The 115343-nt window shown below is 41.0% G+C and carries 107 protein-coding genes (2 of these 107 cut by a window edge); 53 read left to right on the top strand and 54 right to left on the bottom strand.

What is annotated here, in order from left to right:
• Positions 1–2809, top strand: partial view of a phosphoesterase gene (locus DDV96_RS05720; RefSeq protein WP_116693796.1) — the 3' portion only. It extends 872 nt beyond the left edge of the window; the window shows 2809 of its 3681 coding nt (coding positions 873–3681); the start codon falls outside the window, past its left edge; its stop codon occupies positions 2807–2809.
• Between the two features lie 17 nt (positions 2810–2826).
• Positions 2827–6543 carry a metallophosphoesterase gene (locus tag DDV96_RS05715; RefSeq protein ID WP_116693795.1) on the top strand — a complete coding sequence of 1239 codons (3717 nt, stop codon included), beginning with the start codon at positions 2827–2829 and terminating at the stop codon, positions 6541–6543.
• A 270-nt stretch (positions 6544–6813) separates the two neighbouring features.
• Here DDV96_RS05715 and DDV96_RS05710 read toward each other — a convergent pair whose 3' ends face one another.
• Positions 6814–7305, bottom strand: coding sequence for a Dps family protein (locus tag DDV96_RS05710; RefSeq protein WP_116693794.1), 492 nt, complete (start codon positions 7303–7305; stop codon positions 6814–6816).
• A gap of 212 nt (positions 7306–7517) precedes the next feature.
• On the opposite strand from DDV96_RS05710, the gene DDV96_RS05705 reads away from it, so the two are divergent.
• The 16 genes from DDV96_RS05705 to DDV96_RS05630 all read left to right on the top strand — a co-directional run bounded on the left by DDV96_RS05705 (position 7518) and on the right by DDV96_RS05630 (position 26598).
• Positions 7518–9971 (top strand): SLBB domain-containing protein, encoded by a 2454-nt coding sequence (locus tag DDV96_RS05705; protein ID WP_116693793.1) that lies wholly within the window; start codon positions 7518–7520, stop codon positions 9969–9971.
• Position 9972: 1 nt separating this feature from the next.
• Entirely contained in the window at positions 9973–11073 is a 1101-nt protein-coding gene (locus DDV96_RS05700; protein WP_116693792.1) for a hypothetical protein, read from the top strand.
• Between the two features lie 37 nt (positions 11074–11110).
• The gene (gene cysQ / locus DDV96_RS05695; RefSeq protein WP_116693791.1) at positions 11111–11902 is read left to right on the top strand and encodes a 3'(2'),5'-bisphosphate nucleotidase CysQ; all 792 of its coding nucleotides are present in this window, start codon (positions 11111–11113) and stop codon (positions 11900–11902) included.
• 7 nt (positions 11903–11909) lie between these two features.
• Positions 11910–12365: a DUF2061 domain-containing protein gene (locus DDV96_RS05690; protein WP_116693790.1), complete on the top strand. Its 456-nt coding sequence runs from the start codon at positions 11910–11912 to the stop codon at positions 12363–12365.
• Positions 12366–12367: 2 nt separating this feature from the next.
• Entirely contained in the window at positions 12368–12961 is a 594-nt protein-coding gene (gene cysC / locus DDV96_RS05685) for an adenylyl-sulfate kinase (protein ID WP_116693789.1), read from the top strand.
• Positions 12962–12965: 4 nt separating this feature from the next.
• A complete protein-coding gene (gene cysD / locus DDV96_RS05680; protein ID WP_116693788.1) occupies positions 12966–13871 on the top strand; it encodes a sulfate adenylyltransferase subunit CysD in 906 nt (301 codons plus the stop codon).
• 128 nt (positions 13872–13999) lie between these two features.
• Positions 14000–15256, top strand: coding sequence for a sulfate adenylyltransferase subunit CysN (cysN, locus tag DDV96_RS05675; RefSeq protein ID WP_116693787.1), 1257 nt, complete (start codon positions 14000–14002; stop codon positions 15254–15256).
• Between the two features lie 30 nt (positions 15257–15286).
• Entirely contained in the window at positions 15287–16045 is a 759-nt protein-coding gene (locus DDV96_RS05670) for a hypothetical protein (protein ID WP_116693786.1), read from the top strand.
• A complete protein-coding gene (locus DDV96_RS05665; protein ID WP_116693785.1) occupies positions 16032–16679 on the top strand; it encodes a hypothetical protein in 648 nt (215 codons plus the stop codon). The genes DDV96_RS05670 and DDV96_RS05665 overlap by 14 nt, the downstream gene beginning before the upstream one ends.
• A complete protein-coding gene (locus tag DDV96_RS05660) occupies positions 16679–17383 on the top strand; it encodes a sulfotransferase family 2 domain-containing protein (RefSeq protein ID WP_116693784.1) in 705 nt (234 codons plus the stop codon). The genes DDV96_RS05665 and DDV96_RS05660 overlap by 1 nt, the downstream gene beginning before the upstream one ends.
• A 130-nt stretch (positions 17384–17513) precedes the next feature.
• On the top strand, positions 17514–19028 hold the full coding sequence (locus tag DDV96_RS05655) for a lipopolysaccharide biosynthesis protein (RefSeq protein ID WP_116693783.1): 1515 nt from the start codon (positions 17514–17516) through the stop codon (positions 19026–19028).
• Positions 19018–20028 (top strand): glycosyltransferase, encoded by a 1011-nt coding sequence (locus DDV96_RS05650; RefSeq protein ID WP_165805971.1) that lies wholly within the window; start codon positions 19018–19020, stop codon positions 20026–20028. The genes DDV96_RS05655 and DDV96_RS05650 overlap by 11 nt, the downstream gene beginning before the upstream one ends.
• Positions 20029–20062: 34 nt before the next feature.
• Positions 20063–21148 carry a glycosyltransferase gene (locus tag DDV96_RS05645; RefSeq protein ID WP_116693781.1) on the top strand — a complete coding sequence of 362 codons (1086 nt, stop codon included), beginning with the start codon at positions 20063–20065 and terminating at the stop codon, positions 21146–21148.
• Positions 21149–21442: 294 nt separating this feature from the next.
• Positions 21443–22576: a DegT/DnrJ/EryC1/StrS family aminotransferase gene (locus DDV96_RS05640; protein WP_116693780.1), complete on the top strand. Its 1134-nt coding sequence runs from the start codon at positions 21443–21445 to the stop codon at positions 22574–22576.
• A 32-nt stretch (positions 22577–22608) separates the two neighbouring features.
• Entirely contained in the window at positions 22609–24603 is a 1995-nt protein-coding gene (locus tag DDV96_RS05635) for a polysaccharide biosynthesis protein (protein ID WP_116693779.1), read from the top strand.
• A gap of 618 nt (positions 24604–25221) precedes the next feature.
• Complete coding sequence (locus tag DDV96_RS05630; RefSeq protein ID WP_116693778.1) at positions 25222–26598, top strand: capsule assembly Wzi family protein; 1377 nt, start codon at positions 25222–25224, stop codon at positions 26596–26598.
• Positions 26599–26924: 326 nt separating this feature from the next.
• Here the strand turns inward: DDV96_RS05630 and DDV96_RS05625 are convergent, their stop codons facing one another.
• The 19 genes from DDV96_RS05625 to lysA form a co-directional block, all read right to left on the bottom strand.
• On the bottom strand, positions 26925–29318 hold the full coding sequence (locus DDV96_RS05625) for a GumC family protein (RefSeq protein ID WP_116693777.1): 2394 nt from the start codon (positions 29316–29318) through the stop codon (positions 26925–26927).
• 5 nt (positions 29319–29323) lie between these two features.
• Positions 29324–30088, bottom strand: coding sequence for a polysaccharide biosynthesis/export family protein (locus DDV96_RS05620; RefSeq protein WP_116693776.1), 765 nt, complete (start codon positions 30086–30088; stop codon positions 29324–29326).
• A gap of 151 nt (positions 30089–30239) precedes the next feature.
• Positions 30240–30980 carry a tyrosine-protein phosphatase gene (locus DDV96_RS05615; RefSeq protein WP_116693775.1) on the bottom strand — a complete coding sequence of 247 codons (741 nt, stop codon included), beginning with the start codon at positions 30978–30980 and terminating at the stop codon, positions 30240–30242.
• Between the two features lie 158 nt (positions 30981–31138).
• Entirely contained in the window at positions 31139–31777 is a 639-nt protein-coding gene (locus DDV96_RS05610) for a sugar transferase (RefSeq protein WP_116693774.1), read from the bottom strand.
• Positions 31778–31798: 21 nt separating this feature from the next.
• Positions 31799–32434: an acetyltransferase gene (locus DDV96_RS05605; RefSeq protein ID WP_116693773.1), complete on the bottom strand. Its 636-nt coding sequence runs from the start codon at positions 32432–32434 to the stop codon at positions 31799–31801.
• The gene (locus DDV96_RS05600; protein ID WP_116693772.1) at positions 32421–33026 is read right to left on the bottom strand and encodes a sugar transferase; all 606 of its coding nucleotides are present in this window, start codon (positions 33024–33026) and stop codon (positions 32421–32423) included. The genes DDV96_RS05605 and DDV96_RS05600 overlap by 14 nt, the downstream gene beginning before the upstream one ends.
• Positions 33019–34218, bottom strand: a complete 1200-nt coding sequence (locus DDV96_RS05595; protein ID WP_116693771.1) for a glycosyltransferase family 4 protein — start codon at positions 34216–34218, stop codon at positions 33019–33021. Before DDV96_RS05595 ends, DDV96_RS05600 begins: the two co-directional genes overlap by 8 nt.
• A 3-nt stretch (positions 34219–34221) precedes the next feature.
• A complete protein-coding gene (wecB, locus tag DDV96_RS05590) occupies positions 34222–35364 on the bottom strand; it encodes a non-hydrolyzing UDP-N-acetylglucosamine 2-epimerase (RefSeq protein WP_116693770.1) in 1143 nt (380 codons plus the stop codon).
• 18 nt (positions 35365–35382) lie between these two features.
• On the bottom strand, positions 35383–36501 hold the full coding sequence (locus DDV96_RS05585; RefSeq protein ID WP_116693769.1) for a polysaccharide biosynthesis C-terminal domain-containing protein: 1119 nt from the start codon (positions 36499–36501) through the stop codon (positions 35383–35385).
• 24 nt (positions 36502–36525) lie between these two features.
• Positions 36526–36954 carry a WxcM-like domain-containing protein gene (locus DDV96_RS05580; RefSeq protein WP_116693768.1) on the bottom strand — a complete coding sequence of 143 codons (429 nt, stop codon included), beginning with the start codon at positions 36952–36954 and terminating at the stop codon, positions 36526–36528.
• Positions 36955–36959: 5 nt separating this feature from the next.
• Entirely contained in the window at positions 36960–37994 is a 1035-nt protein-coding gene (locus DDV96_RS05575) for a polysaccharide biosynthesis protein (RefSeq protein ID WP_116693767.1), read from the bottom strand.
• A complete protein-coding gene (locus DDV96_RS05570) occupies positions 37978–39108 on the bottom strand; it encodes a glycosyltransferase family 4 protein (protein ID WP_116693766.1) in 1131 nt (376 codons plus the stop codon). Before DDV96_RS05570 ends, DDV96_RS05575 begins: the two co-directional genes overlap by 17 nt.
• A gap of 79 nt (positions 39109–39187) precedes the next feature.
• On the bottom strand, positions 39188–40129 hold the full coding sequence (locus DDV96_RS05565) for a hypothetical protein (RefSeq protein WP_116693765.1): 942 nt from the start codon (positions 40127–40129) through the stop codon (positions 39188–39190).
• Positions 40126–41358: a glycosyltransferase gene (locus DDV96_RS05560; protein WP_116693764.1), complete on the bottom strand. Its 1233-nt coding sequence runs from the start codon at positions 41356–41358 to the stop codon at positions 40126–40128. Before DDV96_RS05560 ends, DDV96_RS05565 begins: the two co-directional genes overlap by 4 nt.
• A gap of 41 nt (positions 41359–41399) precedes the next feature.
• A complete protein-coding gene (locus DDV96_RS05555) occupies positions 41400–42890 on the bottom strand; it encodes an MOP flippase family protein (RefSeq protein WP_116693763.1) in 1491 nt (496 codons plus the stop codon).
• 30 nt (positions 42891–42920) lie between these two features.
• Positions 42921–44030 (bottom strand): non-hydrolyzing UDP-N-acetylglucosamine 2-epimerase, encoded by a 1110-nt coding sequence (wecB, locus tag DDV96_RS05550; RefSeq protein WP_116693762.1) that lies wholly within the window; start codon positions 44028–44030, stop codon positions 42921–42923.
• Positions 44031–44032: 2 nt separating this feature from the next.
• The gene (locus tag DDV96_RS05545; protein WP_116693761.1) at positions 44033–45400 is read right to left on the bottom strand and encodes a nucleotide sugar dehydrogenase; all 1368 of its coding nucleotides are present in this window, start codon (positions 45398–45400) and stop codon (positions 44033–44035) included.
• A gap of 339 nt (positions 45401–45739) precedes the next feature.
• On the bottom strand, positions 45740–46723 hold the full coding sequence (locus tag DDV96_RS05540) for an SDR family oxidoreductase (RefSeq protein ID WP_116693932.1): 984 nt from the start codon (positions 46721–46723) through the stop codon (positions 45740–45742).
• Between the two features lie 749 nt (positions 46724–47472).
• Positions 47473–48678: a diaminopimelate decarboxylase gene (gene lysA / locus DDV96_RS05530; protein WP_116693759.1), complete on the bottom strand. Its 1206-nt coding sequence runs from the start codon at positions 48676–48678 to the stop codon at positions 47473–47475.
• Between the two features lie 1138 nt (positions 48679–49816).
• On the opposite strand from lysA, the gene DDV96_RS05525 reads away from it, so the two are divergent.
• Positions 49817–51010, top strand: coding sequence for a DegT/DnrJ/EryC1/StrS family aminotransferase (locus DDV96_RS05525; RefSeq protein ID WP_116693758.1), 1194 nt, complete (start codon positions 49817–49819; stop codon positions 51008–51010).
• Between the two features lie 238 nt (positions 51011–51248).
• Here the strand turns inward: DDV96_RS05525 and ribB are convergent, their stop codons facing one another.
• The 14 genes from ribB to DDV96_RS05455 all read right to left on the bottom strand — a co-directional run bounded on the left by ribB (position 51249) and on the right by DDV96_RS05455 (position 65792).
• A complete protein-coding gene (ribB, locus tag DDV96_RS05520; RefSeq protein WP_116693757.1) occupies positions 51249–52397 on the bottom strand; it encodes a 3,4-dihydroxy-2-butanone-4-phosphate synthase in 1149 nt (382 codons plus the stop codon).
• Positions 52398–52562: 165 nt separating this feature from the next.
• Positions 52563–54008, bottom strand: coding sequence for an LptF/LptG family permease (locus tag DDV96_RS05515; RefSeq protein WP_116693756.1), 1446 nt, complete (start codon positions 54006–54008; stop codon positions 52563–52565).
• Between the two features lie 65 nt (positions 54009–54073).
• Positions 54074–54736, bottom strand: a complete 663-nt coding sequence (locus tag DDV96_RS05510; protein ID WP_240607680.1) for a LolA family protein — start codon at positions 54734–54736, stop codon at positions 54074–54076.
• Complete coding sequence (locus DDV96_RS05505; RefSeq protein WP_116693754.1) at positions 54717–57110, bottom strand: FtsK/SpoIIIE family DNA translocase; 2394 nt, start codon at positions 57108–57110, stop codon at positions 54717–54719. Before DDV96_RS05505 ends, DDV96_RS05510 begins: the two co-directional genes overlap by 20 nt.
• Before the next feature lie 93 nt (positions 57111–57203).
• On the bottom strand, positions 57204–58190 hold the full coding sequence (locus DDV96_RS05500; RefSeq protein WP_133240816.1) for a hypothetical protein: 987 nt from the start codon (positions 58188–58190) through the stop codon (positions 57204–57206).
• Positions 58191–58249: 59 nt separating this feature from the next.
• Positions 58250–58903 carry a hypothetical protein gene (locus tag DDV96_RS05495; RefSeq protein ID WP_116693752.1) on the bottom strand — a complete coding sequence of 218 codons (654 nt, stop codon included), beginning with the start codon at positions 58901–58903 and terminating at the stop codon, positions 58250–58252.
• 3 nt (positions 58904–58906) lie between these two features.
• Positions 58907–60307, bottom strand: a complete 1401-nt coding sequence (locus DDV96_RS05490) for a vWA domain-containing protein (RefSeq protein WP_116693751.1) — start codon at positions 60305–60307, stop codon at positions 58907–58909.
• A gap of 300 nt (positions 60308–60607) precedes the next feature.
• Positions 60608–60967, bottom strand: a complete 360-nt coding sequence (locus tag DDV96_RS05485) for a diacylglycerol kinase (protein WP_116693750.1) — start codon at positions 60965–60967, stop codon at positions 60608–60610.
• A 1-nt stretch (position 60968) separates the two neighbouring features.
• Positions 60969–61469, bottom strand: coding sequence for a thiol peroxidase (gene tpx / locus DDV96_RS05480; protein ID WP_116693749.1), 501 nt, complete (start codon positions 61467–61469; stop codon positions 60969–60971).
• Between the two features lie 143 nt (positions 61470–61612).
• Positions 61613–61861, bottom strand: coding sequence for a DUF6952 family protein (locus DDV96_RS05475; protein ID WP_116693748.1), 249 nt, complete (start codon positions 61859–61861; stop codon positions 61613–61615).
• Complete coding sequence (locus tag DDV96_RS05470; protein WP_116693747.1) at positions 61842–62156, bottom strand: thioredoxin family protein; 315 nt, start codon at positions 62154–62156, stop codon at positions 61842–61844. The genes DDV96_RS05475 and DDV96_RS05470 overlap by 20 nt, the downstream gene beginning before the upstream one ends.
• A gap of 5 nt (positions 62157–62161) precedes the next feature.
• Positions 62162–62797, bottom strand: a complete 636-nt coding sequence (locus DDV96_RS05465; RefSeq protein ID WP_116693746.1) for a peroxiredoxin — start codon at positions 62795–62797, stop codon at positions 62162–62164.
• Positions 62798–62965: 168 nt separating this feature from the next.
• The gene (gene nhaC / locus DDV96_RS05460) at positions 62966–64459 is read right to left on the bottom strand and encodes a Na+/H+ antiporter NhaC (protein WP_116693745.1); all 1494 of its coding nucleotides are present in this window, start codon (positions 64457–64459) and stop codon (positions 62966–62968) included.
• 121 nt (positions 64460–64580) lie between these two features.
• The gene (locus DDV96_RS05455) at positions 64581–65792 is read right to left on the bottom strand and encodes an aminotransferase class I/II-fold pyridoxal phosphate-dependent enzyme (RefSeq protein ID WP_116693744.1); all 1212 of its coding nucleotides are present in this window, start codon (positions 65790–65792) and stop codon (positions 64581–64583) included.
• Positions 65793–65971: 179 nt separating this feature from the next.
• On the opposite strand from DDV96_RS05455, the gene DDV96_RS05450 reads away from it, so the two are divergent.
• The 11 genes from DDV96_RS05450 (at position 65972) to pgi (ending at position 78693) form a co-directional block, all read left to right on the top strand.
• Positions 65972–66427 carry an Lrp/AsnC family transcriptional regulator gene (locus DDV96_RS05450; protein ID WP_116693743.1) on the top strand — a complete coding sequence of 152 codons (456 nt, stop codon included), beginning with the start codon at positions 65972–65974 and terminating at the stop codon, positions 66425–66427.
• An 11-nt stretch (positions 66428–66438) separates the two neighbouring features.
• Complete coding sequence (locus DDV96_RS05445; protein WP_240607679.1) at positions 66439–68154, top strand: S41 family peptidase; 1716 nt, start codon at positions 66439–66441, stop codon at positions 68152–68154.
• Between the two features lie 123 nt (positions 68155–68277).
• Positions 68278–69681: a dihydrolipoyl dehydrogenase gene (gene lpdA / locus DDV96_RS05440; protein WP_116693742.1), complete on the top strand. Its 1404-nt coding sequence runs from the start codon at positions 68278–68280 to the stop codon at positions 69679–69681.
• A gap of 109 nt (positions 69682–69790) precedes the next feature.
• A complete protein-coding gene (pabB, locus tag DDV96_RS05435) occupies positions 69791–71083 on the top strand; it encodes an aminodeoxychorismate synthase component I (protein WP_116693741.1) in 1293 nt (430 codons plus the stop codon).
• A gap of 132 nt (positions 71084–71215) precedes the next feature.
• On the top strand, positions 71216–71902 hold the full coding sequence (locus tag DDV96_RS05430; protein WP_116693740.1) for a fumarate hydratase: 687 nt from the start codon (positions 71216–71218) through the stop codon (positions 71900–71902).
• A gap of 5 nt (positions 71903–71907) precedes the next feature.
• The gene (locus DDV96_RS05425) at positions 71908–72612 is read left to right on the top strand and encodes a DUF3307 domain-containing protein (RefSeq protein ID WP_116693930.1); all 705 of its coding nucleotides are present in this window, start codon (positions 71908–71910) and stop codon (positions 72610–72612) included.
• 1 nt (position 72613) lies between these two features.
• Positions 72614–73945: a tRNA lysidine(34) synthetase TilS gene (tilS, locus tag DDV96_RS05420; RefSeq protein WP_116693739.1), complete on the top strand. Its 1332-nt coding sequence runs from the start codon at positions 72614–72616 to the stop codon at positions 73943–73945.
• 297 nt (positions 73946–74242) lie between these two features.
• Positions 74243–75229 carry a 6-phosphofructokinase gene (gene pfkA / locus DDV96_RS05415; protein ID WP_116693929.1) on the top strand — a complete coding sequence of 329 codons (987 nt, stop codon included), beginning with the start codon at positions 74243–74245 and terminating at the stop codon, positions 75227–75229.
• Positions 75230–75275: 46 nt separating this feature from the next.
• Positions 75276–76271: a type I glyceraldehyde-3-phosphate dehydrogenase gene (gene gap, locus DDV96_RS05410; protein ID WP_116693738.1), complete on the top strand. Its 996-nt coding sequence runs from the start codon at positions 75276–75278 to the stop codon at positions 76269–76271.
• A 2-nt stretch (positions 76272–76273) separates the two neighbouring features.
• Positions 76274–77125 (top strand): BadF/BadG/BcrA/BcrD ATPase family protein, encoded by an 852-nt coding sequence (locus DDV96_RS05405; RefSeq protein ID WP_116693737.1) that lies wholly within the window; start codon positions 76274–76276, stop codon positions 77123–77125.
• Positions 77126–77127: 2 nt separating this feature from the next.
• Complete coding sequence (gene pgi / locus DDV96_RS05400) at positions 77128–78693, top strand: glucose-6-phosphate isomerase (RefSeq protein WP_116693736.1); 1566 nt, start codon at positions 77128–77130, stop codon at positions 78691–78693.
• 181 nt (positions 78694–78874) lie between these two features.
• Here pgi and rlmH read toward each other — a convergent pair whose 3' ends face one another.
• The 3 genes from rlmH to DDV96_RS05385 form a co-directional block, all read right to left on the bottom strand.
• Entirely contained in the window at positions 78875–79348 is a 474-nt protein-coding gene (rlmH, locus tag DDV96_RS05395) for a 23S rRNA (pseudouridine(1915)-N(3))-methyltransferase RlmH (protein WP_116693735.1), read from the bottom strand.
• 142 nt (positions 79349–79490) lie between these two features.
• The gene (locus DDV96_RS05390; RefSeq protein WP_116693734.1) at positions 79491–80600 is read right to left on the bottom strand and encodes an adenylate/guanylate cyclase domain-containing protein; all 1110 of its coding nucleotides are present in this window, start codon (positions 80598–80600) and stop codon (positions 79491–79493) included.
• A complete protein-coding gene (locus tag DDV96_RS05385; protein WP_116693733.1) occupies positions 80600–81199 on the bottom strand; it encodes a YdeI/OmpD-associated family protein in 600 nt (199 codons plus the stop codon). The genes DDV96_RS05390 and DDV96_RS05385 overlap by 1 nt, the downstream gene beginning before the upstream one ends.
• Positions 81200–81388: 189 nt before the next feature.
• Here DDV96_RS05385 and DDV96_RS05380 point away from each other — a divergent pair, with 189 nt between their 5' ends.
• The 9 genes from DDV96_RS05380 to DDV96_RS05340 all read left to right on the top strand — a co-directional run bounded on the left by DDV96_RS05380 (position 81389) and on the right by DDV96_RS05340 (position 88718).
• A complete protein-coding gene (locus tag DDV96_RS05380; RefSeq protein WP_394340101.1) occupies positions 81389–83557 on the top strand; it encodes a TonB-dependent receptor in 2169 nt (722 codons plus the stop codon).
• 330 nt (positions 83558–83887) lie between these two features.
• Positions 83888–84301, top strand: coding sequence for a DUF2141 domain-containing protein (locus DDV96_RS05375; protein WP_116693732.1), 414 nt, complete (start codon positions 83888–83890; stop codon positions 84299–84301).
• Between the two features lie 136 nt (positions 84302–84437).
• Complete coding sequence (locus DDV96_RS05370) at positions 84438–85064, top strand: hypothetical protein (RefSeq protein ID WP_116693731.1); 627 nt, start codon at positions 84438–84440, stop codon at positions 85062–85064.
• Positions 85064–86395: a 2TM domain-containing protein gene (locus tag DDV96_RS05365; RefSeq protein WP_116693730.1), complete on the top strand. Its 1332-nt coding sequence runs from the start codon at positions 85064–85066 to the stop codon at positions 86393–86395. Before DDV96_RS05370 ends, DDV96_RS05365 begins: the two co-directional genes overlap by 1 nt.
• A 103-nt stretch (positions 86396–86498) precedes the next feature.
• Positions 86499–86819, top strand: a complete 321-nt coding sequence (locus tag DDV96_RS05360) for a 2TM domain-containing protein (protein ID WP_116693729.1) — start codon at positions 86499–86501, stop codon at positions 86817–86819.
• Positions 86820–86827: 8 nt separating this feature from the next.
• A complete protein-coding gene (locus DDV96_RS05355) occupies positions 86828–87190 on the top strand; it encodes a 2TM domain-containing protein (protein ID WP_116693927.1) in 363 nt (120 codons plus the stop codon).
• A gap of 4 nt (positions 87191–87194) precedes the next feature.
• Entirely contained in the window at positions 87195–87527 is a 333-nt protein-coding gene (locus DDV96_RS05350) for a 2TM domain-containing protein (RefSeq protein WP_116693728.1), read from the top strand.
• Positions 87528–87593: 66 nt separating this feature from the next.
• Positions 87594–88394 (top strand): TIGR00266 family protein, encoded by an 801-nt coding sequence (locus DDV96_RS05345; protein ID WP_116693727.1) that lies wholly within the window; start codon positions 87594–87596, stop codon positions 88392–88394.
• Between the two features lie 126 nt (positions 88395–88520).
• Positions 88521–88718 (top strand): hypothetical protein, encoded by a 198-nt coding sequence (locus tag DDV96_RS05340; protein WP_116693726.1) that lies wholly within the window; start codon positions 88521–88523, stop codon positions 88716–88718.
• Positions 88719–88750: 32 nt separating this feature from the next.
• Here DDV96_RS05340 and DDV96_RS05335 read toward each other — a convergent pair whose 3' ends face one another.
• The 8 genes from DDV96_RS05335 to DDV96_RS05300 all read right to left on the bottom strand — a co-directional run bounded on the left by DDV96_RS05335 (position 88751) and on the right by DDV96_RS05300 (position 96477).
• Positions 88751–89689 (bottom strand): LysR family transcriptional regulator, encoded by a 939-nt coding sequence (locus tag DDV96_RS05335; protein WP_116693725.1) that lies wholly within the window; start codon positions 89687–89689, stop codon positions 88751–88753.
• A gap of 141 nt (positions 89690–89830) precedes the next feature.
• Complete coding sequence (locus tag DDV96_RS05330) at positions 89831–90259, bottom strand: DUF2141 domain-containing protein (RefSeq protein ID WP_116693724.1); 429 nt, start codon at positions 90257–90259, stop codon at positions 89831–89833.
• 108 nt (positions 90260–90367) lie between these two features.
• Complete coding sequence (locus DDV96_RS05325) at positions 90368–91648, bottom strand: DUF58 domain-containing protein (protein ID WP_165805975.1); 1281 nt, start codon at positions 91646–91648, stop codon at positions 90368–90370.
• A gap of 52 nt (positions 91649–91700) precedes the next feature.
• A complete protein-coding gene (locus tag DDV96_RS05320) occupies positions 91701–92699 on the bottom strand; it encodes an AAA family ATPase (protein ID WP_116693722.1) in 999 nt (332 codons plus the stop codon).
• Positions 92686–93903, bottom strand: a complete 1218-nt coding sequence (locus tag DDV96_RS05315) for a DUF4350 domain-containing protein (RefSeq protein WP_116693721.1) — start codon at positions 93901–93903, stop codon at positions 92686–92688. The genes DDV96_RS05320 and DDV96_RS05315 overlap by 14 nt, the downstream gene beginning before the upstream one ends.
• A complete protein-coding gene (locus tag DDV96_RS05310; RefSeq protein WP_206074007.1) occupies positions 93896–94582 on the bottom strand; it encodes a DUF4129 domain-containing protein in 687 nt (228 codons plus the stop codon). The genes DDV96_RS05315 and DDV96_RS05310 overlap by 8 nt, the downstream gene beginning before the upstream one ends.
• 64 nt (positions 94583–94646) lie before the next feature.
• Entirely contained in the window at positions 94647–95528 is an 882-nt protein-coding gene (locus DDV96_RS05305) for a hypothetical protein (RefSeq protein ID WP_116693719.1), read from the bottom strand.
• The gene (locus DDV96_RS05300) at positions 95503–96477 is read right to left on the bottom strand and encodes a stage II sporulation protein M (protein ID WP_116693718.1); all 975 of its coding nucleotides are present in this window, start codon (positions 96475–96477) and stop codon (positions 95503–95505) included. Before DDV96_RS05300 ends, DDV96_RS05305 begins: the two co-directional genes overlap by 26 nt.
• Positions 96478–96512: 35 nt before the next feature.
• On the opposite strand from DDV96_RS05300, the gene DDV96_RS05295 reads away from it, so the two are divergent.
• Positions 96513–97226, top strand: a complete 714-nt coding sequence (locus DDV96_RS05295) for an RDD family protein (RefSeq protein WP_116693717.1) — start codon at positions 96513–96515, stop codon at positions 97224–97226.
• Entirely contained in the window at positions 97223–97846 is a 624-nt protein-coding gene (locus DDV96_RS05290) for a trimeric intracellular cation channel family protein (RefSeq protein WP_116693716.1), read from the top strand. Before DDV96_RS05295 ends, DDV96_RS05290 begins: the two co-directional genes overlap by 4 nt.
• On the opposite strand, the gene DDV96_RS05285 is transcribed toward DDV96_RS05290, so the two are convergent.
• A complete protein-coding gene (locus DDV96_RS05285) occupies positions 97841–98596 on the bottom strand; it encodes a peptidylprolyl isomerase (RefSeq protein WP_240607678.1) in 756 nt (251 codons plus the stop codon). The genes DDV96_RS05290 and DDV96_RS05285 overlap by 6 nt on opposite strands.
• On the opposite strand from DDV96_RS05285, the gene DDV96_RS05280 reads away from it, so the two are divergent.
• Both DDV96_RS05280 and DDV96_RS05275 read left to right on the top strand, forming a co-directional pair.
• The gene (locus tag DDV96_RS05280; protein ID WP_116693714.1) at positions 98595–99236 is read left to right on the top strand and encodes an NUDIX hydrolase; all 642 of its coding nucleotides are present in this window, start codon (positions 98595–98597) and stop codon (positions 99234–99236) included. The two genes, DDV96_RS05285 and DDV96_RS05280, sit on opposite strands and share 2 nt — an antisense overlap.
• Before the next feature lie 68 nt (positions 99237–99304).
• The gene (locus DDV96_RS05275; RefSeq protein WP_116693713.1) at positions 99305–100108 is read left to right on the top strand and encodes a lysophospholipid acyltransferase family protein; all 804 of its coding nucleotides are present in this window, start codon (positions 99305–99307) and stop codon (positions 100106–100108) included.
• A gap of 52 nt (positions 100109–100160) precedes the next feature.
• Here the strand turns inward: DDV96_RS05275 and DDV96_RS05270 are convergent, their stop codons facing one another.
• From DDV96_RS05270 to xerD, 4 genes are all read right to left on the bottom strand, one after another.
• The gene (locus DDV96_RS05270; RefSeq protein ID WP_116693712.1) at positions 100161–100874 is read right to left on the bottom strand and encodes a DUF6048 family protein; all 714 of its coding nucleotides are present in this window, start codon (positions 100872–100874) and stop codon (positions 100161–100163) included.
• Positions 100840–101340, bottom strand: coding sequence for a DUF6452 family protein (locus tag DDV96_RS05265; protein WP_116693711.1), 501 nt, complete (start codon positions 101338–101340; stop codon positions 100840–100842). The genes DDV96_RS05270 and DDV96_RS05265 overlap by 35 nt, the downstream gene beginning before the upstream one ends.
• Before the next feature lie 29 nt (positions 101341–101369).
• Positions 101370–102779, bottom strand: coding sequence for a 23S rRNA (uracil(1939)-C(5))-methyltransferase RlmD (rlmD, locus tag DDV96_RS05260; protein ID WP_116693926.1), 1410 nt, complete (start codon positions 102777–102779; stop codon positions 101370–101372).
• A 104-nt stretch (positions 102780–102883) separates the two neighbouring features.
• Positions 102884–103780: a site-specific tyrosine recombinase XerD gene (xerD, locus tag DDV96_RS05255; protein ID WP_116693710.1), complete on the bottom strand. Its 897-nt coding sequence runs from the start codon at positions 103778–103780 to the stop codon at positions 102884–102886.
• A 103-nt stretch (positions 103781–103883) separates the two neighbouring features.
• Here xerD and DDV96_RS05250 point away from each other — a divergent pair, with 103 nt between their 5' ends.
• The 6 genes from DDV96_RS05250 to DDV96_RS05225 all read left to right on the top strand — a co-directional run bounded on the left by DDV96_RS05250 (position 103884) and on the right by DDV96_RS05225 (position 107898).
• Positions 103884–104438 (top strand): porin family protein, encoded by a 555-nt coding sequence (locus DDV96_RS05250; protein ID WP_116693709.1) that lies wholly within the window; start codon positions 103884–103886, stop codon positions 104436–104438.
• Between the two features lie 223 nt (positions 104439–104661).
• Entirely contained in the window at positions 104662–105222 is a 561-nt protein-coding gene (locus DDV96_RS05245; RefSeq protein ID WP_116693708.1) for a porin family protein, read from the top strand.
• A gap of 86 nt (positions 105223–105308) precedes the next feature.
• A complete protein-coding gene (locus DDV96_RS05240; protein ID WP_116693707.1) occupies positions 105309–105923 on the top strand; it encodes a porin family protein in 615 nt (204 codons plus the stop codon).
• 127 nt (positions 105924–106050) lie between these two features.
• Positions 106051–106677, top strand: a complete 627-nt coding sequence (locus DDV96_RS05235) for a porin family protein (protein ID WP_116693706.1) — start codon at positions 106051–106053, stop codon at positions 106675–106677.
• Positions 106678–106747: 70 nt separating this feature from the next.
• Complete coding sequence (gene aroQ, locus DDV96_RS05230; RefSeq protein ID WP_116693705.1) at positions 106748–107173, top strand: type II 3-dehydroquinate dehydratase; 426 nt, start codon at positions 106748–106750, stop codon at positions 107171–107173.
• Positions 107170–107898, top strand: coding sequence for a Dph6-related ATP pyrophosphatase (locus DDV96_RS05225; protein WP_116693704.1), 729 nt, complete (start codon positions 107170–107172; stop codon positions 107896–107898). Before aroQ ends, DDV96_RS05225 begins: the two co-directional genes overlap by 4 nt.
• A gap of 81 nt (positions 107899–107979) precedes the next feature.
• Here DDV96_RS05225 and lpdA (DDV96_RS05220) read toward each other — a convergent pair whose 3' ends face one another.
• Positions 107980–109356, bottom strand: coding sequence for a dihydrolipoyl dehydrogenase (lpdA, locus tag DDV96_RS05220; RefSeq protein ID WP_116693703.1), 1377 nt, complete (start codon positions 109354–109356; stop codon positions 107980–107982).
• A 209-nt stretch (positions 109357–109565) separates the two neighbouring features.
• On the opposite strand from lpdA (DDV96_RS05220), the gene DDV96_RS05215 reads away from it, so the two are divergent.
• The gene (locus DDV96_RS05215) at positions 109566–111032 is read left to right on the top strand and encodes a zinc metalloprotease (RefSeq protein WP_116693702.1); all 1467 of its coding nucleotides are present in this window, start codon (positions 109566–109568) and stop codon (positions 111030–111032) included.
• A gap of 65 nt (positions 111033–111097) precedes the next feature.
• Complete coding sequence (locus DDV96_RS05210) at positions 111098–112495, top strand: T9SS type A sorting domain-containing protein (protein WP_116693701.1); 1398 nt, start codon at positions 111098–111100, stop codon at positions 112493–112495.
• A 71-nt stretch (positions 112496–112566) separates the two neighbouring features.
• Here the strand turns inward: DDV96_RS05210 and msrB (DDV96_RS05205) are convergent, their stop codons facing one another.
• From msrB (DDV96_RS05205) to DDV96_RS05195, 3 genes are read right to left on the bottom strand one after another with little or no spacing between them, the layout of a single operon-like run.
• The gene (msrB, locus tag DDV96_RS05205) at positions 112567–112968 is read right to left on the bottom strand and encodes a peptide-methionine (R)-S-oxide reductase MsrB (RefSeq protein ID WP_116693700.1); all 402 of its coding nucleotides are present in this window, start codon (positions 112966–112968) and stop codon (positions 112567–112569) included.
• Positions 112961–113443 carry a peptide-methionine (R)-S-oxide reductase MsrB gene (gene msrB / locus DDV96_RS05200; RefSeq protein WP_116693699.1) on the bottom strand — a complete coding sequence of 161 codons (483 nt, stop codon included), beginning with the start codon at positions 113441–113443 and terminating at the stop codon, positions 112961–112963. The genes msrB (DDV96_RS05205) and msrB (DDV96_RS05200) overlap by 8 nt, the downstream gene beginning before the upstream one ends.
• Positions 113444–113446: 3 nt before the next feature.
• Positions 113447–113968 carry a collagen-like protein gene (locus DDV96_RS05195; RefSeq protein WP_116693698.1) on the bottom strand — a complete coding sequence of 174 codons (522 nt, stop codon included), beginning with the start codon at positions 113966–113968 and terminating at the stop codon, positions 113447–113449.
• A gap of 116 nt (positions 113969–114084) precedes the next feature.
• Between DDV96_RS05195 and DDV96_RS05190 the strand changes: the two genes are divergently transcribed.
• Entirely contained in the window at positions 114085–114903 is an 819-nt protein-coding gene (locus tag DDV96_RS05190; RefSeq protein ID WP_116693697.1) for a M48 family metallopeptidase, read from the top strand.
• Positions 114904–115096: 193 nt separating this feature from the next.
• Positions 115097–115343, top strand: the start of a protein-coding gene (locus tag DDV96_RS05185) for an MFS transporter (RefSeq protein ID WP_116693696.1). It continues 1091 nt past the right edge of the window; only the first 247 of its 1338 coding nucleotides appear in the window; it begins with the start codon at positions 115097–115099; its stop codon lies beyond the right edge, outside the window.

Raw genomic sequence — 115343 nt, 5'->3', positions numbered from 1 at the left:
TTTGGTATCGGGCCACGACCAGTCCTTGCAGTATATTGAAGGTGCCCACGCCAAACAGGTGGTGGCAGGTTCCGGTGGTGGTGCCACGGCTGCGGCTATAGATGAAAACGGTCTGTTCTCGTATGGTGGTCAAGGCTTCGCCAAACTTACCATCTATAAAGACAGGTCAACAGCTGTAACCTTTTTTAAAGCGGAGAAAGATGGCAGTTCTACCAAGTTATTCGAAAAAGAAATAATACAACCGGAAAAAACATTCGACACTTCAAAACTGCCAAAAACGTTCCCTAAAACGGTACAATCTAAGGTGTATGCCGACAGCCTGGTAAACCGAAGTGGGTTTTTCAAAGCCCTGTGGGGCGATCATTACCGTAGCGTTTATGGAAAGGAAGTAATGGCGCCCACGGTAGATTTAGACACCCTATATGGCGGCTTGACCGCAGAGCGAGCTGGTGGAGGGCATCAAACAGTATCTCTTCGCTTAGTTGATAAAGAAGGGCACGATTACAATATGCGCACCTTGAAAAAAAGTGCTGTACAGTTTCTGCAGACGGTAATCCTTAAAAATGAAGTGATCGAGAGCGATTTCAGAAACACCTTGCCAGAAGATTTGATCCTCGATTTTTACACAGCAGCACATCCGTATGGGGCGTTTGCCATCCCTAAATTGGCCGATGCCGCAAACGTATTCCATACCAATCCAAAATTGTTCTATGTCCCTAAACAAAAGGCATTGGGCAATTTCAATGAAACTTATGGCGATGCCCTGTATATGATAGTGGAACGCCCCGACGAAGAATACGACGGCCCCTTGTTTGACTATGCCGAAGATATCATAAGCACCGATGATGTGCTGGAAGAAATAAGGGATGACGAAGAAAACAAAATAAACCAAAAAGCCTACATCCGGGCACGGTTGTTCGATATGTTGATAGGCGATTGGGACCGCCACAACGATCAATGGCGCTTTGCGCTCCAAGAAGACGAAGAGGGCAATAAAATCTATACGCCCATACCTAGGGACCGGGACCAAGTGTTTGCAAATTTTGATGGCGGTTTGCTGGATATTGCACGCACATTGATAAGTGCGACCCGCCAATTTCAGGTGTATGGCCCCGAGCTAAAACATACCAAATGGTTTAACAGTGCAGGTATTAAACTGGACCGTGCTTTGGCCGAAAATTATGGCCGGGAAGAATGGTTGGCACAGGCCGAATTTATAAAGAAAAACGTAACCGATACTGTTATTGAACAAGCATTCAAAGACCTTCCTAAAGCGGTGCAGGATGAAACTTCAGAAAAAATAATTGAAAACCTAAAGGGAAGACGCGATAATATCGTAAAGATAGCTTCGGAATATTACGATTATTTCTCCAACCTACAAATTATAACAGGTACCGATAAAGACGATATTTTTGAAATTACCCGCCTCCCCAATGGCAAGACCAATGTAAAGGCCTACCGCAATAAAGGCGGCGATAAGGCAGACCTAATTATCGACCGAACATACGCCAAGGATGACACTAAAGAGTTGTGGATTTACGGCTTGGACGATGACGATCTGTTTAAAGTTAAAGGCAAAGGCGAACGTCCCATTTTCATAAGGATTATAGGTGGCCAAAATCACGATACCTACGATATTGAAAACGGGAGCAGGATAAAGGTGTACGATCAAAAAGCCAAGAAAAACACCATTAAAAATAAAGGGGGCGCGGCTTTCAGGATCACTAATAACTATAACTTTAACACCTATAATTACATCAAGGAAAACAAAACCACCAACCTGTTGTTGCCTGCTTTCGGGTATAACGCAGATGATGGGTTTTTACTGGGACTTACCGATACGTTTACCGTTCACGGCTTTCAGGAAAACCCATTTAAACAAAAACACAGCATAAAAGCAGGATATTATTTTGCTACCAAAAGTTTCGATATAAATTACAGTGGGGAGTTTGCCAATATTTTTGGAGACTGGAATTTTCTGGCGGAAGGCCATTACCGCAGCCCTAATTTTTCTGAAAACTTTTTTGGCTTCGGAAATGAAACCGAAAATTTTGACGATGATCTGGGTAAAGACTACAACAGGGTACGCATAGGAAGCTACGGTGGCGCTTTGGGCATAAAAAAAGACGGCCGCTACGGAAGCACCTTCACGTTTAAAGCAAAATTTGAAGGGGTGGAAGTAGAAGGTACAAACGACCGATTTATATCAGATATTGGGTATCCCGATGCTGACCAGCGAAAATATTTTGCGTCTGCCGAAGGAACTTACACCTATGAAAGTTACGATAACAAAGCCAATCCTAAAAGAGGGATGTTGGCCAGTTTAACCGCAGGCGGAACACAAAATCTGGATGATAGCGATCGTGTGTTTGGGTATTTAACACCCAAGCTAGGGTTTTACAATGCCTTGACGAACAACAAAAAACTGGTGTTGAACACCAAAGCGTTTGGGCATTTTAACATAGGCAATAATTTTGAGTTTTACCAAGGTGCACAATTAGGAAGGGATTATGGGCTTCGCGGTTACCGTCGGGATCGCTTTACCGGCCGTAGTGCATTGGCCGGCGGTGCCGATTTGCGCTACAGCTTTAACAGTTTCAACACTGCCGTGACCCCATTGCAGATAGGGGTATTTGGCGGATATGATATAGGAAGGGTCTGGATACCAAACGATACGTCCAATGTTTGGCATGATAGTTATGGCGGAGGATTTTGGATCAATGCTGCCGATTTGTTGAGCGGTACGGTAAACATCTTTACGGGAGATGAAGGCGTACAGTTTTCTTTTAAAGTGGCTTTTTCAATGTAAAAATGTTATGAGTATTTATGCAACTTAAAACGACTATTCTTTTTATTGGTTTCATTATGGCGATAACTGGGTGTGCCACCTACGAACCCCAGTACAAAAACCCTGATGCAGAACAGTCGTTCCCTTCAGAAAAAAAGATAGCGCGCACGTTTTACCTTGTGGGCGATGCAGGCATTTCGCCGCCCAATGGCATGAGCGATGGACTTACCATTTTTAAAAATTACCTTAAAGACCATCCCACAAACCCCAGTGATCATGCTATTTTTTTGGGTGATAACATCTATGACGACGGCATGCCCCCAAAAGGCCATCCCGAACGGGTACACAGCGAACACTATATGAACGCCCAATTCAAATCTTTAGAAGGGTTTAAAGGGCAAACCTATTTTATCCCTGGCAATCATGAATGGTATTTTGATGGGGTGCCAGGCGTTAAGCGGGAAGCAAAATATGTACAGGAAAATGTGGCGCCCAACGCTTTTCAACCTACCGGAGGGTGTGCCTTGAAGAGCTTTTCGGTCTCTCCCGATGTACAGTTGATCGTTATCGATAGCCAGTGGTATCTTGAAGACTGGAATACCGATCCCAACATCAATCTAAACTGCGAAATTAAAACCCGGGAAAAGTTTTTTATTGAAATAGCCAACGAACTCGAAAAAAACAAAAACAAAACAGTGGTTTTTGCCATGCACCATCCCATGTTCACCAATGGCACCCACGGTGGTTATTTTGCCTTGCAAAAACATTTGTACCCTACCCAAAGCAATTTCCCGTTGCCCATATTATCGTCCTTGGTGGTACAAATACGGTCGCAAGGCGGGGTTTCGGTACAAGACCGCTATAACGAACTTTACAATAAATTGATGAACCGCTTGGCGCCCTTGGCCCAAAAACACGGTCGCGTGGTTTTCGCTTCAGGTCATGAGCATACGCTTCAGCATATAGAAAAAGAGGGCTTGGTGCAAATTCTATCAGGGTCTGGGGCCAAGAGTTCGTATGCAGCTATTGGCAAAGATGGGCTGTTCAGTTACGGCGGTCAGGGTTTTGCAGTATTTGATGTATTTGAAGATGGTTCGTCCTTCGTAAGGTACTATGGCGGAACACAGGAAAATGAGCCTATTTTATTGTTTCAGAAAGAAATCTTTCCACCCAACCAAACTTATCCGGCATCGGTATTGCCAAATGATTACCCCCAAACAACCACGGCCGCTATTTATAAACGCGATAGCATTGCCGAAGCCTTATTCTTTCAAACAGTTTGGGGCGCTAAGTATGAAGACGCATACACCAAAAAAGTAACAGCAAAAACGGCATCGTTGGATACGCTTTATGGTGGCTTGCACGTGGTTAGGAAAACGGGGGATGAGGAGTATGATGCCTTGATTTTAGAAGATAAAACAGGGAATAGGTACCGCATGCGGGCCTTGAAAAAAAATGCGCTGGACGTTACGACCAAAGTAGTTTTTGAAGAAGGCACCGAGTCGCCGCAAGCAACCGAAACAGACCTGAATGTAACCCCTAATACGTCTTTTGGTACCGCTTTTTACACAGCAACACACCCTTATGTGCCTTTAGTATTGTCCACTTTGGCAGATGCTGCAAAGATATTTCACAACCGCACCGAGTTATTTTACATCCCAAAACAGCAACAACTCGGGGTGTATAATGAAACCTTCGGAAATGCACTGTATTTTATCGCTACCGAACCTGCCGAAAGCACTAAAGGAGAATCCTTGTTTGCCTATCCGGACGATATTGAAACTGCAGATGATATCTTAATAAAACTCAGAAAAGGGCGTGAGGTTTCAGTAGATGAAGAAAATTACATCCGGTCCCGGCTGTTTGATATGCTGGTAGGCGATTGGGATCGGGAGCCTGGCCATTGGCGATGGGCCGAATATTACAACCAGGACAGCTTGAACGTATATGTGCCCATCCCTATAAACAGGGACGATGCCTTTTCCAGTTTTGAAGGCGATGTGTTCGATTTAGCCCGATCGCTCTTCGGATCGAGCTATCAAAAACAGGTATATGATGAAAACCTGAACGACCTGCGATGGTTTAATGAAGAAGGCGTTATTATGGACCGGGCCCTCTTAAAGCGTTCTACCCGAAAAAATTGGCTTGCCCAAGCGCAGTTTTTGCAACAGGCAGTTTCAGACTCCATTATAGAAGCAGCTTTTTCAACCGTTCCAGATGCCGTAAAAAACGAATCCCTGCAAAATATACGCGCAGCCTTAAAAGGACGCAGGGATAATCTGGTAGATATCGCAGACCGTTATTATTCGTACCTGGCAAAATTACAGACCATCGAGGGGACCAATAAACGGGACTTTTTTCAAATAACCAGGTTGGCAGATGGCAGGACAAATGTTCGTACCTACAATTTTCCGTCGAAAGATAGGGGAATGCTGGTGGCAGACCGTACTTTTTTAGCTTCTGAAACCAATGAAATTTGGATATATGGCTTGGACAACGAAGATATTTTTGAAGTGACCGGAACAGGGAACAACCCAATATTCGTTCGGTTAATAGGCGGCCACGGCAACGATACCTATCGCTTGATTGAAGGAAAACGGGTTAAGGTTTATGATCATGAAGATAAGATCAATACCGTAGCAGTAAAAAATGGAGGCAACCTACGGATGACAAATGTTTATGGGCTAAACACTTACGACTACCGTAAAAATATACAAAGAGAGCACGGATACGCCGCGGCATTGGGCTTTAATCCGGACGACGGTTTCAGGACCGGCCTGCAATACGTTTATCAAGTAAGCAGCTTTCAGCGCAACCCTTTTTCAGAAAGGCACAACATCAACGCAGCCTATTTTTTTGATACAGAAAGTTTTGAACTGAAATATGAAGGCGAAATAGCGAATATTAAAAATGATCTCAACTTGAGTCTTGGAGCCCGTTTCACCAACCCGAAATATGTGGTCAATTACTTTGGATATGGAAATGAGAGCAAGAATCTAGAAGATGAATTGGGGAAAGATTATAGCCGGGTACAACTACAAACGCTCATGGCGAGGGCGGGATTGTTGCGCAATTCAAATTTCGGTAGTTTCTATAAACTGCAAGGAAAATTTGAAGCGATAAGCATCAACAGTTCCATTCCTGGACCGGTCAACATAAACAGGGTGACCGAAAAAAGTACGTTTGATTACTTTGGAACGCTGGAAGGTATTTACAATTACCGCAGTTTTGATGACCCTAGAAACCCCACCATAGGGATGATGTTCGATCTTAACACTGGAGTTACGGGTAATGTAAACAACTTAAAACGGGTGTTCGGCTTTCTGAAAACACGATTAGGCTTTTACAACAGCCTGACCACCAACAAAAAATGGGTGTTAAAGACTAACATACGAGCTAAGTTCAATTTTGGAAATCAATTTGAATTTTATCAAGCCGTACAATTAGGCGGAAACACGGGGCTCCGTGGATTCCGGGAAGAACGGTTCAGCGGGAAATCGGCATTGGTAGGCAGTGCCGACCTACGGTACAGTTTCAATGAATTTAAACTGGGCCTAATCCCTATACAAATTGGCCTGTACACAGGTGCCGATTTGGGCCGGGTGTGGACCCCTGATTTCGATTCGGAAAAATGGCATAACGCTTATGGGGGCGGGCTTTGGATAAATGGAAGCGGTGGCTTAAGCGGCTCCGCAGGTTACTTTACCTCAACTGAAGGCGCCCGTTTTGTCTTTGGCTTAGGGTTTGATTTTTAATAAGAATCAATCATCCCTACGGCTCCGCTTAACGATCAATTTCTAATTTTATGCGACCGTTGGGCGCTCAACAAGCATTCTGTTTATTTAAACAATGGGCTGTCTTTTCTGTCTGTTGCATTGAATTTATAAATTTTTTACAGAAGAATCTTTTTGCCATAAACCAAAATTTTCTCCCAGAAAGGTTCCTGAGCGGAACCGAAGGGCCCACTATAAAAAAAGACTGCCCTTTCCGGCAGTCTTTCTTATTCAAAAAATGAATTGTTGGTATTAAGCTTTTGGATGGTTATCGCTTGCTTTCATAGACCAAGCATCCAGCATCCAACTTATTTTTTCGATATCCCCAATATAGCCACCAACCATATCAATAGTTCCTTCGTCGCCAGCCTTTTCGGCCTTGTCAATTACAGCCCGCATTTGATTTAATATCTTGCCGTGATCTTCTAAAAGGATTTTGACCATCTTGGTATCATCAGTTCGGGATGGCGATTCTTTTAAATTGGACATCTCTAAATAATCGGTATAGTTGCTTACTGGTTGAAATCGAAGGGTAAGGATACGCTCCGCGATTTCATCTACTTTCAGTTTGGCATCATCGTACATTTCCTCGAATTTCTCATGAAGGTCAAAAAAGTTTCTCCCTACAATGTTCCAGTGGAAATTCCGTAATTTTTGATAGTACAGATGATAATCTGCCAACAGCACGTTCAATTCTTTGGCTGTTGCGTTTATTTTTTCTTTGTCTAAGTTCAAATAGCTCATAGTGTGTGTTTTTTTTCGTTTTAACAAAGGTAACCAGTACCGGGCGTCATTCCAATTAAAGTGGGGTGTTTAGTCTTTTTTTAACGTCTATTTATATGGTGTTGGCCCTATTCTATTTAAAGGAATAAAAACAATAATCTCTATAAAGAATTGTTATATTTGCGCGTTCAATAAAAGCAGCACTAATTTTCTTCTATACAATTCAATTTAAAATGAATGAAACCCTAAAGCAAACCATTTCATTGATTTTATTGGTGTTGTGTTTGGTTTCCAGTCCTGTAATGGCTCAAACAGTCAATTTGTCCTCAATTCTAAAAACCGATGTGGACAATCTTACCGATGAACAAATTCAGGCCTACTGGCAACGAGCTAAAGCGCAGGGCTACACCATGGCGCAGTTAAAGGCCATTGCCGTGACAAAGGGCGTCGCGCCCTCCAAAATAGCCAAACTGGAACGCCGCTTAAACGAAATGGGGACTTCGGCATCTTCATTGGAAGGAAAACAAATAGATAGCTCCTTGAATATTGAAAAGGGGAATACCATTGGCTTTTCCGGTACCGAGATTACCGATGGTGTAGCGAAAGACCCGCTTTTCGGGTACGATTTTTTCAATAACCAGAACATTTCCTTTGCCCCTAACATGAACCTTGCTACCCCAGCCAATTATGAACTGGGACCTGGCGACGAGCTGGTCATCAATCTTTGGGGCGCTGCGGAAAACACCTATAACGTAGAAGTGGATAGGGAAGGAGCGGTGCGCATCTCCAACATTGGTCCGGTTTACGTCAGTGGGCTTACTATGAAAGAGGCATCAGCTAAATTAAAAAGCAAGCTAAAACGCATTTATTCGGGCATCAATGCTTCAAGCAATAGCCCGTATAAAGTGTTTTTAAGCATTTCGTTGGTCAATGTGAGGACTGTTCAAGTCAATATTATCGGCGAGGTGAAAGTACCGGGAACATACTCCTTAAGTGCTTTATCAACAGTTTTAAACGCCTTGTATGCCTCGGGCGGCCCAACTAAACAAGGGACGTTCCGGAAAATAAAATTGGTACGGAATGGCGATGAGGTAACCTATTTTGATGTGTACGACTATTTGATAAACGGCTCTCAAGAAGGAAACAAAACCTTACAAGATCAAGACGTGCTGATTATTTCGCCATATATTTCAAGGGTGACAATAAATGGAGGCATTAAACGAGCGGGTGTTTATGAGCTCGAAGCGGGAGAGACCCTTACTGATCTGCTGCGTTTTACCGGCGGATTTACGTCCAATGCTTATAAAGGTCGCGTGGGGCTGGAACGTATTGAAGGCGACCGCAAAATGGTCAAGGAGATTTTGGTGAACCAAGAATCTGAAACGCCACTACAGGATGGTGATGTGTTAACGGTAAATACAATAATCGATAAATTTGAAAACAGGATAAGCATTGAAGGGGCTGTTTACCGTCCTGGAAATTACGAGTTTACCCCGGGGCTAACCGTGAAGGAATTGATAGCAAAAGCTGCAGGCGTTACTGAAAGCGCATTTTTGAAAAGAGGCTTGCTTTTTAGTACCGAAGATGGTGTAACAGAGACCGTAACCCCTTTTTCAGTTTCTGAGGTTTTAAAAGGAAATAAAACCATCGTCTTAAAACCCGATGATAAAGTTCGGGTGTTCAATAAATACGATCTGTCTGAAAACTATACCTTAACCATAGACGGCGCGGTAAATGCGCCCGTTACCATTCCTTTTGTGGAAAACATGACCGTAGAGGACTTAGTGCTGCTGGGCGGCGGCTTTAGCGATGGTGCCAATGTTAACAAAATTGACATTTACAGGCGCGTTGACGACGACTCCTATGAAACATTGAGCAAAAACTTTAAGGTTTCGGCTAACGGGAAACTTACCTTAGAGGATGGTTCCAACTTTAAATTACAGCCCAACGACCGGGTTTCGGTACGGTATTTAAAAGGCTTTGCGGAACAAATACGGGTTTCGGTTTCGGGCGAGGCCAATTACCCCGGAAATTATACCATTGAAAAAAAGAATGAAAGAATTTCCGACCTGTTACAAGAGGCAGGGGGTGTCACCCAGTATGCCTTTGTGGAGGGTGCAACGCTGATACGGAAAAACCCCTTCTATAAAGAAGAACTACAACAAGATACTTTCGAGGGGTTGATAGAAAAAGAAGAGGTAACCGGAAAAAATGATAGTATAGAAACAGAAGATAGAATCCTTAAAAATCGAAAAGAGTTTAGGGTGGGGATCGACCTTCAAAAAATTATCGAAGATACGAGCTCTAAACATAATTTGGTACTTAAAAACGGGGATAAGTTGGTCATTCCTTCTACCAAAGAGACCGTAAAGGTGGAAGGGGAAGTGTTGGTACCTTCATTGGTTCGGTATGAAAAGGGTATGACATTAAAAGATTACATCAGTAAATCGGGTGGATTTTCTTCAGATGCCAAAAAAGGAAAAACGTATGTGGTATATTCTAATGGCGACATTGCATCGACCAAACATTTTTTGTTTTTCCGAAGCTTTCCAAAGTTAGAGCCTGGGGCTGCCATCTTGGTGCCCGCCAAGCCCACAAATAAAAATAAATTATCTGCACAGGAAGTGATAGGGATAAGTACCGGCCTTACCACGCTGGGACTGTTAATTGATAGATTGTTGCAATAGTATGGAAAAGGAAACCAAAGCGGAGCATTCGATATTTGATTTGGACACTTTTGAACTATTAAAGGTTTTAAACAAATCGAAAAAAACCCTCCTTGCTTTTATAGCTGTATTTTTCACCCTGGGTGTTATAGTAATTCTTTTGTCTATAACCCAATACACTTCCAACTCCATTTTTCTGGCGCAGTTTTCAACTGAAAAAAAAGTGGGTAAACGTATTAGTAAAATAGCTACCATGATGGGGGTTAACGTAGGAGGGGACGAAAGCAATAACATTCTCCCCATGCATTATCCTCTAATTGTGGAAAGCACCCCTTTTAAAAAAGAGCTGTTAAAAACAAAAATCCCGGTAAAAGGTAGGGACAGTAGTGTTTCAGTTGCGTATTATGTAAATCATTTAAGAAAAACAAGTGCCTTAAGCACGGTTAAGTCATATACATTAGGATTACCAAGCAAAATCGTTGGACTGTTTGATCGTGAAGAAAAAACACCTTTTATATCAGAAACTGACACGAACTATCATTTTCTCACCGCTAAAGAAAAAGGGGCATTAGGGTATTTGTATTCAAAATTCTCAGTAAATGTCAACGATGTTGATGGCTATATAGAAATTTCCACCACCTTTCCGGAAGCGAAAGCCGCTGCCAAGCTTACAAGTAATATTCAAAATTTATTACAAGATTTCATCATTGAATACAATATCAAAAAAGCAAGGCAGGAATTGGAGTATATCAATGAGCGTTTTAAAGAAGCTGAAAATGATTATTTTAATAAAAGAACCGCGTTATCAAATTTTAAGGATAGAAATATCAATGTGGTAAGTAATGTGGCCCTAAACAGGTTAGAACAATTGCAAACCGAATATAGCTTGTCGTCTAACATTTATTCTCAACTGGCGGGAGAGTTGGAGACAGCAAAACTGAATGTAAAAAAAGATACGCCGGTATTCACGATAATTAAACCAGCAACCGTGCCCCTTGAACCCGCATCACCTCAAAAACTGTTGCTGCTCTTGCAATTTGTTTCAGTGGGGCTTTTGGTAGGGGTTTTTTATATTTTTTTCAACCATTTTTATCCGGAAATCAAAAAGAAAATGATGAATTAACGTGTTCTAAACGCAATATAAATCTAAGTACCCTACTTTGAATTTACTACATACTGCCATACAAGCTTCCTTAAAGGCCGGAAAAGAAATCATGGAGGTTTATGCCTCCAATTTTGAGGTGGAAACCAAAGCCGACGATTCGCCATTGACCGTTGCAGATAAACGCGCCAATGCGCTTATACTTTCCTATTTAAAAGAAACCAACATTCCCATTATAAGTGAAGAAACCAAGCAAACCGATTTTTCACAGCGCCGGCAATGGCAACAATGTTGGATCGTGGATCCGTTGGACGGCACCAAGGAATTCATAAAACGCAATGGGGAGTTTACCGTAAACATCGCTTTGATTGAAAATGGGCAACCCATACTGGGCGTTATTTACGTACCCGATTGTAAAACGCTCTATTTTGCGGAAGTAAACACACAAAAAGCCTTCAAAGCACAACTAGAAAGCCATGATGCCACCTTGGATGAAATTTTTGATCGTGTTTCGGAAATAGCTCCAAAAAAAGACAGTAACAAAGCCAGGGTCGTTGGCAGCCGTTCCCACTTAAACGAGCAAACACAAAAGTACATCGACACCCTTTCAGAAAAAGAGGAAGTGGAAATCGTTTCAAAAGGGAGTTCCCTTAAATTTTGCTTAGTAGCCGAAGGGAAGGCCGACCGCTATCCGCGATTTGCCCCCACGATGGAATGGGATACCGCCGCCGGACACGCCATCTGCAATGCGGTAGGCGTAACCGTAATGGCACTCCCAGAAAACAAACCCTTGCAATACAATAAAGAAAACCTGTTGAATCCTTGGTTTTTGGTGTCTAATCAAAACTAAAAACCCGATGGCCACCTATAAAAAAGAATCGCATTACCGTAGCATTTTAAAAGGTGTTTCTTGGCGGTGCATCGCCACGGCCGATACGTTTTTGGTGGTCTTGGTTATTACCTGTCTTAACGGAACCTGCAGCATAGACAGCGCTATAAAAATCGGTTTCTTGGAATTTTTCGTAAAATTGGCTGTTTATTACCTCCATGAACGGATTTGGCAAAAAATACTGTTCGGGAAAGAAGTAAAACCCAAACAAACCCTTTACAAAACAATTTCTTGGCGCATCCTCGCTACTACGGGTACTTTTATTATTTCGGGAGTGGTCTTGGAAAAGTTCGGTGAAATAGCACTTTACATCGCCTTGGCAGAATTGGTTTCCAAATTTATCCTATATTACCTGCACGAACGAATGTGGCTCCGGTTGCCCTTGGGCAGGGTGCGACATCTTTTTTCCACAAAAAAGAATTGATTATGCAAGAAAACATCATTCCGCACAATTTTGAGATAACAAATCAAGAACGTACCCAATTAAAAGGGCACAAGGCACTTCTGCTTTGGTTTACAGGGCTGTCGGGTTCGGGGAAATCCACTCTGGCTAATGCCGTGGAACAGGCGTTGTTCAACCAAAATATACATACCTATACTTTGGATGGCGATAACGTACGGAAAGGCCTTAATAGCGATTTGAGTTTTGCTCCTTCAGACCGTACCGAAAACATCCGTAGGATTGCCGAAACTGCACACTTGTTCATCGATGCAGGCATAGTGGTTTTGGCAGCCTTTGTTTCTCCCTACAAAAAGGATAGGGAAATGGTCAAAAAAACGGTCAAAGATGTTAACTTTGTTGAAATTTTCGTCAATACGCCCCTTGAGGAGTGTGAAAAAAGAGATGTAAAAGGATTGTATGCTAAAGCACGAAAAGGATTGATCAAAGATTTTACCGGAGTGAACGCACCGTATGAAGTGCCCGAAAATCCTGATGTGACCATAGACACAACCCAAACCCCAATAGCCGATGCTGTAAAAACCATACTGGAAACCATACAGCCTAAACTACAAGCTTAAACGCATGAGCAAATATTACCTAAATTACCTGGACGAACTGGAATCTGAAGCCATCTACATCCTTCGGGAAGTATGGGCACAATTTGAAAACCCGGTCATTCTTTTTTCCGGCGGAAAGGATTCCATTTTGGTCACGCATTTGGCAAAAAAAGCATTTTATCCTTCAAAAATCCCTTTTCCGTTACTGCACGTGGATACAGGGCATAATTTTCCCGAAACCATTCAGTTTCGCGACCACCTGGTAAAAAAACTCGAGGTGCAATTGCTTGTAGGGTCGGTTCAGAAATCTATTGACCAAGGTCGTGTAGCTGAAGAAAAAGGAAAAAATGCCACCAGAAACGCCCTACAAATCACCACCCTGCTCGATGCAATTGAAGAGAATAAAATAGATTGTGCCATTGGCGGTGGAAGACGGGACGAAGAAAAAGCCCGGGCCAAAGAACGGTTTTTCTCCCATCGGGACGACTTTGGACAATGGGACCCCAAAAACCAACGGCCGGAGCTTTGGAACATATTGAACGGAAAACACTTTGAAGGCGAGCATTTTAGGGCATTTCCCATAAGCAACTGGACCGAAATGGACGTTTGGAATTATATAAAAAGGGAAAACATTGAAATACCGTCCCTTTACTTTGCCCACGATAGGGAAGTGGTGTGGCGCAACGACTCTTGGATCCCTGTTTCAGAATACTTGAAATTGGAAGAAGGAGAAGCAGTTGTCACAAAGAAAATACGCTTCAGAACCTTGGGCGATATTACCATTACCGGCGGGATTGAATCTGATGCCGATACCTTGGAAAAAATAGCTTTGGAAGTTGCTTCCATGAAACAAACCGAACGAGGCAACCGAACCGATGACAAACGCAGTGAAACCGCAATGGAAGATAGAAAACGGCAGGGGTATTTTTAGGAGATGTGAGACTTGAGATGTGAGATTTTAGATGTGAGATAGGAGAATTCAGAACGTCTTCATTTGGGATTAAAATAGTATATGAAAGAGTTTTTGGTTCTGTAGAAATATAAAAGAACAGTAGCATAATGGAAATACACGAAAACCAATTATTGCGATTTACAACGGCAGGAAGTGTGGACGATGGCAAAAGTACCCTGATAGGAAGGTTACTATTTGACAGCAAAGCCATATTTGAAGACCAATTGCAAGCCGTGGAAACCACCAGTAAACGAAAAGGCCACGAAGGGGTGGACCTCGCCCTGTTTACCGATGGCCTAAGGGACGAGCGTGAGCAGGGCATTACCATAGATGTCGCTTACCGCTACTTTACCACCCCCAAACGAAAATTTATCATTGCCGATACCCCGGGCCATATTCAATACACCCGTAATATGGTCACAGGGGCTTCTACCGCCAACGCGGCCTTGATATTGATCGACGCCCGCCACGGGGTCATTGAACAAACCAAACGGCATGCATTTATTGCTTCCTTGCTTCAAATACCGCACGTGGTGGTGTGCATCAACAAAATGGATTTGGTCGATTTTTCTGAAAAAGTATACCACGACATCATCAATCAATTTGAAGAGTTTTCATCAAAGCTTTATGTAAAGGACATCCGCTTTTTGCCCATCAGTGCGTTGTTGGGCGATAACGTGGTGAACCGTTCCACCAATATGGATTGGTACCAAGGCGCGCCATTGTTGTACACCTTGGAAAATTTGCACATAAGCAGCGACATCAATAAAATCGATGCCCGTTTTCCGGTGCAAACAGTATTGAGGCCGCAAAGTCAGGATTTTTTAGACTATCGCGGCTACGCTGGAAAAGTGGCCAGCGGGATTTTTAGGCCAAATGACGAAATAGCAGTCTTGCCATCTGGGTTTACGTCAAAAATTAAATCCATCGATACGTTCGATGGGGAAGTAAAAGAAGCATTTGCCCCTATGTCCGTTACCTTGACCTTAGAAGACGACATCGATGTAAGCCGTGGCGATATGATCGTTAAGGTAAACAACCAACCCAAGGCCGAACAAGAGTTCAGCGCCATGATTTGCTGGCTCAATAACGAGCCGGCCAAACCTCGTGCCAAATACACGATTTTGCATACCTCCAATGAGCAAACGGCCATGATAAAAAGCGTGCTGTACAAAATAGACATCAACACCTACGGTCGGGACGAAGAAAACAAAGACCTGAATATGAACGATATTGCCCGGGTAACCATCCGCACTACCCGTAGGTTGATGATCGATGAATACCGTGATAACAGAACCACGGGCAGTTTCGTATTGATAGATCCCCTTACCAATGAAACCGTTGCCGCAGGGATGATTATGTAGCGAAAAAAACCAACGGCATAATAAGGTGCTATGAGAAAAATCTTGATTACTTCCATTGGAAGAACAGCTACCCTAAGTCTTTCTAAGTTTTTGAACACTTTTGAAAACGTGCAATGCTTTCATGAAAAGGAACGGCAAGATGTCCCCTTGTTTTTTTTGTCCCAAATTGATCAGTTTTCTAACCTTGTCAAAGGCTATTTTGAACACCGCAATACCACGGTAAATAATTTGAATTGCAGCACTTATATAGAGGTCAATCCGTACTTCAGGTTTGTCGATGAAACCTTGTTGAAATCCTTGGGATGGCGCAAAATAGGCGTCGTAAGGCATCCCAAAACCTATTTGGAAAGTGTGTTTGTTAGGAAGTTGTTTACGGAATCCGATGTCCTGTGCAGTCAGTTTCCAGATAATAGCGACGCTGTTTCTGCAACATGGCACACATTATCGCGGTTTCAGAAGTTGTGTTGGTATTATGGCGAGGTGCACGAATATTTCTTAAAATCAAACTTGCCCATCTATCGTTTTGAAGACTTGGTGGGTTCTTCAAGCCACTTAAAAAATTTTGTAAGCGATATGGGTCTTCCGGTTTCAGAAAAGGACACTTGGAAACTCCCAAAACATAATACCGCTTTGGAATTTGCGACTAAACAGAAAATAGCTTCCATTTTTAAGAAAGAACGCTCAGAAAGCCCTTCTTTGAACTGGAAGGCAATAACACCTTCTGAAATGGACTTCTACCAAGAATACTGTGTGAACCCCGCAAAAAAATTAGGCTATGCTATACAGTAGGTGGTGGGTTTACGAAACGGTTTATTTAAAAAAAATGGTCAGGCCCTATACCTTGAACCGCTATTTAAAGAACATAGCGCAACAAAAAAAACCGTTGTTCATCCACATCAACAAAACGGCGGGTTCTTCCATAGCGCAAGGGCTGGGCATTACAGAAGCCCATTATACAGTAAAGGAATATGAATACTTGTATTTTAAGAAATTTGGCAGCCAACTACCAGAACAAACAGCAATCTGGGCTTCCATTAGAAATCCGTATGACAGGGTGTGCTCCCAGTACTATTACAGACGCAAGCACAATCAAAACAACTTGCGATCCCAGCTTATTTCAATAGATGAATGGATACATAAAGCATATCTTGAAAAAGATCCTTTTTACAGGGACAGGGAACTTATGTTCATGCCCCAAACGCACTGGTTGAAGACCGATAATCAGTACCCTGTCAACTTCATCAGGTTTGAAAATTTAGAACAGGATTACAAAAAGTTGCAGTTACAGTACCATGCCGCGCCTTTACCTTGGAAGAAAAAATCGGAAACCGTTGATTATAGAACCGTGTTGTCCATCAGCAGTAAAGCGATCATAACCCAAGTGTTCCAAGAAGACTTGAACATTTTTAATTACGATTTTTAATGCTCATTCCCGAACATAAGGCCCTCTTTGTGCACATCCCAAAAACCGCAGGACAAAGTGTGGAAAATTTCATGTTGAAGCATTTGGGAAAAAATAGGGAGAAAGACGGTCCAGGGTATTTGTTGCGCTATAACCCGAATCCTGAAAAAGGTCCAAAACGCTTAGCACATTTAACTGCTAAGGAATATGTGAAATATGGGTATTTAAACCAAGAACAGTTTGAAACTTATTTTAAGTTCACCATCGTTAGGAACCCTTGGGAACGGATGCTCTCTTTTTACAAATTCCGTGGGTTTTCAAGTTTAATAGGGTTCAATACGTTCATTAACCGTTATTTGCCTGAATATTTCGAAAAAGAGCATGGATTCTTTAAACCGCAAACCGATTTTATTTTTAATACCCAAAATGAGCTATTGGTCGATTTTATGGGCCGGTTTGAACAGTTGAATGCCGATTTTTCCATCATTGCAGACCATTTGTCCATCCCATTCTCCCAGCTCCCAAAACACAATCGTTCTATTGAAAAGGGCATAGTTTCAAAAAAGAGTTTTCTGCTGCTACAAAAACACCCCAAAATACTGAAGCACCTCAATTTCAGTCCCCAAAAAACGCTTCCGTATCAACAAGCCTATACTGATGCCTCCCGCAAGCTCGTAAACCGTCTTTACGAACGGGATATTGATTTATTGGGTTATGTTTTTTAGGGCTGTTCTGTTAAAACTGCCCGTGAACCATCCTCTTTTGCAAAAGTCGATATATTTGCCTTCCGTGGTTTAAGATGTATTTTCAACGGAACAAACCGGAAAAATAACGGTAAAAACGCGATACTAAACAATGGCTAAAACGCTTTTCAAATCATTTGGGTACAAGGCAATGCATATTGCGGTGCTGAGCCTTTTTTCGCTGTTGTTGATCCCTATATTGTTGACCCATTGGGATTTGGAGCTTTACGGTACTTGGATTACCATCATTACCATTTTCAATTTAATACAGGTACTGGAATTTGGCCACGCCAGCTATGTGGGAAATCAGTTTAACCAACTGGTACATCAAGACACAGCTGCGGCCAAGATGGTTTTGGGTTCGGCGTGGCGGGCAAACGTCGTGATGGGTATTGTTCAATTAACGTTGGTAGTTCTTTTGTATATGAGTGGCGTACTGGCCTTTTTTTTGGATACACACATAAACACCGCGCACGTAGCCATCGTTTTGGGGATTTTGTTTTGCTACCGCATGGCCATAGGGTCGTTTAGGGGCATTGTTGTAAAAACATTGAACCCTTTTGGATTGATCTATAAGTCGTTCCAGTTTGCTGTAATCGAGAAAATAGTGGAATTTTTCATCTTGGTCTATGCTGCGGTGGCGAACCTATCGCTTATTCGCCTAGCCATGGTCTGGTTTTTGACGAAATCTTGCTATTCCTTTTTGGTCTTGTTTCAGTTGAAGCGGTTGCTCCCAGCGTATTTCCCGTGGTGGAAATCGGGAAGTTTTCAGTTAGGGATTATCAATATGAAACGATCCATCCCATTTGCCGTAAGCAATTTTCTGGACCGCTTGGGCAATGATGGCGTGGTGCTCCTGTTAAGTGCTTTTGTAGGCACGTCCTTTTTGCCGTTGTTTGTGGCCACGCGGACCTTGGTGAATTTTGGATTGAAAATTTCCGATTTATTGCGAACCCCATTGGCACCCGAATTAATCAACCTATATGCAAAGAACAAATTAAAAAAAATAACCGATGTGTTCAAACTCTATTGGTTCATTACCGGTGTGGCGCTTATGGGCGGATTTATCCTCTCCCTGTGGTTTATAGAATCATTATTCGAGTTTTGGACCCGCGGAAACCTCTCCTTCAACTTGGCTCTTTTTAATTTGTTGGTGGTGATACTCCTTTTTCAAAATTACGGCCGTATTATCACAGCCTTTTTTATGGGGATCAACAAAACAAACGTGGTGCTGTTGACTTCAGTAATGAGAACAATCCTGTTTTTTACCGTTGCTTTTTTGTTCAAGGGGTATGGATGGTACGGTATCGTGTTTGGAATGCTTTTTTCTGAACTGTTTGTGGTTTCGCTTTGGTTGCCCTACCATGCTTATGCTACCCTTTCTGTGGAGAAAGAACAAAAACCGGGCTTTATCTTGCCTCTTTTCGCCATTTTGAGCGTAGCAGGTGTTTTATATGTACATTACGCGCTCCCTACCTTTTGGGCCGAAATGCTGCTGTTGATTCCAATAGGAGCCCTGTTTTATTTACAATACAAACACATCGCGCCAAAAACAAGAAATATGGTTTTAAAAGATGTGGCCAAGTTGCTTACCTTTACTTCAAAACCCAAAGGCAATGCCCAATAAAAAAGTACTGTTGGTGTTCCGTAAGGCCCATAAAGGCAACTACAGTATAGAAAAAGTGTACCATGCTGTGTACCGTTGCTTAAAGGAAGACACAAAAAGTATATTGGAGTATAAAGAGCTCACGTTGCGCCGTACCTACGATTTTTTTCAGTTTATTAGGTGTTTTTTTGGTTCCTTGGTGTCCAAAACACATATTGTGCACATTACGGGCGGCTGTAATTATATGGTGATGGCCTTTCCGTTTAAAAAAAGGGTGCTCACCATTCATGACCTCTATCATTATCAGCAGTTAAAAGGATTAAAAGGGATTATCTATAATTTGTTTTTTTATCGGTTGCCCATACGTTTCAGCCATAAAATCGTGGCCGTTTCCAATGAAACCAAAAACCAGCTGCTGCGATATTTTAACCATGTCAACGATAAAATTACGGTCATTCACAATCCCTTGACGGTTCCTGAGAAAGAAATAAAAACAAGGGAACGGATTTTTTCAAAAGAACGTCCTGTGCAGGTGTTGCAAATAGGGAACAAGCCATTGAAAAACTACAGGCGGTTTATTGAGGCCACAAAAAGCTTGAACCTTCACTATCATTTTGTCCATTCCAAAACGGAGGCCATTCAGGCATTAATAGCCCAACACGACATTCACGAGCGATCTAACGTGTATTCCAATTTAGGCGAGGAACAACTATACGGGCTGTATCACAAGACTGATGTGCTTTATTTTGCCTCGGAAGCAGAAGGGTTTGGCCTCCCGGTCATTGAGGCGCAAGCGTTTGGAATTCCTGTAATTACTTCAAAATTAGCGCCTTTAAAAAACATTGGCACTGGCGCTTTATTTGTAAACCCATTGAATATCTCTGAAATAAAAAATGCTTTTGAAAACCTGTATGAACCGGGTTTCATAAAGAGGAAAATTGCTGAAGGTAAAGAAAATAGCCGTCGGTATATTTTGAAAAAAACTTCCAATAATTATTCTCATTTGTATAAAAACTTATAACTTATATTTGCAACATTCAAAATAAAAATCTTTAATGATTAGTATCATATTACCGTATCATAAAGTTGGTGTTGGTGCCGATGGGCCTTTACAATCAATTATTGGGGTTTGTGACTTCTTAAAGGATAACTATAAATATCAAATTATTACCCAGTGTAACGATTTTAAGAATACAGCTGTTGAAGATTCTATTGCAAAGCATAGAGTGGTGCTTATACCAAAGTTCAATACCAGAATACTATTGGCAATAATTAATAGCAGTGAAGTTATTTGGATAAACTCTATTTACAGCATCCCTTTCTCTTTGATACCGCTTATACTAACTTTATTTTCAAAAAAAAAAATCTTGCTAATTAGCACACGCGGTCAATTATTAGAAGGGTCATTAAATTTTAAAAAAGAACTTTATCTTCGATTATATAAGAGGTTGCTTAAAACATCCGGGAATTCAATTTATGTTCATTATTCATCCGAAGAAGAAAAACTTAAATCATATCCGATCTTTAAAAACTACCGTAGTCTATTGTTTAATAATTCGTTAAAAAATACATTCACAAAAGAGCCTGAACATCAACAAAAATCTTCACAATATGTTATTGGTTATCTCGGACGTGTTGCCCCAATTAAGAATATTGAATTTATAATCAGTATCATGCCGCAATTGCCTCATTATATGGTGTTCCATATTTATGGAATAGTCGTAAATAAAACCTATAAAAGAAAATTGGAAAAAATGATCCTTCAATTGGATTTAGAAAAACGAGTTGTTTTTAAAGGAGAATACGCATATAAAGAGCTTAAGGATATCTACACGCATATAGATATAGCTGTTGTTCCATCAAAATCTGAAAGTTTTTGCTATTCATTCTTTGAAGCTATTGAAAATAACACCCCGGTTCTTGGCAGTTCAGGTCTTCCATGGAAAACTGCCAATGGGTTTCAACCCCAAACAATACTTGCTTTAGATAAAGAAAAATGGATTAAACAAATTCTTCATATAGCTTCACGTTCATATGGTACCTTAGGAAGCAGACAACAGAATTTAGAATATTTTTATAAAAAAATTATAAAATCAGTTAAAAAAAACACTTTACGGTCTTTTGAAAATTTAACTTATTGAATTTCTTAAAATCAGCTGTGAAAAAATGTATCTTTTTGAGGCGTGGCGATGATTTTTTCAAATAGCATGCATTTTTTAATAAGATCATTTTGAAAATATATTATGCTATGCTACGGTTAACATTGATATAAAATATCATATATTTTAATCTATAATAAAGAGAGAGCTAAATTTAGATGGATATACTTCGAAAAAAATATGCTTAAAAATAAATAACCCCAGTATGGCAAACCATAACAAAAGAAAGTACGTAGTTTAACGTACGATAGCTTTTCAAGTGAAAAAATATAGAAAATGAAAGATAAAATCTGGCTCTCCTCGCCGCATATGGGAGGAACCGAACAAAGTTATATAGCCGAAGCTTTTGCCGAAAATTGGATTGCACCATTAGGCCCCAACGTTACCGGTTTTGAAAACGATCTTGAAGCCTATCTGGGGCATGATTCCCATGTAGCATGTGTGTCTTCGGGAACCGGTGCCATTCATTTGGCCTTGGACATAGCCGGAGTTAGCGCTGGAGATGAGGTGTTGTGCCAAACGTTTACTTTTTGTGGCACTTCAAACCCAATTACGTATCTGGGGGCAACCCCTGTATTTGTTGATAGTGAAGAAGAAACGTGGAATATGTCCCCTATCTATTTGGAAGAGGCCATACAAGCAGGAATAGAAAAAGGGAAAAAACCAAAAGCCGTGATAGCGGTTCATTTATACGGAATGCCCGCGAAAATAGACGAGATTGAAGCAATTTGTAAAAAATACGATGTTTTTTTAATTGAAGATGCGGCCGAGGCACTGGGGGCATCATATAAAGGCAGAAAATGCGGTACCTTTGGTGACCTTTCCATTTTATCTTTCAACGGAAACAAGATCATAACCACTTCTGGCGGTGGTGCCTTGGTATGCAGGGACAAACAAACCAAGGACGAAGCCATATTTCTGGCCACTCAAGCGCGAGACGATGCGCCGCATTACCAGCATTCGCGAATAGGTTACAACTATCGCATGAGCAATATCGCCGCGGGCATAGGTCGGGGACAAATGGAAGTATTGGATGCACACGTTGCGCTTAGAAGAAAGAACCATGCGTTTTACCAAGCATTGTTTCAAGACATCGACGGCGTAACGGTGTTCACAGAACCTAATGAACAAGTGTATAGCAACCACTGGCTCACCGCTATAACGTATGAAAAATCCGATAAAAAGCAAATAATTGAAAAATTAAACCTATTTTTGCAAAACCTTAACATAGAAAGCCGGCCGTTGTGGAAGCCTATGCACCTGCAGCCCGTTTATAAAGGAACAGCCTGTTTTGGTGATGGTACTGCTGAAAATTTATTTAAGAAAGGCCTCTGTTTGCCTTCAGGATCAAATTTGACAGATCTTGAGAAAGAACGGATTGAAAATGCCGTAAGAACGTATTTTAGTTAATGACTCCCCAATGTTTTAACTAGACATGAAGTATGGAGAATAAACTCATCAATGCTTTGAAGGTTATCGTTTCTTCAAAGCAAAACAAATTGGATATCCGAAATATAAAATACCTGCCTCGGTGGTTGGTATTGTGTATTGATGTTTTTTTGTTGTTTTGTTCAGTTGCGTTAACAGTGTTTGTGTTGAGCGGCCTGCACATTAAACCACTAGCCCCTATTTCAATAGCCAAGCAGATTTTAATTGCCATAGGCATCAACATTGTATGTATGTTGCTATATAAAACCTATGCGGGCCTTATTCGCCATTCTTCTTTTATGGATGCATTAAAATTGTTTTTGGCCAGTTTCAGCACCTTTATATTGTTGTCCATAATCAATGTGGTTATGGCAAGTATCTTGGGCGAAAAAATATTCTTGAACACCTCTATTATCCTTTATACGTTTTTTTCGTTTACCTTCCTTTTTCTGTTCCGCTTAGCGGTAAAGCAGTTTTATGAATATTTTAAACTATTTCAGGCAACAGCCAAGTCTGAAAAAGCCGTGATTATAGGCATAGACGAAAATGCCATATCCATTGCTTCGGCCTTGGAGCTGGAACATCCGCAACGCTTCAAAATAGAAGGGTTTGCAACCAACCGACTGTCCAAAAAACACTTGTCTATTTTAGGTAAACCAGTGCTTAACGTACAGGACAAATTAAGCCAAGCAGTGCTCGAACTAAATGCAAAGGCGGTCATCTTGTCGGGCAGTACCCTTTCGGCCAAAGAGAAATTCACGTTGGTGGAAGATTGTTTAAACCATGATATCAAGGTCTATAACTCTCCTTTGGTGCAAGATTACAATAAAAACACCTCGGTGACAAATCAGGTAAGGAACCTTCAAATTGAAGATTTGTTGGAACGGAAACCCATTGAGCTGCATTCTCAAGAAAAATTCAAGCAGTTACAAGGCAAAACCGTGCTGGTAACGGGCGGAGCAGGCTCCATTGGGAGTGAGATTGTACGGCAATTGACCAAGTACAGTCCAAAATTGGTGCTGATACTCGATCAGGCCGAAACTCCATTGCATTTATTGCAATTGGAGCTGATGAACCGCTATCCTAATTTTAATTTTAAGTGTATTGTCTGCGATGTGGCCAACAGAAACCGATTAAGAACCTTTTTCAACACCTACAACATCGATGTAGTGTATCATGCAGCGGCGTATAAACACGTGCCGTTAATGGAGAACAACTGTCCCGAAGCGGTGGTGACCAATATCTATGGTACCAAAAACCTAGCCGACCTTTCGGTTATCAATAAAGTATCCCGTTTTGTCATGGTCTCTACCGATAAGGCGGTGAACCCGAGCAATGTGATGGGCGCTTCAAAACGGGCTGCCGAAATGTACGTGCAATCCCGTAATTTCTATACCAACGGTACCGGCAAACCGTGCAAAACCAAGTTTATCACCACCCGATTTGGCAATGTCTTGGGCTCTAATGGCAGTGTGGTGCCCTTATTTAAAAAACAGATTGAAAAAGGCGGTCCGGTTACCATTACCCATCCCGATATCATCCGGTATTTTATGACGATCCCCGAAGCTTGTCAACTGGTATTGGAAGCCGGTGCTATGGGGAAAGGCGGTGAAATCTTTATCTTTGATATGGGCGAACCCGTACGAATCATGGACCTCGCCATCAAAATGATCAAACTGGCAGGATACAGCCCGTACACCGATATTGAAATAAAAATATCTGGATTGCGCCCGGGGGAAAAGTTATATGAAGAATTGATAAGCGATACCAGCAAAGCCTTGCCCACCCATCATGAGAAAATTATGATAGGGAAAGATGTGACCAAAGATTTTAATGTAGTGGATGCCAAGGTGGTCAAGATCATAGAAGCCGCCCTTCGATACGATGATAAAGAAGTAGTAGGGAAATTAAAGGACTTAGTCAGTGAGTTTGTAAGCAAAAACTCCAAGTACGAAGCCTTGGACAAATCGAAATCGAAAGCTGAAACCGAAATCGGAATCGAAGGCTGACATTAACATTTAAATCGTGTAGAATTCGATCTCGAAGTAGTTTCCGAAGCTAAAATAAAAACATTTTACACCCCTAAAGTCCCCTCAAGGCGGTGTGCTGAGCCTGCCTTGCCGTCAGCCAGGCCAAGTCGAAGTAGGACAATACAAAAGGATTCCCCCCCCTTGAGGCGATGTGCTGAGCTCGTCTGCCGATAGAAAGACGTAGTCGAAGTAGGGGGCTACGGGGGGTGTTCAAACCGGGGGAATAAACAAGTAGCCGTACACCCCTAAGGTCCCCTCAAGGCGGTGTGCTGAGCCGAGTCGAAGTAGGACAATACAAAGGAATTACCCCCTTGAGAGCTTGTGCTGAGCCTGCCTTGCCGTTAGGCAGGCCAAGTCGAAGTAGGACAGTACGAAGTATCCCCCCTTGAGGCGATGTGCTGAGCTCGTCTGCCGATAGAAAGACGTAGCCGAAGTAGGGGGCCAAGGCGGGGGGCAGCAAAAACCCAAATACAAAATCAACACCTTCATACCAACAAAAAAACGCACCCACATAAACCCCGAAAATCCACTAATTACCCCCAAAAAACCCTTATTTTTGCCCCACTTCCAAAATGACATGCAACAACCGGGTTTCTCATGAATACAGCAACAACTATAAACCGTAGGATAAATCTCAAATTAACGGGAACCCTCATCGTTTTCGCACTATCATGTTCGGCAACGGCCCAGAACTTTGAAATTAATTCTTTCGTCTCGGCTTCTGGCTATCTAACTGCTGAAGACGAATTGCCTTTTTGGATGGTAACCAATAATAACGGGGCTTTATCGCCACAAACAGACGGATTGTTTCAAGCAGCCACAAAAGGGACTTACGAATTTTCTGCAGCTAATAAAGCAAAACTAACGGCTGGGGTCGGTCTTTTTATACGAAATGGAGTGGAAGATAAGGTACAGCGAAATGAACTCTACCTGCAGTTTGAAAATTCATGGCTAAAAGCCACGGTGGGCGCCAAAAACCCGAGAGATCGGTTTCAAGGGCTATCGGTAGTCAATGACAACTTCTTGATGTCGGGCAATGCCAGGGCCATTCCCGGGATCTTGTTGGAAACGGCAACACCAATTTCTTTATTTAAGAACTTGGGGCTTGAAGCCGCCATGGGCCATTATGAGTTGAATGATAATAGGGACACTAAAGGGACGATGCTGCATTATAAGAAACTCTATGCCAATTGGCAACTAAGCAATAAAAGCAACATACGATTGGGGATTGAACATTATGCTCAATGGGGAGGAAGATCCCCCGAATTTGGAAAACAAAAAACAGCATTCACAGACTTTGTTAAAGTGTTTTTGGCAAAGAATTCTTCCGAAGACGATAATGCCAATGAACGTGGGAATGCCTTAGGAAACCATTTAGGATTTTATAATTTTGAATATACGTACACCCCGGCAATAGGAAGCTTTAAACTGTACCACCAACACCCGTTTGAAGACGGGTCGGGCACGGCCTTGAAAAATTTCCCTGATGGTATTTGGGGCTTGTATTATAAGCCAAATCGAGAAGCATACACTGGGTTTTTAAAAGGTGTTGTTCTAGAATATGTGCAAACGGTCAGTCAAAGTGGACGTTTTGGACGTAGCGGTCGGGACAATTACTTTAATAATGGCATTTATATAACAGGCTGGCGCTATGATGTTGCAATTATTGGTTTTCCTTTTTTTGAGAATACGCCCGTTGATCAATTAATTGAAAACAATCGCGTACAAGGCATTCACGCAGCTTTGTTGGGAGGGATCGAGAAATGGGGTTGGATGGCAAAAGTGAGCATCACCAAAAACTTAGGCAGCTATGTTAACCCCATCATACCTAAGGAAAATAGGCTGTACGCCTATTTAAAAACGAGCTACCGGCTTTCTGAAAAAGGGGGCCTTTCACTGGAAGTTGGATACGATTATAACGATCAACGGCAAGATAAAATAGGGGCAGGGCTTATCTATACGTATTCTTTTTAGAGCGGTTGTTGTTTCTAATGTAGGATGGAAGGCGCTATTATAGTGAAATAGTAGCTTAAAAATCTGGTAAGATAACGGTGATACATCAACTAATTGACCAGCTGTTTTTAATAAAACCAAAGCATTAAAATAAAAACGATAAGGTGTTTTTTAAAAACATATGGTTGATACAACAAAAACTCCCGAGAGTTTTCCCAAAACTTCTTAGTATTTTGAACAAATATTGTACAAGTTTTTCAATAAAATTGTACAACTTTTCAGTAAAAGTTGTACAATAATTTAGCACATCGTGCTTTTTTTAATCCACAACCCAGAATCAATTTCAGCTATCGCTTCCAAAATTGCCACCAGGCTGGAGGTTGTGCATCAGAATAGCCGTACCCATACCCATAATTGTATCCATATCCTTTTTTATCGTCAACACTGTTAACAATAAGGGCCATATTGGTCAGTTTCTGCTGTTCGTACATTTCTTTAATATGCGCTGTTAATTTAACCTCGGTATAATTTGCCCGGGTAAGGTATAGCGTAACATCTGCAAGTTGGGAGATCAATAAGGTATCGGTTACCAAGATGGTGGGGGCGGTATCTACCAAGATATAATCGTAATGTTGCTTGGCTTGATCAATTAAGGTTTCAAAACGGCCATTCAGCAAAAGCTCGGCTGGGTTAGGGGGTATGGCCCCTGAAAGGATAACGTCTAAATTAGAAATTCCCAATACCTGTGGAATGATGAGGTCGTCCATGGTAATCGAGGTGTCGTACAAATAAGAGGATACCCCAAATGCCTGCTTGTCTTTTTCAATGTAATTGTGCAGTTGGGGGTTTCGGAGGTCGCAGCCCATCAACAGCACCTTTTTATTGATTGCGGCCAAAGAACTGGCTAAGTTGATAGCAGTATAGGTTTTGCCCTCCCCTTTGGTGGAAGAGGTAATGTAGATTACTTGGGCTTGTTTTTGTTGCTCTTTGCCTGCAGCTTTAAAATAGGCTAAATTGGTTCGTAAAATACGAAAAGCCTCTGCCGTGATAGAACGGTCATCAGGCCTTAACAATACAGCGTCTTTCTTCTCTACTTCGGGAATCTCGCCTATAACCGGTATTGGCTGTACCAATTGCTTTATATGTTCTTTGTTGTTGATTTTGGTATCTAACATGAACCGGAGGTAGAGGATGCCAAATGGAATTAAAAGCCCCACAATAAAAGCACCTAAAAACACGATTCTTGTTTTTGGGGCCACGGGGTTAGGCTTGGTATAGGCAAAATCTACTATTTTAATGATGGGTGTAACCGTAGCCAGTTGCAAGGCGGCTTCTTCCCGTTTCTGCAGTAAAAAGAGGTACAGTTTTTCTTTTATGTCCCGCTGCCGGATAATCGTTCGGATTTCTTTCTCTTTTTTGGGCAACCCAATAAGCTTTCCGGTTGAGGTGCTTTCACGTTGTTGTACCGTAGCTAACGAAGTCTCGAGACTGCGGATATAGGCTTGAATGCTTTTTAGGATATTTGATTTTGTTTCTAATATTTTCTCGTCCAGATTGACCACCAAGGGGTTCTCTTTAGTGGAAGAAACCAACAATTTGTTGCGCTGCAAAATCAAATCGTTGTACGAGGCCGTTAAGGTGTTGATGGTCTCGCTTTCAATCCCTAAGTTAGCTGGTAATAGAGAAAAGTCTTCCCGTTCGTTAAGTAAGGACTGAAACTCTTGTGCCACGGCTTTTTGCGTCTCCAGTTCAAAGCGTTTTGCTTCAGCTGCTCCTTCCTTGGTAAACAACTGGGCGATATTGGCTTCGATATCTACCAGTTTATTTTCTTCTTTATACGAAACAATGCCGCTTTCAACGGTATCCAGTTCCCGGAACAACAACCGGAGTCGTTCTTCTATAAACTCTCCTGTACGTTCCGAAACCAAGCGCTTGTCCTTAATGCCGTCTTGATTAAATTGATAGGTAAGGTTGTTTAAAATCGCCTCATTCTTAACGGGGTTCTCGCCTTGTAACCCAAGGGTTAAAACCTCGCTCTTATCACCAATGGGATTCACTTGTAAGTTTTTAACCAAGCTGTTTATCACCTGGTTTTTAGGCTGAAACCGTATCAGGTAATCGGTGTCTGCAAGTACCTTCCCAGAATGCTGGGCACCCGGTTTCAGAACGATTTGAAAGGCATATCCGTTGAGTGCAACAGCTTCGTTGATAGTTCCTTCTGCGGTTAGGCTGGGCTCGGTGTCTAAGGTACGCACACGAAAGGTTTCAGCATCTATAAAACGGAGTTGAAAACCAACGGGACCGGAGGTGTTCAAAATGGAATCGGCTGTTTTCCACCGCACGGAAAAGGGCACTTCCGTCTTCCAGCGCTCCACGGTTTTTACATTTCCCGCTATAAAATAACGGGTTTGCATGCCCGTTTCTTCCACAACATCCTCCAAAAGCCTTCGGGAAGTTAAAATTTGTATTTCATTTTGCAGGTTTACCTTGTTCATATCAAACACGGCTCCCGCACCTTCCAGCCCGGTTAAATCCAGCCCGCTTTCATTTTCCTTCAATATTTTTATCTGGGTGTTTGTTTGATACAGCTTTGGGGAATAGCGCACATATAAAAAAGCAACGGCTATAGCAATGACCGCTGAGAGCAGAAACCAAGGCCAGTACCGAAGGTAGCGTAACAGCATTTCCTTGAGGTTGTCGTCTTGCGAGGTTGTAGGGGATAGAGGCGTTTGTTGTTCCATGGGGATTATCTAAAAATTACGACGGCAGCACTTAATAAAATGGAAGCCAAGGACAATAAAGTGCCCACATTGCCTATAAATCCAGCAGAACGCACCTTGCTGTTGTTTGGGGTAACATAAACCACGTCATTGGGTTTTAAATAGTAGAATTTGGAATTCATCCAGTCAGACTGGGTAAGGTCAATGTGTTTGGTTTCCATAGCGTTATCCCCTTGGCGAATGATCAATACATTCTCCCGTTTTCCATTGATGGTCAAATCGCCGGCCATTCCCAACGCTTGTGGCAGGGTAATCGCTTCTTCATTGACTGTATAGGTGCCCGGGGCTTTCACTTCGCCTATAACGGTAAATTTGTTGTTCACTAAACGAACACGAACCGTAGGATCTTTAATATAAGCGGATAGTTTTTGGGTCAATAGTGCTTGTACTTCTTGGCTGGTTTTACCGGCAACAAATACCTTGCCCAATTGGGGATAGGTAATGCTACCGTCTTTTGCCACCAAATATCCTTCTAATTTTAAAATTTCGGCTTGGGTATTTTGGGCCCGTGAACCCAGGCTTTTGTCAAATGTAAAGGGTAGGGTGCTTTCTTCTTGCAATGCGGTGAGGTCGATCTTTAAAATATCGTTTACCTGTATGGTAGGATGCTGGTACAACGAATCGGCCAACGTTAAATTGGCCTGCTCAATGTCTTGGAAATAAACAACTTCCTTTTTGGTGGCACACCCAGATAGCAAAAGGAAAAGTAGGATAATAATAGGGTATTTCATGCCGGCAAAGATAAGTAAGTTTTCTAGGATGGTAAACCGAAAAAATGGTTTTTAACGGAAGAATATCAATAATACTTGCCAAACAAAAGCATATAAGGCTGCAAGCGGTAATAAGCTGATGGTGAACACCCCAACATCCGTGTGCGTCCAATCAACTTTCCATCAATTTGGTTGTATTGGCTATGAGATGGGCAAGTTGGGTATAGTGTTTCTGGCGTAATGTTATCTGGCCTATTTTTTTTAAATGGTGTACGTGATGGGCATCGGTGCCCACAAATGCATAGCGTCCTTTTTCCAACAGTGCCAAGGCTTTTTTTTGTACTTGGGGCCCGTAATGGGCGGTCAACGACAATAGGTTGAGTTGAAACACACACCCTAATGCCTGAAACTTCTTATAAGCCGCATCGTCCTTGATAAACGGATAGCGTTCCGGATGGGCCAAGATAGGGGTATACCCCTTATGTTTGCTATTAAAGAGGTAGGTTTCTACATTCAAGGGTGGTTGTAGGTACGACATTTCAACCAACAGGTGTTTTTTGGTAATCGGCAACACTTGGTCTGCCTGCAATAGTTGCTGAAACGTCGCATCCAACATATATTCTGCCGCTGCTGCTTGTAGGGATACGCTTAAATTTTCATGTGCAAGCGCTTCCTTTAGTTCAGAAAAGGCTGTGCCAATGGTTTCAGGGGTATTGGCATAAACCCCATCCATCACGTGTGGACTGGCTACAACCCCTGCCATCCCCAACCGCTCATACTCCCGCATCATACGGAGGCTTTCTGTTAGGGTATCCGCGCCATCGTCTATACCGGGCAACACATGGTTGTGCATATCCACCATTCCGTTTAAGAGCGGTAAAATGGATTTTTTGGATTGAAAAAAGAGCCCCATTGCTTTTAGGTTCAAATATAAGATAAAAAATAGAAACGCATCCTTTTAAATGACACGCCCATTGTTACTCAGAATGGAGCATAGCGCAGTGAAGCGTCTCCATCCATCCCAGAACACAAGTCCCTTCAACACGTCTTGTATCGGATAACAAAGCGGACTTATGTCTTAGTCGGATACGACTTTTTGGTAACAGAAATAGTCCCGCCAAAAACCGTTTTAAATAAAATATTGAAGTCCAACGAAAGACTGTAATGTTCCAAATAGTAGCGGTTTAACCGAACTTTCTCGGGCCAGATAACCTCCCGGTTATAGCGTTCGGGATCGGTTTGATTTGCCAAAACAACTTCTTCATCCCTAAAAGCAAGCGTAGCCAAGCCGGTAATCCCAGGACGAACGCTGAGAATCTTTCGATCATCGCCTTGTAATTGATCGGCAAACCCGGGCACATCTGGGCGGGGGCCTACCAGGCTCATATCGCCTTTTAAGACATTCCATAATTGGGGGAGTTCGTCAAGTTTGGTACGACGCAACAACCGGCCAAAAGGTGTGATACGAATATCCCTACTGCTGGTTACAGTAGTATTGAGGGTAGGGTGGGGTCTCATGGTGCGCAGTTTCCACATGGTAAACGGGTGGCCATGTTGGCCAATACGGGTGCTTTTATACAGTCCGTTTTGTTGTGAAGTAAAAAACACAATTAAATAAAATATTAAAATAAAAGGAAAGGTGATGACTAAACCTAATATTGAAAAGAGGAAATCAAAAAATCGTTTTAGAATTAACTGATTTTTTTTCAATGATTTTTCATTTTAATGAAATTAAAGGGGTTTTGCGGGAACACCAACTGCTGTGCAGTTAGCAGGGATGTTATTGATTACAACGGATCCTGCTCCAATTAGAGCGTTCTCACCTATGCTAGTTACTCCTGTCATAACTGTAGCCCCTATTCCAAAATAAGCTTTTTCTTTAATATTGATTGAAGCTCCTATATTAGTTCCTTGTGAGAAAAAGCAACCTTTTTCTATATATACGTGATGAGCAATATTTACACCCATACTAATCATAGAATAATCAGCTATTTTAGTAAATGGCATTACATTGGTTGAGGGTAAAATATAAACTCCTTTACCTAAACTAACAGATGAATCGATTAACGTCTTCGGGTGTATGAAATTTGGAGTAGTAAACCCTTCTTGATTTAGCTTTTCAAATAGAGAAACTCTTAATTGGTTGTTTCCAATAGGTACAAAAACTACAACGTCACGTTTTAATTTTGAAAACAAATATTTCGAATTCCCCAAAACTGGAAATTTATTTACTGTTTTTCCTATCAACAAAGAATTATCATCTATAAACCCTAAAATATTATACATTTCTTTTAAGTAGGAGGCATAAACTTCTCCATAAGTTCCTGCACCATAAATAACACATTCTTTCATATCAATTATTTCCATTGAAAGGCTCCATAGTGATATTAGAAGAACTATTTATATTCTTTGATTGAAGAACCTTTTTTATAGTTAAAATTAAAATTTTTAAATCTAAAACAAAGTTTATGTTTTTCACATACCAAATATCAAAGTTAAATTTTTCTTTCCACGAAATAGCATTACGGCCATTTACTTGTGCCCAGCCGGTAATGCCCGGGCGTACATCATGTCGTTTTTTTTGATTTTTATTGTACAGGTGTAAATAATGTACTCGAAGGGGTCTAGGCCCCACCAAGCTCATATCGCCTTTTAGCACATTGATAAGCTGAGGCAGTTCATCTAAAGAAGTTTTGCGTATAAACTTTCCCAGACCTGTCAACCGTGCTGCATCGGGCAATAGATTTCCTGCCTTGTCTCTTTTGTCGTTCATTGTTTTAAACTTGATAATGTTGAAAATCCGCTCATCTTTACCAGGGCGTTTTTGAAAAAAGAAAGGTTTGCCGTTGTTAGCGACGAATAGCGCGATGCTTACGGTCATAAAAATAGGACTTAAGATCAACAATCCCAATAATGCTGCTAGACAATCTAACATTGGTTTAAAAATAGTTCTATACATGGACTTTATCGATTATAAGTTGATAGGTGCGATCTACCGTATATTCGCTTTTCAATAAATTATACCCATTCTCCCCTAACGGCACCGTATCTTCTTGGCATAATCTTGAAATTTTATCTTGCATAGCTTTAATGTCTCCCGCTTGCACCCAATAGCCACATCCGGCTTCCTCAATTACGGTTCCAATATCAGTATGGACATCAGTAGCCGCTAAAACAGGCTTTTTCATTTCTAAATAAGCCAAAAGTCGGGAGGGAAAATTGGGGATGGTAAAACCGTGGTGCAAAAATATCATCCCTATATCGCATGCGGCGAGCAAGGAATCGTATTCAGCTTTTGGTAAACCAGACAAAAGCGAGGCATTGGACGGTTTGTTTTTATCAAACCAGGCACTCAGTTTATAAAATTGTGTCCCATTTCCCACAACAACTATGTGGGCATCTGACTCTCTGAAATTTGCGATGGTTTCGATTAAAAAATCGATTCCTTGCGGTACTCCCAAATTTCCACCGTACACAAAAATCTTTTTATAGAGGGGAATCGCATACCTGCTTTTAATCAAATTTTTTTCACGTTCACTGTAGTCAATAAATACAGGTTTAATTGAATTTGGGTTGACCTCTATTTTATCTTCAGGTATGTCAGGATTGTTTTTTAAAATATACTGTTTGTTGGCTTTTGACATGCACCCTATGGTCTCTGATAGTGTATAAAGTTTTTTTTCTTTTTTCTTAAAATACCGGTGTATAAAACCACCTTTTTTCATCATCTGCATATCAACGGCATTTTGGGGAAAAATATCCTTTAACAACAAATAGGAATAAGCATGATCTTTTCTTTTGATATAAGAAATAACCTTTGAAAAAGTAATTGGCGGAGTGGAATACAAAACCAAATCAAAAACAACGTGTTTAAAGTGCTTTTTCAAGGCCGATAAATATTGACTTTCCACCATTAGTTGCCCTAATCCTTTTTCAATGCTATTTGTTTTGGAAAGGTTAAGTGTTTGGACTTGTAGTATGGTGGCATTTCCTTCCTGAATCATTACCGTCTTTTTTTTAAGGCGTCTCTCAAGAGGGGAGATTATATATACCGCATGATTTTTGGATACAAAATGATTTAAAAGATCGTGGTAAATACCTCTTTCTTTCAAGGTTGAGATATTGACCATGGTAAGGAACAAGACATTCATAGTTTAGCTATTGTAGTCATTCCAAACCGTTCTCTTTACATAATCGGTATAACTTACTATAATGCGGACCATTTTTTCGGAAACATTTGGCATGCTATAGTCAGATACCCTTCTAAAATTTCGTTCGTTGCCTCTTTTTTGATCCTCTACTAGTTTCAAACCTTGTAAGATACGTTGGGAAGAAAGCCCCACCATCATTACAGCGGCCTCTTCCATGGCTTCTGGTCTTTCGTGTGCTTGCCTAATATTCAAGGCCGGAAAATTTAGAATGGAAGATTCTTCAGAAATAGTTCCGCTATCTGATAACACAGCGTGACTATGTAACTGTAACGCATTATAATCACTGAATCCCAAAGGCTTTAAAAACTGAATTTCAGGCTGCATATCAATTTTTCTCTTGTCGATCATATTTCGGGTGCGGGGGTGTGTACTTACGATAATCGGCAATTTATAGATTTTGGCAATTTGATTTAAACTTTCCATCAAATTGGTAAAGTTTTCTTCACTGCTAATATTTTCTTCCCGATGTGCAGAGACCACAAAATACTTGTGTTTTTTTAGCGACAGTCTTTCTAAAACATCGCTGTTTTCAATTTTAGGACGATAGTGGTTCAAAACTTCAAACATGGGAGAACCTGTTTTAATAATACGATCAGCGGGCAATCCTTCACGCAGAAGATATTCACGGGCAATAGTACTATAGGTAAGGTTTATGTCAGCCGTATGATCCACAATTTTTCTATTGGTTTCTTCTGGAACCCGTTGGTCAAAACAGCGGTTGCCTGCTTCCATATGAAAAATAGGAATATGTCTTTTCTTTGCAGGAATGGCACATAAGCAACTATTGGTATCCCCTAATACCAAAAAGGCATCTGGTTTAATGGTTTCCAACAAAGGATCTACTTTTATTAAAATATTCCCTATCGTTTCGGTAGCAGTGGTACCTGCTGCTTCCAAAAAATGATCGGGCTTTCTAATGTCAAGATCATCAAAGAAAATTTGGTTTAATTCGTAATCATAATTCTGTCCGGTATGCACCAACACATGTTCAATGGCCTCAGAGGTATCTAAGGCTGTTAACACCCGTGATAATCTTATAATTTCAGGGCGCGTGCCAACGACGGTCATTACTTTTAACTTCTTCATGTTTATTTTTTAAATCTTTTAAACGTTTTCAAAATAGGTGTCTGCATCGTCTGGGTTATAGGGTTCGTTGATCCAGAAATTGGTATATAAAACATCTTCACCAATATTTTTAATGTTATGGGTGTACCAAATAGGCATATCTACGTATGCGGGTTTTTCGCCATCCAAATAAAATTCCAATACCTTATCGGTCCCTATTTTTCGTAATTGTATAAGTGCTTTTCCTTTAATGACGGCAAAGCGTTCTATTTTTCGGGTATGATAGTGGTTTCCACGGGTAATGCCGGGTACGGTGGTAGAAAAGGAAACTTGACCGCCCACCCCCAGACGTATAATCTCGACAAAGCTTCCCCGGGGGTCTGTATGCTGTGTAAAAGGAACCGGAAAGTGATGTTCTATATCCATATAACATCGAAAGGTATTGAACAGGTTCAGTTCAAAAGGCGTCGTTATACTAGGGATCTCCCCGTTGTCTTGATATGTTTCCTTGTAAGCTGTTAACAGCTTTAATAATTCTGAAACTTTCGCTTCAGCAGTATGGTGTATCGTGCATAAAGGTTCGGCTGTATGTTTTTTAATTTTTTCAATAATCTCGGCAACCAATTCCCCTACATAAATTAACTTTAAATCCCCATCCACATCGATTTTGGGTGTTTCATTATGGGCAATTTGATGCGAAAATGTAGCGACTACCGAATTGTAATACGGATGCCCAAACGGGCCAAAGACATTAGGGATGACCATTCCAGTAAAAATGGCGTTATTTTTATGGGCCCATGCTTGAAAAAGCATCCTGCCTTCTTTTTTTGATTTTCCGTACAAGTTGTCCCGCTCTTCTTGGGATGAAGAAGAAAACAAAACGTGGGGCGTACTTTCGGTACGTTCCATAGCCTCGATTAAGGTTTGTACCAGTTTGATATTGGTTTCAAAAATCACTTTTGCATCGTTATGTCTATTTAAGGCTGCCAAGTGCACAATAACATCACACGACGAGACAAATGCGTCTAAAGCGTTGTTATCCTCAAAAAATACCCTTTTAAATGGAATTCTTTCGAAAATATCGGGTTGAAGCCCCAGGGTATTGTACAAATGTGTTCCTACAAATCCGTGTTGTCCGGTAATTCCTATTTTCAACATGATTGTTTTTCTTAAGTATTGTTTTTAGTGCTTATCAAAATATGTGACATCAAACCTGTACTCATCCTTGATTTCACCCATTCTATAATCTGCCATGACCAACAGTATGGAATTTCCAACCATATCTTGAATACTGCTTACATAACCAGCAGGTACGTGTAAAATATCCATACTGTTTGAAGTTATGGTAAATTGGTGCTGTTCAAGGTCTTTTGAAGGCTGTTCCCAGTTATCGATTTTAATCAGTTTGACTTCAAAAACCCCAACAACTACCGTAAACCAGCGTTGTTCTATTTTATGTCCCTGCCAAGCTCTTATAGTAGCTTTATTGGCATTGGCAATAGAGTAGATGCGTTTTACGTTTGAAGCATCAAAGTTATTGTTAAACGATAACGTTCCTCTTTCATCTTTGTGGTATCCACCAGGAATAAGGGTAGGTCTTAACCGTTTCATATACGTTAATTAGGATATTGCACACTATCCTCCCCATAAATCTCTTTACGGATCAAGGGCAATTTTTTCAAAAGTTCTTTCATGCCCTTTACACCAAGTTGTTCGGTGTTATGGGAGTTGTAATCTTCTATTTTTGAAATGGCTTCCTCTCCTTCCGAAAAATACTGTGCGTAGTTTAAATCCCTGTTATCGGCAGGAATACGGTAAAAGTCGCCCATATCTTCGGCCTTTATCATTTCTTCCCGGGTACATAGGGTTTCAAACAACTTCTCCCCATGGCGGGTTCCTATAATTTTAATGTTCGTATCTGAATGGGCCAACTCTTTCAGTGCTTGAGCCAGATCCCCGATGGTACCGGCAGGGGCTTTATTTACAAAAAGATCGCCTGCATGTCCATTTTCAAAAGCAAAGAGCACCAATTCTACGGCTTCTTCTAAGGACATTAAAAAACGGGTCATTTTTGGATCGGTAATCGTGATGGGTTGATTTTCTTGTATTTGTTTTAAAAACAAAGGGATAACCGAACCCCTGGAGGCCATGACATTTCCATATCGGGTTAAGCAAACAGTGGTGTTTGGATTATTACGGGAAGCTGCTACCGCTACTTTCTCCATCAAAGCCTTGGAAATCCCCATAGCGTTGATAGGGTAGGCAGCTTTATCGGTACTTAAACAAATTACTTTTTTAACGTTATTGTAGGCTGCCGCATCAATTACGTTTTGGGTTCCCAATACATTGGTGCGGGTGGCCTCTAAGGGGAAAAACTCACAAGAAGGAACTTGTTTCAGTGCAGCTGCATGAAATATATAATCTACATTTCTGGTGGCGCGTTCGATGCTATCATAATTACGGACGTCCCCAATGTAAAAACGCAGTTTATCATTTTTAAGCGTCGTGCGCATATCGTCCTGCTTTTTTTCGTCGCGGGAAAAAATACGGATTTCGCTAAAATGGTCCGTATGTAAAAAACGTTGTAATACAGCATTACCAAAAGAGCCGGTTCCGCCGGTGATTAGGAGGGTTTTATTTTCTATTTTCATTTAATAAAGATTTATAGATGTCGATCCATTTATTTATTTGCGAATCGACGTTAAATTTTTCATCTATTAATTTGTAACTGTTTGTGCACATTTGTTGATATTTGTCTTTATCCAACAATAATAAAGAGTCAATAGCCTTTGAAAGAAACACCGGATCATTTAAAACATGAAGCCCCGCATTATAATCTTCTAATATTTGCCAAGGAGTACCTTTTGATGCAATAACAGGAGTTCCTTGATTTAAAGATTCTACAACTACATTTCCGAAATTTTCGGTTTCACTCGCTAAGATTAATGCGTATGACTCCGCATAAATCTTCTCTTTTTCAATACCTTCTAAGTGGCCTTTAAACACTATTTTATACTGCAAATTTAGTTTATTAATCAAAGACACCAATTCCTCTTTATAGGTATTATGTCTTTTCTCTTGTTTTCCAACAATAAAAAATTTAGAATTTGACTCTAAAAAAGTCTTACTTAAAGCTAAAGCTTTAATAATCTTATCTAAGCTTTTTATAGGGTGTATCCTGCCAACATATAATAGGTTTTTACTTTTTGTGGTAGTAAGTCTTTTTGAAGGAGCAATAAAATTAGGAACCTCAACCGTTTTATTTTTGGGAAACATTTTTTTTATACCTATCGTTTCTTGGGGTGAAGTACCATGATATACCACATTTTTATTCAATAATTTGTATAAAGACAAGAGCGGTTTTTTTTTCCAACTGCTAAACTTCAAAGCATTTTCATTTAACTCTCCGCGTACAGACCAAATAATGTTTTTTTTAGGGTGAAAAACTGAGCGATAAAGAAAACTATAAATTGAAAAGGGGCTAAATAAACTATTTAAATGTAAAACATCGGCTTTTGTAATTTCTCTTGATAGTCTTTTTCTGGTTTTTAAAGCAGAAACACCTTTTATGCCATAGAATACATTTCCGCAATCTAACTGTAACCATTCATTAAAATTCACTTTATCATTTATTCCAATCGTGGTAGTGACTACTGTAGGCTTAACTTTGTTTTCTTTTAAAGCACAACAATGCCAATAAAGAGTATTACAAGGGCCCCCAATCTGGGAAGGATAAAATGCGCCAAGAGGGAAAAATATTTTCATTATATAATTTTTTATTCAAACTAAACTACCTGTATAAGTAAAGATAATTAGTTGCGGAGTAAAGTATGTTTATTGGTTATTAAAACCCTTCACCATATATTTTCACATCAGAAATAAAAATTAGACCTTTAATTGCGAAATATATTAATGAAATTAAAGTACCGAAATTTAATCCTCTTTTATATTGTAAGCCATAATATAAAAATATTCCAAAAGACAGTATAACCAATCTTGAGTCACCTATATAATATGCTAAAACAATAATTGGTAAATGCATTATAACTACGGTAAAGCTATCTTTTTTTTTATAAATTAAACTAAGCATAAAAAATACCGTAGGCTTTAGAATTTCATTTATACCCGTTTGACGTTTATAAATAATAAACTTTTCACTAATTGTTTCAAAAAAAAAGTAATATGGAATCGATATTAATAAAAAGCCTATAATCATAAATCTTATTACCTTCCCAACTTTCATAGTGTGTATATTTTGCAATTGAGTCTTTATTTCATTGCAAAATCTATGTATTAATAAAATAAGTGTCTGAAAGTGCGCTAGAATAGCTAAAAAGATTAGAGCAAAATTGATTTTATTATTTTTAAAACTAAAAGAAAGTAAAAAAAACAAAAGAGATACTTTAAGTCTTTCAGCAGGAATTAATAGCACTAATAGATAAAAATTTATTGAAATTAGAAATAGTAATACTGGGTGCATTCCTATTTTTAACAATCTTTTAGAAATAATAAAACCAAAAAATGCATTAAGAATTGAAAAAAAAAGATTTTTGTTTATTAATGTATTAAATACATAAATTAAAATATAATAAACAGGCTCGCTAGCCCCTAAGCTACCTTTATAAAATAGATAACCATCCAATAAAGAAAAACGGTGTAAACCATTATAAAAGTGAGTATAATATTGCTGATCTCCTCCGATATATAGCTGAAAGAGGTATAAGCTAATCAAAAAACAGTATATTGAAAATCCTAAAGAAAGGACAAATATTTTCTTGTTATTCACAATTTTTTATAAAAAGTTTTTAAAATGAATTTAGAGAAAGGATAAAAAAGTAAATAAATTCGGTTAAGTTTATTTTGACCAGAATTTTCAAACTTATTTATTTTTTTTAAAATATCAGGATTTATATTCTTTAATTCACCTGGAGGGTTTTCAATTAAAGCTAATAAGTATTTACTGTTTTTGTTCCAATTGAGATTTTCAAGGGCATAAATTCTTGCAGCTTTTTTCTTATCTACAATCTCTCGTTTAGATGATTCAAGCTCTTCAATAATTTTGGTTAAATGCGATATATTAACCTCGCATTGTGGCCAATAATAACCATCAGATCGCGCAAACATTTTATCTATTTTAATAACTTTTCCGAAATTAGAATGCACAAATTCGTTCATAGGAGCATTATCAGGTACAATTAAAGCTAAACCACTACTTATTGCTTCTGCTATAGTTAACCCTAACCCATCTAAACGAGCTGGATATATGTATATGTCTCCTTCACTATATAATCCTGGCGCAGTAATAGTTTTAGTAATTACTTTTAATGTATTATTATTTACCAATTTGGATATTTTAAGTTTTAATTTAGGAAATAACTCACTCAATTCAACTTGTGTATGAATGATAAGCTTGGTATTTTGAACATTAGCATTGTAAAACGCCTCCAATAATTGATCTGTACCTTTTCTAATCGGATTCATACCTGCAGAATGAAAAATAGTAATATTATCAATATCAACTAAACAATTTTTTTCTGATTTAGGCTTAAACAAATCAACATTAGTTCCCCAAGGAATGTATGTTGCGCCTGTATGCCATTTAAAAGCATTAAAATGTCTCTTTGTATTACATATCAAATAGTCAAAAGCTTCAAATAAAGGAATAGTTTTTTCGGTGTAATAATCAATATATGCAATAGTAGTTATATTTAAATCTTTACACCATAAGACAGGAGGAAACCAACTTTGTTCGTTAAAAATAATCTTTTGAATTTTATTTTTCTTTATCCATTTTATAAATTCAGTTTTATCTATTACAGTAGAGTTAATAGGACTGCCAATACGCTTTCCCCAAAATACATTTTCTTTATCCCATTTTAGATCACCGATAGCATAATCTTCTCCGCCTCGAGCATAGATAAAAATATCATGTTGTTTAGCCAGCGCCTCTTCAAATTGTTTAGAGACATAAGCTGCTCCGCGCTCAAACCAAGTTGTTACAATTCCTACTTTCATCTATTATAAATTTATTAATCCTGAACTTTTTAAGTAAACTATTAATTTACTTTTTGAATAAGCTTCCAAAGCTTAGTTCGCACAAGTTTATTTGTTAGCTTTTCCGGTATAAAATCTTTTAAACCAAATATTAATTTTCTTTCAAACATTATAAGAAGAGTTAAAAAAATCATCCCGAAAAAACAAGAGCTAATAAGTACTGTTAAGATATTATTCTCAATAATTAAACTTATAGGATAGGTTATAATAATTGCTAAAAAAGTTAATATAAATGGATTTTTAAATGCTAAAATGTATTCTTTTAATGAGATATTAGTAAACTTATAAACATTTATTCTCCAATTTGGTAAAAATAAGCTTATTTGAAGAAGAAGAGATGCAATTGCTACTCCCTCCAATTTCCAAAAACTCCCGATATATAAATAAATAGGGTAAAATAGAAAGATACCTAAATTCCAAAAGAAAGCAATGTTCGCTTTACCTCTGGATAAAAGAAGGCTACCTGCGGGATTACCAAAAGATCGAAATATAAATGTTATTGCTAATATTTGTACTATTGGTATGGCTGCTAACCATTTTACACCAAACATTAGAAGTATAATAGGCTTAGCTAAAATTGCAATAAGTAAATATAGCGCAATATTTAAATAAGATAAATACTGTATAATATTAAGAAATATGATCTTCAACCGTTCTATATTATCAATAATTTTTGACATTAACGGGAAAGTTACTTTTGTTATTATTGGATTAATCATAGCATAAGGTTTACTTGTTAAATCTTTTGCTACATTATAAACTCCCAAAATTTCCACACCTAATAATTTACCTATTAAAACTGTATCTAATTGTGAGGCGAAATAATTTAAAGATTTGTCGCCCATTTGAAATAAACCAAAATTAATATACTCTCTAATTTCTTTTCTATTAAAGTGAAATTGAGGTCTATATATTTTTCTTCCAAAAAAATTATAACCAAGTGTTGTACAAAATGTATAAATTATAGTTCCTATCGCCAAAGAATAAACTCCGTATTCGTTATAAGCAAGGATTATAACAATTGTAAAAGCTATTAACCTAGCCGCAATATCTGTTTTTGAAGTCGCTTTAAATTGCATCTTCTTATGAAGCATTACCATTAGTTGTTGCCCCCAAGGTTTTATAAGAAAGGTCACTGCAACCAAATTTATTAAGGAAATAAGTCTTTTATTGTGATAAAAATCTGCAATAAGGGGAGATGATATAAATATTATAAGGAAAAATAGACAGCCTATGAGTATATTCAGCCAATATAGTGAGCTTAATTCCTTTTTTGTAATTTTTTGTTTATAAATAATAGCATTTGAGACGCCCATATCGATAAATAACTGAGAGAATCCAATAACAACCATTACAATAGCCATTAACCCAAAATCTTCTGAACTAAGTAATCGCGCTAAAATAGATAATTGTATAAGTTGGATTAATGCATTAACCAACGAGGAAGCAGTAGTCCATTTAACTCCTGAAAAAGTCTGCTTTTTTAAGCCCATAACTTGTTAACTATTGCAGTAAAAAAATACTTACATAAATATTTGTACAATTTTACTAGAAGCTTTGCCATCACCATAAGGGTTATGTAATTGGCTCATCTTTTCAAAGCGTTCTTGATTATTTAATAAACCTAGAGTCTCTTTTACAATTAAATCTTTCTTCGTGCCCACTAGAATCACTGTTCCGGCATCTACAGCTTCTGGCCTTTCAGTAGTGTCGCGCATTACCAAAACAGGTTTACCCAAACTAGGTGCTTCTTCCTGCACCCCACCACTATCTGTAATGATTAATTTTGCGCGGTTCATTAACCAAATAAAATCCTGATAGGCTAAAGGATCAATTAAAATTATATTGTCAATATATTTCAATATACGATTGACAGGCTTTTGCACTTTTGGATTTAAATGTACAGGATAGACTATTTTAATTTGTGGCTTTTGCACTGCTATTTCTTTCAAGGCTTCACAGATACGAATAAATCCATCACCGTGATTTTCTCTACGGTGCCCTGTTACCAGAACCACTTCTTTATCCTCAAGCCTTTCTGCCAATTCTTTAACTAGTTTACTTGGATTGGCGTAAACTTTTTTTACACTTTGTAATAAAGAATCGATTACTGTATTACCAGTAACTATAATATTTTCTTCTGAAATATTTTCTACCAGTAAATTCTGTTTAGAGATTTCAGTAGGAGCAAAATGAAAATCTGCTATTCTGCCCGTTATTTGTCTATTGATTTCTTCTGGAAAAGGAGCCCATTTATCATGGGTTCGTAAGCCTGCTTCAATGTGGCAAACCTTTGCTCCACTATAAAAGGAAGCTATACTGCCTGCCATAGTGGTTGTGGTATCTCCATGAACAAACACATAATTCGGTTTAAACCTTTCTAATACCGGTTTTAATCCTGAAATTATGTCTCCTGTTAGGCCATATAAGTTTTGACTGGGTTTCATCAAATCCAAGTCGTAATCTGGAGCAATATCGAAAAAAAAAAGTACTTGATCTAACATTTCTCGATGTTGCGCGGTAACACATACCTTGGTTTCAAAAACAGTTGGATGTTTTTGAAATTCTTTTACAAGAGGAGCCATTTTAATAGCTTCTGGCCTGGTGCCGAAAAGGATAAGAACTTTCTTCATCTTTATAACTTTGCCTGTGCTTTATGTTCTAAAATTCCCTTCACATCATACACCACCGTATTACCATTCTTCAATCGATTCAAATCCAATTGCAAAAACTCATTATGAGCAACAGTAAGTACAATAGCATCGTAGGTTTCCGTAGGGCAACGTTTTAAAGTGGTTAATCCATATTCGTGTGCAACTTCCTCTGGGTTGGCCCAAGGATCGTAAATGGTGACGTTGGTTTCGTATTCTTTTAATTGTTTAATAACATCAACTACTTTAGTATTACGAACATCGGGACAGTTTTCCTTAAAGGTGATGCCCAATACCAAAATGTTGGCATTCTTTATCTTTAGGTCGTTGCGGAGCATTAATTTAATCACTTCGCTGGCCACATATTGTCCCATACTGTCGTTCATACGGCGTCCAGCTAAAATGATTTCAGGGTGATATCCTAACTCTTGTGCTTTTTGCGCCAAATAATAGGGGTCAACGCCTATACAGTGGCCGCCCACCAATCCGGGTTTGAAAGGAAGGAAATTCCACTTGGTGCCCGCCGCTTCTAGAACGGCGTGGGTATCGATGTCCATCATATTGAAAATCTTGGCCAACTCGTTCACAAAGGCAATATTGATGTCACGTTGCGAATTTTCAATTACCTTGGCAGCTTCGGCCACTTTAATAGTAGGGGCGAGGTGGGTGCCTGCGGTAATGACGGAGGCATATAAATTATCAATTTGTTGTCCAATCTCCAGCGTGGAACCGGACGTCACTTTTAAAATTTTATCGACGGTGTGTTCTTTATCCCCGGGATTGATGCGTTCGGGCGAATAGCCGGCGTAGAAATCGGTATTGAAAGTTAAGCCGGAAACCTTTTCTAACACAGGAATGCATTCTTCTTCCGTGGCCCCGGGATAGACGGTGGATTCATAAATAACGACATCGCCTTTCTTTAAAACGCGTCCAACCGTCTCACTGGCTTTAATGAGTGGGGTTAACACGGGGCGGTTGTTTTTATCCACTGGCGTGGGTACGGTGACAATGTAGTAGGTACAGTCCTTTATGTCGTTGGGATCATCGGAACAATACAAACCATTTTTTAAACTGGGGGACTTGGTGACGTGGTGACTGGGTGAGTGGGAGACGGGATTTTGTTTTAGTAAAACCGATTGTAAGACGTTATCTTCCACTTCCAAGGTGTCGTCGTGGCCGGCCATTAATTTTTGTACCCGTTCTTGGTTGATGTCAAAACCAACCACGGGATATTTGGTGGCAAAAAGACGGGCCAAGGGCAAGCCTACGTAGCCGAGGCCAATGACCGCAATTTTTGCTTCCGGTTTGGGCGATGGCGCGCCGCCGGTATTAGATTTAAGTGCTTTATCCATAGTGTTAGGTGCTACTTTCAGATAGGTGTTTGCTGTTCCTTTTTTTGAGGATGCAAACTTACGTATAATTACTGTCTTTTTGAGGCAGTTAAGCTGTTATAATGTCCATTTTTCTGGATGAATGGTCATTTTGACGGCCATTCCTACAAACTGGTCTTGTTTTTATGCAGCAGGGGTGGGGGTCATGGGTTGCAATGATAGCCATTTCAAGAATACTGTTCGTCAAGGTGTCTAATTCATGTTCCACTCATCAACGCTCCCCATCCCCAAGTCACCTCTTTCCCAAGTCCCCCGAGTCGCCTCTTCTCCAAGTCCCTAAACAACCTCCCAGTCCAAAACCTACAAATGTTTCCAGTACCAATCCACCGCTTCTTGCAAGCCTTCTTTAAATGTATGGGAGGGCTGGTAGTTTAAATTTTGTTTTGCTTTATCTATTGATGCCAACGAATGCGGAATGTCCCCTTTTCTATTGGGGCCGTACTTTATTTCAAGGTCAGCGATTTTAGGATCGTAAGCAGCCAAATAGGTGCGCAAGTCTTCGGCCATGGATTTAATGGTCGTTCTATCGCCAACGGCCGTGTTGTACACCTCGTTCAAGGCGTTTTGGTTATCGGTTGAAATGGCCAACAAATTCATCTGCACTACATTATCGATATAGGTAAAATCCCGTGAAAATGTGCCATCGCCATTGATGGTAGGGCTTTCGTGATTCATAAACTGAATTACAAACTTCGGAATGACCGCAGCATACGCGCCATTGGGGTCTTGCCGGCGGCCAAATACGTTGAAATACCGTAACCCGATAGTGTCTAAATTGTAGGTGCGTTTAAAATTATCGGCATACAGTTCATTCACGTACTTGGTGATGGCATAAGGCGATAGCGGTTTGCCGATGGTTTCCTCTACCTTCGGAAGGCTTTCGGAATCGCCATAGGTAGAAGAGCTGGCCGCATATACAAACCGGTTTACGTTGTTGTCCCGAGCGGCAACCAGCATATTCAAGAAACCGGAAATATTGACCTCATTACTGGTTATGGGATCTTCAATAGACCGGGGAACCGACCCTAAAGCCGCTTGGTGCAAGACAAAATCGACCCCTTTACAGGCATCTTGACAGGTTTTTAAATCCCGGATATCGCCTTCAATGAAGCTGAAATTTTCTTCGGAAAGAAACGGCGCGATGTTGTTTTTATGTCCGGTAGCAAAGTTGTCGAGGCAAATTACGGTGCTGCCAATTTCAAGAAGGGCTTCACAAAGATTTGAGCCAATGAACCCAGCTCCGCCTGTTACTAGAATCGTTTTATTTTGAAGTGTTTTGAACATGTAGGTTGTTATTAAATTTAACTTAAAAAACACTTGGGAAAAAGCATTTTTAATTTTTTGCAAAGGTACCATTCTCCATCAGGTATCAACCAATTATACCTGTAAAAACTGTAAGGCCTTCATTTTTTGTTTTTAAACACCCACCCCAATGGCAGCCATATAAAAACAAACAAATACCAACCCGTGATCAAACCAATAATGATAAGGATCAATCCGGCGCTGAGTAGGATGAGTTGCAATTTTGATAGCTTCATAAAAACAAGATGGGTATTAGATTCGGTTACCCTTTTTTCAAACTTAAAAGGAATCAAGTAAATAACCAAAACCCATATTAGTCTAAAGGTTTTTTTCCAATATGTCAGTTCGAGTGATTTGGAATGCCGGTACGGCAAGCCAAATTGTATCGAGAACGTTTTTGGATGCAGTTAAAATAGGGGTCTCGATACAAATTTGAAGCCTGCTGTCGCGTCTTCAAATTCACTCGACCTGACAGAGGGGTCTCGATACACCAGTTCGTGCCTCACAGGCACTCGACCTGACAATATGTAGGCACATTTGCCGAAGTAAGACAATACAGATATTCCCTTAAAGTCTGACATTGGCAAAAAAACGCTTTTACAAAAGCCAGCTTAGGTGGTTGAGCCCGCCTGCAAATATTCGGGCAGGTGATCCCGAGAGCGAAGCACCTCGGGATTGTATCGAAACCACCGGCTGTTAAAGTACAGCTAACTAATCACCATCTAGTTCCATTACAACTCGATCACCACTTGGTTCCCCACGATATCTTCAAATGTTTCCCGTTTCCGTATTAAATGTGCTTTACCTTGATGCCAAAGTACTTCGGCAGGGCGGTAGCGGGAATTGTAATTGCTCGCCATGGAAAAACAATAGGCCCCGGCATTGCTGAACGCCAAGATGTCGCCTTCGCGTATTTCTGAAATCCTACGGTTGTTGGCAAAGGTATCGGTTTCACAAATATAACCCACCACACTGTAAAACCGTTCCTTGCCCTTGGGGTTCGAAATGTTTTCAATCTCATGCTGCGATCCATACAGCATGGGCCGTATCAAGTGGTTGAATCCGCTGTCCACTTGTGCAAACACCGTGGAGGTGGTCTGTTTTACCACGTTTACCTGTACTAAGAACTTCCCGGCTTCACTTACCAAAAACTTACCGGGCTCAAAGGCCAAAGTCAATTCTTTTCCGTAGTCTTTACAGAATTCATTAAAACGCTTGCTCAGTTTTTTTCCTAATTCAGAAACATCGGTTTGAATATCACCTTTTTTATAAGGAACTTTAAATCCGCTGCCAAAGTCGATAAACTCCAAGTTTTTAAAATGTTTGGCAGTTTCAAACAAAATTTCGGCAGCATATAAAAACACGTCAATATCCAGGATATCACTGCCCGTATGCATATGGATTCCGTTAACGGTCATTCCGGTATTTTCAACAATACGGTCCATTAAGGGTAATTGATGGATGGAAATGCCAAACTTGCTGTCGATATGCCCTACGGAAATATTTGTGTTCCCACCCGCCATCACATGCGGATTGATACGGATGCACACCGGAATATCTGGATGCTTCGTGCCAAACTGTTCTAAAATAGACAGGTTGTCAATATTGATCTGCACCCCCAACTTAGCGGCAATTTCTAATTCTTCCAAGGAAACGCCGTTGGGCGTATAGATAATGTCTTTGGGATTGACGCCCGCCTCCAAACCTAAGCGCACCTCTTGAATGGACACAGTATCCAACCCGCTTCCTAAGGAATTCAATACTTTCAAAACCGAAATATTGGACAACGCCTTTACCGCATAATGGATTTTCACCTTCTTCACCTGTTTAAAAGCATCCGTAAGTTTTTTATACTGTTTCTGAATCGTTTCGGCATCATAAACATAAACGGGGCTTTCAAACTCTTGCGCTACGGCTAAAAGGTCTTGATGTGTCATAATTTTGGTTTTAAAAATTTTAACGGTTAAAAAAAGATGCTAAAATAATATGAATAAAGGAATTAGCAGCTCGGATTTGGGAAAATTTAGCCCGTGGAAGTTTGTAAGGAGATATTTTGGCTGAAACACCTACTTCGACAGAGGATCGGTACATCGCCTTAAGGAGGCCTAGGGAGGTAAAGCGAAAGGTCTTTGTGAGTCTGTGCTGAGCTTGCCTCGCCATCAGGTAGGTTGTTGAAGTATATCGAGAAGGTTTATGTAGATTTGGTCTGACAGTGGGGTCTCGATACTATTTCATTCGACTTGCCAGTCGAATGAAATCACTCGACCTGACATTTGGCTTTTATTAAGATGTCAGTTCGAGTGATTTGGAATGCCGGTACGGCAAGCCAAATCGTATCGAGAACGTTTTTGGATGCAGCTAAAATAAGGGTCTCGATACAAATTTGAAGCCTGCTGTCGCGTCTTCAAATTTACTCGGGCCTGATAGTGGGGGTCTCGATACACCCGTTCGTGCCTCACGGACACTCGGCCTCACATGGTTAAGGCAGGCTTGCCGAAGTAGGACAATACAGCTATTCCCTTAAAGTCATTTTAGGATTAAGAAAAAGAGTTGTATAGTTATATCAGGATTTATTTAGTAACCTGTATAGCTATTTTAGGACGGGTCAATGACGTGAATACTCCATAGATACTCCATAGATACTCCATAGATGGTGTATGGATAGTGTATGGATTTGTAGGAACAGCTATTATTTTCCTACAAAGCAAAATCCTCCAACATCCTGATCCCTTATAAAACCATGTTATTTTGAAATTAGTATGGCAAAACTAGCGGTTGATACCTGAACGACTCACTTAAATAACTGCATCAAACAAGAAGTGAAAGTGCAAGCGAGCTTTAAAGGTCAATTTTATCTTATTTGCCTACAAAAACACTCCTGCCTCGCAGATACCTTACAGGAGGTTTGAATAAGCCTCACCAAGCATTCCTCACCCAGCACCCCTCATCCTTCACCCATCACCCCTCATCCATCACCCATCACTTAGCACCCTTCACCCAACATCCCATCCCCCTAAATCACTTGCAACTTCAAAAAGCAACCCCTACCTTTGTTAGCAACTTAAATAAAAAACTATGCCCGGATTTGAAGTATTTGGCGCGGAAGAGCGTAAACAAGTAAACGATGTATTGCAAAGTGGCGTGTTAATGCGCTATGGTTTCGATGGAATGCGCAATGGCCATTGGAAAGCCAAACAATTTGAAACGGCATTCGCACAGAAAATGCAGAGCCAACATTGCCAATTGGTCTCCAGTGGCACGTCTGCATTGACGGTCGCATTGGCAGCCGCCGGCGTAGGGGCAGGGGATGAGGTGATTATGCCCACCTTTACCTTCGTCGCCAGTTTTGAATCCATTATGATGTTGGGTGCCGTTCCGGTCTTGGTCGATATAGACGATACCCTTACCCTAGACCCTAAAGCCGTGGAAGCTGCCATCACCCCAAACACCAAGTGCGTGATGCCGGTGCATATGTGCGGCTCTATGGCCGACTTAAAAGCCCTAAAGGCTATATGCGACAAACATAACCTTTTGTTATTGGAAGATGCGTGCCAAGCCATTGGCGGCACGTTTGAACGAAAGCCGCTGGGAAGCTATGGCGACCTCGGTTGCTTTTCATTCGACTTTGTTAAAACCATTACTTGTGGCGAAGGCGGGGCCGTTATTACCAATTCTAAGAAATATGCCGTGAATGCCGATCAGTACCAAGATCACGGGCACGACCACGTAGGAAACGACCGCGGGGCCGAAACGCATCCGCATTTGGGATATAACTTCCGCATTTCTGAATTGAACGCCGCTGTGGGCATTGCCCAATTGGATAAACTGGACCGTATTCTGGCAACTCAAAAAAGAAATTACACCATTATCCGGGAGGTTTTAGAAACGGTAAAAGGCGTTACGTTCAGGCGTGTTCCAGAGGGCGGAGAGGAGAACTATTCATTTTTAAGCTTCTTTTTACCTTCGCAAGAAGAAGCAAAAAAAGTACATAAAGCGTTATCTGAACATAATGTGGAAGCTTGTTTTTACTGGTATACAAACAATTGGCACTATATAAACGGTTGGGAGCACCTTCGGAACTTAAGATCCTTAGCACCACTTTCTTCGGAAATAAAAAACCAAATCCAAGATTTAAACCATACCGACTTCTCAAAAAGCGATGCGTGGATGGGGCGCACGGTTTCCTCTTTAATAAAAATAGGCTGGACCGAAGCCGAAGTTAAACAAAGGGCTGAAGCTATGAAAAGAGCAATCCAGTCGGTGCTTTAGTGGCGCATTGTCATTTCGAAGGAGGCACGACTGAGAAATCCCACCTGAGTGAACAGATAATATTTAAATGAAATGGCTAGACTTGAAAAAGAGATGTCATTTCTCTCCCGAACCTTCTGGACCGAAACGACCGCAGCTATACTCAGTTCCTTCTCCTGGCAGGGGAAGGTGGCCCGGAACGGAGCAAACGGGTCGGAAGGGGTTAGGCCATATCGTTCTTGGTTATTACAAGAGTGTTTTAATAATTCACATACTCAATAATCTCCAAGCCATACCCAATCATCCCAACGCGTTTGGTTTGTTCGCTGTTGGATATCAGGCGGAGTTTGTGGATGCCCAAATCGTGTAAAATCTGTGCCCCGATACCAAAATCCTTGTTGTCCATTTTAATGCGCGGTGCTTTGGACACTTCGTCATCACTTTGGTTTTCTTTTAACTCTTTCAACCGGTTCAATAGGTTGAGCGACTGGCTTTGCTGGTTAATGAAGACAATGGCGCCCCTTCCTTCAGTATTGATTACATTGAACATATCGTCTAACTTTTTCTCGGCATTATTAGTCAATGCGGACAAAATATCACTGTTTACCAATGTGGCGTTGACACGGACAGGCACCGGTTCATTGGCCTTCCAGCTTCCTTTGGTAAGGGCAATATGCACTTGGTCGTTGGTAGTTTGTTTATATGCCCGAAGCCTGTATTTCCCAAATTTGGTATTGAGGTCAAAATCCTCCTTTTTTTCAATCAAGGAGTCGTGTTCCATACGGTAGGCCACCAAGTCTTCTATAGAAACCAATTTTAGGTCAAACTTTTGGGCTACTTCCACTAAATGGGGTAGGCGCGCCATGGTGCCATCTTCGTTCATGATCTCTACAATTACCCCGGCAGGTTTCAGTCCGGCCAAACGGGCAAAATCAATGGCGGCTTCGGTATGTCCTGTTCTGCGCAAAACACCGCCGTCTTTGGCCTTTAAAGGAAAAATATGTCCTGGCCGGCTTAAATCGTAAGGTTTTGTGTCTTCCGAACTAAGCGCGCTAATAGTCTTGGCGCGATCACTGGCCGAAATGCCCGTGGTAACGCCTTTCCCTTTTAAATCTACCGAAATGGTAAAAGCGGTTTCCAACGGATCGGTGTTGTTTCCCACCATCATATCTAACTGCAGTTCTTTGCACCGCGATTCGGTTATGGGCGCACAGATTAAGCCACGGCCGTGCTTTGCCATAAAGTTGATGATTTCGGGGGTGATTTTTTCGGCAGCGGCCATAAAATCGCCTTCGTTTTCCCGGTCTTTATCATCGACCACAATGATCACTTTGCCATTTTTAACGTCTTCAATGGCTTCTTCAATCGTGTTCAACTGTATGTCGGTTTCTTTTTCCGTAGGAATCATAGCTTTAAATTATTAAGTGCAAAGATACGTAATGCCGGCCACATGTAAGAAGGTTATAAAACGATGGTTTTTAAACACCAAACCTTTTCGCCGCACACAAAACCTTTTATGGCAGGGATGATAAATTCTTAATCCATGCATAGTTAAAAGAAAGATAGTATAGGTTTATTCCTTTTCTTTCTTCTTAAACAATTTGCCAATACGCTGTAAAAACGCATCGATATCCACAATCCCTTGATCAGTCGTAGCCCTATAGGTGAGCCAGATGCTCAACGGGAACATAATGGCCGTGCTGAGCCAAGTGGCGATAAACGGGTGCATGGTCCCGTCTTCGGCACTGTTTTTAGCGAAAATCCCTATAAAATGATAGGTTAAAAATAACAGTACGGCAACCACCATAGGCAATCCCATTCCACCTTTTCTGATAATGGCACCCAATGGAGCCCCGACAAAAAAGAGAATGATACAGGCAATGCCCAATACGTATTTTTCATGAAAAGCAATCTCGAATTTGTTGAGCCGTTTTGCCTTCACGAAAAAATCCCTTTTCTTGGCTTCCAACGTCTGTAACGTACCGCGGGCATTATTTATGGAAAGGTCTATAATTTGCACCTGCTCGTTGGTGTTGAAAATATCGAGCACGCTGTTCAAGGTGTCGGTATCGATGTCTTTTTGTTCCAAAGAGCGGTAATGCGTCCCAAATTTTGAAATACCGCTCCTAAAATACATATTGTTCGAAAACGATTTAACGTCTTCGTTGTAATTTGTGGAGAGCGAATCCAGCTCGGTAACCAGCTCGCCGGTGGTGTACATGTTTTCGTTGCTGTAATTGTTGTCCTTGTCAAAATCTGCATTGTTGAATTCAGTAAGGTCAATGTTTATGGTGTATTCCTTAAACTCACTTTTGGCAAACGGCTCCCGTCTTTGGTCTTTTATATCCCGTACCTGTATGTCTTCGTAATAATTGCCATCGTTCAATATCAACGAGAGGGTATTGCTGCCTTCTTCGCTGGCCAATTCCCCATTATCGGCAATGATAACCGTATAGTTTCCGTTGGGCTTGTCATCGTTTTTTTTATGGATGACCACGTTCTTAAGATATTCGTTGTTTTCACCGCTTTTCTCTGCGACTTTTATGTTGAAATTATCTCCAACCTGACTAAACTGCCCTTCAGTAATTACCATAGAAGGCTTGGTTTGTGCAATATTGCGCCGTAAATTTTGCCATTTGTATTCTGAATAGGGAATCACGTTATTGGCGAAGAAAAAAGCCGTTACCGATAAAATAGCGATAAAGACCATCAATACGCGCATGGCCCGTTGCAGGGAAATTCCGGTGGATTTCATAGCGGCGAACTCGTACTTTTCAGCAAAATTTCCGAAGACCATTAACGAGGTCACCAAAACCGTTAAGGGCAATACCAGCGGAATCAACCTGGGGGAAACGTACCACAAAAACTTCAAAACAATCCAAACATCAAGGTCTTTCCCCGCCAGTTCGGAAATGTAAAGCCATATGGTCTGCAGCACGAAAATGAACATTAAAATAATGAAGACGCTTAAAAACGTCTTCAAATAGGCAGTTAAAATGTATCTGTCCAGTATTTTCATTTCGCTACAAAAGTAACATAATAAACAGGATTGTTGGTGTTTTGACTATTGAAAGAAGGCCGAAATCAATCCAACCTGTTAATATAATACCCATCATTCTCATATTTCGATTCATTAAAATCGAACAGGGTTTTTGAAAGCGGCTGGTCGGTTTTAAATGAATTGACGGTCAAGGTGTATTTTGTGCCGTTGGCATCGGTTTGTATCAATTTATAAATATGTTTGGTCTGTACATCGATGCCCAATAAAATATCTTTTATTTCGGCGTTTGAATCGATAGGGATCAACTTTACAAACTGTATTTTGCGGCCTTTCACGTTTTGGGTGATGTCCATTTTATACCGGTAGCCGTTTTCATAAAACGTCAACATTTTTGAAGGGGTGATCTGCTTGTCATTTCTTGGGTTGTAGCTGGAAATGGTTACTTCTTCGTCCTCAGGAACGATGGTGTATATTTTATTTCCGTCGAACATACTGGTGGTCCCCAACATATTCAACACATACTTTTCGCCCGAAATGGTAACATCGCCACGGGTGTCTTGACTTACGTTTTCCTTGGTGTTGTTCAAATTGTATTTGAAGTCTATTGTAATGTTGTCGTAGCTTTTTGCTTTTGCTGAAACTTCATTCAACAGTTTTTTGGCTTCTTGGGCCTGTACTGTAGTTAGCGATAAAAAAGCTAAAATTGCTAAACTGGTGATTTTTAAATTACGCATCGTTGTTTTCATTGTCTAAATGTTGTTTAAGTGCTTCTAAGGTTGGTATGAGAACTTGGCGGGCTTTACTGCCTTCAAACGGGCCTACAATCCCTGCTGCTTCCAGTTGGTCTATAATCCTTCCGGCCCGGTTGTAGCCTAACTTTAACTTACGTTGCAACAAAGAGGCGGAACCTTGTTGGGCAATGACCAATACTTCGGCAGCCTGCGGAAACAGTTTGTCCCGTTCGTCGATAATATCATCAAGAGTTGTGCCACCTTCCTCGCTTTCATATTCGGGCAACATGTGGGCATCGGGATAGGCTTTTTGCGACCCAATATAGTCGGTGATATCTGCTATTTCGGGCGTATCGACAAAGGCACATTGCAAGCGCGTTAGGTCGTTGCCTTGGGTGTAGAGCATATCGCCACGGCCAATTAACTGGTCGGCACCCGAATTGTCCAAAATAGTTCGCGAATCGATCTTGCTGGTTACCCTAAAGGCAATACGTGCGGGGAAGTTGGCTTTGATAATCCCCGTAATCACATTCACCGATGGCCGTTGGGTGGCTACAATTAAATGGATGCCTACCGCACGGGCCAATTGTGCCAAACGGGCAATGGGGGTCTCCACTTCTTTTCCGGCGGTCATAATCAAATCGGCAAATTCATCGATTACCAAGACAATATAGGGAAGAAATCGGTGCCCGTCGTTCGGGTTTAATTTTCTGTTTTTAAACTTGGTGTTATATTCTTTGATATTTCGGCAAAACGCATCTTTCAATAGGTCGTAGCGGTCGTCCATTTCAATGCAGAGCGAATTGAGCGTGTTGATCACTTTGTTGGTATCGGTAATGATGGCTTCTTCGCTATCGGGCAACTTGGCCAGATAATGGCGTTCTATTTTATTGAACAAGGTCAATTCAACCTTTTTGGGATCGACCAATATAAATTTTACTTCAGCCGGATGTTTTTTATACAAAAGGGAAGTGAGGATGGCATTAAGCCCAACCGATTTCCCCTGTCCGGTAGCACCTGCCATGAGCAAGTGGGGCATTTTTGCCAGATCGACCACAAAGGTTTCGTTGCTAATGGTCTTGCCCATAGCAAGCGGCAGTTCCATTTCGGCTTTTTGAAATTTAGGCGACGCAATTACCGAACGCATCGATACAATGCGCGCATCTTTGTTGGGCACTTCGATACCAATGGTGCCGCGACCGGGAATTGGCGCAATGATCCTGATGCCCAATGCCGACAGCGACAACGCAATATCGTCTTCCAAATTTTTGATTTTTGAAATACGGATGCCGGCCTCGGGAACGATTTCATATAAAGTAACCGTGGGGCCAACCGTGGCTTTGATGTTCGAAATGCCAATTTTATAATTGTTGAGCGTTTCTACAATTCGGTTTTTGTTTTCTTCCAGCTCTTCTTGGTTGATGGTAATGCCCTTCCCGCCTGTGTAATCTTTTAACAGGTCCAAAGTGGGGAATTTATAGTTGCTTAGCTCCAAAGTAGGGTCAAATTCCCCAAAATCGGCCACTAATTTGTTGCTTAGATCGTCTTCTATCTCCTCTTCTTCCGCCGCTTGTTCCACTTCCATGGTCACATCGCTGTCTGTCTCGGTTTTTGTTGTGGGCTTCAAGTCGGTCCCAGTTTCGTTCTCTTCGGAAATATCTGTCGCAACAGTGGCTGTTTCCTGTGTGGTAACGGTTTCCACTACCGATTTTTCATAATCGGTTTGTTCTGGTTTTTCTTCCGAAGCATCTTCAGAAAAATCGTCTTTCAATTCTTTTTTAGTTTTTCTGAAAGCTGCCGCAACACGATCTGGCGTAATGTTTAAACGCATTACAAAATACACAATGGCAAGAAAGATCATGACCAAAATGGTACCCGTCAAGCCCAAATAATCTTGAGAAAGGTCGTTGAGTTCATACCCAATGACGCCGCTTAACAAGCTATTGGTTTCATTGAAAAAACCGAAGAAAACGGCAATCCATAGCATAACCAAAAGCCCCCAAAACCAAAAACGTTTCAGTTGTGTTTTGGCATAGTCGAAAAAATAGTAAACGCCTGTTAAAGCGATTAAAAAGGACACGATAAATGCAGCGATGCCAAACCCTTCATAAATAAAGAAATGGCCTACATTAGTACCAAATTTGTTAAGCCAGTTTTCGGTTTGCAGCTCGCGCTCGGCTAAAATACCTACCTCACTTTGGTCTGCCTGCCATGTGAAAAAGTAAGAGAAGAACGAAAGGGTCAAGGCCAGCCCCAAGAAGAACAAAAAACCGCCTAGAACAACTTTTTGCTGTTTGGAAAGTGTAAAAGAGATCTTTTTACGCGGGGTTTTGGATTTCTTGCCCGAACGGGAGGCGGGTTTACTTGTTTTTTTCTTTTTTCTCGCCATGAAGGGTTAGGTTGTCTTTTCAGCAAAAATACAATATAGAACGTGACAAACTACATAAAATTTTATAAATGCCGAAATGAAACCTTGCCAAGTTTAAGGTGACGGTTGAATGTTGGGTAGGGTATAGTTTATTAAAATTTGGTTGTTATCGCTCCACTGTATCCATCCTGTGGCCAAGGTACGGTTATCCTTGCTTTGTAAGTCAACTTTAAGCCAATTTTGGGTTACTTTAATTACCTTCATATTTGCAAAAGAGATGTTTACTTTGCTTGCATTAGCTAATGGTTTTATTTTTGGGGTTTGTTCTTTACCTGAAACAAAAGATATGGTATTGGTGGTCAATAAAAACTCAGGCCAAAACAGCAGCGTACCTTGATTTTTATTCATGGAAGCGGTTTGTCCATTTTTTGAATTCACTTCCACTTCTATAAATTCTCGCCCTACGGTTATTACTTTAAAGTAAAAAATACCGAATTGTTGGTTCATCGCTTCTGGCCACAAATAGGGTGGAGCAGAAATGAGTTTGAAATCACCAAATTGGTCGCGCCCTAACGCCAAGCTGTCTTGTGGTGCGTGCTGCAGAACTGTTTTTCCTTGTGTGATATTTCCGTAGAAATAAAGTGTTGGATGTTCAAAAAAATTGGGTTTAAAAAAACCGAGGCCTATATCGTTTTCTTCAGAATTACTATAATTTGCTGTATCAGTGAAATTTAACATAGCTGTGGGCTCGGCTTTTGTTTTGGGAGTCGGTGTTTTCTTAAAATTAGGTTGTGCTTCTTTGGGTTTTTTACGTTGTAAATAACGGTAATGGGTGATACCATAAGCGATTACAAGTAATAAAAGAAGCACCCAGTTAAAACGAATGATAAGTTTGAGCTTACTATAAAAAGCAATAAAAAATGAGGCGATAAACGCTATGCCACCAAATAAAACACCATAGCCTAAAACAATAGCGCCTCCTGCCAATCCTTGTCCCTTGCCCGCGTCTATCCACCCAGCATAGTAAAGACCAACAAAGAAGAAGGTGAGCAGCATTAACAAGTAGAATGCTATACGAGCTGGTTTAAAGAATTTTTTCATGGTTTAAATATGGTATTTAGACGTGAGGCCTGCCTCAGTCGGAAGCCAAGCATGAGATTTTAGGCGAACAGGTTATAGTTTACCAATAGTTTTCCGTCTTTTCTCCAGCGTATCCATCCTTTTCTTTTTACGGTGTTGTAATCGCCTGCCAAAATTTCAACTTCCATCCAATCGCCCATCACATAACGCACCCTGAAATTTGCTGGGCTGACTACTCTCCCGGCTGATTTAATCATAGGATTATCAAATACTTTTTGGTTATTGTCGATAAATTCAACCGAATGGCAATTGAGGAAAAATTGCCCCCACGAGATAAAATCTCCTTGCAAAGCACTTACGTAGGCCGTTTTACCTGTTTCTTCATTAATAATTATTTCATGGTAATCGCGCCCTAACCGCTTTACTTTTATCAAAAACACCCCGTAGTCCAATTTTTCTTTAAAAGGCATAAAGTTATCTGGTGCATAACCAATAGCATCAACGTGTGCTGCGTACCGTTTTACAAAGGTGATACTGTCCACTGGTTTTGGCTGCCTATTTTGCCTGCTGTTGGGAATATCGTATAGGTAAAGTGTTTCAACAACATCCGTTTTGGGGGTGAAAAAACCTTCGCCTAAATTATTCAACTGCTGCCCTGTAACGGGTGGTACTTGCAAAACAAGTAAGGACAAAACAATTAAAAAAGATACGTTTGGCACCATGGCAACATTCATTTTTTAAAAGTTCAATGTCTTGGTTATGGATTCCCCAGTTTTCACTTCAATGGTGAAACTTTGTGATTTTCGATCTTTATAACTTCCCAATGGGGTCACTTTTACCGTATAGGTCGCAGGATTGAGTAGAAATTCTGCTCCGCGATCGTAAGTACGGCTCCCATCTACCGCTTTTCCTGTGTTTTTTTCTTTTACGGATACCATAGTATCGATTGACTTATCTCCAACCTTGGCGTCTATAAAAAAAGTTCCAGTATTGAAATTATGTGCTAATTCAATGACCTCACCAGCAGCAACGGCTACATTTTCCAATTTTTGAAAAGTATTGAGGCCTTTCATAGCCAATGCTTGAAATTCAACTGTGTATATACCTGGGTTCACCTCAAGTTCTTTAACCCTCCCATAAGTGCGGCCACCTGCCACTACTTTACCATCTTTATCCTTGATTTTCACGGTACTGTCCCAACCTTTACCATTATTAGTAGTGGTCGATGCTATTTTTCCTCCATCAAAACTAATGGTACGTTCTGTTTTTTTATCTTCAAAACTTTCTACGTTTGTAACCGTGATCTCTTGAACGTTACTGGACATCGGCCTTACAAGAAGATCATATTTTCCTGCCGGCAAGAACATATAGCGTGTCTCCCCATAGGTGCGCAACGCATTTACTTTTTCTTTCGTTCCAGCTTTATAGGCTAAAACCCATGCATCTATTGGTTGGTCATTTTTAATGGCATATACACCAAAATTACCCTCTTCTTTATCAATGGTTTGTGAGGCTACTTCACTCATGGCGTCGCCTAACCCGCTGGCATCGGCTGCATCGTAATAATTGCCTTCGCCTGCTTTTGCGGCGCATTTTAGCTGTTCGGTCTCACTGTTTTTCAATCCGAATCCTACAATATGTAACTTGAAATCGATGCCTTCTTTTTTTGCTTTAGTTACGACGTCACAGATATTTCCGTCGCAAGATTCAATGCCGTCGGTGATTAAAACAATGGTGGCTTTTTCTTTATTTTTCCGAAGTTGGTCGATCACGGTGGTGGCCGAATAGGCAAGGGGCGTTTTACCGAGCGGTTTAATGCTTTTTACTGTTGAAGAAACACTACTTTTTGAAGTATTGCTCATAGGAAGCAACGTTTCCACATCGCGACAGTCGCCTTTTTTGCGGTGCCCATAAGCCACGAGCCCAATTTTTTGATCTTCGGAAAAATCACCAATGGATTCAGAAAGAACGGTTGCGGCAATTTCCATTTTGGTCTTACCTTCCATTTGGCCCCACATAGAGCCACTGGCATCGTAGATAAAAATAATGGGCGAGGGGGTTTCGGAAGCTTGTTCTACTTGTGCGTTTGTAGATAATACCAAAGCAAACAAGAACAGAAAAAGGGTGTTTAATTTCATAATCAACTTATTTGGTAAAGTAAAGTTACGTAATTATTTTTTTTGGGAATAAACTTACAATCAAACACTTAACCAGTCAATTACCCGTTTGGGTGGTATTCTGTTTTTTGTAAAACTGTTGAGATTTTCAGTTGTGTTCTGGATCATTTCTGATACTAAAATCAGCTATTTTAAGCAATTTAAAAGTAGAGAGAGCCATGGGGCTAAATAGAAATACGGCATATATAATTTTTTCCGTAACAGAATAATAGAAAATCGATAGCACGAAGGCATCTCTCAAATAGAAGGTAAAAACTGAACCTAAAATTTCGGAATATAAATGATGCACCCTACAACCACCGCACCAATCGCGGCAAAGAAAACCGCCCCGGCGGCAACGTCTTTTATAAGGCCTATTTTGCTGTGATGGTCGGGGTGGACAAAATCGGCAATTTCCTCCACGGCCGTGTTGAGCCCTTCCATGCTCATAACAAGTGCGATGGCGAAGATTTGGAGCATCCATTCGGTAGAAGAAATGTTGAAATAAAAACCGGCAACGGTCATGACTACGGCTATAAAGGCCTGTACTTGGATGCTGGGCTCCTTTTTTAAGAGTGTCCAAGCGCCTTTTGTAGCGTATCCCGCTCCTTTTAGGCGTTTGCCAAGAAAGGAATTCCACATACTATAACAATGGCTTTAAAGCTGAAAGATAATCGGGTTCTTCGCCAATTTCGGGAACTTGTTGCGAGTGGATGACGGTTCGGTCTTTATCCAGCACAATAACGGCCCTGGAATGGAGCCCCTCCAAAGGACCACTGATCATTTCCAAACCATATTCCTTCCCAAAGTTTCCGGTCTTGAAGTCTGAAAGGTTGGTGACGTTTTCAATGCCCTCATCGCTGGCAAAGCGTTTTTGGGCAAAAGGCAGGTCCCGCGAAATGCACAATACCTCGGTATTTTTTAATCCGGTTGCCTTTTCGTTGAATTTTCTTACCGAAGTAGCACATACATCGGTATCAATGCTTGGAAATATGTTTAACACCAACCGCTTCCCTTTGAAGTCTTCAAGGGTTTTGGTCGCCATGTCTCGATCGGTCAACTTGAAGTTGGGTACTTTATCTCCTTTTTGAGGTAACGTGCCAGAGGTTTCCACTTGGTTTCCGCCTAATGTAATGTGAGCCATTTTCTAAGTTTTTTTAATTTGACGTATAAATTTACACAACCTTTTGGAGAAGTTTCTAAAAGTAATCATAACATTTCAAGGTGTTAAAAAAAATCCCCCGCAACCAAAATTACGGGGGACTGGAAATTAATACTTATTACGTGCTACCGGTCTATGGATCCGATCACTTTTTGTGCAAAAGCGTTAGCGGCATCGCGTTCCGGCATTCCGTCTTCGATCATTTTATGTACTTCCACGGCGCCACAAAGGTTGGTGATCAATTCGCCAACCACATTTAGTTCTTCATCACTTATACGATTGTATTCGCTAAAGGACTCCAATACTTCAATGCAGTTCTCTATCTGCGCGGTGGAGTTGTTGCGCTGTAAGTGCCTAATTACTGGTAACTTCATCTACTAATGACTTTAAAGGATCAAACTTGTTGGTTTGAACCTGGTTCACAAATTTTCCGTCTTTGAAGGTGGCAAAAGTCGGCAGGTTGTCCACGGTGGCCATTTTCCGGCTTTCCGGGAATTTTTCTGCATCGACAAGCACGAATTTAAAGTTTTCCACTTCATTGGAAAGTTTTTTAAATTTCGGCTTCATCAGCCTACAGTTTCCACACCAAGATGCGGCGTACTGTACGATGACGTTTTGCTCTTCTTCAACCAGTTGTTTCAGGCTGTCTTCTTTAAGTTCTACTAACATGTTATTTAGTTTTGTAAGTATGTAGCAACACCTTCGCGGGAAGCTGACATCGCTTCTTTACCTTCTTCCCAGTTTGCAGGGCACACTTCGCCTTTTTCCTGAACGTGGGTGTAAGCGTCAACCAATCTAATGTATTCGTTTACGTTACGGCCCAATGGCATATCATTAACGCTCTCGTGGAAGATTTTACCTTCTTCATCAATAAGGTAAGTGGCACGGTAGGTTACGTAAGAACCTTTTAAGGTGATGCGGTCGTTTTCTTCGTCATAATCTTCTCCTTCAATGTCCAAAATGCCCAAGGCGCTGGAAAGGTTGCGGTTGGTGTCTGCCAACAACGGATAGGTAACACCTTCAATTCCGCCATCGTCCTTTGGTGTGTTTAACCACGCAAAATGCACTTCGGGCGTATCGCAAGAAGCACCTATTACCATTGTGTTCCTGTCTTCAAATTGTTTTAAAGCTTCTTGAAATTTGTGGATTTCAGTAGGGCATACATACGTGAAATCTTTTGGGTACCAGAACAACACTACTTTTTTATTGTTCTTTTTAGCTTCTTCCAGAACGTTTATCTGAAGGGTGTCGCCCATCTCGTCCATGGCATCTACTGTAATGTTTGGGAATTGTTTTCCTACTAATGACATATCTATTTATTTTTAAGGGTTATCGTTTTATTTCACCCACAAAAATAGGATAATTAACCGCTTAATTTTCTAAATGAAAACGTAAAATTCTATTTTAGTATAGACAAAACAAATAGTTGTACTATAAAACTATAAGAAAATATTTTAGAACCTGTAAGCACTGTGGTTTTAGGCGCTTTTGGCTTGGGTGAGCATTCTTATTTTTATGCGGAACGCTGCAAATAAAAGCGTCATAAATGGGCTGAGCCAGTTAAAGATAGCAAAGAAGAAAAATTCGCCCACGCCCACGCCCAATACTTTGGAGTGATAGGCTCCGCAAGTGTTCCACGGGACGAGCACCGACGTTACCGTACCGCTGTCTTCCAACGTCCGGGAAAGGTTTTCCGGCGCCAAGCCTTTGTCTTTATACGCCTTGGCATACATTTTTCCGGGAACAACGATAGCTAAGTATTGGTCCGATGCCGTAAGGTTCAATGCCAAACAGCTGGCTACCGTGCTTGCAAACAGTCCAAAAGTGGTATGGAACAATTTTAACAGTGCTTTGCTTATAGCGGCCAGTGCTCCAATAGCGTCCATGACACCGCCAAAGACCATAGCACAGATAATAAGCCAGATGGTCCCCAGCATGCCGTACATGCCGCCGGCCGAAAACAAATCGCTCAAGGCTTCATTTTCGGTAGCTACTGCTGTATCAACGGTAATGGCATCCATAATACCTTTGTATCCGCTGGCAAACGTGAGGGTGTCGCTACCGCCAATGGTAGCCACGATATTTGGTTGAAAAATGAGGGCTGCCAATGCTCCCAATAGCGTACCGGCAAGCAATGCAATAAGCGGGGGTGTTTTTTTTATGATCATCACAATGACCAAAAGGGGAACTACAAACAACCAAGGACTTATCGTAAACGAAGCTTCTATGGAGGTCAATATCGCTTCCGTATCCACGGCTCCTTTGGGATCTAGGCCCAAGCCAATGATGATAAAAACGATAATGGTTATGGCAATGGTAGGCACCGTGGTAAACGTCATATAGCGAATGTGGGTAAACAGGTCGGTACCGGCCATAGCTGGCGCTAAGTTGGTGGTGTCGCTCAATGGGGAAAGCTTATCTCCAAAATAAGCCCCAGAAAGTATAGCGCCGGCTGTCATACCTAAAGAAATGCCCAGTGCCCCCGCTATTCCTATCAGCGCAATGCCCACAGTGGCAGACGTGGTCCAGCTACTTCCTGTCGCGATGGAAATGACCGCACAAATAATGACGCAAGAGGCTAAAAATATGGTTGGGTTTAGCACTTGGAGACCGTAATAAATCATGGTGGGGATCACCCCGCTAATCATCCAAGTACCGGCCAAGGAACCGACAAACAAAAGGATTAAAATAGCCCCGGTGGTCGATTTTACGTTTTCTGAAACCTCTTCCACCATCTGGCTGAACTTCACCTTGTTAAACGCCCCGACTATGGCGGCAACGGCAGCGCCCATCAATAATATAAACTGGTTGCTTCCGCTCAAAGCATCGTCGCCATACGCATAGAATACGTTATAGAACAGCATAATAATGAGGGCCACCACAGGGATTAACGCTTCCCAGATATTCAATTCTTTGTTTTCTACAATGTGTTCATCTTGAGGTTCTCTTGGTTCGATGTTTTGGCTGTCCATTAAATTGGGTTTAGTTTTTTGATGTGTAATGTTACGATTTTGTTAAAAGGTATGCAAATGAAAAAGCGAACGTTAGTATAAAACTACGTTCGCTTTTAGATAAAATTATATTTAGGAAGTCCTACAAAACCCCAACCTTTAACATACATTCCCGCATCATTTTATACGTACGTTCTATGTTATTGTCCAAGCCAATTGAAAACCGGATCAATCCGTCGGTGAGGCCCATTTCGGCTTGTTCTTCTTCGGGAATTTCTGAAGAGGTTGAGGTTCCCGGCGCACTGAACAAAGTTTTATAAAATCCTAAACTTACTGCCAAATAACCCAAATTGCGTTCTTGCATCAATTCCATCAGTTCGTTGGCTTTGTCCAAATTCCCAACATCAACCGTCAACATACCGCCATAACCGTATTCGGCATTCATCATTTTTTTGAATTTCTCATGGCTGGGGTGCGAGGCCAATCCTGGATACACGGTTTTTAGTCCATCATTTTGAAATTTTTCGGCCAAGTACATCGCGTTTTTACTGTGCTGTTTCACCCGAATGTGCAAGGTGCGCAAATTTTTAAGGATGGACGCAGCACGCATGCTGTCCATCGAGGCTCCCATCAACATACTGGCACCATCGTTTACGTTCCTCAGTTCGTCTATAAACTCTTGTGTACCGCACATAACACCGCCCATGGTATCGCTGCTACCGTTAATGAACTTGGTCAAACTGTGCAGCACTACATCGGCCCCAAATTTTGCAGGTGAAACAGAAAGCGGGGAGAAGGTATTGTCCACCAATAATTTTACACCGTGTTTTTTAGCAAGTTTGGAAAGTTCGGCGATATCGGCTACTTCCAGTAACGGATTGCTTACCGTTTCACAAAAAATCACTTTGGTGTTTTTGGTGATGGCCGCTTCTACTTTATCGATATCGGTAATATCGACAAAAGCAGTATTGATGTTCAGCTTTGGGGCAAAATTCTTTAGGAAGGCGTAGGTTCCGCCGTAAATGGTCCTACTGGAAACTATGTGGTCACCGGCGCAGCACAATTGTAAGAGTGCCGGTACAATGGCGCCCATACCGGTTGCGGCGACATTAGCCGTCTCGGTACCTTCCATAGCGGCCAAAGCTTCACCGAGATATAAATTTGAAGGCGAAGAATGACGGGAGTATAAGTAACAGCCTTCTGCATCGCCTTCAAAGGTATCGAACATGGTTTTGGCTGAAAGGAAGGTGTAGGTCGAAGAATCGGAGATGGAAGGGTTCACCCCTCCAAATTCCCCAAAATACTGGAGGTCTTGAATGTTGTCTGCCGGATTGAAATCGTTAGAATTGGCCATGGTGGTATGTTTTTAGTATATAATTACGTGTTAATTTCTTCAAAAGTAGTAGTAGTTAGACAATTTATCAATAGTTAGTTTAATATTCAGAATATAAAACAGTTCAAATAAATAATTACAGTTTTTATTGCTGAAATATTCATTAATTTCAGTATGTTTCAGAAAATTTTTCAGATAATATGTTAGACAAAAAAGACAAAGCCTTGCTGCAATTGCTTCAGCAAAACGCTAAACAAACCAATAAACAACTTGCCTTGCAACTGAACCTTTCGGTAACAGCTGTATATGAACGCATTAAAAAACTGGAACGGGAAGGAGTGATTACCAAGTACGTGGCTTTATTGGATAAAGAAAAGGTAAACAAGGGCTTTACCGTGTTCTGCCACATAAAACTGGTGCAGCACGCCCAAGACTACTTGACAAAATTTGAAGAAGAAGTCACCAGTCTTGACGAGGTTTTGGAGTGTTTTCATGTAAGCGGCGATTATGATTATTTATTAAAAGTGGTTGTGAAAGATATTAAGCAATTTCGGTCGTTTATGGTCAACAAGCTCACGACTATCAAACACATTGGGAGCACACAGAGTTCCTTTAGCATTAGTGAAGTGAAGAATACAACGCAACTTAGCGTATAAATTGGCGGAGTTTGGGTACTACTTATGGTTATGGCTCGATAGCTTTTATAAATACCGTGAAGAATATTGGGGCTGCTGCGTGCTTTTTCAAACAAAAGGCTATTTTTGATGTACCGATCAATAAAATCTACATGACCAAAACCTTTCTTTTAATAAGACCAGCCTTTTTAATTGCTGGGCTCATACTGGCAACCTCCTGTGCAAGTGTCAAAAAATACAATAAACAAATTTCAAAAAACCATACGGTTTCCGAACTGCGCGAAGATGTCGATATTGCTTATGCCCAGCTTAAAAAATATCACCCAAAACTCTATCAATACACGGCAAAAGAAACACTGGACTTTAAGTTTGACAGCTTAAAACAAGCTATTAAAACGCCATTGACCAGCCGGGAATTCTATGAAAAGCTGGCACAAGTCGTGACCCACGTGCATCAAGGCCACATCAGTGTGAGTCCGCCATACATAAAAAGAAAACGGAAAGCACGTAAAAAATTCCGGGATAAAAAATTTGCGTTCAACGCCATGGATTTTGAGTATTTGAACGACAAACTGTGGGTCATCGATGCGAATGAAAAAGACTCCGCCTTGGTAGGTGCCGAAGTGGTTGCCGTTGGTGGAGCGCACCCCAAATTCCTTATAGAAAAATACAACACCTTGATTGCAAGCGATGGGTATAACACAACGCTTTTTGAGGGGATGGTGGGGTCACGATTTCCTAAATTTTACCGAAAAAACCAAGGATTTGTCGATAGTTTAAAAGTAACGTTCAAGAACACAGATTCGGTTTTTAACAAAACGTTTCATTGGATAGCCCCAAAAGATAAAGCTGAAAAAGACAGTACGGCTAATTCAAAAAAACAGCGAATGACCCGTGAAGAGCGAAAAGCCGCCCGCATTGCCCGTAGGGAAAAAAGAAAACTAAATGATAAATACGGATACATTAAAGAAAAGGACGAGTTTACGCGCATTTTTAAATTTATGGATAGCGATAGTACGGTGGCCTATATGAAAATACGGGGCTTTACCAATGGTAGTTATGACGATTTTTATGAAGAAAGCTTTGCGGCTATGGACGCGGTAGGAACCAAACACCTTATTATAGACCTTCGCGACAACGGTGGTGGAAGACTCGCCGAAATAAATGAACTTTACGGCTATTTGACCGATGAGGAATATCAATTTATCAATAAAAGTGAAGTAACCAATAGGCTACCGTTCCTGAATTTTTTGTTTGCGAATGGCAACTCCTGGTTTCTAAAGGGATTGGGGGTTGTTTTTTCACCCTTCATCGCAGTGCATAACCTTATAAAAACCGAAAAACAAGAAGAAAAAATCTACTACCGCTGGAAATACACCAACACGCAAAAACCCAAAGAAAACACTTATAAAGGAGCTGTTTATGTGTTGATTAACGGAAACTCCTTTTCAGCATCCTCCATTTTATCCACACACCTAAAAGCTACAGATAGGGCAACATTTATAGGGCAGGAAACGGGTGGCGCCTACAATGGCACGGTTGCTGGGCTTTTCAGGAATTACGAGCTGCCCAATACCAAGGTAAGGCTCAGGATGGGGATCATGCAACTTGAAGCACCGTATAAAACAGCACCCGATGGTTATGGCGTAAAGCCCGATGTAGAAATCACCCCCACACGCAAAGATAGGGAAGCGGGAATCGATTCAGAATTACAGTATGTCTTGAATAAAATAAAAAGTGGCAAATAGAAACCCTTTGATGTTCCGTTCCACGGTTTATACTTCTTGGCTCCACAAATTTTTGAACCCTTAAATTTTCAAACTATAGTAGACTATCGTACCTTTGTCCCTTCAAAATTAAAACCACAGATTATGTCAAAATACGATGTTGCCGTTATCGGTTCTGGTCCTGGAGGATATGTTGCCGCCATTCGCTGCGCACAGCTCGGGATGAAAACCGCAATAATCGAAAAATATAATACCCTTGGGGGCACCTGTCTTAATGTGGGCTGTATCCCCAGTAAAGCGTTACTGGACTCTTCGCACCATTACGAGGAAACCGTCAAACATTTTGAAGACCACGGGATCGAACTTCCTGGCGATGTAAAAATCAACTTCAAAAAAATGATCGATCGTAAAGCTTCCGTAGTGGAACAAACCACCAAAGGGATCGATTTCTTGATGAACAAAAACAAAATCGACGTATTTACCGGTGTAGGTTCTTTTAAAGATGAAACCCATATTGTAATTTCTTCCGATGATGGTGACAAAACCATCGAAGCAAAAAACACCATTATCGCCACCGGAAGCAAGCCCGCGACCCTTCCTTTTATTGAATTGGATAAAGAACGCATCATTACCTCGACCGAAGCATTGGTTTTAAAAGAAATCCCAAAACACATGGTCGTTATAGGCGGTGGCGTCATTGGGCTGGAACTGGGTCAAGTATATCGCCGTTTGGGTGCCGAGGTTTCCGTGGTGGAATATATGGACCGCATCATACCTACGATGGACAAAGCACAAAGCAAAGAATTGACCAAGGTGATGAAAAAACAAGGTGTGAAATTTTATGTATCGCATAAAGTTTCCGCAGTAGAAAGAAAAAAAGACGAGGTAACCATCACTGCAACCGATAAAAAAGACAAAGAAGTAACTTTTACTGGTGATTACTGCTTGGTTTCAGTAGGAAGAAGACCCTATACCGATGGTTTAAAAGCAGAAAACGCTGGGGTAAAAGTAAATGAAAAAGGCCAGATTGAGGTCAACGAGCATTTACAGACCAACGTGAAAAACATCTATGCCATTGGCGATGTGGTAAAAGGTGCCATGTTGGCGCATAAAGCTTCGGAAGAAGGAACGCTGGTGGCCGAACAACTGGCCGACCAAAAACCGCACATCAATTATAACCTTATCCCAAGTGTGGTCTATACGTGGCCAGAAGTGGCTTCGGTAGGAAAAACCGAAGAACAGTTAAAAGAAGATAAGGTTGAATATAAAAGCGGCCAGTTCCCGATGCGTGCACTGGGAAGAAGCCGGGCCAGCGGCGATACTGACGGATTTATAAAAATCTTGGCCGATAAGGAAACCGATGAGGTGTTGGGCGTTCACATGGTAGGTGCCCGCGCAGCCGATTTAATAGCCGAAGCCGTAACGGCCATGGAATACAGGGCCAGCGCAGAAGATATTGCCCGTATGAGCCACGCGCATCCAACGTATGCAGAAGCGGTTAAAGAAGCGGCATTGGCTGCAACTGAAAACAGACCGATACATACGTAATCTGTTTTTTATAAATTAGTTACATTAAAAACCATTCCAGAAGCTACGGAATGGTTTTTTGCGTTCTAAATGCTATGTTTGTACTTCAATTACCGTAAATCCACCCTCGATGCGAGTCGTTAAAAAAAAATCCATTGCTTCTTTGCCCGATGTAAAAGTCCGCATCCTTACTTGGGCACAACAGTTTGAAGAAGTGGCTTGGATGGACAGCAACAGCTTTGAGGCCAACCACAGCAGCTATCAGGCAATTTTGGCCGTCGATGCGTTTACTTCCATCCGGACCGATCACTTTAACGCTTTTGAAAAACTGGAAGAATACCAACGTACTGCAAAAGACTGGATTTTCGGTTATTTGACCTACGATTTGAAAAATGATGTGGAGAACCTTTCCTCTTCCAATGATGATGGGTTGGCTTTTCCCGATTTACAGTTTTTTCAGCCTAAAAAAATTTTCTTTTTTTCTGAAACGGAAGTGGAAATTCAGTATTTGAACGTGGTTAGTGACGAACTGGAAAGTGATTGGGAAACCATTGAAAATACAACAGTTCCTGAAGCAATCAACACAAATGATTCAGTGAAAATCAGGTTACGAACAACTAAAGATGACTATTTTGAGAAAGTAGGCCGTATGTTGAAACACATAGAACGCGGCGACATCTACGAAGCCAATTTCTGTCAAGAATTTTACGCCGAAGCTACCGGGATCGATCCCTTGTCCACTTTTTTTCATTTAAACGAGATTTCCCGTCCGCCTTTCGCCACTTTTTTAAAGCTTTCCCAGTTGTACGCCCTATCGGCTTCGCCTGAACGGTATTTAAAAAAAACAGGCAATACAGTGATTTCCCAACCTATTAAAGGGACGGCCAAGCGGTTGCCAAATCCTTCCGAAGACCAAAAAATGGCAGAAGCATTACAGAACGATCCCAAAGAACGCAGCGAAAACATCATGATAACCGATTTGGTGCGAAACGACCTTTCCCGTATTGCCAAAAAAGGGACCGTTGAGGTAGAAGAACTTTGTAAAATCTATACCTTCGAGCAAGTACACCAAATGATTTCCACCATTCGTTGCGAAGTGAAAGCATCGGTTTCCCCGGTCGAAATTATTAAAAACAGTTTTCCAATGGGTAGTATGACAGGTGCCCCAAAAGTTTCGGCCATGAAAATAATCGAAACGCTTGAAGATGCCAAACGCGGCCTATACAGCGGAGCAGTGGGCTATTTTACTCCCACGGGCGATTTCGATTTTAACGTGGTCATCCGCAGTATTTTATACAACGAAGCTAAAAAATACGTTAGCTTCTCGGTAGGAGGCGCCATAACGGCAAAATCGGTTCCCGAAAATGAATACGAGGAATGCTTGCTAAAAGCCCAAGCCATGCGAACGGTTTTGGAAACCTAACCTTATCACTCATAAACCCCATTTATGTGCGTTAATCATCATAATTACACTTTATGTACTTAAAAGCACATAATTATACTTTATGACTATAAATACACATATTTTTGTATATTTGATAAAAAAATAATTTTCATGAACTACGCTGTTTTGTCTGGGGACATCGTCTCATCGACCAGTTTGCACGGTAAGGACCGTAATTTGGTGGAAAAAGAACTCGCTAAGTTATTGAAAGACCTGAAACGGGAATTTAACGTGTATGGCCGCATCATAAAAGGCGATTATATAGAATGTGTGGTGCCAAAACCTAAAGATGGTTTGCGGGTGGCGCTGGCCATTAAAAGTTTTGTAAAATCCATCCCTATTGAACTGAACAGCTATACCAAAAATAAAAACCGCGTTCGCTTGTTTAAAACCCACGGTTTGCGCTTGGCAATAGGCTACGGGCCATTAAGCCGGTACAAGCCCGAAGAAGGCATTATAGACGGAGAAGCCATTTATTTGTCAGGTCGCGAAATAAGTGGGCAATCAACACACAACAAAGAACGGGTGATCATTAAAAACACCCTGTTTTTTGCTTCGGAAAATAACGAGCTCAACAAGCGGTTCAAACCCGTTTTTGAATTACTGGACACCTTATTGGGAAAAGCGACCGCCCGGCAGTGCGAAGTATTGTATTTAAAATTACTGAACCAACAAGAAGACGACATCGCAAAAGCGTTGGGCATTGGCCAGTCTGCTGTAAACCGGCATTCCACAAGTGTTGGCTGGAACGCCATTGAAACGGCTGTACTGGATTTTTCTGAAACAGTTTCTAAATGATCCCTATGGAATTTTCAACATTTTTATTGCTTCAGTTTTTGGCACATCTACTGGCCGACTACTTTTTTCAATGGACTACTATGGCCGAACAAAAAAATCGTTTAGGTTTTAAAAGTAGCCTGTTGGTCTGGCATGTGCTCATAGTTTTTGCGGTCTCGTGGCTGTTGGCATTTCAATGGAGCTTCATCTATGGCGCTGCGATTATAGCGGTGTTGCATTATATTATAGATGGTTGCAAACCCTATATAAGCCGAAGCAAACACATAGGCCGCTATGCTTTTTTTATAGACCAAGCCCTGCACATTATCGTTTTGGGTACGGTGTGCTGGGGAGTTGCCAAGTTTCAAGGAATCGACACCTATTGGCAGCCACCGCTGGATATTAAAGGCCTGTTTTTAATTGTAAGTTACCTTATTTGCTTAAAACCCGCCAATATTTTTATTCGTGAAGTGTTCAGCGCTACTGAAATTGAAGTCACCAGCGACAACGAACTGCCCAATGCAGGAAAAGTGATCGGTGTTTTGGAACGCCTATTGACCTTGACCTTTATCGTGATCGACCAATACGAAGCGGTGGGGTTTCTCATCGCCGCCAAATCCATTTTGCGCTATCGGGACGAAGAAACCCTGAAAACCGAATATGTTTTAATAGGGACCATGCTCAGTTTTGGCATTGCCGTCGTACTGGGTATCGTAACAAACGTACTGTAATATGCTCACACCTTTCAAAACCCATATTGATGCCAACTTTTCATTCCTGAAAGGTAAAAAACTGCTTATCGCTTGCAGCGGGGGCGTGGACAGTGTGGTGCTTTCCTTTTTACTGAAAAAATTAGGGTTCAATATTGGGTTGGCCCATTGTAACTTCTCTTTGCGCGGAAAAGAAAGCGATGGCGATGAAACCTTTGTAATAGATTGGGCCGATAAGCTCTCCATTCCGGTTTTTGTTGAAACCTTCGATACCAAGGTGTTTGCCAAAGACCACAAACTTTCCACACAAATGGCTGCCCGTGAGCTGCGGTATCAATGGTTTGCCGAAATTTTGAGAAATTTTAAATACCATTACGTAGCAACCGGGCACCACGCCGATGATGACTTGGAAACGTTTTTCATCAATTTAAGCCGTGGTAGCGGATTGCAAGGTTTTACCGGAATACCTGAAATAAACGAAACGATAATAAGGCCTTTATTGCCATTTTCCCGTTCGGATATTGTTGCTTTTGCTGAAGAGAACAATTTAAAATGGCGCGAGGACAGCAGCAACACATCAACCGATTATCTACGGAATAAATTGCGCCACGATGTACTGCCCGAATATAAAAAAGCAACTGAAAACCTATTGTCGAGTTTTCAGAAAACTCAAAATTATTTAAAAGACAGTCAGGATTTAATAGAAGACTATATGGCGTTGGTCTATAAGCTTGCCGTAACCGAAAATGTTGATGGCTACACCCTTCATATTGAAAAATTACAGGAACTACCCCATACCAAAGCGGTGCTGTACCAATTGTTACATCCTTTTGGTTTTACCGATTGGCCAGCAGTTTCAGATTTGTTGCATGCACAAAGCGGAAAGCAGGTTTTTTCAAACAGCCATCGATTGGTAAAAGACAGAGAGGAGTTATTGTTGACCAAAATCGCTTCCAATGAAAACCAACCGGACAATACAACAGAACGAAAAGAAATCTTAATACAAAAAAATACCTCGGAAATAAGCCGTCCATTGCACATGGAATTTCACCCTATTGATAGAATAGGAACTATTGACAGCAGTGTAATCTATGTGGATGAGAAGAAATTAATCTATCCGCTAACACTTAGAAAATGGCGTGAAGGAGATGTTTTTCAACCTTTTGGAATGAAAGGGAAGAAGAAGTTAAGCAAGTTTTTTAAAGATGAAAAGCTATCTTTGGTGGCGAAAGAAAAAATCTGGGTGCTCTGCAGTGATTCAGAAATTATTTGGGTAGTGGGTTACAGGGCCGATGACCGGTTTAAAGTAAGTCCAGAAACAACCAATATTTTGAAAATCAGGGTTAAAAAATAGATCCCAACTGCATGTCGTAGATTTTAGAGGTACAATAAAAATAAGCGTCCCAACCTTTCGGCGGGACGCTAATAACAAACCTAACTTAGTAAATCTTTACGAAGTAACGATCTTAATTTTTTATCCCCACAAAAAATTAAAATACAATTACATATTCACTAATACACTGTCAAAGATATTACTTGTTGTAGCTTTATACCATACGTGCATACACGTATTTTTTTGACAGCTTATTTTTCCGGTCAAAAGGGCTTAGGGCTATTGTTTAAATGGCATTATTCACGTAGTTTTACCAAAATGAGCCAGAATATACAAAAAATAGCAGTACTCACCAGTGGGGGCGATTCCCCAGGCATGAACGCAGCCATTAGGGCGGTAGTACGTTCCTGTGCATTTCACAAGATAAAATGCATCGGCGTCTTCAGGGGATTTGAAGGATTGATTGAAGGCGATTTCAAAACATTGGGTCCCCGTACTGTTAAGAACATGATCAATAGGGGCGGCACATTCTTGAAATCTGCGCGGTCCAAAGCTTTTAAAACCAAGGAAGGCAGGGAGAAAGCCTACCAACAGCTGCAAAAAGAACAAATCGATGCCATGGTGGTCATTGGGGGAGACGGCAGTTTTACCGGTGCTTCGATTTTTATTGAAGAATTCAACTTTCCCATTGTTGGTCTTCCAGGAACAATAGACAATGATATTTACGGTACCGATGTTACCATTGGCTACGATACGGCTTTAAACACCGTCGTGGAAGCCATCGATAAAATACGCGATACTGCAAACTCGCACAACCGCCTCTTTTTGGTGGAAGTCATGGGCAGGAATGCCGGTAGTATTGCTCTTAATGCCGGTATAGGAGCTGGAGCCGAAGAAATATTGATCCCCGAAGAAAATTTAGGCCGCGACCGGTTGATAGATTCCCTTAAACGAAGCAAAAAAGCTGGTAAGACATCCAGTATCATCGTTGTTTCTGAAGGCGATCAAATAGGAAAAAACATTTTTAAACTGGCCGATTATATTGAAGAAAACCTCAACGAATACGAAGTTCGGGTCACGGTCTTGGGCCACATTCAGCGCGGTGGGGCACCTAGTTGTTACGATCGGGTGCTGGCAAGCAGGTTGGGCGTAAGTGCCGTAGATTCCCTTTTAGACGGCAAGAGCAACATCATGATCGGTATTTCGCATAACCAAATTACCACGGTGCCCTTTTCCGAAGCCATTAAAAACAGCAACGAACTCGATCTGGAATTGGTGCGCGTGGCAGACATCGTTTCCACATAACTTTAGTATCTTGTTGGAAAAGAATTTAAAAAAAGAAAAATACAATATGACAAAAATTGGAATAAACGGTTTTGGACGCATAGGAAGAATAGCCTTTAGAATTGCTTCCCAACGGGACGATATAGAAATAGTAGCGGTAAACGACTTAGTCGATATAAACCACTTGGCGTATTTGCTCGAATTCGATTCAGTTCACGGCAGGTTCCCTGGCACTGTTTCCGTAGAAAACGAGAATCTAATCGTCAATGGAAAGACCATACGGGTTACTTCAGAAAAAAATCCGGAAGATCTGAAATGGGACGCCGTTGGTGCCGAATTAGTGATCGATAGTACCGGCGTTTTCAAAGAAAAAGACAAAGCTGAAGCACATCTTAAAGGTGGCGCCAAAAAAGTGATCATTTCAGCACCTTCAAAATCGGTTCCCATGTTTGTCTTGGGCGTAAACCATACCGATGTTAAACCCGAAGACACCATTGTTTCTAACGCTTCGTGTACCACAAACTGTTTAGCGCCGATGGCCAAATTGATAAACGACAAACTGGGGATTGTAGAAGGGTTGATGACCACCGTACATTCCGTAACTGCTTCACAGTTTACGGTAGATCAGCCTTCAAAAAAGAACTACCGCGTGGGTAGAAATGCCTTGCGAAATATTATCCCCACAACTACTGGGGCAGCCGTTGCCGTAACCAAAGTAATTCCCGAATTAAAAGGAAAACTCACCGGAATGGCATTTAGGGTGCCCACGGCTGATGTTTCGGTAGTGGATCTAACGGTACGGACCCAAAAAAGCGCTAGTTACGATGAGGTAAAAGCCTTGTTTAAAGAAGCTTCAGAAAACGAGTATAAAGGCGTAATTGGCTACACCGAGAAGGCGGTGGTATCGCAAGACTTTGTGAGCGACCCAAGAACCTCTATTTTTGATGCCGAAGCCGGGATGGCCTTAAACGAGAACTTTTTCAAGTTGGTGGCGTGGTATGATAACGAATATGCTTATTCGGCCAAGTTGATCGAATTGACCGCCCACATTGCAACACTGTAAGTATGGTTTTAATAGCTGACGGCGGTTCAACAAAATGCGACTGGATTCTTTTAAACAAGTCTGGCGATGTTATTGATAAAACCCGTACCGCTGGGTTAAATCCTACTGTTGTGCCGCAAGCCGGAATGGTTCAAAAAATTGAGGAAAATGAAACCTTGCAGGCTATTTTCAAAAAAGCGGAAACCGTTGACTTTTACGGTGCCGGTTGTGGTACAAAAACCCCAAGATTGCTGTTGCAAGAAGTGCTGGAAAAGCTGTTTGTAAACGCAAAAGTGACCGTAAAAGAAGATTTGGCTGCCGCTGTTTATGCTGCAACCACAAACCCGGGGATTGTCGCCATTTTGGGCACCGGCAGCAATTGCTGTTATTTTGATGGACATGAAATACACACCGAAGCACCAGCATTGGGATATGCCTTGATGGACGATGCCAGCGGAAATTACTACGGAAAACAATTATTGCGCGATTATTATTACAAAAAAATGCCCCCAAAAGTGGCTTCGGAATTTGAAGAAAAATACGATTTGGATCCCGATACCGTAAAGGTCAACTTGTATAAAAAACCAAACCCCACCGCATATTTAGGCTCTTTTTCCGAATTTCTCTTTCTTTGCAAGCACGATGAAGCCTATTTCAATACATTAATTAAAACCGGAGTTGCCTTATTTATAAAAAACCAGGTGCTCATTTATAAAGAAGCCCAGCAAGTTCCTATACATTTTGTGGGTTCTATTGCCTTTTTCACCAAAAAATTAATCAGCGACTGTTTAAAAGAACATGGATTACAGCCCGGAAATTTTGTAAAACGGCCCATTGATGGTTTGATCGCTTATTATAAAAAAGAGAAGTTGTAAAAATGAGTTTACCCAAAATAAACCCTACGCAAACAAAGGCCTGGAAAGCCTTGCAGCAGCATTTTTCAGAAATGGAAAACAAGAAAATGCAAGATTTGTTTGCTGAAGATGCCACGCGTTCCAAAAAATTCGCAATTGAATGGAACGATTTTTTTATCGATTATTCCAAAAACCGGATGACCGATACCACAAAAAGATTGTTGATCGACTTGGCAAAGGAAGTTAAGTTAGAAGAAGCAATATCAGCTCAGTTTAAAGGAATAAAAATAAACGAAACCGAAGATAGGGCCGTGCTGCATACGGCCTTGCGTGATTTCAGTGATATGCGACCCGAAGTGAGCGATACGCTTCAAAAAATGAAGGTTTTTTCAGAAGCTGTTATTTCGGGAGCTTGGAAAGGCTGTACGGGAAAACCCATCACCGATGTGGTGAACATAGGTGTGGGTGGAAGCGATTTAGGCCCTAAAATGGTTACCGAAGCCTTGCAGTACTACAAAAACCATTTAAATGTTCATTTTATCTCGAATGTCGATGGCGACCATGTTTCAGAAAGTATTCAAGACTTGAATCCTGAAACCACGTTGTTTATCGTGGTTTCAAAAAGTTTTACCACGCTTGAAACCTTGACCAATGCCAATACCGTTCGTAATTGGTTTTTGAAACAACATTCAGCACAGGATATTGAAAACCATTTTGTAGCGGTTTCCACCAATAAAGAAGCGGTTTTTGATTTTGGTATTGCTTCAAAAAATATCTTTCCTATGTGGGATTGGGTCGGTGGGCGGTTTTCATTGTGGAGCGCCGTGGGACTTTCTATATGTTGTGCCGTAGGGTATGACAATTTTGAAGCACTGTTGAAAGGTGCCCACGAAATGGACACGCATTTTCAAACTTCAGCTTTCGGTGAAAACATACCCGTAATCCTTGCCATGCTCTCTATTTGGTATGCCAATTTTTTTGAAGCGGAGAGTGAAGCGGTCATTCCGTACTCTGAATATTTGAGCAAGTTGGTCACCTATTTACAACAAGGAGTGATGGAAAGCAATGGCAAAGGCACAGACCGAAATGGCAATAAGGTAAATTATACTACGGGGACCATTGTTTGGGGCGATACGGGTACCAATGCGCAACACGCCTTTTTTCAGTTACTTCATCAAGGAAAACGATTAATTCCGGTTGATTTTATTGCTTTTGCGAAATCGTTGCACGGAAAAAAAGAACATCATAAAAAACTTATTTCAAACTGTTTTGCACAGTCTGAATCCTTGTTGCAAGGCACCTATGGAAAGGAAATTGAAAACCCATACAAACAATTTGAAGGCAACAAACCATCCAACACAATTCTCATTGAAAAATTGACTCCGCACAACTTAGGAAGTTTATTGGCACTGTACGAACACAAGTTGTTTGTGCAAGGCGTGGTCTGGAACATTTTCAGTTACGATCAATGGGGCGTGGAACTGGGGAAAACCGTTGCCAAAAATGTAATGGAGGCAATTAGAACTAAGGATTGCTCATTAATTACAAATCAATCTACTGAAAATTTATTGTCTAAAATTTCAAAATAGTTTTTATTGATTTTCCGTATAATAACATAAACTGGACTTAGGACTGAATGACATATGATATTGAACAAAATATCTATATTAGTAATTTCCATTTTATAGCAAACAAAATGTCTTACGTTGCAGCTCGTTTCATCGTATGTCATATTTAACAATCAGGTGTGTTTAAGTACAAAGTATAATTTTATCTATGGTGATAGGGCTCGTTACGAAGAATGGTAAAGCCTCTATACAATTGCTCAATAAAAAATACACGCACCATTTGGTGTGAAAACGTCATTTTTGATAATGAAAGTTTTCCGTTCGCCCGTTCATAAATTTCATCGCTAAAGCCGTAAGGGCCACCAATTACAAACACGAGGTTTTTGAGCCCGCTGTTCATTTTTTTCTGAAGGAATTGCGAAAATCCAACCGACCTGAACTGTTTTCCGTTTTCATCCAAAAGAAACAATACATCCGAATGTTGCAATCGTTTTAATATTTCCTGTCCTTCGGCTTGTTTTTGTAAAGCTTCAGAAAGATTCTTAGCTTTTTTAACATCCGGAATGATTTCAAAAAAGAAAGGCACGTAGTGGTTTAACCGTTTTGAATATGTGGCTATTAGCGTTTGCAGGTTTTTATCGTCGGTTTTTCCTATGGCCAAGAGGGTTATTTTCATATAATGATATATAGTTTTCGATTAAGGTTAACCGTGATCTACTATTTTAACGGCAATCAATTTTATAATTTTCAAGGCTCATAGCTCACACCTGCCCGCCGGAGGCAGGTCTCACATCTCAAGTCTCTTACGTCTCCAATGATCATCCTTTTTTATAGGTTACCAGACCAATTTCTTCGGCTTTGCCACGTAATTGCTCTTTGCCCATATCTATTTTTTTCACACCTTTGGGCAGTTTGTACGCGATGTTTGCAAATTCTTTTGAAGCCAATATCTTCACATCCAGTTCATTGCAAATGGACTGTATCCGGGCCGTGGTATTCAATACATCGCCCGAAAAAGCAATGTCGCGTTTAATTTGCCCAATTTCGCCCACCATAACGGGGCCAAAATGGTACCCAACCTTAAATTCGGGCACAATGCCGTATTTTCGTAAATACTTGTGCGATTTCCGGTTAATGATGCGCCTCATGGAGAAATAGCATTGTATGGCGTTGCCTCCCCGTAAGCCTTGTTTCATTTTCCAAGAGACCACCACCTCGTCGCCCACGTATTGATACACTTCGCCGCGGGTTTGCACAATGGCCGGAGCAATATGCCTGAAAAAATCTTTCAGGAAGTTAAAATATTTCTCTTCGCCCAAAGTTTCGGCAATACCGGTGGCGTTTTTAATATCGGCAAACATAAAAATGCGCCGCTCGTGCTTGGGATGAAAATAACGACCCATCAAATAATCGGGGAACACCCCGGGGCCGTACTTATCGTTCACGATCAAAACGATTAAGGTGCCAATGACGATAAACAGCCAAACAATAAAGTTTTTAAGGAACAGCCATGTGCTGAAAAACAACTGCGTGGCCATAAGAACATCGGAATGGTAAAAGGGCAACCCTAACTTTTCGCTGTTAAAGTACAATGCGCCAATGGTGCTGATAACCAAAGCCCCCACAATGTAAGTGCCTATAATGTAAATCAGGGCTTTCCAAAATGCATGCCTTCTAAGCCATTGCTCCATAAGGTTAATGGTAAACAGGCCACCAATTAACCCAGCAGTGATGCCAACGATTAAATTTGCGGTAAAGGAAGACTCAAAATCAAAAGCCGAACTTAAAATGCCTTCGCTTTTTAAGGTAAAATATTCATAGAAAAACAAAAGGTTAGAAATGAACACCCAAGCAACGAGTATCCAAAATGCCCGTTTTGCGTAAAACCAAAATCGGCGGGAGTTGTATTGGGTAATCCTAAAGTTCATTAGCAGTTTTTGTATTTGTCGTGCAGCCCCTTGCCTTGTTTGATCATGGGAGTGATTTTTTCAAGTCTTTTCTGTTTGGTGGCGTCCCGTTTGGCTTCGGCAATGTGGTTGGCATATTCCCGTTGCTTGCCAGGCGTGAGTTTTTCGAAGGCCTCAGCAAGCTTTTTGTCCTCGTTAAAAGTTTCTTTTAAAAGCGGGGGGATGGCAACGTCTTTTTTATGGCGTTTTGGTTTTAATTCTTTGCCGGCTTTGCTGTTTTCAATGGCTTCGTGTATGTATTTTAAAATTAAATCGGGTTCAATGGGGTCACCTTTCTCAAAACGCCACTGCCGTAGCGCCTTAGTAACGCCTTTTTGTGCATTTACCAGCCTGTTTTCTTCGTCTTTTAAAAACACGCCTTGATGAAACCAGATGGCATAATGGTTTTTAAACCCTGCCAATCCTGCGACCAGCTTTCCGTTAAGGGTATAGGTTGGAGCACCCCATTTAACTTCCTCGGTAAGTGCTGTTTTTTGAAAAAGACTTCGGAGTTTTGATAGTTCATCCTGCCATTTTTCGTGTTTTTCAATGTATTGGCCTACTTTTTCTGAAGTGTCCATAGCGTTTAAAAGGTTATTGGTTGTTTTTCTGAAATCGAAGATACTATTTTTCCGTAGCTATTTTTCTAAAGAAACATTAAAATTGAACATCATACAATTCAGCATACAGATTATACAGTTGGGTTTCTTTTTTTCTGAAATAGCGTAAAATCATCCCATTTTTGAAGCGTATTATTAAACCAGCTACCTATGAAACTTCAACATACTATGAATTTAAAATTCGCGTTTCTATTTTTCTTCCTTTCCGTTTCGGCAATCTGCCAGACCGAAATATCGGGTGTGGTCACCCAAAAAAACGGAACGCCCATCTCCGGTGCCAATGTTTATTTGGAAGGCACCTATGATGGAACCACTACCGATGATAATGGACGCTTTACGTTCACCACTTCCGAAACCGGCGAACAAACCTTGGTGGTTTCATTTGTATCTTTTGAACCATTCAGCATGACCAAAAACGTAGGCGACATGCAACAACTGATCGTAAGGCTTCGGGAAGATGTGAGCGCGTTGGACACCGTGATTATTTCGGCAGGGACTTTTGAAGCAGGCGATAACAGCAAGGTTTCAGTTTTAAAACCGTTGGATGTGGTTACAACCGCAAGTGCCTTGGGAGATTTTGTAGGAGCATTACAAACGTTACCGGGAACCACAACTGTTTCTGAAGACGGAAGATTGTTCGTGCGTGGGGGTGATGCGGGCGAAACCCAAATTTTTATCGACGGTATCCGTGTATTCGAACCTTACACGCCCAGCACCAATAACATCCCTACGCGTGGCCGGTACAGTCCATTTTTGTTTGATGGCATTACCTTTTCCACCGGTGGGTATTCGGCTGAATACGGACAGGCACTATCTTCTGTTTTGCTGTTGAATACCATAGATTTTCCCGATCAAGAAAAAACTGAAATTTCAGTAATGAGCTTAGGTGGAGGAGTTGGAAACACCCAAATTTGGGGTAATAACTCGTTGAGCGTTAATGCAAACTATATCAACTTGGCACCTTATAATGAACTGTTCCCGGACCGAAATGATTGGCAGAAACCTTTTGAAACCATAGCGGGCGAATCGGTGTACCGTCATAAATTTGAAGACGGGCTCTTAAAAATTTATGGAGCGTTTGATGCGACCAACTTTCAGCTAACGCAAGAAGATATAAATGTACCAAAAGGGGTTAATTTTAAACTGAACAATCAAAACTTTTACACCAATACCAGTTATTCCGGTAGGTTGGACAACAAATGGCGGTTGGAGGCCGGAGGGAGCTTTACGCTTTCAAAAACTGAAATCAATGTCATAGAAGATGCTATTGAAGACACTGAAAAGTCAGCTCATTTAAAATTAAAACTGCGGAAAAATTTCAGCAACCGATTTAAAATGAGCTATGGCGTAGAGCAGTTTTTAACCGATTTTAACGAAGACTTCAAAAATGAAACTCTTAATGTTGAATATGGTTTTAACAATAATATTTCCGCAGCTTTCACCGAAGCCGATGTTATTTTCTCTAAAAAATTTGCCATAAAACTGGGGTTGCGGGGCGAATATAGCCAGCTATTTGATGCGTTTATCGTTTCCCCAAGGATTTCCTTAGCTTATAAAGTGAGTAAAAATAGCCAACTTTCTTTAGCGTATGGCGATTTTTATCAGCAGCCACTTAATGAGTATTTAAAATTTCAGGAGGATTTGGAAGCCCAGAAAGCGCAACACTACATCTTAAATTACCAATACAGTGCCAACAATCGTATTTTCAGGGCAGAGCTGTACCGAAAAGAATATGACAATTTAGTTACCTATGCTTCAGAACTTCCCTCGTTTGACACTGATTTTAATACGAATGGCAACGGTTTTGCGCAGGGATTCGATCTTTTCTTGAGAGATAATGAAAGTTTAAAGAACATGGATTATTGGGTAAGCTATTCATACTTGGATACCGAACGGAAATACAAAAACTACCCTACCGCTGCCACGCCCAATTTTGCAAACTCACACAATCTTTCGGTAGTGGGGAAATACTGGTTGGAGGACTGGAAAAGCCAAGTTGGGTTTAGCTATCAGTATGGCAGTGGCCGAACGTATACCAATGCAAACGTGCCCGGATTTCTTCAAAACAAGACCAAAGCGTACAACAGCATAAGTTTAAATTGGGCCTATTTGCTGTCGCAACAAAAAATACTGTATTTTTCGGTAAACAATGTGTTGGGTTTTAAAAACGTGAATGGCTATCAATATGCCAATACCCCCACTGCGAACGGCGATTTTGCAAGAAGAACATTACGTCCGGCAGCAGATCAATTTTTCTTTGTAGGCTTTTTCTGGACCATTAGTGATGACGGGGAGGATAATCAGTTGGATAATTTGTAGAAGCTGGGTGACAGATGAGGGATGTTGCGTCTCGATACAATTTTGTTTGCCCTTACAGGTCAAACAAAATCACTCGACGACCAGGTTACAGATAAAACGAAAGTGTTTTTAAGGGTGTTTGAGTGAATTTGTGAGCCCGAGAGGGATCACGAATTTGTATCGAAAACAAATCACAAATCGTACTTCGTACCTCGTAAATCGTAAATCACAAATCGTACTTCGTGCCTCGTTTCTACGTTTCAATCCAAAAAACTTACAGTTCAGTACATCAAATTTTATAAACCCTTTATCTTAAAGGATATTTGAATTATAATTTAAAACCAAAATAGTATGCAAACCATAATCACAACCGTAGTGCTCGTTTTATCTTCATTCGTATTGCAAGCCCAAAACACAATAAAAGTTAAGATGCTCGATTTTGACAATGACAAAGGGCATGTACTCGTAGGTCTGTATGATACCCAAGAGCACTTTTTAGACAAAGCGTTTATGTCTCGTAAAGCTACAATCGAAAACAATACAGCTACCGTAACCTTTACCAATGTACCCGATGGCGTGTATGCCGTATCCTGCTTTCATGATGAAGACGATAATGAAAAGCTCAATATGTTTATGGGCATGATGCCGACCGAAGATTACGGCACCTCGAAAAATGCCCCTGCCAATTTCGGTCCGCCAAAATGGAAAGATGCCAAATTTGAAGTGAAAAACGGGGAAACAAAAATTTTTAATATCAAATTATAATTTTAAAACCAAGAAATTATGTTAGGCATTTTACTATCAAAACACAAAAAGCTAAAAACCTTAAAAACACTATTGGCAGTGAGTCTGCTTTTAATAATAGGTGGAATATTGTTACTAATTAATTAAAAAGATAAAGATGAAAAAATTACTCATGATTTCCGTGTTGTTTATTTCGGCACTCGGTTTCAGTCAAACAAAATACGAAACTGGTATGCAAAAAGCCTTCGAGCTTTGGCAAGCCAACAAACCTTGGGAAGCCGCCAATCTCTTTGAGCGTATCGCCCAAGCCGAACCCGACAAGTGGTTGCCGCCCTATTATGTGGCGCAGATAAACGTGATCAAAAGTTTTGGCGAGAAAGACAAAGCAAAGTTAACGGCTCAATTAAAAAAAGCCCAAGAATATATCAATTGGGCCAAGACAAATTCAAAAGAAAACCCTGAAATCCTAATCTTAGAGGCCCAATGGTACACCGTTTGGATTGTTTTCGATGGCCAACAATACGGAATGAAATATTCGGCAAAAGTGCAAAAGTTGTATCAAGAAGCGTTGCAATTGGCACCAAACAATCCTCGTGTTATCTTAAGTAAAGCAGAGTGGGATATTGGCGGTGCTGCTTATTTTAACCAACCCTTAGATCCATATTGTAAAGATATTAAACGTGCCATAGAACTTTTTGCTACCTTTAAACCGGAAGGCAAATTTTACCCAAGTTATGGTAAAGAACGTGCCGAAAAATTAATTAAAGAAAACTGTAACCAATAATGATCCGATTTTTCAAAGAACTGGGCAAGGCATTTTTTGTAGGCTTCCTCATATTTATCGTGTTGGGGCTTATACAATATGCTACGGGCAACACTGTAGATTCTGGGAAAGAACTGTTGGTGTGGTTTCTTTACAACCAGTTCTACTCGGTTACTTTGTACCTGGTCAATGCGTATGTGATCATTTATTTTCTTGACAAATATAAAGGCACTTTATATTCCCGAAGTATGCTTTGGCGAGCCGTGTTAACGAATATCCTGGTCACTATGGCAACGCTTTTTGTAATTCATTTTATCATCAGCGTGGTGATAAGCGGGGAAACCGTAGCAGTATTTTTGGCGGCACAGAATTTTCAGTTTTATAAAATATCGTTCATTATTTCCTTGGTGGTTTTGGCCATTTTCTATGGTTTCTTTTATTACAAACACACCCAAGAGAAAAAAGTAAAAGAGCAGAAAATAATCGCCGGGGCGGCATCGGCACAGTTTGATGCCTTGAAAAACCAGTTGGACCCTCATTTTCTGTTCAATAGCCTGAATGTCTTGACCAGCTTAATAGAAGAAAACCCAGAAGCTGCCACACGGTTCACCACCTCGCTTTCAAAGGTTTATCGATATGTTTTAGAGCAGAAAAACAAACAATTGGTAACCATTGAGGAAGAACTGAAATTTGCCCAGCTTTATATGTCATTGTTGAAAATGCGATTTGAAGAAAGCATTATTTTCAGCGTGCCGGAAACGTTAAGCAACCCAGAAGCGAAGGTCGTACCATTATCGTTGCAATTATTGCTTGAAAATGCGGTGAAGCACAACCAAGTAACCCCTTTGAAAAAACTGCACATTGCCATTACTGAAGATAACGGCAACCTGCGGATAACCAATAATTACCAGCCCAAACAAGTAGTGAAAGAGAGCAGTGGCGTAGGGCTTAAAAACATACGGCAACGCTATCGATTATTGACCAATAGACCGGTGGAAATTCAACAGGACTCCAAACGGTTTAGCATCTCCATTCCGCTGTTAACACAGCAGACAATTACTGTCAGTTCTCAAGAAACCTATATTTCAGAAAAAAAATACGCTCGGGCTAAAGAGCGGGTTCAAAAACTTAAGGGTTTCTACGGAAACCTAACTATGTACCTTGTTTTTATCCCTATTTTCATTTGGTTGAACTTTAAATCGGGCACTAATTTCCCTTGGGCCATTTTCCCCATAGCCGGTTGGGGGATGGGCGTTTTAGCCCACGCAGCCGAGACGTTCAATTACAATCCCTTTTTTGGGAAAGACTGGGAAAAAAAGAAAATAAAGGAATTGATGGAAGAAGAGGATTAATGCATAACATTTCGGTAAGCATAAATGACAGTCCAGTACCATTTTTTTTAAATAGATAGCTTAGTGAAATATCTTTACAGCAAAATAAAAACAGCATAGCATTATGAACACTAACGATAGAGATACCGAACGGGACAACAAATATTTAAGGGCAAAGGAACGTATGGAGAATATTAAGAAATTCTATACCAGTTTGTTTTTTTATATCGTCTTCATACTTTTTCTTGCCGGGTTGAACTATTACACCAATGAGTTGCGTTATCCGTGGTTTTTATGGGCTGCACTGGGATGGGGCATTGGTATTGTATTTCAAGCTGCCAAAGCTTTTAAGTGGAACTCCTTCTTGGGTAAAGACTGGGAAGAACGTAAAGTAAAACAGTTTATGGAAGAAGATAAAAAAAACAGCAACGACCTTTGGAAATGAATTTGATTATGAAAAATTATACAGAAAGCGCATACCAACGGGCTCAAAAAAAAGTAGAAAAAATTAAAGTGTTTTACAATCATCTTTTTGTGTATCTGTTAATCAATGGCGCATCCATTTTTGTATGGCTTTTTATTCTAAGAAGCTATTATGAAAATATTGAAAATCAAGGGTTCAAAAATTGGATCGATGCCAATTTCCTCTTTTTTACCGGGGTGTGGACCATCATTGTTATTTTCCACGGATTGAAAGTCTTTAAGGGAAACCTGTTTAAAAAGATTGGTTTTTCAGTGTTTAAAAACTGGGAAGAACGAAAAATCAAACAATTTATGGAGGATGAAGAACATTTCAAGAACAGTTTAAATAAATAGGGGTATGGACTCAAAAGAAAAAAGAAAATACGAACGGGCACGAAAAAAAGTGGAAGAAATAAAGGGGTTTTATACACATTTGTCCATTTACCTCGTAATTAACGGCTTGATGCTGGTAGCGGCAACGGGAGTGTTTCAGGACAGCTTTATGCCTATCCATTTTCCAGATTGGTCTTATTTTACCACCCCTGTTTTCTGGGGGCTTGCAGTTTTTATACATTGGTTCTATGTTTTTAGATCTCCCATAAATCCTTTTAAAAACTGGGAAGAACGTAAAATAAAACAATTTATGGAAGAAGAGGAGAACGAGTTTCGTAATAATTCTTCGTCCTTTTGAAATAGTACAAATAAAAATTATCTGTAACACAAACCAATTGCTAGCAACTAATAGAAAACATAAAAAATGAAAGCAGACGAAATAGATTACACCATTTACGGCGAAGAAATGCAATACGTGGAAATTGAACTGGACCCCAACGAAGGCGTTGTCGCCGAAGCCGGAAGTTTTATGATGATGGACAACGGCATTAAAATGGACACCATTTTTGGCGATGGCTCCCATAAAGACAAGGGTTTTTTAAACAAGGTTTTCGGTGCCGGAAAACGGCTATTGACCGGCGAAAGTTTGTTTATGACGGCTTTTTACAATACCGTACCCGGAAAAAAACGGGTGAGCTTTGCATCGCCTTATCCCGGAAAGATCATTGCCATCGACCTTGAAAAATTCAACGGGAAGTTTATTTGCCAAAAAGATGCCTTTCTCTGTGCTGCAAAAGGGGTTTCCATCGGGATCGAGTTTTCCCGCAAACTGGGACGCGGCTTCTTTGGTGGCGAAGGGTTCATCATGCAAAAACTGGAAGGCTTTGGTAAAGCTTTTGTCCACGCAGGAGGCACCACAGCAGTAAAAGAACTGGCTGCAGGCGAAAAACTGAAAGTGGACACAGGGTGTATCATTGGGTTTGACCAAACCGTGGATTACGATATCGAATTTGTAGGCGGTATAAAAAACACGGTCTTTGGTGGCGAGGGTTTGTTTTTTGCAACCTTGACCGGCCCAGGTACTGTTTACGTACAATCCTTGCCCTTTAGCCGCTTGGCAAGTAGGGTTTGGGCGGCCGCGCCCAAAGGTGGCGGAAAAGACAAAGGCGAAGGCAGCGTACTTGGTGGTTTAGGGAACCTGTTGGACGGCGACAACCGGTTTTAACATGGTTTAGTTATCAACAAAAGGAATAAAATTGAAAAACTTTTGTTATATTTATACAACTAATCAATTAACCCCTATTTCTATAAGACATACTTCTACTTAACCTATTTTAAATTTAATTTAACTATGGCTAGAGCAATGTTTGACTACACCAAAGCGGTGCTTGCAAAAGTGAGTTTTGATGTAAATTTGTTCTGTAAAGAGTTGAAAAAGGCGATGGATAGGCTGCTTCCTTACGAAATTGAGGAACTGAAAGCCTGGGTAGATACTCTTATCAAACAGAACCCCGAATTAAATCAATGTCTAATTCTATTAAACAAATAAGTGAAATGCCCGGTAACCGCCGGGCGTTTTTTTTATTTTTTAAGCGGGTCGATTATTTTAACATCCTGAAAGGCAATCGCCCCACGCACTACCCCAGAAATAACATCGTAGAGTGCTTCAATTATCTGAAGCTTTAACTCACTTTTACTGTAAATCAAGCTCACTTCCCGGGCAGGTGAAGGTTCATTGAAGTAACGGAGGTTTTCCTGTTCTTTTTCTGAAACATCCAACGTATGCAAATAGGGTAGCAACGTCATTCCCAAACCTTCGTTGGATAGTTTGATTAATGTTTCAAAACTGCCGCTTTCCAGCTGAAACTGATCGCCACCGCTCAATTTTGACGATTTGCAGAGGTTGATGACCCCATCCCGGAAACAATGGCCGTCTTCCAATAACAAAATATCATCCAATTCCAGATCGGCACTGTCAATTTTGTTCTTACCGGAGAGCCGGTGATTGGAAGGAATGTACCCTACAAAAGGCTCAAAATACAAGGCACGTTCTTTTATCTGCTCTTGGCGTAGGGGCGTGGCCGCAATAGCTGCGTCCAAATGTCCGTCCTGCAGTTGGGTAATGATTTCGGGGGTGGTCAATTCTTCAATTTTAAGCTGTACTTTGGGATACCTATTGGTAAAGGCTTTTAAGAACATAGGAAGCAAAGTAGGAGTGATGGTGGGGATAATGCCCAGTTTAAACTCGCCGCCAACAAATCCTTTTTCTTGATCCACCACATCCTGCATCCGTTCAGATTCGTTTACGATGTTGCGGGCTTGGGTGACGATTTTTTTCCCAACTTCGGTCAGTTCTATGGGTTTTTTGCTTCGGTTAAAAATCAAGATGTCCAGCTCTTCTTCCAGTTTTTGTATCTGCATGCTCAAGGTTGGCTGGGTGACAAAAGTTTTCTGTGCCGCTTTTGTAAAGTTTTGGTGCTCGGCAACGGCAAGTACGTATTTAAGTTGGGTAATGGTCATAATCTTCTACTTTCACCCAAAGATACAACGTTATTGATAAAATCTATATAAATCGATTGAATTTATGTTTTTTCTTATATAAAAAAACTCGATAATTTTGCTTCTTATCGAGTTTTGTTGCGGGAGTCGAATACTGAAATATTACATCCTAATCTCAAGTTCAACCGGTTCATCGGTTACATTAAATTTGGCATCGCTCCATAGCGGAGGTCCCATGGTCATTACGTTGTTGCTAACGCCGTAAGGTTCGGTTGGCATCCCGTTGGGCTCAAAATCCATTTGTTTGTTTCCGTTTTTATCATGAAATAATAAAACAGCATACGTGCCGGGTGCAATATCGGTAAAAGTTACGGATGCTTTTCCATCTTTTATTTCGCCCTCCAATCCTACGAGCGGTTGCTTCATAAAAGAAGTTTCATCGTACAGCCCAAAAACCACGTTCCCATCATTGCTTTGTACGGGAACGATTACGGAAATGCTCGTGCTTTCTGAAATGTTCTCTGCTTCTGTTTGTGCCGTTAAAAAAAACGTGGTAAGGGCAAGTGTTAAGGTAGTAATGATCGTTTTCATAATGTGGTGGTATTTTAAGGGTTATTGTTTTTCTGAAACAAATATGGTGTGATTTTATGTTTCAGAATAAAATAACCTCCCCAACTGTAAAATAGAGCAACTGAACCGTTATAACAATCCCCTCGCCTTTATTTCCAGATATTTATTAATGGTGTTTACGGTTAAGTCTTCCGGGGCGGTCAATACTGTTTGTATGCCGCGTTGTTCGAGTTCGCGTACCATCAGTTTTTTGTCGTACTGAAACTGCTGCGCAATGGTTTGGTCCACGATTTCGGGAATGGTTTTCGCCTCTTGTTCGCTCAGCGATTTCAGCTCTGTATTTTCAAAAAAGATGACCACCAGTACATGCTTTTTGGCTATGACCTGTAAATACGGGAGCTGCCGTTGCAACGATGATATATGCTCAAAATTGGTATATAGCAACAACAGGCTGCGGTGGGTTATTTTTCTTCGCACCAAGGTTTGCAGGATGCCAAAATCAGCATCTTTAAATTTGGTATCCACGTTGTACAGCGTTTCCAAAAGGGTGTTCAAATATGTTTTTTTAGCACTGGCGGGCAAAAAAGCGCCCAATGTATTCGAAAAATCGGCCATGCCCACTTTATCGCCCTTTTTCAAGGCAATGTTACTGAAGGCCAATGCGCTGTTGATGGCATAATCCAGCAATTTCAATTCGTTAAAAGGCATCTTCATCACCCGGCTGGTATCGATAATGGAATAAATGGGCTGCATCTTTTCGTCCTGGTACTGGTTTACCATTAAATGTCCGTGCTTGGCAGTGGCTTTCCAGTTTACGGTACGCACATCATCGCCCACTACGTATTCTTTTATTTGCTCAAATTCCATGGTGTGGCCAATGCGGCGTATTTTCTTTAAACCGATATGCCGCAACCGGTTGTCAATGGCCAGAAAGTCGTATTTTTTCATTTGAATGAACGATGGATACACTTTTACCATTTGTTTATTGTTAAAGGTATAGCGCCGCCTAATAAGCCCGATGACTGATGTTGCATAACAGTTTAAATTCCCGAAGCGGTATTCGCCCCGTTCCACAGGCCGCAGGTGGTAGCTCAAGGTGTTTTTCTCTGTTCCGGGAAGTGTCGTTTTTCTGAAAAAATCCCGCTTTTGAAACTGAACGGGCAGTTCGTCCACCAAAGCGACTTCTATGGTAAACGGATAGGTGTTTTTAAGCTGAACCTGTACGTCGTTTACATCGCTGTTCGAAAATTTATCGGGCAGGATGCGTTTGCCTTTCAAGCCATTTTTGCTGAAGAGCATACTTATTTCAAACAAGATGGCTACCAAGAACACCAACACTAAAATCCAGACAATGCCGTACAGCGAGGTAAACCAATACGATGCCAAAAACAGCACCGAAAGGCATGCCATCACGTAAAAGAAACGTGGCGTGAGGTACAGCGATTTAATGAATTTTACCACCTTATCTTGGAATTTCTATGGATTGGGCAATCATATCGATCACGGTTTCGGGCGTCATGCCTTCCATTTCCCGTTCGGGCGAAACGATTATGCGATGTCGAAGCACAGGTGCCAAGGCGCGTTTTACATCGTCTGGGGTTACAAAATCACGCCCGTTGATGGCTGCAAAAGCTTTTGAAGCATTCATGATCGCCAGGGAAGCCCGTGGCGAACCGCCCAAGTACAAATGCGGATGGTTGCGGGTTTTATCGACTATTTGTGCGATGTAGGTAAAAATCTTGTCTTCAATTAAAATATCCTGCACCTGACTTCTAAATTTTTTTAAAGCCTCTGGTGTTAACACGCCTTCAATTTGGTCTTGGGGAACGGCCAACTTACGGTCGTGATGGGTTTTTAAAATGGTGACTTCATTTTCCAAGCTAGGGTAGCCTACCTTAATTTTAAAGAGGAACCGGTCCAATTGCGCTTCGGGCAGGGCATAGGTACCTTCCTGTTCTACGGGGTTTTGGGTGGCGAGTACCATAAAGGGGTATTCCATAGCGTAGCGGGTGCCGTCCATGGTTATTTGGCGTTCTTCCATTACTTCAAACAAAGCGGCTTGGGTTTTGGCTGGTGCACGGTTTATCTCGTCGATCAACACAATGTTTGAAAAAACCGGCCCTTTTTTAAATTCAAATTCCGAAGATTTCATATTTAACACAGAGGTCCCCAATACATCGCTGGGCATTAAATCTGGCGTAAACTGAATTCGGCTGAAATCGGTTTTCAAGGTCTTGGCAAACAGTTTGGCGGTGATGGTCTTGGCGATACCGGGAACGCCTTCAATAAGCACGTGGCCGTTTGCCAATAGGCTCACGATGAGCAGCTCGACAAAATCCTGTTGGCCAATGATGATTTTACCCAATTGTTTTTTTATGTCTTCAACCGCTTTTTGAAGTTCCTGTAACGGAATTCTATTGTCAAAATGAAGCTCGTCGTTAGTGTTTTCAGGGTTTTCCATGTGCTTTTGTTTTAAATGCTTGTATGTCGTTGTATAATTGTTGCAATTCTTCTTTACTGGTATCGTATTGATTGTTCACTTTTTCAATAAATGTAAACAGTTTTTTGGTGTCTTCTACGGTATTGCCCGTTTTGCCGGCAACAGCTGAAAAAAATCGACTGTTCTGTTGTTCGGTAGGTATTTGCAACTGGATGCGGATGTATTCAAAAAAGAGGGAAATCTGTTTTTTCGTCACGCTATGGTAGTCTTTTTTATCCAAGTACATGCCCGAAATGGTCCGGGTATATTGGTACGTCCTGTTTTTGGGTGGGGCCACGATGGGGATGCTGCGCTGTTTCCGTTTTCCTTCAAATAGGACAAACAATAGTACGCCCGTCAATAGGGTGTAATACGCCCATTTTAAGTATTTGTTGCCCAGTAAAATATGCAAGGGCGATATGTTTACATGTTTTCCGCTTTTGTATTCTTTGTCCCAAAATAATTGTTTGTTTTTGGGAAGATAAGAAAGCGCGTTTGTGGTGTAGGTAACATGATTTTTAGTCAACAAAAAGTAATTTGAAAAAGCTTCAGGTTGCAGGTGTAGGTAAAAATTCCCATTTTCAACCGGGGCTTTTATAAAATTGGGAAGGGAATCCAGTATGGCTTTTTGGCCGTCATACACTTCAGAAAAACCCAAGACCGTATGGTTTAGGGTATCTATGTTGCTGAAACTTTCAACATTGAAATTACGTGGGATATGGTATGGCTTTCGAGCGGCCAATTTTTTGTGCGTTAAGTTTAAAAGCGGCTCAGACTTAATATTGCTTGTCAAATAATTGGTCTGGGTTTTTAGTTGTAGCGTATCCAACAAGTTATCACCTATGGAATTGGCACTTATGAACACCGTGTTCCCTTTTTGGGTCCATTGGTACAATTTGTCCAGTTCGGCTTCATCGAAAGTAATATAATCGTTGATGAACAGATAGGTGCCTTTTAAAGTGGAGTCTTGCAGCACTTCGTAGGGCGGACGGTCTATTTCGGTTAGATTCTCTCTAAAGTTTTGCTCCAATATATCGTACAGGACAACAGTACCCAACGGTATTTCGTCTTCGTTGTTATAACTGGGAAACCAATTTACCGGTGTTGGCTTGGTGGCTTCTAGATACACCATACCGGCCAACAACAGCAGAAACACGCCCAAGAATATTTTTTGCAGCTTAGTCATGGCAGTTGGGTATTTGTTGTTCCAGTTTCTGAAAAGTGCGTTGTGCTTTTTGGTAATCGGTTTCGGTTACGGCGAAATTTCCGTACCAAATATAATCGTACAGGTTGGTGGCTTTTTTAAAGGGAAGGGTCAGGGTATCGGTGGTTATTTCGGCAATATAATCGGTATTGGTTTTGTCGAATTCATATTCGATCAATTCGGCATCGGTCAGTTTTTTCAGGATGAGCAAATAATAATACCGCACGGCCAAACGATATTGTTTGTTATGCAATGCTTTTTCAATGAGTTCCCGTATGTTTTTGGAACGGATGATTTCTTCTTCTTCAGAATAAAACACCGCTGGCTTTTCTTTGCTTTTCAGGAAATTGGCACCGGGATTCAGTTTAAAGAACAACCATACAATAAACGCCACGATACCACCAATAATAAGGTAGGGGAGGATTTTTATTATAAATGCAATAAGGGAATTGTTCTGTAAATCGCCCAAAAGCCAATTCCAGAAACTGCTCCAAAGGTTCCATAACCAGTTTTTGAATTGTTGCCACCAGTTTTCTTCGGCGTCATTTTCAGAATAATCAAAAGCGGGATCGTTTTTAAATCCTTCAATGGTTTTTTCATTAACTTGTAACGGGGAAACGTTGCTATGGCTATCATAGCGTACAATTTCTTGTTTTTTCACAGCGGTGCTGTCCTGCGAAAACCCTTCAGAAAAGCAAAAAAGAAAGAAAAGTATAAAAACGAGTTTATGCATTGCTATTGTCGCGTTTACCAAGGGTTTCAATAGTTTCCATGGTTCCGGTAAAGTGTTTGCGTTCGTTCAGGTTAAAATAGATAAAAGCGGTGCTTATCACCATAATGGCGTACAATAGGTATTGGCCAATCATCCCAATTACATTTAAGGCAATATAGACCCAATCAAACATATCGGCAGGGTTTACAGACGCTTTTTGGCTCATGGTAAACACGCTTATCAACGAATAGATAATGCCGGGCAAACTAAAGATAATGGTAATCACGTAGTAGAGCAGGCCAATTACCAGCAAGGTTGCAAAAGTGATCCACCATTCGCCTTTAATGAGTTGAAAGCTGTAGCTTATGGAATCGGTCACGCTTCGGCCTTCAAATACGTGTATGGCATAGGTGGTGGCCAAAACCGTGCCCACATAGATACCAGGGGCGATACACAGAAAAACACCGATGATCGTCATTAACCCCACCAAAAAAGAAATGCCCAGCAAGTTCCAAAAACTGTTTTTAATGCCTGCGCTTACTTCAGCTTTAACAACCGTTCCATTATTTTTTATGTACGATTTTATGTAGTGCAGCACGGTACCGTACATCAATGCGTAAAAGGCAAGGCCGGAAACGATCATGGCAAAAAGGGCAACAAGCATATTGGCACCAAACACTGCCGAAGATTGCCCAACGGCCAAAATGTCGAAACTGCCTGCGGTTACTTGCATATAGTAAATGTAAGCGAGCAGTACGATAAGCAAGGCAGGGCCTGCAAATTTTAAAATCATTGCAAGCAGCGATTTTCCTTCCAAGCGCACAAATTTAAAGGTGTCGGTCAATATGCCGCCCAGCTCGCGCTGTTTTTTAAAGTTCACGTAATTGTTGTTCATGGGTTCGTTTTAGTTTTATGGGGTAAATAACGTAATAATATATTATGAGCGCCAGTGATCCGCCAATGATCAAAATGGCGAGCCAGTCGGGCATTTCGGTGTGTCGGGTGACAAAGCCTTCTAAAAATCCGGCGATGATAAAAAACGGGATGGTGCTTATTACTATTTTCAATCCGTCTTTTGCACCTCGAACAAACGACTGCAATCTCGTATAGGTTCCGGGAAACAGGATGCTGTTGCCCATCACCAAACCGGCGCAGGCGGCAATGATGATAACCGATATTTCGATAGTGCCGTGTATCCAAATGGTGCGGGCCGATTCCCAAAACAAGCCTTGATCGTAAAAAAAGTACTGAAAAGAACCCAACATCACTGCATTGCGCATAACAACGTACAAGGTGCCCAAGCTTAAAAAAATACCCAATGAAAAGGCAAATAACGCTACGCGGATGTTGTTAATGGTAATGCCGAGAAACATATCCATAGACTCCATTTTTTTATAAACGGCCATGGGGTCGCCTTTTTCAATGTTTTCCAAGGTCATGTTCACATAAGCGTTGCCCATGATCAATCGAACAAAGTCTGAATCGGTCGCTGCCGAATAAGCTCCAACAATGGCGAAGAGCGCAAAGGTGATAAAGGCAATCAACAACTGTTTGTGGTATTGTGCAAAAAACAGCGGAAATTCTTTGGTATAAAACGTAATGAAGCGTTTTCGCGACTCCCGCTTTGTTTTATATATTTTTTGATGGGCGAGCACCGATAGGTTATTGAGGTACTGCGCCGTGTTGCTGTTGGGGTAAAACGTTTGGGCGTAGCTAAGGTGATCGGTCACTTCTACGTACAACGCGCTCAGCTCGTCGGGATTAATTTGAATATTATTCCGGAGAACGCTTTCAAATTTTAACCATTTGTCTTTATTTTGCTTTGCAAATGCGGCCTCGCGCATGGGGTTGTGGATTTTCTTTCAAAGAAACAGTTTTCATGGATAATTTTCAAATAGAAACAGCGCAAAATGTAAATATTGTGCAGCATGTGGCTGGCGTGGGCGATCGCATATTGGCATTTTTGATCGATTCGGCCATTATGTTCATATATATCGTGCTGATCTTTTTTTTATTAGGGTTTCTTGATTTTTATTCAGATTCTTTTTTATTGATCATGACGGTAATGCTGCCGGTGTTGTTGTACCATTTGCTGTGGGAACAGTTCTGGAACGGCCAAAGCCCCGGAAAGGCCGTGATGAAAATACGCGTGGTAAAACTCGATGGCTCCAAACCGGCTTTTTCAAATTACCTGATACGCTGGTTATTGCGTGTTGTAGACATCACCATTTTAAACGGTGCCGTGGCCTTGGTAGTGATTTTGTTCAATGGCAGGGGCCAGCGTTTGGGCGATCTTGCTGCGGCCACAACGGTGATTTCAGAAAAGAAAACCGTTTCGTTTGCGCAGACCGTACTGGTCGATCTGCCCGACAATTACAATCCGGTATATCCGCAAGTAACCGTTTTTACCGATGCCGAGATACAGACCATTAAAAAGATGTTTCAACAGGCCAAATACAATGGCAACCACAATGTTATCTTAAAACTGTCCAATCGGGTTTCAAAAGTGATGGAAGTGCAATTTGAAACAACGCCGCTTGTATTTATCGATACCGTAATAAAAGATTATAACTATTATACCCAGCAATTATGACCCTTACATTTATCATCGACATATTGGGGACGGTCGCTTTTACCATTTCAGGCGTGTTAACGGCTATGCGAAAAGGATTGGACCCGTTTGGTATTTTAATCATTGGGTTTGTAACTGCTGTAGGCGGCGGTACGTTGCGCGATGTTTTGATCGATGCCAACATTGCGTGGATGCGCGATTTAACCTATTTGTATGTTATTATTGGCTCGGCCGTGGTGGCCGTTGTTCTTCGGAAAAAATTGAGCTATGTGCGCCGTTCGCTCTTTTTGTTCGATACCATTGGAATTGCCCTTTATACCGTGGTAGGGGTGGAAAAAGGGATTTCTGCAGGTTTCCCTCCCTTGATCTGTATTGCCTTGGGAACAATGTCGGCTTGTTTTGGCGGGGTGTTGCGGGACATTCTGTGTAATGAAATCCCAATCATCTTCCGAAAGGAAATCTACGCCACAGCCTGTATTTTAGGCGGGATAGCCTATTTTTTATTGTTGAAGACACCTTTGTTGGTAGATTGGGTGGTGGTCATATCGGGTGCCATTGTTATTACGGTCCGTTTGCTGGCCGTAACGTTTAATTTATCGTTCCCCAGTATTTATAACGAAGATGAAAACGTTAAATTATAGCACCTCTGCTTCAACATACACATTCTGCAACGGCCAATCACCTTCGTCTGATGGCAGCGCCGCTATTTTCTCCACTACGTCCATACCTTGCGTAACGCGTCCAAAAACAGTGTAATTTCCATTAAGGTGGCTGGTTGAAGTTTCCGGCCCCAAAAAGATGAAAAATTCATACGGAGCCGACTTCTTGTCCGGGTTTTCACGGTATTCTTTCGCACCGCTCACCGAGCCATAAAAGTGGTTGCGCCCATTGATTTCGGCGGGGAGCAAATAATCATTGCCCAGTTTGGCCCTTTTTTTATTGGTAGACGGCAAATCACTGTTACCGCCTTGAATAATAAAGTCTGGCACAATACGGTGAAAAAAAGTCTCGTTAAAATAACCTTGTTTCACCAAGTAAATAAAATTGGCGCGGTGCAACGGCGTGTCCTCATACAGCTCAATCACAATGTCGCCCAAACGCGTCGATATTTTCACTTTGGTTTCTGGGTTTTCTTTCCCGTATTGGGTTAAAAAAGCAACGAGGTTATCTTCTGTTATCTTGGAGTAACCGGCACCTATCTCCGTTTTGTCATTGGTCTTTTTTGAAGATTCGGAAGTTGCCGTATCTTTAGGTTGCTCCTCGGTTTTATCTGGTAGTACAGCTTTTTCTGAAGTGGGATTGGCTTTTTCTTCGGAAGCGTTTTTCTTATCTTCACAGCTTGTTAAAAGTAGGACAGCGGTCAACAATACGTAACTTAGGTATTTCATCATGGATTTTTCAGAATTTGAAAAAAGGATTGTAAAGGTAAAAAAAATGGAGCTTCCCGGCGAGGCAATCCAGTTTAAAATGGCACCTATAGCACGCTTAAAAGAACTGAAAGAACAAGCCCGGTTAAAACAAAACGCCCGAAAAGCAGGGGTTATGGCATTATTCTATCCTTCTGAAACCAATGAAACCCATTTAATCCTTATCCTGCGGAAAACCTATAAAGGCGTGCATTCTGCCCAGATAGGCTTTCCGGGCGGCAAACTGGAACCAGAGGACCGGTCGCTCAAAGAAACCGCATTAAGGGAAACAGAAGAAGAGGTTGGGGTGTCGCGGAAAGTTGTTTCAGTTTTAAAACAACTGACCGAAATCTACATCCCGCCCAGTAATTTTTTTGTGCAGCCATTTTTGGGCATGACCCACACCACGCCGCACTTTGTAAAACAAGATGACGAGGTGGAAGCCTTGGTAGAAGTGCCTTTATCTTTGTTTATGGACGACACAACCTTGGTGACCAAAAAAATCACCACCTCGTACGCTACCAATATTGACGTACCCGCATTTTTGCTGAACAATCACGTGGTTTGGGGCGCTACGGCAATGATGTTGAGCGAAGTACGCGAACTGCTAAAACAAACCTTATGAGCCGCTAATTTTAGTATCTTTGCATTTCCGCTCTTTTTTCAGGGCATAAAAAACAGGAGATTCATTTTATGGGGCTTTTTAAAAAAAATCCTTTCGGACATATATTGTTTTTAAAAAAATGGCTAATTCGTATTATGGGGGCCATGACCCACAGGCGTTTTAAGGGGTTCAACAAATTACAGATTGAGGGAAGTGAAATAATTAAAGAACTGCCCGATACCAATGTGCTGTTTGTGTCAAACCACCAAACGTATTTTGCCGATGTCGTGGCGATGTTCCATGTGTTCAACGCAAGTTTAAGTGGGCGCGTGGATACCATTAAAAATATAGGCTACCTCTGGAACCCAAAACTGAACATCTATTTTGTAGCCGCCAAAGAAACCATGAAATCCGGACTGCTGCCTAAAATTTTGGCTTATGCAGGTTCGGTAAGCATTGAGCGTACGTGGCGGGCTAAAGGCGAAGAAGTGAACCGCCAAGTAAAAATGAGCGATGTAAGCAATATTACCAAAGCTTTGGATGATGGTTGGGTGATAACATTTCCACAGGGAACCACAAAACCTTGGAAACCCATACGCCGCGGGACGGCACATATTATTAAAAAGAATAAACCCATTGTTGTTCCTATCGTGATCGATGGTTTTAGGCGATCGTTTGATAAAAAAGGAATCCGTATAAAAAAACGTGGCATCTTACAGTCCATGGAAATCAAAAAACCGTTGGATATCGATTATGAAAACGAAAGCGTTCAGGAAATCGTAGAAAAACTGGAATACGCCATTGAGCAACATCCTTCCTTTTTAAAAGTAATTCCTGAAAAAGAAATAGAAAAAGAAGAGGAACTCAATGAAGAGAGACGTTGGCGCTATTAACGTTTCTTTGACGTTAAAACGATTTTTTGAACAATGCTGGATTTTTGGTGCGCTACTTCTTAAAAATAGGAATCAGGTATGAAATGGTGTAACCGTACCCCACGCCAAATTCGCTAAAATCGTAGGTTCGGTTAAAGCCTGGAATGTAGAGGTTTCCAAAGTTGTCCGGCTCGTCTTCGCCCAACTTTCGTTTCAACTGTAGGTTTACAGAAAGATACAGGTTGTTTAAAATTTCAGTTTTTATGCCCACGATCAATTCTACCCAATGGCCCGTCAAGCCTTTATATTCCCTTGGACTTTCTTTAAATGTCTGCGGAAAAGCTTGGTTGGTGGTGTAAACTTGATACGACAGCAGTTCTTGTTTAAAAGTGGAAAACCCGTAACGCAATCCGGCGAAAATAGCGTTTTCCATCCCTATCCAATTGTTATAGGCATTGTAATCGAACCCCAGTTTAGCGTAGCTTCCGGTGGTTATGGAGTTTAAATTGGGCTCAAACCGTTCTTTTTTTTCATTGCCTAATTCTGCAGCTGCATAAAATTTATCGCTTACGCGGAAATCGCCTATCACCTCGAACCCCGAATAACCCTTTTCAAAAGCGGTACGGGCAAATTTTGACAAATCGGTCCCTACCCGAATGCCATATTTGTTGTTGGTGACCGAGGAGTCGATTACAGCTTCGTTTTTTTCAGTTTCTTCTTGTGCCACCGTTACCAATGACACACAAAAAACACTAATGCAAAATAGTAATGTGCGTGTCGTTTTCATTTTCTACGGTATTGTTGGTAGCGTTTACATTAATTTGAAAAATCCAATTATCGGTGCCCTCATCTTCAAAAGTGGCGTCTAAATTGTTATAAATGGTTTTATAAGAACAGGCACGGTTTACATAAATATCTTCCCGATCATAGGAAAATTCCACAATGTCTGTGTTTGGAGGATTGGGGACGCTATCCGTATTTATGGTAAAACGGTAGCGGGTAACATCGGCTCCAGTATTTAAGGGAATTGCAATAGAGTCGGTAGTTTGGTTGTCGAGCACCGTTACGCTATTCTCCAAAGTGGTTTCAATGGTCAATCCATTCGCGGGTTTGGCTTCGGTGGTTATGGCCGCATTTTTAAAGGTAATGATGAGCAGGGGAGTGGTCTGTGTGGTTTCGGCACAAATATCGTCACGGGTACAACCGTTACAAGCCACTAAAACCAAAAAAGCGATACAGAATTTTTTTATCATAGTCGGTTTTCGAAATTTTCCGAAGAAAGTTATCGTTTTTCCAAAAGTACAACATTTTCTACGTGATGCGTCTGCGGAAACATATCGACCGGTTGCACTTGGGTTACTTTATAGCGTTCGTTTAATAAAGCCAGGTCCCGTGCTTGTGTAGCGCTGTTGCAACTCACATAGACAATTTTCTCGGGCGACAGTTTTAACAACTGCATCACCACATCGGTATGCATGCCTTCGCGCGGTGGATCGGTTATGACCACATCGGGCGTTCCGTGGGTATTGACAAAGTCTTCATTAAAAACCTTTTTCATATCGCCCACGTAAAATTCAACGTTATCAATGCTGTTTAATTGTGCGTTTTGTTTGGCAGCTTCTATGGCTTCGGGAACGGCTTCCACGCCAATCACTTTTCCAGCCTTTTTGGCTACAAATTGGGCAATGGTCCCCGTACCGGTATAGAGATCGTACACTAACTCGTCTCCTTTTAAATTGGCAAAGTTTCGGGTTATTTTATACAGTTCGTAGGCTTGTTTGGAATTGGTCTGGTAGAAAGATTTAGCGTTAATTTTAAACTGCAGCCCTTCCATTGTTTCGGTTATGTGGTCTTTTCCGTGGTAACAAATGACCTCTTGATCGTAGATGGTATCGTTTCCTTTGGAATTGATCACATACTGGAGCGACGTGATCTCGGGAAATTCGGTTATAATGGCATCCAGTAATTTTTCACGGTTTTCCTTTTCTTCAAAATAAAACTGAATCAACACCATAACATCGCCCGTGGTCGCGGTTCGCAGCATTAAGGTGCGTAAAAAACCTTCCTGTTTCCGTGGGTTGAAAAAGGACAAATTGAGTTCTTGGGCCTTTTCCTTTACAAAATTTCGAATGGCATTGCTGGGATCGCGTTGCAAGTGGCATTTTTCAATATCGATGATTTTGTCCCACATTCCGGGTTTGTGAAAGCCAAGGGCGTTTCGGTTTTCAATTACTTCGCCGCTGTCAATCTGTTCTTGCGTAAGCCATTTGCTGTCACTGAAAGAGAATTCCATTTTATTTCGGTAAAAATAAATTTCTTCTGAACCTAAAATAGGCGTGACCTCGGGCAGTTCAATTTTCCCTAAACGTTGCAGGTTGTTCACCACTTCTTTCTGTTTAAAATACAATTGATGCTCATAGCCCATGTGTTGCCATTTGCACCCGCCACAGGTGTCGAAATGTTGGCAAACAGGTGTAACGCGTTTATCGGAATACGTAGTGAAAGCCACAGCCTTACCTTCGTAATAGGCCTTTCGTTTTTTATAGGTTTCAATGGTCGCCACATCACCGGGAATAGCGTTGTTTACAAATACCACCCGTCCGTCGGGCGCTTTTGCGACGGCCTTGCCTTTTGCCCCGGCGTCGATTACTTCAAGGTCTTCAAATATTTTGCGTTTATTGCGTCTTGCCATAGGGTGCAAAAATAACATTAATACCGTGGAAACTTCAAAATGTTGGGCATAAAAAGTGCTTGTGGTTTTTAAGGGAAAAATCAGTTGCACTGCAACTGCGGGATTTATTTCCGGGGGTGGAATTTGTTGATCACCTCGGTAAGGTGGGTGGTGTCCACGTGCGTGTAAATTTCGGTCGTGGTAATGCTTTCGTGCCCCAGCATTTGTTGGATGGAACGTAAATCGGCCCCGTTTTCCAACAAATGGGTGGCGAACGAATGCCGAAAGGTATGCGGACTCACTTTTTTTCGGACGCCTGCTTTTTCGGCCAATTGCTTCACGATGGTAAAGATCATGGCTCTTGTGAGTGGGTTTCCCCTTCGGTTTAAAAACAGCGTATCCTTAGCCTTGGGTTGCACAGGAATATGGATGCGCACCTCATTTTTATAAATATTGATGAACTTTATGGTATTGCCGCCAATGGGCACAAACCGTTCTTTATCGCCTTTTCCCGAAACTTTTATAAATCCTTCTTCAAAAAAGAGGTCCGAAATTTTCAGGCCGGTCAGTTCTGAAACCCGCAAACCACAAGCATACAGGGTTTCCAGTATGGCCCGGTTGCGCTCGCCTTGTGGATGGCTTAAATCAATAGCATTGATCAAGGAGTCTATTTCTTTAGTAGAAAGCGTATCGGGCAGTTTCCGGGTAATTTTTGGGCTTTCCATAAGTTCTAGCGGATTTGTTTTTCGGTATTCTTCAAAAACCAAATAATTGAAAAAACCGCGCAGACCAGAAATAATACGGCTTTGCGATTGCGGCTGCATGGTTTTTGCAATCTCGTAAATAAACTGTTGTAGGGTTTCTTCGGAAATGTTCAAAGGCGATTCGTTGATGGCCATAACAGAAAGCCAGTTAACCAACTTTTTAAGGTCCAACGAATAATTTTTAATGGAATTGGCCGAGAGCCCACGCTCAATGCGAAGGTAATCCTGATAGTCCTGTACTGCCTGTTGCCATTTCATATTGCTATATTAAGCAATAATGCGGGTTCAAAAAAATAAAAGGATGGCAATGTCCGTTATTAACCGTATATTAAGTACCTAACATTTAAAATTAACAAACATTATGAAAAAACTGATTTTTGCCGTTTTGGCATTGGTAACCATAACAACAACGCAAGCGCAAAATATTGATTTGGGTATAAAGGCTGGTGTGAACTTTGCAAATGTAAGCGATGTGAGTGATTTTGACAGTAAAACCGGTTTTGTCGCAGGGGCATTCGTTGGGTTTAAATTAAGTGATAACTTGGGGTTACAGGCAGATTTGCTCTATTCGCAACAAGGAGCAGAGTTTGATGCCGGGAAGTTTGATTTTGATTATATAAACGTCCCTATCATCGCAAAAATATATTTAATGAAAGGGCTCAATTTGCAAGTTGGTCCCCAATTTGGTTTTGTAGTAGATAAAAAAACGGAATTCGATCTAATTGATTTTTCAGAATTACCGGATTTTGAAGATTCCGATGTTTCTGGTGTTATTGGCGCCGGTTATGACTTTCCCTTGGGGATACGTGTTGATGCCCGGTATAATTTTGGATTTAACGACTTAGGGAAAGATGACGCTTTTGAAGTAGGTAAAAACAGGGTGTTTACCATTTCTTTGGGATATAGCTTTCTTTAATTAACTTTACCTAATGGTACAAAAACCATTTTTTATAATAAGAACGGATGATAGCCATTGGCGGATAAATTAGCGTAGGGACATGATCACTTAAATTTACGTGCTTCAATATCTTATCTAACTTCTCTTTGCCAGTTAAAATTAAACGATATATTTTTGAAAGAAACACAGCACGGGCATGCCGTGACACCATAATAATCTAACATTAAAAAGAACAAATACTATGAAAAAACTGATTTTTGCCGTAATGGCACTGGTAACCATAACAACAACACAGGCGCAAGGTCTTGATTTAGGAATTAAAGCAGGGGTTAACTTTGCAACTTTGACCGATGCAAGTGGTCTGGATAACCGCACTGGCTTTGTCGCAGGGGCTTTTGTAGGCGGTAAATTGGGCGATAAATTTGGCATCCAAGCAGATTTGCTCTATTCACAGCAAGGTGCCGAATTTGAACTGGGAAGTTTCGACCTGGATTACGTAAACGTGCCCATCGTCGCCAAAATTTACTTAACCGATAATTTGAACCTGCAAGCGGGCCCGCAATTTGGTGTATTGGTGAATGACGATACACAAACCGTGATTGGCGAAGTAATCAACGATATTGGCACCAACGATTTTGATATTTCGGGCGTCGTGGGCGTAGGTGTGGACATTCCGTTGGGACTGCGTTTAGAAGGCCGTTATAATTTTGGATTGACCGATGTGCCCGAAGAAAACGGGGCCGATTTCAATAAAAGCAAAAACAGTGTCTTCACGCTGTCAGTAGGTTACAGTTTCCTTTAAGAGCCTTTAATATAAGCTTATAAATCCATTAATACTTTTTTCGTAGTCGTAGGCTTAGCTTTGTCCAAAACCTAAAATAAAAGACTGTGAAAAAAGTATTTTTTATTGCTGTACTGGCCGTTTTTGGCATAACAGCAACACAAGCACAAGAAGTAAGATTAGGCGCCAAAGGTGGAGTTAACTTTTCATCGCTTTCAGGTAAGGGGTTTGACGCTTTTGACGATCCCGAAGGCAGAACCAGCTTTCATTTAGGGCTATTGGCAGAAATCCCGTTAAGCGAACGTTTTTCCATTCAGCCAGAGGTACTGTACTCAGGGCAAGGGTTCGATTTGGTAAGCCGGGAAGGTGCCGATGACACCGAAGTACAATTAGACTACATCAACGTGCCCGTTATGGCAAAAGTGTATATAGTGGAAGGCTTATATGCTGAAGCCGGGCCGCAAATAGGCTTTAACGTTAAAAACGAAATCGATAGCGATCCCGATGATTTTGGCTCGGGCGAAACCGAATTGGACGGCGATATGTTTAACGACGTTGATTTTTCGGTAGGCGTTGGGGCCGGTTACCGGTTTAACAACGGGTTGTTTTTAAACGCCCGTTACAACTTCGGATTGAGCGATATTGTTAACAATGAAGACCTTCCTGTTGAGGTAGATGCAAAAAACACGGTATTTGCCGTTTCTGCAGGGTATTCGTTCTAATGTAAAACTTCCATTAAGAGCAAGAAAAACAGGGCGAAAAGCCCTGTTTTTTTATGGGAAGGCGTCTTAAATGTTAATTATTTTGCTATTTTTGAGGTATTATTAATCAAAATCTAATATTTAAATTATGAAAAAATTATTACTATTTGCTGCCTTTGCAGTATTCGCAACAACCTTTTCCTTCGCCCAAGAAGTGCGTTTAGGCGCCAAAGCCGGTGTTAACTTTGCTTCTATTGGTGGCGATGAAACCGATGATGTTGATGGCCGTACCAGTTTTCATATTGGCGGGGTGGTTGAAATCCCTATCTCAGAAGTATTTTCAGTACAACCTGAATTGTTATACTCTTCGCAAGGAGCCAAAGAAGAATATTCTGAAGATTTTTTAGGAGAGACTATATCAGCAAAAGCTGAAATGAAGTTGGATTATATAAATATTCCAATACTTGCAAAATACTATGTTGCCGAAGGCTTCAGTATAGAAGCTGGTCCTCAAGTTGGATTCTTGGTTTCGGCAAATGGCGAGTATGAAGTGTCCGGTGGAGGCCAAAGTGAGTCTGAGGAAGAAGACATCTCAGATTTTGTTTCTGGAGTGGATTTCGGTATTGGCGCAGGTGTTGGCTATAGATTGCCAATGGGTGTGTTTTTTCAAGCACGTTACACGTTAGGTCTTTCAAATATTAATGATGGTGAAGGGTCTGATGACTTTAAGAACCAAAACAATGTTATCCAGCTTTCGGTTGGGTATTCGTTCTAAGTAACGATTGAAAATTAAACCTAAAGCAGGAGTGTAAGGCTCCTGCTTTTTTATTTTCTATATTTGAGCTATGAAATTAATCATCATCAATGGCCCTAACCTCAACCTGCTCGGAAAACGCGAAACCGATGTGTATGGCGACCAATCGTTTCAGGATTTTTTCACAAAGCTTCAGTTTAAACATAAAACAATAGAACTGGAACAATTTCAATCCAATATTGAAGGCGAATTGATTGATAAGCTACAAGAAGTAGGCTATAGTTACGATGGCATCATTTTAAACGCCGCCGCTTACACCCATACTTCAGTAGGGATTGGCGATGCGGTAAAAGCTATTGAAACGCCCGTGGTCGAAGTCCATATCTCCAATACGTTTTCACGGGAGGATTTTCGGCATAAATCGTACATTTCGCCAAATGCCAAAGGCATTGTTTTAGGGTTTGGCCTGCAAAGTTACGAGTTGGCCCTGCAAAGCTTCTTGACCAACGAACAATGAAACAGACCTATCTAAATTGGAGTACTGGGAAAGATGCTGCACTGGCGTATTTTTTTCTGAAAAACAACCCTGATTATCACGTTTCAAAATTAGTTACGACCATAAATAAGGATGTGGGCCGCGTTTCCATGCACGGGTTGCACGAAACACTTTTGGATGCCCAAGCTGAAAGCATAGGATTGCCCCTTCAAAAAATATACTTGCCGAAAGATACCTCGATGGAAGTATATAACGCCACAATGAAAGAAACGACCCGAAAACTGAAATCACAAGCATTTACACACGCGGCGTTTGGCGATATCCTTCTGGAAGATTTAAAAAAATATCGGGAAGAACAATTGGAAGCCGTAGGTTTAAAAACAGTTTTCCCATTGTGGCACCACAACACCACTTCGTTAATGAAACAGTTTTTGTCATTGGGCTTTAAAGCGATAACCGTTTGCGTGAATGCAAAACTATTGGATAAATCGTTTGTGGGAAGGAAAGTGGACGAAGCATTTTTAAATGACTTGCCCCATACGGTCGATCCCTGTGGTGAAAACGGCGAATTCCACACCTTTGTGTACGATGGGCCTATATTCAGCCAGCCTGTTCCTTTTAAAATAGGAGAGAAGGTGATGAAAGGCTATACACCTTCAAAAAATGATGATGAGAAATGCTTTTCCGATGACGTTAAAAGCTGGGATACGCAATTTTGGTATTGTGATTTACTTGCCAATCAATAAGAATAATGTCCGGTCGAGCGCAGTCGAGACCTTATTGACAGTCGGTAATTGATAGTTCTCGACTGCGCTCGAACAGACAGACTATAAATGAATTACCTCATCATAAGCGGCAGCTGTTGCTTCCATCACTGCTTCACTCATGGTTGGGTGTGGATGCACGGCTTTTAATACTTCGTGTCCTGTAGTTTCAAGCTTTCTACCCAGAACAGCTTCAGCAATCATATCGGTCACACCGGCACCAATCATATGGCAACCTAGCCATTCGCCGTATTTGGCATCGTAAATCACTTTTACAAAGCCTTCTTTGGTTCCGGCGGCGCTTGCTTTACCACTGGCAGAGAACGGGAACTTGCCTATTTTAAGCTCGTACCCGGCTTCTTTGGCTTGTTTCTCGGTCATACCTACGCTTGCAATTTCGGGGGAAGCATACGTACAGCCTGGGATATTTCCATAATCCATGGGTTCTACGTTCATTCCTGAAATTTTTTCAACACAAATAATGCCTTCAGCCGAAGCCACGTGTGCCAAAGCTTGACCGGGAACACAGTCACCAATGGCGTAATACCCGGGAATGTTGGTCTGGTAATAATCGTTTACCATAATCTTTCCTTTATCGGTCACAATGCCTACGTCTTCAAGCCCTATGTTTTCTATATTCGCTGAAATGCCCACTGCTGAAAGCACCACATCTGCTTCCAGTGTTTCTTCGCCTTTTTTGGTTTTAACCGTGGCTTTTACGGTTTTTCCGGAGGTGTCCACTTTTTCCACAGATGAATTGGTCATCACCTTAATCCCGGCTTTTTTGAACGATTTTTCAAATTGTTTTGAAACCTCTTCATCTTCCAACGGAACCAAGTGTGGTAAAAATTCGACGATGGTCACTTCGGTGCCCATGGCATTGTAAAAATGAGCGAATTCCACGCCAATGGCGCCACTGCCCACCACGATCATCTTTTTAGGTTGGTTGTCCAGCGACATCGCTTCCCGATAGCCAATTACTTTTTTACCGTCTTGCTTTAAGTTAGGCAATTCACGGGAACGTGCTCCGGTGGCAATGATAATGTGGTCTGCAGAATATTCCTTGCCATCGACATCCACCTTTTTACCCGGTTTCAGTTTTCCGAAACCGTCGATCACGTCGATTTTATTTTTTTTCATCAAAAACTGAACGCCTTTGCTCATCCCGTTGGCAACGCCGCGGCTGCGTTCAATAACTTTTCCGAAGTCTTTATCGGCACCTTTTACGGTTAGGCCGTAGTCTTCGGCGTGGTTTAAATAATCGAAAACCTGTGCGCTTTTCAATAAGGCTTTGGTGGGGATACAGCCCCAGTTAAGGCAGACGCCCCCAAGGCTTTCTTTTTCAATAACAGCTGTTTTCAGTCCTAATTGTGAAGCCCTTATGGCGGTAACATAGCCCCCGGGCCCACTTCCTAAAACGATTACGTCGTATTTGCTCATTTCGTTGTTTTATGTCGTTATTTTGAAGCTACGAATTTACAAAATGTTCGTGTAACGAGGTAGGAAAGAGAAAAAAAACAACTTGCTATCCACTTAACCATTGACTTAAGGGGATTAAAAAAAATTAAGAAATTTTTAACATCAAATAAATTTTTTTTGTATGTTTGATAGTAGCTCCCCCTTATTTACTAATTAAAACTTATGTTATTATGAAAAATTTTACAAAAATTCTCACCCCCCCCCTCAAATTATTATTGATCCTTTTGTTGTTTGGTAATTTTATGAATGCCCAAACCCTAAGTGAGTTTTGTGCCACTCCTGAAGACACAGCACCTGATCCAGCTAATGTTTATAGTTACTCGGCAGACCCTGCTACATTAGATGATTGCCAACCCATCGTTGTGAATATTTTTTTCTGGGGCGTTAACCGACCGAATGGACAGAATGATTATCCCGATAGAGAACATATGACCTTAGAAACTGTAGCAAATTTGAACATTGTTTATAATGAATTTGGTATTTATTTTAAATACCGGGGTTATGAAGAATTTGACAGCCCAGCATTGCCCAACGACCCTAATGGATATTATATTCTTGAACATTGGACACACTTTTCTGCTTTAACCACTTACGCAGCTAATAATGGGTATAGAAAAAATGATGCTTTTAATGTCTATGCGTATGGATGGGGAAATGGCTTTGGTGGTATTTCTCCTGGATATAACACAACTATAAGCGGTCTTTCTTCTGGACATTTAGCAGCAGATGATCATATACCAGTGCATGAAATTGGGCATAACCTAAGCATACGACATACCAGAAGTTGTGGTAGCATCTGTGAACACGTAACCCGAGACCCCAACGATCCTAATTTTAATGCAGATGTTACTGCAGACCGTGTGGTAGATACTGCGGCCATGCCATGTTCGTTTAGGGATCCTAGTTGTGATTGTTATCCAGATATTGATCCACTTACCTGTGCTTATACCGGTGATGGTAAAGACTGTCAAGGTACTGATTACGCAATATTCCCAGAGGATTTAAAAAACGCGATGTCCAATGCCAACCTCTGCCCGGAAAACCTATTGACTACGGGGCAAGGCATCCGTGCCCGTGAAGCTTTGATAGCTGACACACAAGGAAACTATGCGCCTACCCTTACCACCATAGAATCGTTGTACGAACCCTATGCTGGGGAATATTACGATTTAGGCCCAGAGCAAGACCCAAAGGATAAACCACTTTTCCAGCCTGGTTTTGATTATAAGTTTTACAGGTGCTGTTGCGACTACCCACAACCTTCAGATTTTAACGATGTATCTTTTGAATATGGAGGTGTTAACCCCATATTGTCCATTTCAAAATATGAAACGGATTTTGATCTAATAACCCACCCCAACCATACGGCTATTTATATTGAAATGGAACTGTGCGATTATAACGGACAGAATGTACGGAAGTGCTACGATAACTGGAATAGGGCCGCTGATGACGGGAGCGTTACCAAATTTAATGACGGGGTTTTTAATACCAATGTAACGGTGATGCCTAAAGATTCACAAAGCATCAATGACCCAGACTTGGTCAACGATCTGGGGCCAGGGCTCTATAAAATCGACAAAAACTACAACGATGGCTCGACGGATGAAACCGTAATTCAAAAAAACAATAATTAATAGGAATTTAATAACGATAAAGGCTATCTATTTACAAGAGGTAGCCTTTATTAAAATATATTATTATGAAAAATATATCTATAAGTATAGTTGTTTTTTTCTGTTCTTTTTGCTCGTTGGCTCAATCATTTAGTTCAGCAAATATTATTAACAGCGAGGTACGAAATGTAAATGCTGTAAGTGCGGAAGATCTGGATGGAGATGGTAACAACGATATATTGGTTTGTTATACCAATGTTTCAGGAAGTTTTATAAGTTGGTTTAAAAATATGGATGGAACAGGGGCATTTGGGGCAGAACAGCATATCACGAACGGGGTAGGGCAAAGTTTTTCAATAGTGGCTGCCGATATAGATAATGATGGGGATATGGATGTACTGGCAACCTCTTTTGACAACAGATTGGTTATGTGGTTTGAAAATACTGATGGGCAAGGAAACTTTGGCCCACAGCAGCCAATAGATGATAATGGAACAGGTGCTGGAGCACATAGTACAATCGCTGCCGATGTAGACGACGATGGAGATATGGATGTCATTGCTGCATTTGACTTAGATTTTCTTGCATGGTATGAAAATACAGATGGGCAAGGTTCGTTTGGTCCCAGACAGGTAATTACCAATATAGCCACCAATGCGCGTTCTATACAAACAGCCGATTTTGATGGTGATGGCGATCTGGACATTGCTACATCCTCTTCCGGCAACATTACGGTGGCTTGGTTTGAAAATACCGATGGGCAGGGCACATTTGGACCAGAACATATAATCGCAGGGGCTGCCTCTGCTGTTATAACTATTTTTGCTGTAGATATGGATGGCGATGGGGATATGGATATAATAAAAGGAACAAATGCGACAGATGAAATTGCTTGGCATGAAAATATTGATGGGGAAGGGAATTTTGGGCCTTCTCAAATTATCACAACCGAAGCCGAATTTGTTAGGGATGTAGTTGCCATCGATGTTGATAATGATGGCAATATGGATGTGATATCAGCATCTTCGAGTGACAATAAAATTGCTTGGTATAAAAATCTGAATGGTACAGGTAGTTTTGGTGTCCAACAGATAATAGATTCCAACCTTGAAAACCCACGAACGGTATATGCTACAGATCTGGATGGCGATGGGTATCCAGATGCGATATCCGGTACTCGCTACAATGGGCCAGAAACCGATTTTAGACTCGTATGGTATAAAAATCAAACTTATTTAGATATCGAAGAGAATAATGTCATTGATTTGCAAATATATCCCAACCCTGTAAAGGATATCCTCTTTATTACTGCTCCAACAGAGATCATTGAAACTATAACTGTTTACGATGTATTGAGCAAGGTCATCTTGCAAAAAACAAAAAATGTTGCTCAAATAAACGTTAGTGGGTTGCCAAGCGGTATGTTTTTAATGAAGATACAAACGGGTAATGGTGTAATCACAAAAAAAATTATAAAGGAATGATTAAAAAAAGCATCAAGTTCCAAATTAACTGATTTTAGAACCTGATGCTCGCTTCATTTATAGCTGGGAGGTTACTCTTCTTCAAAATCCACCGAAAGCGAATTGACGCAAAAACGTTGCCCTGTTTCAGTGGGGCCGTCGTTGAATACATGACCTAAATGGCTTCCGCAATTGGCGCATAGAATTTCGGTACGGATCATTCCAAGGGAGGTATCGCGCACATACTCGACTGCGCCATCAATGGCTTCGTCAAAAGACGGCCAGCCACAGCTGCTTTCAAACTTGCTTTCGCTTTTAAAAAGCGGTGTGTGGCAGGCGCCGCATTTGTAGGTGCCATCTTCAAAATGGATGTTGTACTTACCGGTATGCGGGCGTTCGGTACCGGCTTCACGAAGAATCCTGTATTTTTCCTCGCCTAATTCCTTGCGCCATTCGGCTTCTGTTTTTTGTATGGGATAGGTTTTATTACTCATCTTTTTCAGGTATAAAGTCTAAGGCAACACCGTTAATGCAATGCCTTTTTCCGGTGGTTTCTTTAGGGCCATCATTAAAAACATGCCCTAAATGGCCGCCACAGGTAGCACAGTGTTCTTCGTTTCGGCTATAACCTAACTTGTTATCGGTTGAAAAGGCAACGTTTCCTTCGATAACCCGGTCAAAACTGGGCCATCCGGTGCCGCTTTTAAATTTGTTTTCGCTTCGGTATAAAGGGGTTCCACAACCGGCACATACGTACGTTCCTTTTCTGGTATTGCTGTTCAATTCGCTGGAAAAGGCAGGCTCGGTTGCGGCTTTCCGAAGCACTTGGTATTCCATATCGGTCAATTCGGCTTTCCACTCGGCATCGGTTTTGCTAACGGGGAACTCTTTTTGTTCTTTTTTGTCCTGTGCTTTAGAGTTGCAGCTTAACAGCAACACACTGCACAGTAAAAAAACGATCTTTTTCATAGTTTAATTTTCAAGATTAATGACTTCAATTTCTGAATTGCTCATAATATCATCCATAGTTAAATCTGCGGAAGCAAATTCGGCTGGAACAATGACAACCCTGAATATTTGGTCGTTGGTAAAGTCTGAACCTAACGTCGTGACGTCAAAATTCCCATCGATCACAAACTGAATATCTAAAAAAGTATGGTTAAAGCTATATTGAAAAACATCGCCCGTACCATCGTTGAAAAACTGACTTCTGGGCAATTGTTCCCAAACATCTGCCGGGGGGTTTACGCTATTGTCTTGCCCAACCAATTGATAGGCCAAAACGGCGTCGCTTTCAAAAACTTCTATGGTATTTGGAAAAGCAACTATGGGCGAAGTCAGTGATACATTACCATCGTATTGAAAATCAACTGTGGTTTCAAAGACTTGGGCTAAAAATTCGTCCCCTGGAGGGCCTTGAGGTCCTGGGTCGCCCTCACAAGATGAAAATAAAATAGTAGTTGAGAGCGCTAAAAATAAGAGTATCTGTTTCATAATTTGTGTGTTTTAACGCTAATATATCAAAAGCTATTCCAGTTTTTATGTAAATTTTAATAAAAAGCCATGGTTTTATTTTTAAATTTAATTTTGAAATGTAAAAAAACAACACAATGAGCTATAAAAAAACACTGTCACTATTAGTTGTGCTCGTATTTGCAGTAGCGTGTAGCACGAACCCGTTTACCGGAAAAAAAACCTTGGCCTTGGTGCCCAATTCACAAATACTGCCCATGGCTTTTCAGCAATACGATCAATTTTTGAAAGAACACAAAGTGATCAATAACACCCCAGATGCCCGGATGATAAAAAATGTAGGCCAAAAAATAGCCCGCGCCTCAGAGCGGTATTTAACCGCCAATGGGTACGCTGGTTACTTAAAAAATTACCGCTGGGAGTACAATCTGGTTCAAGACGATGCCGTTAACGCTTGGTGTATGCCAGGTGGGAAAATAGTGTTTTACACCGGTATCTTGCCGGTTACTCAAAATGAAGCAGGGGTTGCCGCCGTTATGGGGCACGAGGTAGCACACGCTTTGGCCAATCACGGCCAACAACGTATGAGTGCCGCGCAATTGCAGCAATTAGGGGCTGTGGCTGGAAACTTGGCACTGGCTAAGGATCCAGAAAACCAACAATTGTTCAATCAATATTATGGTGTAGGAACCCAAGTGGGCGTGATGTTGCCTTTTAGCCGAAGCAATGAAACCGAAGCCGATAAAATAGGCCTTACCTTGATGGCCATTGCCGGATACGACCCCATGGTGGCGGCCGATCTTTGGCAACGCATGAAACAGCAGGGCGGCGGAGCCCCACCCGAGTTTTTAAGCACCCACCCATCGAGCGACACCCGTATAAGAAACATAAAAAGTTGGGCCGCAAGTGCTAAAGCCGAAGCCCGAAAGTATGGGGTTACGTCTTTTCAGAAATAACTTAGATTTGAGATGTGAGATGTGAGATTTGAGATGTGAGATGTGAGATATTAGAGCTGTTGTTTCTGTTTTGTCATCTTTATAGGATAGACATTTAGACACTTCCATTGTTTTCAAAACAAATAAAATAAAGTACTTTAGTCCCGTCTTGATATGGTATCTGGACGGGATTTTTATTCGTAAAAATAAAAACATGACCAACTTACCAAAGGGGAGCAAGAAACTCCTGTATGCTTGGGCCGTTTACGATTGGGCCAATTCTGTGTATAACTTAGTGATTTCCTCGGCCATTTTCCCCATTTTCTATGGTGCGTTGACATTGGTAAAGGATGATAACGGAAACATTCTGGACGATACGGTTACGTTTTTGGGCTTCGATTTTAATAACGACACGCTCATAAGCTATGTTACAGCAGCAGCTTTTTTAATGGTTTCGGTTT

This window comes from Marixanthomonas spongiae (assembly GCF_003095375.1).
In the GTDB taxonomy this organism is placed as follows: Bacteria; Bacteroidota; Bacteroidia; order Flavobacteriales; family Flavobacteriaceae; genus Marixanthomonas; species Marixanthomonas spongiae.
Note: the sequence above shows the minus strand (reverse complement) of the source record. Positions and strands in the feature narration are given on the sequence as shown.

Bases quoted from the DNA above. Each gene is read 5' to 3' on its own strand.
- DDV96_RS05715 (WP_116693795.1), top strand. From the start codon at position 2,827: ATGCAACTTAAAACGACTATTCTTTTTATTGGTTTCATTATGGCGATA.
- DDV96_RS05710 (WP_116693794.1), bottom strand. From the start codon at position 7,305: ATGAGCTATTTGAACTTAGACAAAGAAAAAATAAACGCAACAGCCAAA.
- DDV96_RS05705 (WP_116693793.1), top strand. From the start codon at position 7,518: ATGAATGAAACCCTAAAGCAAACCATTTCATTGATTTTATTGGTGTTG.
- DDV96_RS05700 (WP_116693792.1), top strand. From the start codon at position 9,973: ATGGAAAAGGAAACCAAAGCGGAGCATTCGATATTTGATTTGGACACT.
- DDV96_RS05690 (WP_116693790.1), top strand. From the start codon at position 11,910: ATGGCCACCTATAAAAAAGAATCGCATTACCGTAGCATTTTAAAAGGT.
- cysC (WP_116693789.1), top strand. From the start codon at position 12,368: ATGCAAGAAAACATCATTCCGCACAATTTTGAGATAACAAATCAAGAA.
- cysD (WP_116693788.1), top strand. From the start codon at position 12,966: ATGAGCAAATATTACCTAAATTACCTGGACGAACTGGAATCTGAAGCC.
- cysN (WP_116693787.1), top strand. From the start codon at position 14,000: ATGGAAATACACGAAAACCAATTATTGCGATTTACAACGGCAGGAAGT.
- DDV96_RS05670 (WP_116693786.1), top strand. From the start codon at position 15,287: ATGAGAAAAATCTTGATTACTTCCATTGGAAGAACAGCTACCCTAAGT.
- DDV96_RS05665 (WP_116693785.1), top strand. From the start codon at position 16,032: ATGCTATACAGTAGGTGGTGGGTTTACGAAACGGTTTATTTAAAAAAA.
- DDV96_RS05660 (WP_116693784.1), top strand. From the start codon at position 16,679: ATGCTCATTCCCGAACATAAGGCCCTCTTTGTGCACATCCCAAAAACC.
- DDV96_RS05655 (WP_116693783.1), top strand. From the start codon at position 17,514: ATGGCTAAAACGCTTTTCAAATCATTTGGGTACAAGGCAATGCATATT.
- DDV96_RS05650 (WP_165805971.1), top strand. From the start codon at position 19,018: ATGCCCAATAAAAAAGTACTGTTGGTGTTCCGTAAGGCCCATAAAGGC.
- DDV96_RS05645 (WP_116693781.1), top strand. From the start codon at position 20,063: ATGATTAGTATCATATTACCGTATCATAAAGTTGGTGTTGGTGCCGAT.
- DDV96_RS05640 (WP_116693780.1), top strand. From the start codon at position 21,443: ATGAAAGATAAAATCTGGCTCTCCTCGCCGCATATGGGAGGAACCGAA.
- DDV96_RS05635 (WP_116693779.1), top strand. From the start codon at position 22,609: ATGGAGAATAAACTCATCAATGCTTTGAAGGTTATCGTTTCTTCAAAG.
- DDV96_RS05630 (WP_116693778.1), top strand. From the start codon at position 25,222: ATGAATACAGCAACAACTATAAACCGTAGGATAAATCTCAAATTAACG.
- DDV96_RS05625 (WP_116693777.1), bottom strand. From the start codon at position 29,318: ATGGAACAACAAACGCCTCTATCCCCTACAACCTCGCAAGACGACAAC.
- DDV96_RS05620 (WP_116693776.1), bottom strand. From the start codon at position 30,088: ATGAAATACCCTATTATTATCCTACTTTTCCTTTTGCTATCTGGGTGT.
- DDV96_RS05615 (WP_116693775.1), bottom strand. From the start codon at position 30,980: ATGGGGCTCTTTTTTCAATCCAAAAAATCCATTTTACCGCTCTTAAAC.
- DDV96_RS05605 (WP_116693773.1), bottom strand. From the start codon at position 32,434: ATGGAAATAATTGATATGAAAGAATGTGTTATTTATGGTGCAGGAACT.
- DDV96_RS05600 (WP_116693772.1), bottom strand. From the start codon at position 33,026: ATGTATAGAACTATTTTTAAACCAATGTTAGATTGTCTAGCAGCATTA.
- DDV96_RS05595 (WP_116693771.1), bottom strand. From the start codon at position 34,218: ATGAATGTCTTGTTCCTTACCATGGTCAATATCTCAACCTTGAAAGAA.
- wecB (WP_116693770.1), bottom strand. From the start codon at position 35,364: ATGAAGAAGTTAAAAGTAATGACCGTCGTTGGCACGCGCCCTGAAATT.
- DDV96_RS05585 (WP_116693769.1), bottom strand. From the start codon at position 36,501: ATGTTGAAAATAGGAATTACCGGACAACACGGATTTGTAGGAACACAT.
- DDV96_RS05580 (WP_116693768.1), bottom strand. From the start codon at position 36,954: ATGAAACGGTTAAGACCTACCCTTATTCCTGGTGGATACCACAAAGAT.
- DDV96_RS05575 (WP_116693767.1), bottom strand. From the start codon at position 37,994: ATGAAAATAGAAAATAAAACCCTCCTAATCACCGGCGGAACCGGCTCT.
- DDV96_RS05570 (WP_116693766.1), bottom strand. From the start codon at position 39,108: ATGAAAATATTTTTCCCTCTTGGCGCATTTTATCCTTCCCAGATTGGG.
- DDV96_RS05560 (WP_116693764.1), bottom strand. From the start codon at position 41,358: ATGAAAGTAGGAATTGTAACAACTTGGTTTGAGCGCGGAGCAGCTTAT.
- DDV96_RS05555 (WP_116693763.1), bottom strand. From the start codon at position 42,890: ATGGGCTTAAAAAAGCAGACTTTTTCAGGAGTTAAATGGACTACTGCT.
- wecB (WP_116693762.1), bottom strand. From the start codon at position 44,030: ATGAAGAAAGTTCTTATCCTTTTCGGCACCAGGCCAGAAGCTATTAAA.
- DDV96_RS05545 (WP_116693761.1), bottom strand. From the start codon at position 45,400: ATGGATAAAGCACTTAAATCTAATACCGGCGGCGCGCCATCGCCCAAA.
- DDV96_RS05540 (WP_116693932.1), bottom strand. From the start codon at position 46,723: ATGTTCAAAACACTTCAAAATAAAACGATTCTAGTAACAGGCGGAGCT.
- lysA (WP_116693759.1), bottom strand. From the start codon at position 48,678: ATGACACATCAAGACCTTTTAGCCGTAGCGCAAGAGTTTGAAAGCCCC.
- DDV96_RS05525 (WP_116693758.1), top strand. From the start codon at position 49,817: ATGCCCGGATTTGAAGTATTTGGCGCGGAAGAGCGTAAACAAGTAAAC.
- ribB (WP_116693757.1), bottom strand. From the start codon at position 52,397: ATGATTCCTACGGAAAAAGAAACCGACATACAGTTGAACACGATTGAA.
- DDV96_RS05515 (WP_116693756.1), bottom strand. From the start codon at position 54,008: ATGAAAATACTGGACAGATACATTTTAACTGCCTATTTGAAGACGTTT.
- DDV96_RS05510 (WP_240607680.1), bottom strand. From the start codon at position 54,736: ATGAAAACAACGATGCGTAATTTAAAAATCACCAGTTTAGCAATTTTA.
- DDV96_RS05505 (WP_116693754.1), bottom strand. From the start codon at position 57,110: ATGGCGAGAAAAAAGAAAAAAACAAGTAAACCCGCCTCCCGTTCGGGC.
- DDV96_RS05500 (WP_133240816.1), bottom strand. From the start codon at position 58,190: ATGAAAAAATTCTTTAAACCAGCTCGTATAGCATTCTACTTGTTAATG.
- DDV96_RS05495 (WP_116693752.1), bottom strand. From the start codon at position 58,903: ATGAATGTTGCCATGGTGCCAAACGTATCTTTTTTAATTGTTTTGTCC.
- DDV96_RS05490 (WP_116693751.1), bottom strand. From the start codon at position 60,307: ATGAAATTAAACACCCTTTTTCTGTTCTTGTTTGCTTTGGTATTATCT.
- DDV96_RS05485 (WP_116693750.1), bottom strand. From the start codon at position 60,967: ATGTGGAATTCCTTTCTTGGCAAACGCCTAAAAGGAGCGGGATACGCT.
- tpx (WP_116693749.1), bottom strand. From the start codon at position 61,469: ATGGCTCACATTACATTAGGCGGAAACCAAGTGGAAACCTCTGGCACG.
- DDV96_RS05475 (WP_116693748.1), bottom strand. From the start codon at position 61,861: ATGAAGTTACCAGTAATTAGGCACTTACAGCGCAACAACTCCACCGCG.
- DDV96_RS05470 (WP_116693747.1), bottom strand. From the start codon at position 62,156: ATGTTAGTAGAACTTAAAGAAGACAGCCTGAAACAACTGGTTGAAGAA.
- DDV96_RS05465 (WP_116693746.1), bottom strand. From the start codon at position 62,797: ATGTCATTAGTAGGAAAACAATTCCCAAACATTACAGTAGATGCCATG.
- nhaC (WP_116693745.1), bottom strand. From the start codon at position 64,459: ATGGACAGCCAAAACATCGAACCAAGAGAACCTCAAGATGAACACATT.
- DDV96_RS05455 (WP_116693744.1), bottom strand. From the start codon at position 65,792: ATGGCCAATTCTAACGATTTCAATCCGGCAGACAACATTCAAGACCTC.
- DDV96_RS05450 (WP_116693743.1), top strand. From the start codon at position 65,972: ATGTTAGACAAAAAAGACAAAGCCTTGCTGCAATTGCTTCAGCAAAAC.
- lpdA (WP_116693742.1), top strand. From the start codon at position 68,278: ATGTCAAAATACGATGTTGCCGTTATCGGTTCTGGTCCTGGAGGATAT.
- pabB (WP_116693741.1), top strand. From the start codon at position 69,791: ATGCGAGTCGTTAAAAAAAAATCCATTGCTTCTTTGCCCGATGTAAAA.
- DDV96_RS05430 (WP_116693740.1), top strand. From the start codon at position 71,216: ATGAACTACGCTGTTTTGTCTGGGGACATCGTCTCATCGACCAGTTTG.
- DDV96_RS05425 (WP_116693930.1), top strand. From the start codon at position 71,908: ATGGAATTTTCAACATTTTTATTGCTTCAGTTTTTGGCACATCTACTG.
- tilS (WP_116693739.1), top strand. From the start codon at position 72,614: ATGCTCACACCTTTCAAAACCCATATTGATGCCAACTTTTCATTCCTG.
- pfkA (WP_116693929.1), top strand. From the start codon at position 74,243: ATGAGCCAGAATATACAAAAAATAGCAGTACTCACCAGTGGGGGCGAT.
- gap (WP_116693738.1), top strand. From the start codon at position 75,276: ATGACAAAAATTGGAATAAACGGTTTTGGACGCATAGGAAGAATAGCC.
- DDV96_RS05405 (WP_116693737.1), top strand. From the start codon at position 76,274: ATGGTTTTAATAGCTGACGGCGGTTCAACAAAATGCGACTGGATTCTT.
- pgi (WP_116693736.1), top strand. From the start codon at position 77,128: ATGAGTTTACCCAAAATAAACCCTACGCAAACAAAGGCCTGGAAAGCC.
- rlmH (WP_116693735.1), bottom strand. From the start codon at position 79,348: ATGAAAATAACCCTCTTGGCCATAGGAAAAACCGACGATAAAAACCTG.
- DDV96_RS05390 (WP_116693734.1), bottom strand. From the start codon at position 80,600: ATGAACTTTAGGATTACCCAATACAACTCCCGCCGATTTTGGTTTTAC.
- DDV96_RS05385 (WP_116693733.1), bottom strand. From the start codon at position 81,199: ATGGACACTTCAGAAAAAGTAGGCCAATACATTGAAAAACACGAAAAA.
- DDV96_RS05380 (WP_394340101.1), top strand. From the start codon at position 81,389: ATGAAACTTCAACATACTATGAATTTAAAATTCGCGTTTCTATTTTTC.
- DDV96_RS05375 (WP_116693732.1), top strand. From the start codon at position 83,888: ATGCAAACCATAATCACAACCGTAGTGCTCGTTTTATCTTCATTCGTA.
- DDV96_RS05370 (WP_116693731.1), top strand. From the start codon at position 84,438: ATGAAAAAATTACTCATGATTTCCGTGTTGTTTATTTCGGCACTCGGT.
- DDV96_RS05365 (WP_116693730.1), top strand. From the start codon at position 85,064: ATGATCCGATTTTTCAAAGAACTGGGCAAGGCATTTTTTGTAGGCTTC.
- DDV96_RS05360 (WP_116693729.1), top strand. From the start codon at position 86,499: ATGAACACTAACGATAGAGATACCGAACGGGACAACAAATATTTAAGG.
- DDV96_RS05355 (WP_116693927.1), top strand. From the start codon at position 86,828: ATGAAAAATTATACAGAAAGCGCATACCAACGGGCTCAAAAAAAAGTA.
- DDV96_RS05350 (WP_116693728.1), top strand. From the start codon at position 87,195: ATGGACTCAAAAGAAAAAAGAAAATACGAACGGGCACGAAAAAAAGTG.
- DDV96_RS05345 (WP_116693727.1), top strand. From the start codon at position 87,594: ATGAAAGCAGACGAAATAGATTACACCATTTACGGCGAAGAAATGCAA.
- DDV96_RS05340 (WP_116693726.1), top strand. From the start codon at position 88,521: ATGGCTAGAGCAATGTTTGACTACACCAAAGCGGTGCTTGCAAAAGTG.
- DDV96_RS05335 (WP_116693725.1), bottom strand. From the start codon at position 89,689: ATGACCATTACCCAACTTAAATACGTACTTGCCGTTGCCGAGCACCAA.
- DDV96_RS05330 (WP_116693724.1), bottom strand. From the start codon at position 90,259: ATGAAAACGATCATTACTACCTTAACACTTGCCCTTACCACGTTTTTT.
- DDV96_RS05325 (WP_165805975.1), bottom strand. From the start codon at position 91,648: ATGGCATGCCTTTCGGTGCTGTTTTTGGCATCGTATTGGTTTACCTCG.
- DDV96_RS05320 (WP_116693722.1), bottom strand. From the start codon at position 92,699: ATGGAAAACCCTGAAAACACTAACGACGAGCTTCATTTTGACAATAGA.
- DDV96_RS05315 (WP_116693721.1), bottom strand. From the start codon at position 93,903: ATGACTAAGCTGCAAAAAATATTCTTGGGCGTGTTTCTGCTGTTGTTG.
- DDV96_RS05305 (WP_116693719.1), bottom strand. From the start codon at position 95,528: ATGAACAACAATTACGTGAACTTTAAAAAACAGCGCGAGCTGGGCGGC.
- DDV96_RS05300 (WP_116693718.1), bottom strand. From the start codon at position 96,477: ATGCGCGAGGCCGCATTTGCAAAGCAAAATAAAGACAAATGGTTAAAA.
- DDV96_RS05295 (WP_116693717.1), top strand. From the start codon at position 96,513: ATGGATAATTTTCAAATAGAAACAGCGCAAAATGTAAATATTGTGCAG.
- DDV96_RS05290 (WP_116693716.1), top strand. From the start codon at position 97,223: ATGACCCTTACATTTATCATCGACATATTGGGGACGGTCGCTTTTACC.
- DDV96_RS05280 (WP_116693714.1), top strand. From the start codon at position 98,595: ATGGATTTTTCAGAATTTGAAAAAAGGATTGTAAAGGTAAAAAAAATG.
- DDV96_RS05285 (WP_240607678.1), bottom strand. From the start codon at position 98,596: ATGATGAAATACCTAAGTTACGTATTGTTGACCGCTGTCCTACTTTTA.
- DDV96_RS05275 (WP_116693713.1), top strand. From the start codon at position 99,305: ATGGGGCTTTTTAAAAAAAATCCTTTCGGACATATATTGTTTTTAAAA.
- DDV96_RS05270 (WP_116693712.1), bottom strand. From the start codon at position 100,874: ATGAAAACGACACGCACATTACTATTTTGCATTAGTGTTTTTTGTGTG.
- DDV96_RS05265 (WP_116693711.1), bottom strand. From the start codon at position 101,340: ATGATAAAAAAATTCTGTATCGCTTTTTTGGTTTTAGTGGCTTGTAAC.
- rlmD (WP_116693926.1), bottom strand. From the start codon at position 102,779: ATGGCAAGACGCAATAAACGCAAAATATTTGAAGACCTTGAAGTAATC.
- xerD (WP_116693710.1), bottom strand. From the start codon at position 103,780: ATGAAATGGCAACAGGCAGTACAGGACTATCAGGATTACCTTCGCATT.
- DDV96_RS05250 (WP_116693709.1), top strand. From the start codon at position 103,884: ATGAAAAAACTGATTTTTGCCGTTTTGGCATTGGTAACCATAACAACA.
- DDV96_RS05245 (WP_116693708.1), top strand. From the start codon at position 104,662: ATGAAAAAACTGATTTTTGCCGTAATGGCACTGGTAACCATAACAACA.
- DDV96_RS05235 (WP_116693706.1), top strand. From the start codon at position 106,051: ATGAAAAAATTATTACTATTTGCTGCCTTTGCAGTATTCGCAACAACC.
- aroQ (WP_116693705.1), top strand. From the start codon at position 106,748: ATGAAATTAATCATCATCAATGGCCCTAACCTCAACCTGCTCGGAAAA.
- DDV96_RS05225 (WP_116693704.1), top strand. From the start codon at position 107,170: ATGAAACAGACCTATCTAAATTGGAGTACTGGGAAAGATGCTGCACTG.
- lpdA (WP_116693703.1), bottom strand. From the start codon at position 109,356: ATGAGCAAATACGACGTAATCGTTTTAGGAAGTGGGCCCGGGGGCTAT.
- DDV96_RS05215 (WP_116693702.1), top strand. From the start codon at position 109,566: ATGAAAAATTTTACAAAAATTCTCACCCCCCCCCTCAAATTATTATTG.
- DDV96_RS05210 (WP_116693701.1), top strand. From the start codon at position 111,098: ATGAAAAATATATCTATAAGTATAGTTGTTTTTTTCTGTTCTTTTTGC.
- msrB (WP_116693700.1), bottom strand. From the start codon at position 112,968: ATGAGTAATAAAACCTATCCCATACAAAAAACAGAAGCCGAATGGCGC.
- msrB (WP_116693699.1), bottom strand. From the start codon at position 113,443: ATGAAAAAGATCGTTTTTTTACTGTGCAGTGTGTTGCTGTTAAGCTGC.
- DDV96_RS05195 (WP_116693698.1), bottom strand. From the start codon at position 113,968: ATGAAACAGATACTCTTATTTTTAGCGCTCTCAACTACTATTTTATTT.
- DDV96_RS05190 (WP_116693697.1), top strand. From the start codon at position 114,085: ATGAGCTATAAAAAAACACTGTCACTATTAGTTGTGCTCGTATTTGCA.